We start from the raw sequence: 115,343 nt of genomic DNA on the forward strand, positions 1-115,343 counted from the left end.
TCGATTGTCGGGTGATCAAACAGAGCAGCTGAATAATCGAGATGACCGATAATCCCGCCCTCCTCCTCAGACAAACTCAGTTCCAGATCAAACTTAACGACATCAAAGGCTTGATCGACCGGTGATACGGATAGCCCTGACAATCGCCACTCGGTACTTTCATTGTTCTCCCAGTCAAACATCACCTGGAACAACGGGGAATGCGCCAATCGGCGCGGCGGTTGCACGATTTCCACCACCTGTTCAAACGGTAAATCCTGGTGCTCCTGTGCCATCAGGGCGACTTGTCGCGCCCGTGCCAGCAATTCAGCCACATTCGGCTCACCCGATAAGTCAATGCGCAACGCCAGCGTATTGACAAAGAATCCAATCAGCGGCTCGACTTCCTGGCGACTGCGGCCTGCACTCGGTGTGCCAATCACGACATCTTCCTGACCTGACAAGCGCGACAAAACCGCCGCCCAGGCTGACAAAATCGTCATGAATAATGTGACACCCTGCTGTTCACTCAAGCGTTTAAGGGCTTTCGTTAACTCCGCATCCAAATTAACCGGCAAAGTATTCCCCACAAACTCCTGCTCAAGCGGACGTGGCCGATCAGTGGGTAAATCCAACAGAACCGGCGCGTCAGCCAACGTGGTACGCCAATAGTCGGATTGAATTTGGGTACGTTCAGCCGACAGCCACTGACGCTGCCAGGCGGCATAATCAGGGTATTGAATCGTCAATGGTGGCAATGGATCCGCTTGTTCTGTCAGGAAAGCCGTATAGAGGGTACTGAGTTCATGTATCAACACATTGACAGACCAGCCATCGGAAACAATGTGATGCTGGGTGAGCAAAAACTGATATTCGTCATCCGTGAGCCGGATGAGAGAAGCACGGATGAGTGGGCCACTCATGAGATCAAATGGCGTATAAGCTTCCTCTGCTCTTAAACGTTCAAGTACCATTTCGACATCCGGGATCCCGCGCAGATCATGTTGAGATAAAGGCAATCCGCTGTCCGGCGCCAATAATCGGACCTGAGGCTGACCGTCAACGGAAACGAAGACAGAACGTAACGCTTCATGACGGGCAAATAAGGTATTCAGCGCCCGCTGCCAGGCAGCGATATTAACTTGACCCCGCAAGCGTAAGGCCACCGGAATATGATAGGTATCACTGACACCATCAAGCTGCGCCAGGAACCACAAACGCTGTTGAGCAAATGACAGCGGCAACTCCCCCTCACGGGATATCGGCAGGATGGCAGGTAATGTAGCACGCTGTTCATCAAACCGAGAACTCATCGCCTCAGCAAAGGCAATTAAGGAAGGCGCTTTAAACAACGTGCTCAACGGCAATTCAACACCGAAAGCTGCAACACGGTTCATCACTCGCACCGCCAACAATGAATGACCACCGAGCGCAAAGAAATTGTCATGCCGACCAATCTGTTCAACCCCCAGCAACTCGCTCCAAATTGTTGCCAATGCAGTTTCCATTTCGCCCTGTGGTGCTTGGTAAATCTGACGGGCAAAAGCCGCTTCTCCCGGTGCCGGCAGTGCCCGGCGATCTAATTTGCCATTCGGCGTCAACGGGAAAGCATCCAACTGAACAAACGCCGCCGGGACCATATAATCAGGCAAAATCGCGCTCAAGTAGTTGCGCAGGCTATTAGCCAGTTCATCATCCGTTTCCGCCACCACATAAGCCACCAGGCGCTTATCCTGTCCCTCACCCAAAGCCAGCACAGCAGCTTCACTCACCGCAGGGTGCTCCACCAGCCGGGTTTCAATTTCCCCCGGTTCAATGCGGAAACCGCGGATTTTCACTTGATGGTCATTGCGGCCCAGGAATTCCAGATTACCGTCCGGCAGGTAACGGGCCAAATCCCCGCTTCGATACATGCGCGCATCTGGGTTGTCACTAAACGGGTCGATAAGGAAACGCTCCGCACTCAATTCTGGCCGGTTAAGATAACCACGGGCAACGCCCACACCGCCAATATAGATTTCACCGGTACTGCCTAGTGGCACCGGTTTGCCGTCGCTGTCCAACAGGTAGATGCAGGTATTTTTAACCGGCTGGCCGATAGAACCGGCGTCTTCAGGCGATAAGATCGCCTTACAAGTGGCAATCACGGTATTTTCAGTCGGACCATAGGTATTTAACAACCGGGGACGATAGGCTTTCTGCCCAAACCACGCCTGAATAGCGCTCTTCTGTACCGCCTCGCCACCAATAATGATTAATCTGAGGCACTCCGGTAGCGGTAATGCCGCCAGTTCAGACCAAAACAGCGTCGGCAGAGACATCACCGTAATGCGATGTTGCCGGGTTAAAGCAATAAATGCCTGTACCGAAGCCAGCCAGCTATCATCACGCATCACCAGCGTCGCGCCATGAGATAATGACGAGAAAAATTCCTCGACTGACGCATCAAAGGCAAAAGAGGAAAATTGCAGCACCCGGTCTTGCGCCGTCACCGCATAGGTTTCATCAAAACCTAAACTACGCTGATAAACCGCCTGATGTTCTATCGTCACCCCTTTTGGCTGTCCGGTTGAACCGGAGGTGTAAATGACATAGGCCAGATGCCGTGGGGTCAACGCCGGCACCGGTGGATTGCTGACCGGTTGGTCAAGCCGGGTATTCGGGTCAAGGACAAGCAATCCGGCCAGCAGGTCTTCACCCAGCGCCCCCCGTCCGGCTTCATCCGCCAGTACCACCGCCGGTTTGGCATCATTCAGGATATGCGTCAGACGCTCAACCGGATAGGCGGTATCCAACGGTACATAGGCGCCACCCGCTTTCAGCACCGCCAACATCCCAATGACCATTGCCGGGGAACGTGACACACAAATCGCCACCCGTTGATCCGGCTCTACACCCAACGCAATCAGTTGATGCGCCAATTGGTTGGCACAAGCATTCAATTCGGCATAACTGAGAAGTTGTTCTTTATATTCTAACGCCGTGACATCCGGCGTTTTCTCCACTTGTTGTTCAAACAGCTGATGGATACACAATGCATCAGGATACACGGTTTCCGTGACATTCCAGGTTTTCAGCAACAGTGTACGTTCCGCTTCCGGCAGAATTTCCAACTGCCGTACCGGTGTTTCCGGGGCCTGTTCCAGTGCTTCCGCCAAACTCTCCAGCGCTTGTTGCATGTACCCGTATATCCTTTCCGGCTCAAACGGTTGTACCACTTGAGCCGTCAGCCCCAGTGCGTCACCAAAATCCTCCACCGATAACGCTAATGGATAGTTAGTCCGCTCCTGTCCACCCAGGAATTCAATGCCGCTGATGATGTCATCCGATGTTGTCGGCAAGGCATTATGTCGATAGTTCAGCAAGCTACTAAACAGTGGTATCTCACCCTGCACACCGCTGCAACGTTGAGCCAGCGCCAATGAAGCGTGTTCATGTTCCAGTAGTCCAGCGAATCGGGTATGGGCTGCCTGTACGCTGTCCCGCACCGACGTATTATCCATATCCAACCGCAGCGGCAACGTATTGATAAACAACCCCATGGCGCTGTCAGCACCGTCTCCCGCCTGCATACGCCCAAACAGCACAGTGCCGAATACCACTTTCTTCTGACCACTGGTACGTGACAATACCTGCGCCCAGGCTACATGGCACAAAGCAGCCAGACTCACGCCCAAACGCCGGGCCTGATCGCGCAAACGGTCATTCAGCCCGGTTGTCAGCATCCGGTAAAACTCCGTCACCTGTGAACCATCGCGATGCACCTCCGTCAACCCAAACGGTAGTGTCGGTTCATCGACCTCAGCTAACATCCCGGTAAAGAAACGGGTGTGTTCTTCCTGACTGACACCGAGCCGAGCCTGAGCCACCAGATTGCGGAAAGGAACCGGCACAGCCAGATTGCCTTCCTGACCGGTAAGATGCGCCTGCACTTCACGGTTCATCACTTCCAGCGTGGTGTGGTCACCTATCAGGTGATGCTGCTGTTCCAGCAAGATCCAGCGACCCTCTTCTGCCTGCGCAATCGCAAAACGCAACAAGGGCGCCTGACCTAAATCGAGACGATACCGATGCGGGTCAAAGCGTTGGAACAACTGATCACTAACCAGCCCATCAGCCGGGTCGAGTGTCAATTCCGTCACCGACAAGGTTGCCTGACGCAAAACCACCTGCGCCGGTACGGATAATCCCCGCCAGATAAACGCCGTACGCAAGATATCGTGCCGATCAACTGACCGTTGAACCGCTGCCAGATAACGATCTAACAGAGATCGGTCAGCAAAGGCCATTTGACCAATCAACAGATACGGATCACCTTCGTTTGCCAACAGATGATGGAACAAAATCCCATCCTGCAATGGCGACAACGCATAGATATCCTGAATATTGGCTATCCCACCCGGCACTTGCCCGACGATCAGATCAATGTCAGGCTGGGTCAGATTAATCAGCGGCAGTAGATCTGGCGTCAGCGCCGTAGTATCCGGCGTAATGCGGTTTTCAGGTACCTGGATTTCACGATGCTGATCCAGAGACTGAGCCAGAACCCGGAGTGTCTGATGCCGGAACAGCGTTTGTACCGAGACACCCAGACCAATACGCCGCAAATATTCAATCATCCGGACAACCAGTAATGAATGACCACCCAACGCAAAGAAATTGTCATGCCGGCTAATGTGTTCAACATCGAGCAACTCGCGCCAAATCGCTGCCAGTGCAGTTTCCATCTCGCCTTGCGGTGCTTGGTAAATCTGACGGGCAAAAGCGTCATCTCCCGGTGCCGGCAATGCCCGGCGATCCAGTTTGCCATTCGGCGTCAGCGGGAAAGCATCCAACTGAACAAACGCCGCCGGTACCATGTAGTCAGGCAACAACGCGCTCAAATGTTCACGCAGGCGGTTAACCAATCCGTCATCCGTTTCCGCCACCACATAAGCCACCAGGCGCTTATCCTGTCCTTCGTCCAACGCCAGCACCACCGCCTCTTGCACCGCCGGATATTCCGTCAACCGGGCCTCAATTTCCCCCGGTTCAATCCGGAAGCCCCGAATTTTCACCTGATGGTCATTACGACCCAAGAATTCCAGATTGCCATCCGGCAGATAACGGGCCAAATCCCCGCTTCGGTACATGCGCGCATCCGGGTTGTCACTGAATGGATCGACAAGGAAACGCTCCGCACTCAATTCTGGCCGGTTAAGATAACCACGAGCAACGCCGACACCGCCAATATAGATTTCGCCGGTACCGCCTAATGGCACCGGTTGGCCGTTGCTATCCAGCAGGTAAATGCAGGTATTTTTCACTGGCCGGCCGATAGAACCAGCGTCCTCCGACGATAAGATCGCCTTACAGGTAGCAATCACGGTATTTTCAGTCGGGCCATAGGTATTTAATAACAGGGGACGATAAGCTTTCTGCGTAAACCATGTCTGAACAGCGCTCTTTTTAACCGCCTCGCCACCAATAATGATTAACCTGAGACATTCCGGTAGCGGTAATGCCGCCAGTTCAGACCAAAATAGTGTCGGCAGAGACATCACCGTAATACGATGTTGCCGGGTTAAGGCAATAAATGCGTGTACCGAAGCCAGCCAGCTATCATCACGCATCACCAGCGTCGCGCCATGAGATAATGACGAGAAAAATTCCTCGACCGACGCATCAAAGGCAAAAGAGGAAAATTGCAGCACCCGGTCTTGCGCCGTCACCGCATAGGTTTCATCAAAACCTAAACTACGCTGATAAATCGCCTGATGTTCTATCGTCACCCCTTTTGGCTGTCCGGTTGAACCGGAGGTGTAAATTACATAAGCCAGATGCCGTGGCGTCAACGCCGGCACCGGTGGATTGCTGGTCGGTTGGTCAAGCCGGGTATTCGGGTCAAGGACAAGCAATCCGGCCAGCAGGTCTTCACCCAGCGCCCCCCGTCCGGCTTCATCCGCCAGTACCACCGCCGGTTTGGCATCATTCAGGATATGCGTCAGACGCTCAACCGGATAGGCGGTATCCAACGGTACATAGGCACCACCCGCTTTCAGCACCGCCAACATCCCAATGACCATTGCCGGGGAACGTGATACACAAATCGCTACCCGCAGGTCCGGCTCTACACCCAGCACAATCAGTTGATGGGCCAGTTGGTTGGCACGGGCATTTAATTCGGCATAACTGAGAAGTTGTTCTTTATATTCTAATGCCGTGACAGCAGGCGTTTTCTCCACTTGTTGTTCAAACAGCTGATGGATACACAACGCATCAGAAGACGCGGTTTCCGTGGCACTCCAAGTTTTCAGCAATAATGTGCGTTCCGTTTCCGGCAAAATTTCCAGTGCCTGTATTGGTGTCTCTGGAGCCTGTTCAAGCGCATTAACCAGACTTACCAGCGCCTGTTGCATATAACCGCATAGCCTTTCCGGATCAAACGGCTGCACCACCTGAGCCGTCAGCCCCAGTGCGTCGCCAAAATCTTCCACTGACAGAGCAAACGGGTAGTTGGTCCGCTCCTGCGCGTCAAGGAATTCAATACCATTGATGATTTCATCCGCAGTGACCGGCGGCGTATTATGCCGGTAATTCAACAACGCATTGAACAGCGGTGTGCCACTGGCAACCCCACTGCAACGTTGAGCCAGTGCCAGTGAAGCATGTTCGTGCACCAACAATCCCGCCAGCCGACTATGGGCGACCTGTACGCTGTCCCGTACCGGGGTTTCATCCATATCCAACCGCAACGGCAAGGTATTAATAAACAACCCCATACCACTGTCGGCGCCTTCGCCTGCCTGCATACGCCCAAACAGCACGGTACCAAACACTACCTGCGCCTGCCCGCTGGTGCGCGATAACACCTGCGCCCAGGCTACATGACACAATGCCGCCATACTGACACCCAAACGCCGGGCCTGACCACGTAAACGGTCGTTCAACCCGGCCGTCAGCATCCAGTGTGACTCCGTGACCTGTGAACCGTCATGATGTGCTTCCGTTAGTCCGAACGGTAACGTCGGTTCATCCACCCCTGCTAACATGTCAGTAAAGAAGCGGGTATGTTCTGCCTGACTCACCCCCAACCGGGCCTGTGCCACCAGATGGCGGAACGGTGTCGGCGCAGGCAATCTCTCTGCCCGCCCGGTAAGATAGGCCTGCACTTCGCGGTTCATCACTTCCAACGTGGTATGGTCACCTATCAGGTGATGCAACAGTTGCAACAGGATCCAACGGCCATCAGTTTCCTGCGCCACCACAAAGCGCAGCAACGGTGCCTGTCCCAGGTCAATACGATACCGGCATGGGTCAAAACGTTGGAATAGCTGGCCACTGATCGGACCGTCAGCCAGATTTAAAGTCAATTCCGTCACTGACAATAGCGCCTGACGGCAGACCACTTGCGCTGGCACGGACAAACCGGACCAAACAAAAGCAGTGCGCAGGATATCGTGGCGATCAACCACCTGTTGCACCGCCGCCAGATAATGGCCCAGCAAAGACCGATCGGCAAAAGCCTGTTGGGTTATCAGCAAATAAGGGTCACCCTCATTTGCCAGCAAATGGTGGAACAAAATGCCATCCTGTAGCGGTGACAGGGCATAGATATCCTGAATATTGGCAATTCCACCCGGTACCTGCTCAACAATGTGGTCAATCTCAGGCTGAGTCAGATCAATCAACGGCAACATTTCCGGCGTCAACACAACCGTATCCGGTGTAATACCGTTGTCAGGCACCGGGATTTCACGATGTTGAGCCAGAGACTGAGCCAGGACACTGAGTGTCGAATGCTGGAATAACGTTTGTACCGAGATGCCTAACCCCATACGCCGCAAACGTTCAATCATCCGTACCGCAAGCAGCGAGTGACCACCGAGGGCAAAAAAGTTGTCGTGCCGGCTGATCCACTCAACCTCCAGCAATTCACGCCAAATAGTCGCTAATGCTGTCTCAATTTCGCCTTGCGGCGCTTGGTAAACCTGATGGGCAAAAGCATGCTGATCCGGGGCGGGTAGCGCCCGGCGATCCAGTTTGCCGTTCGGCGTCAGCGGAAAGGCATCCAGACGGATAAACGCCGCCGGCACCATATAATCGGGAAAAATATCACTCAGATGGTCACGCAAGCTGGCAGCCAGCCCATCATCGGCTTCCGCTACCACATAGGCAACTAAACGTTTATCCTGCCCGTCACCCAACACCAGTACCCGTGCGCCACTCACCACAGGGTGTTCAGTCAGACGCGCTTCAATTTCCCCCGGCTCAATACGGAAACCGCGGATTTTCACCTGATGGTCATTGCGGCCAGCAAACACCAGATTGCCATCCGGCAAGTAGCGGGCCAAATCCCCGGTGCGGTACATCCGCGCCTCTGGCGCATCACTAAATGGATCAGCCAAGAAGCGTTCCGCAGTCAGATCAGGGCGATTGAGATAACCCCGGGCGACACCAATACCGCCAATGTACAACTCACCCACCGTTCCTAACGGTACTGGCTGACCATAGACATCCAACAGATAAACCCGCGTGTTAACCATCGGCTGCCCAATCGGGATCCATTCATCCGTATAGTCTGACGGACAACGCCAGGTCGTCGCGCAAACCGTGGTTTCTGTCGGGCCATACGCATTAAATAGCGTTACCCGGCCCCGCAATGCCTGGAGCAACGCGGCACTGGGGGTTTCACCCGCCAGGACTAACGTGGGTTTTATCGTTATCTCCGGCAAATCAGCCCCTTCCTGGAGCAAAGCGGGCGTCAAACAGACGTGCGTCACCATTTTATCTTCCAGATAATGCCAGAGGCGGCGCGGATCCTGACGAACTGTGTCGGCAGGGATAGCCAGGCTAGCTCCCCCACCCAGCGTTATCATGATTTCCCAAACACTGGCATCAAAGCTGAATGAAGCAAACTGCAACATCCGGCTGGTTCCACGCATGTTAAGCCGGGCAATTTGGGTCAATACCAGATTAACCACACCACGATGTTCGACCATCACCCCTTTCGGCATACCGGTCGAACCGGAGGTGTAAATCACATAAGCCAGATGCCGTGAAGTCAATGCAGGTACCTGCGGATTACTGTCCGGCTGATCCGGCAGGATATTTGAACCAAGTACCGTCAGCGTCGCCAGAACCGCTTCACCCAACACAGCCCGCCCGACTTCATCCGCCAGCAAAATAGCCGGTGCAGCATCATTCAGGATATGCGCCAGACGTTCACCCGGATAAGTTGGGTCCAGCGGCACATAAGCACCACCTGCTTTCAGTACCGCCAGTAATCCCGCTACCATTGCCGGTGAACGCGCCACGCAAATTGCCACCCGTTGATCCGGTACGACACCCAGTGCAATCAGCTGATGCGCCAACCGGTTAGCCCAAGTGTTCAATTCGGTATAACTGAGGTTCTGCCCTTCATATACCAGCGCTGTTGCCCCCGGATTCTTCTCCACCTGTTGTTCAAATAACTGATGCATGCACAGTTGGTCAGGGTACGCGGCTTCCGTCGCGTTCCAAGTTTCCAGCAACAATTTACGTTCCGCTGGCACCAGAATGTCAATTTCGCCAATCCGCTGCTGAACGTCAGCGACCATTGCTTGCAGCACCGTGTGCAAATATTCGATGTGTCGTTCGATTGTCGATTGATCAAACAGGGCAGTTGAATAACCAAGATGACCGACAACGCTGTCTTCTTCCTCAAACAGGTTTAATTCAAGATCAAACTTAACGACATCAAAGGCTTGATCGACCGGTGACACGGCCAGCCCCGGCAATCTCCACTCAGTATTTTCATTGTTCTGCCAGGCAAACATCACCTGAAACAACGGGGTATGCGCCAATCGGCGCGGTGGTTGCACAATTTCCACCACCTGTTCAAACGGTAAATCCTGATGCTCCTGCGCCATCAGTGCGACTTGTCGCACCCGTGCCAGCAACTCAGCCACATTCAGCTCACCCGATAAATCAATGCGCAACGCCAACGTATTCACAAAGAATCCAATCAGCGGCTCCACTTCCTGGCGACTGCGGCCTGCACTTGGTGCGCCAATCACCACATCATCCTGACCTGACAGGCGCGACAAGATCGCCGCCCAGGCTGACAACAGCGTCATAAATAACGTGACGCCATGCTGTTCACTCAGGCGTTTAAGGGATGCTGTCAACTCCACACCCAAATTGACAGGCACAACATTCCCGCTAAACGACTGCTCTGGCGGACGTGGCCGGTCAGTGGGTAAATCCAGCAGAACCGGCGCGTCCGCCAGCATCGTACACCAATAGTCGGATTGAATTTGGGTACGGGCCGACAACCATTGACGCTGCCAAGCGGCATAATCAGGATATTGAATCGCCAGCGGGGGCAATGGATCCGCTTGTTCCGCCAGAAACGCGGTATAGAGGGTACTTAATTCACGTACCAGCACATTGATAGACCAACCATCGGAAACAATATGATGCTGGGTGAGTAAGAATTGATATTCATCATCCGTGAGCCGGATAAGGCAGGCGCGAATAAGCGGACCACGCTGGAGATCAAATGGTTTATACACTTCTTCGGCGCTCAGACGTTCAAGTATCGTTTCAACCTTCGCTATCCCGCGCAGATCATGTTGTGATAACGGTAATCCACTGTCCGGCGCCAATAGTTGTATCTGAGGCTGACCATCGACAGCAATAAATACCGAACGTAACGCTTCATGACGGGCAAACAAAACATTCAGCGCCTGCTGCCAGGCGGCAATATCAAGCTGACCACGCAAACGCAGCGCCATTGGAATATGATAAGTATCACTGACGCCATCAAACTGCGCGAGAAACCACAAGCGCTGTTGAGCGAATGACAACGGCAGCTCTCCCTCACGGGATATCGGCATGATGACGGGCAATGTATCGCTCGGTTCATCAAGCCGGGCGATGACCACTTCAGCAAAGGCCATTAAAGAAGGCGCTTTAAACAACTCAGTTAACGGTAACTCCACCCCCAGAGCGGTCACACGGTTCATCATCCGTACCGCCAACAATGAATGACCGCCCAAAGCAAAGAAGTTGTCGTGCCGGCTAATCGGCTCAATCCCCAGTAATTCGCTCCAGATAGCGGCCAGTGCCGTTTCCATCTCGCCTTGCGGAGCTTCATAGACCTGGCGGGCAAAAGCCTCCTGCCCGGGAGCAGGCAACGCCCGGCGATCCAACTTGCCGTTCGGCGTCAACGGGAAGGCATCCAGACGCACAAATGCCGCCGGTACCATATAATCAGGCAAAATGGCGCTCAGGTGGCTACGCAGGCGGTTAACCAATCCATCATCCGCTGACGCTACCACATAGGCCACCAGACGTTTATCCTGCCCGTCATTCAGCGCCAACACCACCGCTTCACGCACCGCCGGGTATTCCACCAGCCGGGTCTCAATTTCCCCCGGCTCAATCCGGAAGCCACGAATTTTCACCTGTTGATCATTACGGCCAAGAAATTCCAGATTGCCGTCCGGCAGATAGCGGCCCAAATCCCCAGTCCGGTACATACGAGCATCCGCTTGATCACTAAACGGATCCACCAGGAAACGTTCAGCGGTTAACTCAGGGCGATTGAGATAACCACAGGCAACCCCATCTCCACCCACATAAATCTCACCGATCACCCCTATCGGCACCGGCTGACCATCAGCATCCAGCAGATAAACACGGGTATTCGCTATCGGCTGACCAATCGGGATCCGAGTCACGCCCTGCGGTAACGCCTTAATAGGATACATCGTGGTAAAGGTGGTTCCCTCGCTCGGACCGTAAGCCTGTAATAATTGCTGTGGCGGATGATGATCCAGAACCTGGGCAATTACATGCAGATCGGGGATATCTCCCCCGAAAATCAGCACCTTAATCTGCGGAAGAACCGGGGATAATTCTGCCGCCAGCCGGTTAAATAATCCGATAGTCAGCCACAGAACCGTGACGTGATGCACCTGTAACACCTGTACTAACTTGTGGGGTGTCAGCAACGTGGCATGGTCGATAACCACCAGCGTACCGCCGTTGAGCAATGGTGCCCAGACTTCAAACGTGCTGGCATCAAACGCCGGGTTAGCCGTAAAAGCCACCCGCTCATCCGGTTCGATTTCGGCATAGCCATTATTGATAACCAGCCGGACCACAGCGCGATGAGGTACCACCACCCCTTTGGGCGTGCCGGTCGAGCCGGAGGTATACATGATATACGCTGACCCGGCGCTGGAGCGCGGTAAATCAGGAGTAAAACTGTCTTCTTCTCTGTGGGTATCAGCCTCACCGGAGAAGCGAAGCAGCGGCACCGAGAGGCCTGGCGGAACATCAGATTGCGCATTGGTGATTAACAACTTAGCGGAGCAATCGTTCATCAGCCAGATTTTCCGCTCATCCGGCACACTGGGATCAACAGGGACATAAACCGCCCCGGCCTTGAGGATCGCCAACTGCGCCACCACCAGCTCAATGGATCGTTCTAATAATATCGCCACATGTTCATCTGGGCTAATTCCCTGCTCGATCAGTTGGCGCGCTAACCAGTTAGCACAGATATTCAATTCAGCATAGTTGAAAGTCTTATCCCCTTCGATCAGCGCAATGGCCTCCGGGGTTTTTTCTGCCTGTTGCTCAAACAACTGATGAATACATAACTGGTCAGGATACGGTGCTTGAGTGGCGTTCCAGGTTTCCAGTAATAATGTACGTTCAGCCTCAGGCAATAAATTAAGCTGCCGGATAGGAACTTCATCATTCATCCTTTTCGACAGGGCCAGCACCTGTAAGTGTTCACTCATCCGCAGAATCTCTTCCGCACTCAGGCCATTTGCATCGTATATCCAGCGAAAACCACCCTGCGCATTGATCTGAAGGGTTAGTAACTCGCCGGGCATCTCCTGATCACACGGCCTGTCATCCTGTATCACAGAGACGGCAATCCGCCACGGCCGGCTTGTTGTCAACGCCGGGATAGCACGCAGTGAGGGAGTACGGAAGAGGAAATCAAGACTAAATGTACGATGCTGCGCCAGCCGGGCCAGTTCGTCATCAATCCAGTCAGCTACCCTGCTCCATGGCTTATCAAACGCTATCTCCACGACCATGGGCACCACAGGCGCCAAATCAGTTAACATACTTGGTGTATCTTTTTCTTCATCCACACACCAGCCAATTTGGAATTCGGTTTGATGAGTCAAGCGCGCAAGATAAATAACGAACGTCTGCAATAGTAGCCGTAATGGATCTTCTTCACTATTTCCTGGCAGTGGGAATTGCCAGGCACTTATTGCCCAACTCGGTTCTATTTGCTCCCCGGTGGTTTCGAAAGGTAACTGGAGTGGTTGTAAAGCAGCAAGACGCTCATACCAAAATAATTCACTAGGCATAAGTGCCTGGAGGATCTTCTTTACACTCTGATTCTGTGGTGAACTGTTACTTACATTAGTTATATTTTCTGACGTCTGAGAGACAAGTTCAGTTTTAAGAACATTTCCCAATTTAACAATATTATCTTTCATCTATTCCCCCAACGAATCTGTTATAAATTCGAAAACTGTCATTCCCGACAGTCACTACTCATATTTTTTTCTTATTTCTTGCCCCAAGAAATGAAAACGGACCTGTCTGACATCAATCCAAAACAATCAGATATGGATGCCATAATCCGGTTAATAACCGCTAATTAATAATTTTCCGACGCTAATTTCCCCGATAATGGAATAAATGATTTATCTTATGATTTTAAATAAGATATTCCTTTTTCATTCGATTCTTTATGTGCGTTATACTAATTTGCTACAATTCTTATTGGCTGACACTGAATGACACCATAATAAATAGGATAATTAATCTCATTTATTATGTATAGACACCAAATCACTACTATATTTTATCTGTTTTCGATTAATTTCCAATTAAATTATTTCAAGAATAAATCAGGTGTTTCGAAAAATAAACCAAACTGATTCACCTTAAACTATCAAAAAGTTTACCTTGACAGTAGCGGGTAGAATAGGGCCTCTATCCCAATAATGACCAAACACCTAAAAATAATTTTAACTCATTGAAAATTAAAAAAAACACCACTAAACATTCAATTATCTAAAAATATCAAACTAGGTTAAAATAATTCATAAAACATTACTTTTCAACAGCAAAAAACATCTGAATATCAATACCACAAAAGAAATCAACACAAATGAAAACTAACTCATTTGTATATTATTTCATCATAACAAGATCACAAAAACAATATAATCAGCATTGTGTTTAATATCATAATGAAATGATTTAGAATAATAAATAACTTCATTGCTAATTATCCTATGATAATAAAATAATGTCATTCCCCAACATTCAACGATATTTATTATTGCGTTATGAAATTAGAGATTCCATTTAACATCATTCAAATTTAAGGTATTGGAATAACTATATAACAAGGGTTACGCTCGCCATTTTCCGATACTTATTAACACCAAGAAACACATTAATAATACTTTATATTATCTCTGTTAAATCACTTGATAAAATAAACCCTAATAAGAATGACATTAATTAAATATATTTATAATCTCTTTATAAAGTTATCTATTTACGCCGTCTATAACTCACATCTTTAAATATCAATGCTAAAGCAGCTAACATAGTGGGAATGGATAAAATTGCAAAAATACTGCTATGATTTAATTCAAATCTGATCAATTCTGCTCCAAATAAAGCACCGCAAATCCCGCCGAATCTTCCAAATCCTAACATCCAGGCAACCCCCGTTGCCCGACAATGAGTCGGATAAAATTGTGCGGAGATGGCCCCCATCGATGCCTGAGCGCCATTCATTGTTATTCCTGCAAGAAATATAAAAATACTCAGTAATAATACATTCTCTCCCTGGCCAATAAAAAAAACCAAAATACCCGTTAATATATAATTAGTTGCTACCACCTTATGAGGATTAATTCGATCCATTAACCAACCGGAAAAAACAGCGCTTATTACGCCCCCCAAAGGAAATAATGCTGTCAGTGTTGCCGCCATGCTAATACTGAAACCAACATCGTTCATTAAAAATGGCAGCCAACTTGTCAGCACATAAAAGACCAATGCGCCCATGAAATAGGTTGTCCATAACATGCTAGTCCCAAGTAAGAATCGATTGGATAAAACCGCTTTGACTGACGACTTATGTATAATTTCTTCTTCATCAAAAATAAACTTGTTTATATCATTTAAAGAATTACCGGTCATTTTAGACAAAATCCGTCTTATATTACCTTCTGCTCCCCCTTTCAAAGCCAGATATCTAAGTGATTCAGGTAATAAAGAGAGGAGAAATAGAGACAGAAATAATGGCAAAATTCCCCCTAAAATCAGAACGCCCTGCCAACCAAAATGTGGAATAATCCATGCAGAAACTATTCCTCCTACCGCTGCGCCAAGAGGAAAACCACAAAAAACGATATTTATTAATAACGATCTCCGATGCTCAGGTGCATATTCAGACATTAGAGTTACTGCATTTGACATTGCGGCACCAAGACCTAACCCAGTCAAAAAACGCAAAATAGTTAATGTCTGTATTGAACCTGCTAAAGCTGTGGCAAGACTCAATAGGCCAAAAACAGTGACTGATGTCATCAGCACTGACTTTCGACCAAACCGATCCGCAAGTGGCCCAGAAAAGATCGAGCCCAGCGATAACCCCAAAAGTGCAGCGCTCATAGTCGGCCCAAGAATAGCGCCTTCTACTTTAAAATCATTTATTACTGCTGGTGCAATATATCCCATTAATACAGTGTCAAAACCATCAATAACAACAATTAAGAAACAGAGAATTAATACTTGCCATTGAACTTTCGAAAGTTTTTGATTATTAATAATATGTTGGACATTGACTGTTCTAGTGCTATTCATATTGAATCACCAATCGTAAAGAAAACTGTTTTAATGTTTTCCGTGTTAATTTTATTTATGCTCATATTATTACTATGAAAAATATAATTGACGTTATTATTTTCAATTTATTACTGTATCAACTAATCCGAAACCTGAAACTAAAGATATTAAGACACATCAATAGAAGTCTTTCAGGATAAATGTTACCACAAGATTACCGGATATATCTCGAACAGAAAGATAAGAATTGAAAAATTGCAGATAAAAAAATCGTATTAATAATAACGAAAAAATGTGACTCAAAGAGCCTATCCCACCATAGGTTCACTCTTTATGACAAAGAAGAACAAATAAAATAGCCTTAATGGGATAGGTAGTAAAAAAAGCAGAACAAGAAAATAAAAATCAGGGGTAATATTACACCTGAAATTTTTATAACCCCGGCGCCTTCCATAATGAAGTTGTCAAACCATGATCGACCAACGTTAACTGATCGGCATATATCGCCTGCCAGTTCTTTTTAGCTTTTTGATACACTTCATAATGTTCAGGATTTGGCTGATATTCATGTTGCCAACGCACCAGTTTTTCCCCTGTCGCGCTCATTCCATCATAAAGCCCAACCCCGACTCCGGCGGCGATGGCGCATCCCAAAGCGGTAGATTCTTTGACCATCGGTACCCGAACCGGCAGCCCTGTCACATCAGATAAAATCTGGCTCCACAATTTTCCTTTTGAACCACCGCCAGCAAATACCAGTGAATCCGGTTTAACGGCCGAAAATGCAGAAATCAGATCCAGATTACAGGCCGAGACAATCGCCGCATTTTCTTCCAATGCGCGGAATAATGTCGCTTTATTGCATTTCTCAGGATCTATCGAAAGGTTAATAAAAGAGGGTGCCGCGTGATACCAGGCTTTAAATCGCATCACGTCAGAAAAAATCGGCATGACGCCATAAGCGCCGGCGGGTACTCTAGCGGCCATATCTTCCAGTAAGTTATATGTATCAACGCCAAGTCGCTCCGCCAATAATTTCTCTTCCGCGCAAAATGCATCCCTGAACCAACGCATTGTCAAACCGGTAAAGAAACTGATGGATTCCGCCTGAACCATACCCGGAATAACATGCGGGTTTATCCGTGTATTCATATTCGGGTCAGTGACCGGTTCTGGTAAATTAACAACCTGCTGCCAAAAAGTACCTCCGAGAACCGCGGTTTGTGCCGGCTTGACAACCCCTAAGCCAAGACAACCGAGCTGTACATCACCTCCACCCATAATGACCGGTGTTCCAATATTAAGTCCACATTGAGAAGCGGCTTTTTCAGTGATGTAACCTAACAGGGTTCCTGTCTCTTTTACCGGAGAAAGAATATCAGAACGCAAACCAGCCATCTCAAGCAGGTTGGGACGCCAGTCACGGCTCACCAAATCCAGCATTCCTGTTGTACCGGCATTAGAGGGATCGACTGCCAATTCACCACTGAGCATATTTGCCAGCCAATCACTAATCATCGTTAAAGCGGCTGCCTGACGGTAAATATCCGGACGGTGATGCGCAAGCCATAACAGACGAGGCATCGCCCCCAGTGCTAACGTTTGTCCTGAACACCGATAAACATCATATTCAAAGGTGTTGTTATACAGCGCTTTCAACTCACCCACTTCACAGCTGGAACGCGCATCCACATTGGCACAGGCCCAGATCGGCTCACCATTGCTGTCATAAAGCACAATCCCTTCCCGCATAGAGCAGGACGCCACCCCCTGAATAGCACTAGCGGGCAATTCCGCCGTTTTCAGTGCCTGGCGGATACACTGGCAAGCCAGTTGCCAGTTCTTCACTAAATCAAACTCCATTGAGCCCGGTACGTCAGGGACAGGCTGATGTATCCATTCAGCCTGCCCTGCGGCTATCTGATTCCCTTCAAGATCAAATATTACTGCACGAACACTCCCTGTTCCTGCATCAAGCGCCATCAGATATTTTCCCGATGGATTAACACTACGGCGTTGATTCATGATGCTATCCTCAGTTTAATGACTTTTTGAACTTATAGCCTTACCTCAAATTTTTTCTGTTTATTCACGGATAGATTGAATGCGAGTTCAGCGCAGCAAATTCAGCATCGCTCTGGCGGTCTGCTCTTCCGTCACCAACGCATTGATATATTGACCATTAAGTGCAGCAACAATGGCTTCCGCTTTGTCCTCTCCTCCCGCAACCCCGATAACCGTTGGGATCGTTTTCAGTTCCGGCATAGAGATACCAATAAGCTCTTGATGAATCTGCATATCATCCACCAATTGACCATCTGCTTGCATAAAATAGCCAAGGATATCGCCCACCGCGCCTTTCCGGCCAAACATCAGTTGTTCACCACCGCTGATATAGCCAGAACGCATAATGGTCGCCTGCTGTTTCTGATTAACTGCGCCGATACCAACGATAGCCACATCAGCCGCGCAAGCCGCCAACAGCACATCACGGACGCTGCTCTCCTGACGGAATGTTTCGGCTACCTGAGCCGTCGAAGCACGCAGTGGTGTGGGGATAATACTGATTGGACAAGCAGCATCCAGTTGGCCGATGCCGGTCATATAAGGACCGACACCCCCGGACAATGTGACCAGCCTGATCTGTTGTGATGAGATAAAACCACTTAAATGCTGCAATGTGCACATGGTGGTTTCACCAAATCCGACTGCCAGTAATTGCTGTGGTTCAATCAATGCCATCAGTAAATGGGCCGCCCCAACCCCCAATCTGGCATTAAGATTCATATCAGCCAGTGCAGGTAAAACACGCACTTGTTTCAAAGAGAAATGTTTTTGCAGGGTATCTTCCAGTTCCAGACACCCCTCATAACGGGAGTTAATTTGTACCCGAATCACACCTGACTGCCGCCCTTTTTCCAGTAGTCGGGAAACTTTTAACCGGCTCAAACCCAACAGATCGCCGATGTCCCCTTGTGTCAGGCCATCGTGATAGTAAAACCATGCAATACGCGCAAGCAGCTCTTCTTCACTCATGCTATTACCCGGATAAGTGTCTTCGGACGACACATGTTTCTCTTTAACTGATTTTTCTTTCGCTGATTTTATCGACATAACCACTTTCTTTTATCCGCACTCAACAGATAACCATTAAAACGTATAACACGCCAGAGTCTTACCGTAAAAATTTGAACATAATATTATGCAGATCTAATTTTTTCACAAAATGTGATCTAAATAGTGCCAATATCACAATTTAACAGCTACCATGTTGAACAATTGTTTTTTAGTTACATAAATATTCATTTTGTTTGCCTCAGCACCTGCATTAAGAGGATGCCGCGATGTTACATAACAACACCGCAGTACCACCGCTATTAGAAGTCAGTGGCATCAGTAAGCAATTTTCCGGCGTAATGGTACTGAAACATATTGATTTTACTCTGCTTCCAGGGCAGATACATGCTCTGTTAGGGGGTAATGGCGCAGGCAAATCAACACTGATGAAGATCATTGCCGGTATAGAACAACCGGATAAAGGATCCATCAAGATTGACGGCAATAATGTTAGCCATCTCAATCCCACCAAAGCACATCAATTTGGTATTTATCTGATACCACAGGAACCATTGCTGTTTCCTAATTTGTCTGTACAGGAAAATATACTGTTCCGTTTGCCCAAGCATCAGGCAGATAAGACCAGAATGAAACATTTGCTGGAATTACTTGGCTGTCAATTAGATCTCAATGCCAGTGCGGGCAGTCTCAATGTTGTCGATCAAGGAAAAATATCCATTCATGTCGCCAACAAATTACTCCAAAAAGGTGATTTGAATGTCGGCGATAAGTTAGATATCCCCGATATTCGCACTGTCGAAGTGGCACCAAACAGCATTCAGGGCTACAGCTATGAAGCCAAAGGAAACGGCATTGTTGTTTTGCCTGAACGGGTGATTTTCACCAAAGACAATATCAATCAGTACGATTTCTAATTCTACTGTCCGGCAATCTCCGCCATTAAGGGTTGCTGGCCCAGTGTAAGCTAGTTAGGAGAGGAAAAATGGCAGATTTAGACGATATTAAAGATGGTAAAGATTTTGGTCTTGATGTCCCGCAGAAGAACGGTTTATTTGAACTGAAGGGCTGTGGCGCACTTGATTGGGGAATGCAATCACGACTATCACGTATTTTCAATCCCAAAACCAATCGAACTGTTATGCTGGCTTTCGACCACGGTTACTTTCAGGGGCCAACAACCGGCCTTGAACGCATTGATATCAATATTGCGCCGTTGTTTCCGCATACTGATGTATTGATGTGTACCCGCGGTATTCTTCGCAGTCAGGTTCCGCCCGCAACCAATAAACCGGTGGTGTTACGTGCTTCCGGCGCCAACTCGATTCTGACGGAATTGTCTAATGAGACGGTTGCTGTCGCTATGGAAGACGCTTTACGCCTGAATGTCTGTGCGGTAGCCGCTCAGGTGTATATCGGCTCTGAACATGAGCATCAATCGATCAAGAATATTATCAAGTTAGTCGATCAGGGAATGCGTTACGGGATGCCAACTATGGCAGTCACTGGCGTTGGTAAAGATATGGTTCGGGATCAGCGTTATTTCTCTCTGTCGACCCGCATTGCTGCCGAAATGGGCGCGCAAATTATCAAAACTTACTACGTCGATACTGGCTTTGAGCGTATTGCCAGTGGATGCCCGGTTCCTATTGTGATTGCTGGCGGTAAAAAGCTGCCAGAAAAAGAGGCGCTGGAGATGTGTTATCAGGCAATTGATCAAGGTGCTGCTGGTGTCGATATGGGACGCAATATTTTCCAATCCGAAGCACCGGTTGCTATGTTGAAAGCCGTTCACGCGGTCGTACACCAGAATGAAAATGCCAACAAAGCTTATGAATTATTTTTAAGTGAAAAAGGGTAAGGAGAATTAAGATGCACGTAACTCTGGTTGAAATTAATGTTAAACAGGACAAATTAGATAAGTTTCTTGACGTATTCCGCTTCAATCATCTGGGTTCAATTCAGGAAGAAGGTAACCTGCGCTTTGATGTATTACGGGATGAAAATATTCCTACCCGTTTTTATATTTATGAAGCGTATGTCGATGAGAAAGCTGCCGATGCACATAAAAAAACACCTCATTATCTGAAATGTGTTGAAGAACTTGAATCCCTGATATCTGAGCCAAGGAAGAAAACCTCTTTTATTGGTGTGATGCCAGAAATAAAATAAATAACATCAATATAACGATAAGAGATAATGCTGTTTATAATTTGCTGAAAAACCCGGGATGGGATGTCCCACCCGGGGATTCTGTTCCTGCGTTTTTCTTGCCGATCAGTAATATCAATGAGCAATAACTCCTAACAGGATATTCAAGTACCAAAGCCAACATTGCTGAATGTCATATTAGCAATACCGATATCGCTAATAAATCATTGCCTATAAATCAATTCAAATGGTTGACTTTTACTCAAACTACGCTATTTTTGAGAAATGAAAAGAGTCTTGATCAACATTCTCCGCTTTAGAAGATTCTAAAGCGGAATACTTCAAAATGCTTTCCAAACAGGCAGACATACCCATGTCTAACCTTTTGATAGCATGATAGAAGTTAGAAAAAGAAATGAAACTGAAAACCAAACTACTTTCTTACATATGCAACTTATACAGATGACACAGGAGTAAATATATTGTGGCTGACTTAATTTATTTAACAATAAAAGGGAAGGATCAGGGATTAATTTCCGCTGGTTGCTCGTCACTTGACTCAATTGGTAATAAATACCAGGTGAGTCATCAGGGCTAAAATATTGGAATACAGTGTCCTCCATCCTAACTCTTTAGAACATAATGACCAGCAACCTCAAGAAACATTGTCATTAATATATAAAAGCATAACATGGAGCCATGTTATCGCAGGGACGAGTGGTTATAGTATATGGGAAGATACGGTATATTAATACCTAATAAAATCCCCACTTATTTAGGAGTTGGGGTTTTACAACTTTAAAACAGGCTGCGCTTTGTAAACCATTAAGTAAGTCTCAATTCTTTTTATTTTCTTTATTTTCTTTATTTTCTTTATTTTCTTTATTTTCTTTATTTTCTTTATTTTCTTTATTTTCTTTATCACGATAAGATTTACTCACAGGCATCAAGCAGGAATATATAATTAGAAAGAACAAACCACCAAACCGAATTGAACTATAATCGTAAATACTAAAATAATGAGTAAATATATATATTAGAACCCCACCATTTGCTAAAATATTATATTGAATAATAGAAAAAAACACTGCTTGAATATAAACCTTTACTGAACCCTTGGGTACTGATTATAGATTCCAATGGATAACCGTTATATAAAAAGGTCTTCATCTACTGTTGAATCAAACACCTATGATTTTCTCCCCCACGATCAAATAGCAATACCTATGAAAATACGCCGGTATCGAGGAAAAACACCCCCATCATAACTTATACATACCCCCCTCAATACTCTATAGTAACTCTGTTGCTTTTATCAGATTAAACCATAACCAAGATTATTAAACCACAATAAATAGGCTTTCCTGCTTCCAAGTTTTATTTATAGGGCTCTTCTATTAAATCACCTTGGCTCAATTCAAGGAAAAGGTAATCTGCATTTTAATGTATTATGGGATGAAAATATTCTTATCCGATTTTATATTTATGAAGTGTATGTTGATGAGACAGCTGCCAATGCACATAAAAAACACCTTATTATCTGAAATGTTTTTAATAATTTGAATCCCTGACATTTGAACCAAGAAAAAAATCTCTTTTATTGGTATGATATCAGAAGTTAAATAAGTAACAGCAATATGCATCTTTGAAATAATTCAGAGAATTTCCTCTATCTCCAGATTATTTTATACTCCAACAAGATATTGAACTTGTCATTGAGACACTGGGTTCTGATCTCTCCGTCTTCCGACGCGAACTCGATCCTTTATGGATTGATAAGGATTTTAGTTCCAATTCATATTGTTCTAACTTATTTCAACCGAAATTATCACTGTCTTTAACCATGATATTCCTACCTCAAAAATACAAGTGGCAATCCTACTGAATAAAAAATAACATAACTTGATTACGGGATATTTATCTCATCACAAAGATGATCTAGTGGGAGAAATAACAATGAATAACCATTATGATGTTTTGATTATTGGCGCGGGTATTGCTGGCATTGGCGTAGCATGTCATTTAACAAAGAAATGTCCTGATAAGAAATTTATTATCTTAGAGCGTCGCCATACGATAGGCGGTACCTGGGATTTATTTCGCTATCCGGGCATTCGCTCAGATTCAGATATGATGAGCTATGGCTATAAATTCCGCCCTTGGACAGACACCAGTATTTTTGCAGATGGGCCTTCAATTAAAAGTTATATCCATGCCACAGCAAAAGAGTATGAAGTTGATAAGAAAATACAATTTGGGCTAAAAATCACTCAGACTGACTGGTCAAATGCAACTCGCCAGTGGACCGTCACCGCAATTGATGAAATCAGTGGAGAAACCCGGCAATTTACCTGTCATTTTCTCGTCGCTGCAACAGGTTATTACAACTATGATGAACCTTATGTACCTAAATTCCCCGGCATTGAAGATTTCAAAGGCCCAGTAGTTCACCCTCAACACTGGCCTGAAGGATTGGATTACAAAGGAAAGCGGGTTGTTGTGATTGGCAGCGGCGCAACAGCTGTCACTTTACTTCCCGCTATGGCAAATGATACTGAACATATCACGATGTTACAGCGCTCCCCGAGTTATGTTTTTTCAATACCAGGAAGAGATAAGATAGCAGAGTACTGCAAAGGCATTATTCCACAGCGCTGGATTTACACATTGAGTAGAAATCGTAATCTCTTTCTGTACCGTTTACTTTATAAAACGAGTCGACATTTACCTAACTTATTGAAATCGTTTTTGCTGGCGTCTGCTCGCAAACGTGTCGGCCCAGATTTTGACATGAAACACTTTACTCCAAAGTATATGCCATGGGATGAACGGCTGTGTTTTATTCCCAGCAGTAACCTATTTAAGGTACTGAAAGAAGGTAAAGCGTCTATCGTTACTGACCATATTGAACGTATAACTGAAAACGGTATCTTGTTACAATCCGGCAAAGAATTACCCGCGGATATTATTGTTACAGCGACTGGGCTGAAATTACATTTTATTGGCGGGGTTGAACTCTCTATCAATGGGCAAAAGCAGCAAGGCCATGATCGAATGCTCTATAAGGGGACATTGATACAGAATATCCCTAATTTTGCCTGTCTGTTTGGTTATATCAATAACGCTTGGACGTTGAAAGTTGATCTATCTGCGGAATATATCTGCCGTTTGTTGAACGAGATGGAGCGTCGCGGTGCGACGGTTGTGACACCATATGCTCAACCGGGTGAAATGCGGGAAGACGAAAATATTTTTGGTGCTTTGAAATCGGGTTATGTAAAACGTGCAGCGGATTCTCTTCCTCGTCAGGGATGCAGCTCAACCTGGCAGGTTCCACATGATTACAAAAAAGATAAACAGGTTTTGGAACAGCCTATTGATGATGCCGCGTTGAAATGGACATAACTGCATTAAATGTTGGATGAAGAAGATATCCAAAGGTACCGGAATAGATTTCCTTCGCCAGGGCCGGAGCATCGAAGCAGTCGAGCCAATTGATACTCCAGGGATACGGCTGTATTTTTCCGTGATAGAACAACACCGGAATGACCAGTGGCAATTTTTCATGTCCCTGCTCCAGATGCCGTTGCATGGCTGAAATACTGTAACGCATAAGTCGAAATGCTATCATTTTGTCCGGGGAACTCTGGTGCTCGATCACGCAATACACATAACCGTCACCCCGCGCCGTTTTCAATGAATACAAAATGTCGGAATAATGCGCACGCAGATTGTCTTCAATAAACGACCCTGATTCCAACCGCAGTGTATCCAGATCACAAACTGCCCGTAATGTCGCAGGCAAATGAATCTCCAAAAAGTCTCTGGCCGTATCAATATGACTTAAAAACTGGTCGGGTAGCAGGGCCATATCACTATGGCCCCGCCCCCAAAGAACGCAGCGTGCGACTTTCACCGCACTGCGCTCAGACTTTTCAAAGCCCCCTAGAGGGAGCCGGCTTCACAATTTTCAATCGGTCCGAACAGGCGTTTTCATGACAACTGGTATGCAACATCATCAGGTTGTCGAGCGTATTACTTCCACCTTTAGTTAAATCAACAAGATGATGGAGATGCCATCGTGATTCTTGCGTGATTAATTGCTGACATACGGGACACAAACCTTGTTGGCTGCGCCAGATGCTCTGCAATTTTTTACGGCCAGACAGAGTATTCAGCATCTTATTGCCTGCCCTTTGTTGGAAGCTTGTAGAGATTGTCTGTCACATTCTCATCAAACCCGGTCAGTGTTTGTCCGTCAATGCCTGCTGCTCCGCGGTTGGCTTTCACTCGCTTATACGCTTCCCATACCTGCCGCTTACTGACAGGAAATGGCTTTGCCGATTTTGCAGCAGTCCTCCCACCCGCTTCGTCGCCGATGGTTGCTGCCCCGCTATCAGCGCAATGGGGCAAACCCTTTGCGCTGGACCCATTACGGTCCTTCATCGCTACTACGGCTTGCTCCACCCCTGTACTCCGCATTGGTACTCTGGCGCTCATGGGGCCTCCACTTGCGCTTCTCCCTTTGCATCGGAGTGACAGGTTCCCACGTTCCCCACAAGAGCCTGGATCGACTTCACGCCGCTTTTATGCCGGATGCCGCGCAGGCAGTAAACAGGTTGCCTCCTGCACTTATCCCACAGAAACGACTCCACTGTGGTTTTGACATCATCTATACGCTTTCGACACATCATCAACGGTTCACTTTCGTTCGTCTCTTCGATCCCTACCTGATCGGGTCACGCCCGACCTTTTCCCATCTCGCATACAAGGGATACTTAAAGGTCTTTTCTTGCCATGACTTTTAGGGATGTATATCCGCCGTAGTGGCTTTGGACGGTAGCCACGAGACTTGAGTGTCGTGATCGCCTGGTATTTTGACTTTGGCGTTGTCCAAGTCACTCGATCAACACCCGCCGTTCTCTTTCCCCGATTTTCGGTCACTCGTTTGACGGCAAGCGCTTTGCCGCTAAACAGCCTGGCATCCCTGCCGGATGATGCTTCCAGCAGTTGGGTTACCTCACGGTGAACCTTTCTCGTTAAGGGATTACATTGTTCCGAAGGCTTCATACCTTGCCGTTACCCGCAACGCATGCTTCGGTAGGCTACTGCTGAGGAAACAGCAGGTCTCTCTGCCCTAACTTGGGTGAGACAATCATGGGGACAGCTTTCGCGTCGCACTTTAAAAACAGCGTCATGTGGCGTTGGTGTGTGTTTTCTCTTCATCGGTGAATGGTAGCATATTTTCTTTTCTATTGAAGGAATATTAAGCAAGAAACCGGGCTGACTGAGATGTCTTGAATTTTATTTGACAAAAACGTTGATCGTATCTCAGGTACTTTCATTTCCTTCTTAAGCGAAGTTCAGATTAATTACTCAATTAAAACAGATAGCTAAATCAGTCAGTTTTTTTATTAAAAATAACTTCATCGAAATCATTATTACGAGTCAACCACAGAGAAAGTGCTTTCAACGAATCGGGGGTGAATTCGTCGCAACGAGCGGTGATTTCTTCCGGTGTCAGCCAGCACACATCGTCAATTTCCGCTTCCTGTAAAGCAAATGGGCCATGACTGATACAACTGAATAATGCACCATAGATACGGCAATTCTCTTCCTCATAATAAAAACTACCATGCTCGGCAAAAGGAACGCCTGCAATACCCAATTCTTCTTCCGCTTCGCGCCGGGCTGCATCCAACATATTTTCACCCGACAGCGCAACGCCACCTGCGGTCGCATCCAATTTTCCCGAATAAAAATCTTTAGTTTCTGTACGACGCTGAACCAGAATTTTTCCCATACCATTATGAACTACGATATAAGTGGCACGGTGCCGTAAACACTGGGCGCGCATCTGCCGACGTGTAGCCTGAGCAATGACTTCATTGTCTTCATTGACAATATCAATCCACTCAACACCCTCTGTATTCTCTTGTTCCATCTTCAAAAAACCTTTTTATTAGCAAGAAATTGCAAGTCTATAGAATGGTTAACCTATTCAAAATAACCAAGTTGATAGAGGCTCTACGAAGTTATTCGTTTCAGACGCTTCATGCAACCCTTTAACTGAACCCGAAATAGGGCACCTGATGAACCGTAATGCGATTAGATTTTTACCCGCAGTGATAACGGGGTTGATTACCTGCACCTTATCAACCTCAAAAACCAGAAAAGAGGGGGCTAATCCATTTATGCCCCTCATTATGCCAGCATTATTTTACAGTGATCTATCATTTGGCTATTAATATCAATTCACCCATCGGGGTACTCAACCCACTCATCTTTTCCGTTAATTATAGTCACCTTCGGTATATTCATACGGATCCGTTTTAATCTCAGTACCTTATATGGCTTAATACTTGCGTAAAACCTGATACTAATGTTACTGACAAGCATTTTCTCATATTTATCACATCCAATCCTCTCCAATCAGTACAAAATTATCCGTATAGCGTTTTAAAGCCAAATTACCCCATTTATTTTGTTTAGTATAAATAAGCGATTGTGCTAACTGGTCATCCATATGTAAAAACAGGGTATTACGTTGCCGAATATCAGCAACAACATCCGATCTTTCCGCCATTGTTCTTTCAAATAATCGCTCCTTATCCCGATAAAAATGATATTTCCTCGGTTCAACCAACTCTGCAATTCGATCACCGATGTAATGAATATATTTAAACATGCGGTGATCAGGCAAACTCAAGGCATCTTTTAACTTCGGGTTGTCATTACGTGGAAACCATTTAGCTCTATCTGCTTCACTTATATGTTTAAAAAATTCTTTCTGAATCTCTAATGCCTCCTTCATCTTATCTTCCGTTTCATGATTCAGTGACGGGATTAAATACAATTTTACATTAACAGGTAATATATCACTAAGCTGTATAAAGTTATTTGAATCACTCTTTTTTAAAGATTCAATAATCAGATTAGCTTTATAAAAGTGAACTATTTTTCCATGATGCAAGAAAACTTCATCACCTTTTGTCAAACCTAACAATTCAATAGTGCTGAATAAATAGCCCAGCGGCCCCCAATAATCATAAAGCCAGTTATCCAGGTCTTTTTCCGGCGGAGCTGAGGGAACCAAGTCATTTTCATTTAGATGACGGTAATGTGTAATATCTTCCAATTCTTTTACCGCACTACGGGTTAATGTCCGTGGCATCCCATAACTATACAAACAAGGATGATATTTTTTCAGTTGTGCACTATGCAATAATCCCAGAGCGCCTCCTAAACTATGCCCACAGACAAATAAGTTTCGGTTTTTAGCCAAATCAATAATTTTATCAAACATACTCTTATCAGAACCGGGAACTTTTAATTTGCCAATAAGATTAAATGCTTCCCAAAACCCCCTATGGACTTTACCATTCTCGACAAAACCACTACATACGCCGCCTTGACCACAGCCCAGTTTCAATGGCTGGTACATAATATCAGTGATGGCATTATCTATACTGGCCGTTCCCCGCCAACTGACAATAATATCTTGTTGATTAGATGCATAAAATAATTCGGTGTCTCCTAATGGGTTTTCACTCGCTTTTGAATCAATAAATACAACATCAGTATAACGCTCACGAAATGGCACATCATAAACAATTGGAGAACGCGCTATTTTTTCTATTTTATTGGGTAATTGGGATATATCCAGCATCTGTCGGTTAAAAAAATGGGTAATAGAACCTGCCGTATCAATATTATTATTAGAATATGACAGCACTCCCATTAACGCCAAGTTATAAGCATTCACCAAGGAGTAATCAAGCTGATGATGTAACAATAATACCCAAGCCCGAAATGGGCACACTTCCAGAACATACCGGCAGTTTATTGAGGGAATTCCAAAACCTTTCGGTACCGGGTCTGGGAAATGATAGCGTGGCGGTTTATCCTCTTTCCATTTATCAATCACAGGTAAGCCATCACTTATCTGACCGATGGTCACATAACGATATTGATGACCTTCTGCTTTGGTTTTCGATTTGACTACCGATGTATTGACATCACGTTTTTCTCGTAATGGGCGCTGTTCCATTTCATCGGCCAATGGTTGAGCGCTGATATACAAGGTTACTGGATCCGGCGACAAACTTTCTTCCCTAAGCAATCCTTGATCATTAGTCACTCCTTTACGTTCATCACGCGGCTCCCTCTGGCTTATCAGACGATAAGGCATATTAACTAATGGATTACCTTGTTCATCAACAAGTTGGAACTCCACCCAATGTTCCATAATTTTTTGACTATCAATAGTATCTCGTGGGCATAATTCGCTCATAATTATTATTTTCCTTTTTTATTCTGAGAAAGTAATACAACACTTATTATAAGATCGATACACTAATAATAGTGGGAGAGAAAATTAATTCTCTCAAGCGTAATATCATAATAAAATTCAATAAATGCCGAATGAATATGATTATGAAAAACCACAGGGCAAAAAATGAGAAAACAGGAAAAATCCAATTTATTTAATTACTTTTCCTAATAAACATTACATCTACAAAAATAAAACTCCAGCATTAACTAACTTAACAAAAATTCATTTCCATCATAAGAAAAAAACAACATATTGAATAACATGTGAAAATATTTATCACTCTAACCACCATGATGAACTGTTAAATTTTATTTAAATGAACCAAATAATAAAAACATTCCATTTATTTAAAATCAAAATAACAATAAAAACTTAATGGTAATATACTAACAATTTATTATTGATATAAATATCATACCAATTATTTAGAATATATTTCCATTTAAACATTATTCAAAAAAATATGCAGTTCTTTGGTTCTCTCAGTACCTGGCCTATTCACTCAATCTACGAGGATGTGGGGAAACCATAACCCAATGCGGCGATAAGGTTGACCACCCCACCTTATCCCGCTCCGGCTCTTCATAAAAGATGGTATTGTTTTGTTAACGCAGCAGAACCAATTTGTCTGATTAATTTTTACAATATCATCGTCTGTTTTTGATAGACGATCCTGTGCTTCGACCACATAATTTGGACAATATTTTAGTCGTACTCAATTATTTTTATGAGATTTATTGATGTCCAAATTAGAGAAATTATGTGCAGATTTTACCGCTCAGACTAACATTATGTTGAATCTTTCTACGGGCGCAGCGCAATTGAATATTGGTGATTATGGCCCTTGGTGGATAGAGGTGGACTCAACGGGATCTATGCTGACTTTCCATCATACAGTCACTTCATTTGTTGAGAATGATGCGGAATTTTGGCTCTCATTAAACAGTAATATCAATATACTTGGAGGAGCATGGCTCGCATTACATCAGCCAACGCGAACTATTCGTCTCTGCTTGCTTCAGGATATAACACGAATCGATTCTATTGATTTGGTCAATATTTTGGGAAATCTGCAAAAAATAAGAGCTGAACTGCCTTTTCCCGAAATTAAACACACCACTTCAGCATCAACCTACGATATTTTAGTTTGATATGTTTTTTTAGAGAGTAAATTCAAAGAGCTCACAGAAGAAAAAACAATAAAATAATGGAGAGAAAGTATGTCGAATCTTTCAATACAGAGCGCTAACACCAAGATTGATATTAATCACAATGAGTTGTCTCAAGCGGCTTCAACAGATAAAACTTGTCACTGTTGCGAACCGTTGCTAAATAATACCATTGATAATCCACTTACCGCACCAACCTCTGTGATCACACAATGGAATGAAAAATCCGTCGTAACCAACAAACAAATTGAAGCTAACATTTCCCGTTTAGCCAGCGAAAGTACTGCCGCCCATAAAACGGTTGATTCTCTCTTATCTAACCTGGTAAAACTTTTCGTTCGGGTGGAGGGTAATGAGTTAACCGCAATCACTAAGATGCTTAATGCCTATACCGGAGATAAACCCGGATTCAGTATTTTAGGTCAGCTTGGTGCGGGTGGATTTACCCGGATTATTAGCGAAGCACAACAAAGCGGTGTCAGGCCTGATAGGGCAAATACAGAACCTCTGACATTGAGGGAGAAAGCCACTGCTTACTATGATCTGACTAATTCAGCTTATTTCCGGGATACTCTGGAGAAGATCTATTCATCACCTGAATTAAAATCAGAGTTCAAAGATATAATTGATATTGGTTACCTGGAAAGTAAAAACTTTGCACCAGCCCGCGGTTCCACTAAGGAAAATCCTTTACCTGATCAGTTGGCGCTCTACACTTTTAAAAATGAAAATAAATTTAATGCCTCTAAAAATCCCGAATTATATCAGGTGACAAAACAGGAAAAAGGGCAAGAAGTGACAAGTAATCCTGCTCTGGCTGGCAATAGCCTGACAAAAGTCCAGAATGATTTCAGAACACCCGCTCCTGATAAAGATAATGTCTGGTCATCTGCCGCTTCACTTGAAGCCGATAATCGTCTGACCAACCGGGAGTTGGCATTTGCCCGTTTAAACCCCCGCAACCGGCTGGACAGAACTGACTATCAGTTTAGTCAGTCAGGCCCCATCAAAGCACATCAAGAATTAGCGAAGGAAAACGTTATAGTACAACGTGGTAATGGTTTTGCTGTCTGGAATGTGAAAGAAAATACAGGATTTTCTAAAGATGCAGCCTTACACAATTTGCCAACGGTCGCTGCTCCTTCAGGCACCACGGATCGTTTTATTACTGCGGCCAGGTTGTTAGGTACAGGACTGAAAAATGATCTTTCTTTAGGTACTCCTGCTAACGGGGAATCACCGGAGCAGTCAATTCAGCGAGGGGAGCGGGAAATGAAAGAGCTAACCCGATGGCTGGCAACAGGTTACTTGGTTGATGATAATCATCATTCTATGATCGAAGTTAATTTAGGGGCGGCTAACCACGGTTTAGCGTCTCAGTGGGGATTGAATCTCTATACCGAACCCTTCTCTTCTCCTATACATGCCAAGGGATTTAGCATATCCAGCCAGGAAATATTGGCAGAATTAGAAAATCGTGAGGATGTCCGCACAGATTACTCTACTTTCAAGAAGGATCTGTACGGCGGAAGTCGGGCAGTTGTTAACGCAGATGGCAGTATAAGAACGAATTCCAGATAACCCTTCCTTTTGCCACTTCATCTGATAATTCATGACCGGGGAGTTGTTGTCGGTTAAACTCACCCCCGGCAATACGGATGATCGCCAGCCAGTGCGGGAATGAGCAAAAGGTCTGAATTGGCTATTCTTGGATAGATCTAAGGTAATGTAATATGTAATACAATTTCATGTCCCACTGGAGGTTCTATGATCGACCTGTATTATGCCCCAACACCAAATGGTCACAAAATCACGCTCTTTCTTGAAGAAGCTGGCCTTCCTTACAACATTTACCGGATTGATATTGGTGCGGGAGATCAATTTAAACCTGAATTTCTTGCAATTTCTCCTAACAATAAAATTCCGGCTATTGTTGATCAGCAACCCGCCGATGGCGGCAAACCTGTCGCCATTTTTGAATCTGGCGCCATTCTGACTTATCTGGCAGAGAAAACGGGTAAGTTACTCAGCCAAGATGTGCGCGAACGTATTCAAAGCCTGCAATGGCTGTTTTGGCAAATTGGTGGCTTTGGCCCAATGCTGGGACAAAATCACCATTTTAGTCACTTTGCGCCCGAGAAAGTCCCTTACGCGATTAATCGTTATCAAGAAGAGACCAAACGCTTATATAAGGTTCTGAATACTCAATTGGAAAAAACAGCCTATCTGGGTGGTCAGGAATACAGTATCGCTGATATCTCAACTTATCCGTGGGTTCGTGCCTATGAGCGTCAAAATATTGATCTGAGCGATTATCCCGCAGTGAAAAAATGGTTTGATGTTATTAGCCAACGCCGCGCTACCCAAATAGCCTACAGCAAGGCCTAATACCTGTCTGCGGGGTAACTATTTCCCCGCAAAACTTGATCCGGCTAACAGATAGCTGTATTTTAAATCATCAGCCTTGATATCCCTGCTATAGTTTCTATATAAACTTAGGTTATAGGAGTGGCTATGTATATTTTAATCACCGGAGGAACAGGCTTGATTGGTAGCCGTCTGGTTTTCCAACTTCTTTCCCTATCCCACTCCATTACCATTCTGAGCCGCTCACCACAAAAAGTGTACTCTCTGTTCAGTAAACAAGCTGAATGCTGGACCACTCTGAAAGATAAAACGGACCTCAATGATTTTGATGCCGTTATTAATCTTGCTGGCGAACCCATAGCAAATAAACCCTGGACTTCAGCGCAAAAAGAAAAGCTGTGCCAGAGCCGCTGGACACTAACAGAACAACTCAGCAAGTTAATTAATGCCAGTCAGACACCACCAGAAGTATTTATTTCCGGCTCTGCGGTGGGCTATTACGGCGATCAGAATCAGGCAGTTGTGACAGAACATGAACCACCCAATAATGAATTTACTCATCAACTCTGTAAACGATGGGAACAACTTGCGTTACAAGCTGCCAGTGACAAAACCCGTGTTTGTCTTTTGCGTACCGGCGTTGTACTGGCAAAAAACGGTGGAGTACTGAGAAAAATGTTACCACTTTTCCGTCTTGGACTTGGTGGCCCTATGGGTAGCGGAAAGCAGTACCTACCTTGGATCCATATCGATGATATGGTGAATGCCATCTATTACCTGTTGATGACGCCCGGTTTGAGCGGTCCTTTTAATATCACCGCCCCTTATCCGGTACATAATGATCAGTTTGCCGCAACACTCGGAGAAGTATTGAACCGCCCTTCAATTATCCGCATACCAGCTTTTGTGCTGAAATTACTCATGGGAGAAGCTGCGGCACTGGTACTGGGAGGACAGCAGGCAATACCGCATAAACTGGAACAAGCTGGTTTTGGCTTCCGCTATTTTCAGCTAAAGGAAGCTTTTGAAGACCTGCTAAACACTAAATCTCAACACCTTTAGCGCCTTGCCAACGGGTAAACAGGTCATGAGGTAGCTCGATATCAAACTGATCGAGCACCCGATTAACCGTCTGGTCAATAATATCCTGAATCTGTTCAGGCCGATGATAAAATGCAGGCACTGGCGGCATAATCACCGCACCTATTTCTGCCGCCTGAGTCATCAACCTGAGATGCCCCAAATGCAATGGCGTTTCTCTCACACCAAGCACCAACTTACGACCTTCTTTCAATACAACATCTGCCGCTCTGGTCACTAATCCATCGGTATAGCTGTGAACAATACCTGAAAGGGTTTTTATTGAACATGGCAAAACGATCATACCCGAAGTTTTGAACGAACCGGAAGAGATAGCAGCGGCTATATCTCTGTTGTCATACACGACATCAGCCAGCGCTTGCACATCTCGTAAACTATAATTTGTTTCAAGGGCCAGTGTCTGGCGAGCGGACTGACTGATGACCAGATGTGTTTCTATGCCCCCAACTGGCTGTAAAACTTGCAGCAGCCTGACGCCATAAATAGCCCCGCTTGCTCCTGTAAGCCCCACGATCAATCTTTTCATTTTTTCCTCGTGCTGACACTGGACAACAATTTTAAATCCGAAGGTCATCAACCTTCATTATAGATATCCAGATTTTCGATTTCGTTCTGATTATTCAATGTCATTTCATCGTCTTTACGCAGATTTTCCAGATAATAGAGATAAGTCTGGTCAATGTCTTTGGTAACATAAATGCCATTGAATACTGAACATTCAAACTCTTCAATATCTGGGTTTTCTTCACGAACAGCATCAATCAGATCCGTCAAATCCTGGAATATCAACGCATCTGCACCAATGAGCTGGCGAATTTCATCAACTTCACGCCCATGAGCGATCAATTCATTTGCATTTGGCATATCAATGCCATAAACATTCGGGAAACGCACTTCTGGAGCCGCAGACGCAAGATAAACCCTCTTCGCTCCCGCTTCACGGGCCATTTCAACAATCTGTTCCGACGTTGTACCGCGAACGATAGAGTCATCCACCAGCAGCACATTCTTATCGCGGAATTCCGCACGATTGGCATTCAGTTTACGGCGGACTGACTTCCGGCGCTCCTGTTGACCCGGCATAATAAATGTCCGACCAACATAACGGTTTTTCACAAATCCCTGACGGTAAGGTTTACCCAGTATACGGGCAATTTCCAGAGCAATATCACAGGAAGTTTCAGGGACAGGAATAACCACATCAATATGTAAATCTTCCCACTCACGGGCAATTTTCGTTCCCAGCTTATGCCCCATCCGCACACGGGCGTTATAAACCGAAATCTTATCAATAAAAGAGTCTGGACGGGCAAAATAGACAAATTCAAACAAACAGGGAGTCAGAGAAGGATTTTCAGCGCACTGGCGGGTAAATAACTGACCTTTCTCAGTGATATAAACCGCTTCACCCGATGCAACATCCCGCAGGAATTCAAACCCCAGCGTATCCAATGCAACACTTTCAGAAGCGACCATATACTCATTACGGCCATCATTCAGAGTACGCTTGCCTAACACCAACGGACGAATACCGTGTGGATCTCGGAAAGCGACTAACCCATGACCGATAATCATCGCAATACAGGCATAAGCACCACGAACCTGTTTATGCATTGCCGCTACCGCGGCGAAAATATTGTCAGGCTCCAACGGATAATGCTGGAAACGATCCAATTCATTAGCAAAAACATTGAGCAAAATCTCGGAATCTGACGTGGTATTCACATGACGACGGGCATTTTCAAACAACATTTTTTTTAATTCATGCTCATTCGTCAAATTACCATTGTGTGTCAATGTAATACCAAATGGAGAGTTCACATAAAACGGCTGGGCTTCCGATGCACTGGAGCTGCCCGCCGTCGGATAGCGAACATGACCAATCCCAATCGTTCCCTGTAAACGCCGCATATGCCGGGTTTCAAACACATCTCTCACTAAGCCGTTGGCTTTGCGTAAACGAAACCCATTGTTACCATCAATAGTGGCAATGCCAGCAGCATCTTGCCCACGGTGCTGAAGCACCGTCAACGCATCATAAATCGACTGGTTAACCGGTGTAAAACCGACGATACCAACAATACCGCACATGTAGTTTTTCCTCATCAGCCAAGCGGAGAGGTATATTTCTCCGGCAGGAAACTTGACGCATTTTGCAGGTAGTCAAAGAACCACCTGATGATATGACTGAACTGCGGGATCAATTGTGACTGCTTCCAGTCATCATTTTGAGACAATGGTGTGAATGTATCCAGAAAAAACAGAATAGCAGCAACAATCAGCACACCACGCAATGCCCCAAAGCAGACTCCGAGTACCCTATCAGTACCAGACAATCCAGTCCGTTGCACAAGAGAACCTATCACATAGTTCACCACAGAACCGACAATCAAAGTCGCAATAAACAGAAGCGCAATGGCGATTCCGTTACGCACCAGTTCATCTTCAAAACGGGTAAAATAGACCGCTAAGTAAGAGTAGAAGTGGCTTGCCACAAAAAAAGCACATCCCCAGGTGACCAGTGACAACGCCTCACGAATAAACCCACGAATCAGGCTAACCAATGCCGAGAAGCCAATAATGGCAATAATAACGTAATCAATCCAAACCATGTTTTAATTCCAAAATAGACGCCCCGGCATCCGTTTCAGGCGCATTTTAACAGAAAACGAAAACGTTTGCGTAGCAGATTTCCTATTCCACTGAAAATAATTAGCGGCGATATAGGAAATTCATTATCGCCGCGGTCGCTTAATATTTACTACTTAATTTCATCACAATTATCCTATTCATCACATAGGCATCGTCAGCTTTATTACGGTCTATAGCTTCTTACCTGCCCTTGTAATCCTGTCAGATTTTTCAGTTCTGATAACGCCGAGTCGAGTTGTTGTTTAGAAGCATTCGGACCGACATATATTCTGGTTAACTGCCCATTCACCGGAGATGAAGGTACCGTATAGACCTGATAACCCGACAAACGCAGTCTGGCAACGATTTCATCCACCTTTCCAGCGTTTTTCAAGGCACCCAGTTGTACGATATATGCTTGCCCTTGCGGTGCTTTTTCAACGGGTTTAACTTCAGGCTTCGGTTCCGGTTTAATCTCTGGTTTCGCCAACACCGGCTGCTTAATATCCGGTTTTTGTTCAGGCTTAATCTGTGGTTGAGGTTTGACTTCCGGCTGAACAGCAGGAGGCGCTATCGGTGCAGCCGACGACGGAACTGTCACCAATGGTATTTCCGGCTGCTCTAGCGTCTCCGGCAGCAATGCCTCTGTCTCATCTTCCAGAGGCATTGATAATATTGGCGGATTAAGGGGAGGAATAGATTCAATTTCTTGCTCATCCCCAGGCTTCGGAACCAGGGGAATTGATGCAAACTTATCTTCGTTATATTTCTTGTTGCCGTCCAACAATGCAGGCAGCACAATAACACCCAGTGCTACCAACACAATTGTACCGACCAAACGATTTTGAAATTTACTTGCCACTTCGCTTCTCCCTGTCCAGAGCCTCCATGACATGCGCTACTGTGTGGAATGAACCACAAACGACAACAATATCCTGTTCATCAGCGTCTGCCATTGCCTGATACCAGGCACTTTCCACATCAGTAAATACCCGTGGCTGCTCAAGATGCTCAGCCAATGCCTGTGCATCTGCACCACGCAGTTCAGTCAACGGAGCGCAATACCACTCATTAATTTGCTGTGACAGGCAAGCCAGTGTGCCGGCAATATCTTTATCGCCAAGCATACCCACTACCCCAAGAATTTTGCTGCCCGGTTGACGGGGCAACAGGGTTAATTTCTGTACCAGATAAGCCGCGGCATGTGGGTTATGCGCCACATCCAGAATCAACAACGGCTTTTCATGAATTATTTGGAAACGCCCAAGCAATTGCGCATTTTGCAGCCCCTGATGGATGGCATTTTCATTAATAGCCTGACTGACTTTATCTCCTTGTCGTAACAGGCAACAAATAACACCCATTGCGGTTGCGGCATTCATCAAAGGAACATTTGGCAAAGGCAGATGACTAAATAGCATATCATCAGATTGCCAGTGCCAATCTTTCTCCTGTTGAGAAAAGCGCCAGTCAATACCACAGCGGAACAACTTGGCCCCCAATTCATCGGCAACTTCCGCAATAGAAGATGGCATATCCGGTTCACCAACCACGGCGAAACAATCTTTGCGGAAAATTCCCGCCTTCTCACAACCAATATGTTCGCGATCAGCCCCTAACCAGTCAATGTGATCGAGTGCAATACTGGTAACGGCTGCAATATCGGCATCCACAATATTTGTCGCATCCAGCCGCCCACCTAAGCCGACTTCTAAAATAACGACATCCAGGCAAGCTTCTTTAAACAATTGCAGAGCCGCTAATGTGCCATATTCAAAATAAGTCAGTGAAATATCACTACGGCGAGATTCAATATCCGCAAATACACGACAGAACGCCTGTTCAGGTAACTCTTTACCCTGAATACGGACTCTTTCGGTATAACGTACAAGATGCGGTGAGCTGTAAACGCCCACTCTCAGCCCAGCCGCCAACAGCACAGATTCGATAGTGCAACAAGTGGTGCCTTTACCATTAGTACCGGATACGGTTATCACCTTAGGTGCGGGATTAACCAATTCCAAGGTTCGGGCGAGTTTGCCCACACGTTCAAGCCCCATATCAATGGCTTTAGTATGCAGGCTTCCAAGATAGGAAAGCCACGTCGTCAGCGGCGACGTGGCTTGAGGAATTTGCAAAGTGTCAGACATCTTCTTTATTGGTACTTATTTGAATATTCGCATCAACATCAGCGGGTTCTGCCACCAATTCAGCAACAACGGCTTTAGTACCAGGTTGCGGCTGATGAGTCAGTTTAGAAAGCAAACGGGCAAGTGTGTCTCGTATTTCAGGACGACGAACAATCATGTCAATCGCCCCCTTTTCCAGCAAAAACTCACTGCGTTGGAAACCTGGCGGCAATTTCTCGCGTACTGTCTGCTCAATAACACGTGGACCAGCAAAGCCAATCAATGCCTTCGGTTCAGCAATATTAATATCACCCAACATTGCCAAACTCGCTGAAACACCGCCCATTGTCGGGTCAGTCATCACAGAGATATAAGGCAAACCACGTTCCTGCATTTTTGCCAAAGCAGCACTGGTTTTCGCCATCTGCATCAGTGACATCAGCGCTTCTTGCATACGGGCACCGCCACTGGCAGAAAAACAGACCAGAGGACAATTGTCTTCCAACGCCTGTTCTACCGCGCGAACAAAACGGGCGCCGACAACAGAAGCCATTGAACCACCCATAAACGCAAATTCAAAAGCAGCAGCAACAACCGGCATACCACTCAACGTGCCTTTCATCACGATCAGTGCGTCTTTCTCTTCAGTTTGCTTTTGTGCTGCCGATATGCGGTCTTTATACTTTTTAGAATCGCGGAATTTCAGAATATCTTTCGGCTCTAATTCCTCCCCTAATTCAGTTTTTGTCCCTTCATCAAGAAGAGTCTCCAACCGGGTACGCGCCGAAATACGCATGTGATGATCACATTTAGGGCAAACCTCAAGATTGCGCTCTAACTCAGCACGGTAGAGCACCTGACTGCAACTATCACATTTGGTCCAAACCCCTTCAGGGATATTTGCCTTACGAGTTTGGGTAATGTTGCTTTTATTAAGAATTTTTTCAATCCAGCTCATTGAATGATCTTTCCGTCTGAATCTGGCTTATGCCAGTTTTGTTATGTATGCCATTAAACCACAATGCTATTACAGTGTGGATAAAAAACTGCTCAAACCTGTTACGGGTTATTGGTTTTCTGTTTCATCGCCGCACGGCGGTGACGCCAGATTTCAATCACTCCGGGCAGGATTGAGATAAAGATGATAGCAACAATCAACAGTTTCAAATTCTGTTGTACCATTGACATATCACCGAATATATAACCAGCATAGGTGAATAACAGTACCCAAACCAGTGCGCCAATCACGTTATAAGCAGCAAAATGACGATAAGACATTTTCCCCATGCCTGCAACGAATGGTGCAAATGTTCTGATAATTGGTACAAATCGCGCTAAAATAATGGCTTTCCCACCATGTTTTTCATAAAACTCATGTGTTTTATCCAGATAACTCCGGCGGAAAATTTTCGAATTCGGATTGGTAAATAATCTTTCGCCAAAGACGCGGCCAATAGCATAGTTCACCGCATCGCCAATAATGGCCGCAATAATCATCAACACCACCATGATATGCACATTCAGATCATTTGAATCCAAAGCCGCTAAAGCACCCGCAACAAATAGCAGCGAATCTCCTGGCAAAAATGGAGTCACCACTAATCCTGTTTCACAAAACAGAATCAAGAACAGAATGCCATACACCCAATGACCATATTCTGCGACAAGCTCTGCTAAATGAATGTCAACATGGAGAATGAAATCAATAATAAATTTAGCAAAATCAATGAAATGTGTCAGATATTCCATAATACTCCCCGTTATACCAAAACATCCTTGTCGGCAACCAAATAAAAATGTTAAATCAGATCATCTGCCAGAAACAGAGGCCCCATATCAGATCCCGGCAAATCAAACTGTGCAGGGTAATCAACGGCAACTAGATATAATCCTGCCGCTTTCGCCGTCGCAGCGGCTTTCGTCCGGTCTTTTACAGCAAGCAATTGTGCCATCCAGTTAATATCTTGATTGCCACAACCAATTTCCATCAGGCTACCGACAATATTACGCACCATATGATGTACAAAAGCGTTGGCTTTAATATCTATTACGACGTAATGCCCGTAGCGGTTGACATTAATATGCATCACATTACGCCAGGGTGTTTTGGACTGGCATTGAACCGCACGGAAAGAGGTAAAATCATTTTCCCCCAACAAACACTGCGCGGCCTGATGCATCCGCTTTTCATCCAATGGATAATGAAAATGAGTCACGCCACTGGCCAGTACTGCCGGACGATAACGATGATTAAAAATAATATAACGATACCGCCGGGCAGTCGCGCTAAAACGGGCATGGAAATCCTCATCCACGGTTTTCACCCAACGAACAGCAACATCCGGTGGTAAATGTGCATTTACCCCCATTGTCCACGCCGCATCCTTGCGCAATGCAGACGTTTCAAAATGAACGACTTGCCCTGTTGCATGTACTCCAGCATCGGTTCGGCCGGCACAAAATACCGATATGGGTTCATTGGCGACTTTTGATAACGCTTCCTCAAGGCACCCCTGAACACTTTTCACTTCCTGCTGACGCTGCCAACCATAATACCGGCTGCCATCGTACTCAATACCCAATGCAATTTTCATTTTTGAACCTGGCACAAATGCTGTTTGTTCTGTACCAAGCATCAGTAAAATTGCTCCTGAATCAGTTTTTCTGCTGTCTCAACCGCCATCAGTGCACCACCAAACCGGATATTATCGGCCACAGACCAGAATTGTAATACCTCCGGCATACCATAATCATTGCGCAGACAGCCAATACTCAGCAAATCATTACCAGACGCATCCGTCACCTGAGTTGGATAATCGCCTTCCTCTGAAACGTTAATATCAACCATCCGCTCTAATTCTTCACGGGCTTCTTCCACCCCAACCGGACGCAATGTTTCCAAATGGACTACCTGAGCATTACCATAAAAAACAGAAGACTGAACGCAACTAACTGAAATGGGCAGCCCTTCATCCTGTAAAATTTTGCGTATCTGATCTACAACGCAGCGCTCTTCACGTACCGAGCCTTCAGCGTCTGCCAGCAGCGGCAAAAGATTAAACGCCAGTTGCTTGCTGAAACGACCTGGTTCTGGTGGGATACCGTTAAGTAAACGGGCGCTCTGCCCAGCTAATTCATCAACAGCCGCTTTGCCGTGAACGGAGACAGAGAGCAAATTGGTCAAATGTAAGCGTGCAATTCCTGCGGCGTCAACTAACGGTTTAATCGCTGTCAGCACCTGACTGGTCATGCAATCTGCCAAGGCGACAATATTACGGTTACGATAATCCGCCAATGCATGAGGATTCACACCCGGGACAACCAAGGGAACATCCGGCTCCATAGCAAACAATCCGCTGCTATCGAGCACCAGACAACCTGCTTCTGCCGCTTGTTCAGCATACTGTGCCGTGGCTTCTGTTCCGGCCACAAAAAAAGCGAGTTGCACCTGTGACCAGTCAAAATCAGCAACATCACGGACAATTAAATTTTTACCATTAAAACGCAGGTTTTCACCGGCACTATGTTCACTGGCAAGAGGATACAGTTCACCAACGGGAAACTGACGCTCCTGTAATAACGCCAGTATCGCTTCACCTACCGCGCCTGTCGCACCCAACAGGGCAATATTCCATCCTTCCGACATGTTGGTTTTCTCCACCTTATCTTTCTGACATGCAGATATATGCCTGCACCAATTAAATCAGTTCTGTACTGAAACCAAGAGCGGCTAATAACTCAGCACTCTCTCGGTTATCACAGCACACGGTCAAAGATGACCATTCCCGGCGTTCCAAATAGTTTTTACGCAGAAGATCGAATTGCCCTTTCTGACCGGCAACCTGCCGTAACGGGGTATCATCGCGGCGCACATCATACACTAAATGTATCAGTCGCTTCAGTGTGCTTTGAGTCACATTTCCATGCAAGGCGACCCGGCTGAAATCAGGCTCAGGCAACAGATCAGATAAGGCAACTTTACGGGGTTGACCAAGGAATCCACAGTAAGCCTCAAATACCTGTGTGGTGCCGCGTGCCTTGCCTTCGAGGGTATAACCCGCGATGTGCGGTGTACCTATATCAACTAATTCCAGTAATGGTAGGGATAAATCAGGTTCTAGTTCCCAAACATCCAGCACAACACTGAGTTTTTTACCACGTTTCAACTCGGCAAGCAGGGCCTGATTATCAACAACTTCACCCCGGCTGGCGTTAATCAATATGCGGTTATCCGGCAAAGCCGACAATAATTCAGCCCCCGCCAGATGAAGTGTTTTATATGGGCCTGATTTATTCAGTGGCGTATGGAATGTCAGAATATCCGCCTCTTTGAGCAGTTTTTCCAATGGCCAAAATTCACCAGCATCACCTCTTTCAGCTCTTGGCGGATCACATAAGAGTGTCCGTATGCCAAGGATAGATAACCGTTCTGCCAGCCGGCTACCGACATTACCGACGCCAATGATCCCGACAACTTTATCTTTGAGTTCAAAATTGTCACGTTCAGCCAGTAACACTAATGCTGAGAAAACATATTCAACCACAGCAATGGCATTGCATCCCGGCGCAGCAGAAAACCCGATTCCCGCTTGAGATAACCATTGTTGATCCACATGGTCCGTACCCGCTGTTGCCGTACCGATAAATTTTACCGTGCTGCCTTTCAGCAATTCTTCATTAACTTTAGTCACCGAGCGAACCATAAACGCATCCGCGTTATCCAGTGCGCCTTCCGGCACCGGACGCCCCGAAATAGCGTGTACATCCCCTAATTGCTGAAACAGTTGTTCAGCATAAGGCATATTTTCATCAACCAGAATCTTCACTTAATTCCATCCTGTGGCATCAAACGGACGTAGCCGGCTATTTTGCCATTTAATCGTAACAAAACCCATCACGACGGTTTCTTTTATTATTCGCTTTTTCTGAAACGCTCTGGTGTCGTACCCGCCAGTTGCTGAAACATCGCAATAAAAGCAGAAGATGAGCTGTAACCTACATCAAAGGCAACTTCATTAACGGTTTTCCCTTGTTCCAACAAAGAAATAGCATGGATAAACCGCAACCGTTGCCGCCATTCACTAAATGACATGCCTAATTCTTGCCGGCAACGCCGTGACAAAGTGCGTTCCGAGGTATAACGCTGTTTTGCCCATTGCAACAATGACGTATTATCAGCCGGATTACGTTCAAGTTCCTGTAGTATCGGTGCTAAAAGTTTATCTTTAGAGAAAGGCAGATAGGTATGCTGAACAGGAGACTGAATTAGCTGATCAATCAGCACTTGAGCCAGCCGTAAATCCTGTTCTGTTTCCGGTATTTTCAATTCACGTTCAAAACAATCAGCCATAATCGTATTGAATATTGGGCTAAGCCGGATAATACAAGGAGCATCCGGCAATAATTTCCCCCACTCAGGAGAAATATCTATTGCCCTGAATCTCATTGCTTTTCTACTATATCCCGAATGCGCTATTCCTTCCGGTATCCAGACACAAAATTGCGGTGGCGCTAAAAAATGTTGTTCTCCAGCATTCATTGCCATTACACCACAGACGACATAAATAAGTTGCCCGAATGGATGGGTATGACGTAAACACTCGGTGTCCGCACTGAATAACTCGCTGCGGAAAGAAATACTGACCGGAATATCCATGTCTTCCACAGGGATATGAAGTTTTTCTGCCATATTGTCTCAATTGCCTTATCCATTGTCTGATTATCGTTATATATAATAAATCAGACACCATTAGACTAAACACTCATTTTTATCTCAATGCGACTCATCTATATGAATATGATTTTCCCGCTTCTGGCAGTCCTGATTTGGTCAATTAATGCCGTGGTGAGTAAAGCCTCCGCTACAGCAATTGATCCAGCGGCAATCTCTTTTTATCGCTGGTTCCTGGCCTTTCTCACATTAACTCCCTTTGTTGCGCTGCCTGTTATTCGCCAATGGAAAACAATCTGTCAATATTGGTGGAAGTTATTAATCCTTGGTGCACTTGGTATGGTACTTTACCAAAGCTTGGCCTATTACGCTGCACACAGTATCAGTGCAACATTTATGGGAATTCTTAGCTCATTGATTCCTCTTTTGACCGTTGTCATCAGTATATTTGTTTTACGTGTTGTCCCCACTGTTGGTATTGCTCTTGGTGCTATTCTGTCGCTGTTTGGTTTAGTCTGGTTGGTCAGTACCGGTGATCCCATGTCATTGTTGCAACACGGTTTAGGCCGCGGTGAATTGATGATGTTGATTGCCTCCACCTCCTACGCACTCTATGGTGTATTAACCAAACACTGGTCTATTCCATTGCCAAACTGGCAATCCCTGTATGTGCAGATTACTTTTGGTGTCCTGTTATTACTGCCAAACTTCCTGTTGACCAACGATGTTCAATTAAATGCCAACAATATTTCGTTAGTCTTATTTGCCGGTATTCCCGCCTCTATCCTTGCCCCTTATTTATGGATACAAGGTGTCATAAAACTTGGCGCTAATACTACTGCCATATTTATGAATTTGACGCCGATATTTACAACAATTATCGCTATTCTGGTTCTGCACGAAAAAATTCACAGTTACCATCTGATCGGTGGCGGCATAACACTATTAGGTGTCATACTAGCACAACAATTACGTGTTCCTCTTTTTGGCCGTAAAACAGAAAAATCGCAGAAAATTAATCATCAGAAAACCTGAAAGGAATTCTTACTAATAAGCCGCCCAGTGTTTCACTGGGCAATAATTGGGGATGAGTACCATGATAAAGACTAATATCTTTCACCAGAGCTAACCCCAGCCCTGCTCCTTCATGCCCCGCAGCATTATCAAGACGATTAAAAGCCATCAGTGACAAATTGACTTCTTCTTCAGCAATCCCCGGCCCGCTGTCATCCACTTCCAAATAACAATATGTCTTACAAGGGCTGAGAATAATTCTGGAAGTGACAATTCCGCCTTCCGGCGTATATTTAATTGCATTGTCTAATAAGTTGGCGCACATTTCTGTCAGTAATACAGGTTCACCTTTTATCCGCTGAATATTTTCTCCTTCATAACCCAAATCAATATGTTTACTTTCAGCCTGTTGCAAGCGAGAAAAACACGCCTGTTGCAACAATTCGACTAAATTGACCGGTTTATAATCTTGAACAGCTTCCTTTTCATGCGCTTTTAAGCGAGAGAGCTGTAATAAACGGTCTGTCAGAGAAATCGTATTATCCAACGTGCGATCAATAGCCCGTAAGCTCTCTTTCCATTGTTCAGGATCTTGGCTGGCAAGCGCGACCGCCACCTGGGTTTTCAATACCGTTAACGGTGTTCTGAGTTGATGAGAAGCATCCGCACTGAATCTTTTCTGCCGGCTAACCATCAGTTTCAGCCGTTCTATATAGCGATTAAATGCATGTAATAACGGAGAAAGTTCTGACCACGGCAACATATCCGGTAACGGAGTAAGATCATTAGCGGGGCGACGAACCATGACACCAGAGAGTTTATGTAGTGGTTTGAGTAATTGTTTCAACAGAAAATAAGCCAGAATCAGAGTCAAGCCGACAACAGCTCCCTGACTCAGCAAAGAAGATATTAATAATTGTTGCGCAAAATAATGACGAGAAGCCACCGTTTCAGCAACCAGTATTAACGCCATTCCTATCATTCCACCTTCATTGATCGGCTGATAAAGCGCGGCAACCCGGATAGGCTGACCGTGATATTCCGCATCATAAAAATAGACCAACGCAGTGTATAAATTGGAACGCGGCGTATATTCAGGTATTAACGGCAAATCGTCATAACCAGAAATTGTTTTCCCTTCAGGAGATAACACCTGATAGAACAGCCGATCATTCATATTTCGCTCAAAACTATCCAGAACCACATAAGGTACATCAACAATCAATTGGTTATTCTCAACGGTCAGCCGTTCTGCCACGGTTCGGGCTGATGCCAGTAAAGTACGGTCATAAGCCAATGTAGCCGCATTTTTCGCACTGAAATAATGGGTATAAACAGACAGACTGCCCAACAAAAACAGCGGAACACCGAAAAATAAAAGTAACTGATGAAACAGTGAATTCGGTACTTTGAGCAATTTCATCCGTTTTGGCACTCAAGACGATAGCCTAATCCCCGTAATGTGCTAATCCCCACATTACTGCCTGACAATTTTTTCCGAACCCGGTGTACATAAAGTTCGATACTTTGTGGATTCGCTTCATCCGACAATGCAAATACCTGTTCAAAAAGCTGTTGTTTAGAGACCGGCCTTCCCCGGCGATGGAACAGGGTTGTCAAAACAGAGAGTTCCCGCGGTGTCAAAGCCAGTGGCTCATCGTTCAAAATAAAGTAACCTTCATCTTGATAAACCAGGGAGCCAAATATCAGGGTTTCCTGTGAAACATTTGCACTACGCCGAAGTAATGCCCGGATACGCGCCTCCAATTCCTGTAAATCAAAAGGCTTAGTCAGATAATCATCAGCGCCAGAATTAAGCCCTTTCACCCGATCAGAAACATCAGCCTTAGCCGTTAGCAATAATACCGGCAGATTTTGTCCCCGCTTACGCAAACGAACTAACAGAGAAAGACCATCCAGCCTTGGCAAAGAAACATCCAGAATCAGCAATGCATAATTTTCTGTCTGCAATAATTGATCGGCAACAATGCCATCACCAGCAACATCTACAGCAAACCCAGCACTACTCAGTGCTTTTTGCAGCCAATGCAATAATTCAGGGTGGTCTTCCACTAATAGTAAGCGCATATTTTAAATATCTAATCAATTAATATAATTACAAACATAACTATTTTCCCGATTTATATTACTGCTTGTAATATTTTGAAAAATAGCCGGACATTTAGAATCTATCTTACTTAACCCATTTTATTTACCGTTCAGCGCCATTCATTCCAGAATATAGGTGCTATAATTAACATAACTCAGTCCAACGAGTAATTTGTGATTTTTTGCGATTAATCAGATCGTAAAAACCAGATTAAGTTCCCTTCGAGAGATCTATTGTTTTGAAACGCTATTTAAGCCAAAAAAGCGAAATAATCCCTCATATAGGAGAAGTCACATGCCACACATTGAGTCAGATACAACCAAAGAATGTACCATTTGTCTTGAAAATAATGACAAGCCTTTTTACCAACTCAGTTGCAATCACGGCGGCCCCGAAAGCTATCCAATGCACACGGAATGCTTAAAACAAGCTTTCCAAGCTGAAGTTGACTCAAACAGAGTACCTGGAATAGCTTACGTGACATGCCCTTGCTGCCGACAAAATCCAGCACCGCTTGACATCGATGAAATCATGCACTTCGAGTAACCAATCAATAAACATAAAGATGCAAAACGGTTAAACAGTCGCCTACAGGCGGCTGTTCCAGATAGCAGGCAAACCCTTCAAGCTTTTCACTTTATCTCTCCCCTGTATTGAGCGAAAGTTTACGGCTATTTTTGCCAAAAACCACGTCACCTTCGAATAATTTCTCTTTAAGTTGCTTAACACCAAACAAAGCAACATCAGCACTACGAGAAACTTACAACAAACCCAAACAAAAAAGAAAGTCTGCCGCCATTTGTTAACTCATTAATGCGAAACGCTACGCAAATTAAGCGATTGAAATCACATATCAACAACTTTTCTTGTTAATGAAAGGTAAATGAAAGGTTTTGTTATTATCAATTGAGTCAACCAGATCCGTTTATGGTGGCTATATCTTACACGGGTATTGATGAGAGAAAACAAATGAAAACTATAACAATCAAAATGTTAGCGGCAACCGTTTTACTATTTAGCGCAAGCAGTGTTTTTGCTGCCGACGCCCCCGGCAGAACTGAATGTATTGCCCCGGCAAAACCGGGTGGCGGGTTTGATCTGACCTGCAAACTGGTACAGGTTTCATTACTGGATACGAAAGAGATCAGTAAACCTATGCGCGTCACCTTTATGCCCGGTGGTGTCGGTGCTGTCGCTTACAACGCTATCGTCGCACAGCGACCTGCTGAAGCGGGAACCATCGTCGCCTTTTCCGGTGGTTCTCTGCTCAATTTGTCTCAGGGAAAATTTGGCCGCTACAACGTTAATGATGTTCGCTGGCTGGCAAGTGTTGGTACTGATTATGGCATGATTGCCGTTCGTGCTGATTCTCCTTATAGCACCCTAAATGATCTGATGAATGCTTTCAAAGACAATCCCACCAGCATTGTGTTTGGCGCCGGCGCGTCTATCGGCAGTCAGGACTGGATGAAAACAGCACTGCTGGCAAAAGAGGTGGGTGTTGATCCTCACAAAATGCGTTATGTCGCTTTTGAGGGGGGTGGTGAACCTGTCACAGCTCTGCTGGGTAACCATATTCAGGCTGTCTCCGGTGATCTGAGCGAGATGATGCCTTACCTGAATGGAGACAAAATCCGTGTTCTGGCTGTTTATGCCGATAAACGGCTGGAGGGTGATTTAGCTAATATTCCTACCGCCAAAGAGCAAGGCTATGACCTAGTATGGCCGATTATCCGCGGATTTTATATGGGACCAAAAGTCTCCGATGAAGCGTATCAGTGGTGGGTTGATACTTTTAATAAATTACAACAAACAGATACGTTTAAAAAGCAGCGTGATATCCGTGGATTGTTCGAATTTAACATGACCGGCAAGGAACTGGACAGCTATGTGAAAAAACAGGTTGAACAGTATCGTAAACAAGCCAAAGCTTTCGGCTTAGCCAAATAACAGGGCAATTATCATGAGCGATCGCCTCTTTGCGGCTGTCTGGTTAGCACTCTGTACCATCGGTATGGTTATTGGTTGGGAAATCCAAAGCGAATACACTTATGAACCTCTGGGGCCCAGACCTTTTCCAATGATTATTCTGTCTCTGATGGCTCTCTGTGCTTTATTGCTGCTTTTCAAAAAACCAGAACAGAATAACTGGCCTAACGCATCGGTTATCCGTCGCCTGATGATGCTGATTGTCTCTTTAGTTATTTATGGCTGGGCATTTGAATGGCTGGGTTTTCCTCTGGCTACCGCTCTGCTGACATTCAGTGTCGCCCTGTTATTTAACGCGACACTGCCTGCCGCAATCATTTCCGGGGTGTTCCTTGGCGTCACGCTCTATTTCGCCTTTGACCGCTTACTTGATGTAACCCTGCCTCTCGGCAACTGGCTCAACTGACGGAGAATTTTATGGAAACCTGGATGTATCTCAGTCAGGGGTTTGAAGTTGCCATGGTGCCGCAAAACCTGATTATTGCTTTAATTGGCTGTTTTGTCGGTACGATTGTTGGCCTGTTACCGGGGCTTGGGCCGATTAATGGTGTCGCGATTCTGCTGCCACTGGCTTTCGCGTTAAAACTGCCTGCTGAATCGGCTCTGATCTTATTAGCAACTGTTTATATCGGCTGTGAGTATGGTGGGCGTATATCATCGATTCTGCTGAATGTTCCCGGCGATGCCGCCGCCATTATGACCGCACTGGATGGTTATCCGATGGCAAAACAAGGCCGTGCGGGTGTGGCGCTGTCTATTTCCGCAGTCAGTTCTTTCTGTGGTTCTTTGCTGGCAATTTTCGGCATTATTTTGTTTGCACCATTACTGGCGCAGTGGTCATTAGCTTTCGGCCCTGCTGAATATTTTGCTCTCATGGTTTTTGCTATTGCCTGTCTGGGTAGCATGATGAGTCAGAATCCGCTGAAATCACTATTAGCGGCACTGATAGGATTGGGTCTGGCAACTGTCGGAGTAGACGCCAACACCGGGGTTTACCGTTTTACTTTCGACAACGTTCATCTGTCAGATGGTATTCAGTTTATCGTTGTAGTAATAGGACTGTTCTCTGTCAGCGAAATTCTGCTGATGTTAGAAAATACATCAACCGGCAAAACCATTATTCGCAAAACAGGCCGTTTGTTGTTTAACCGCAAGGAAGCGGCTGAATGCGCCATGCCAACGATCAGGTCATCTTTTATCGGTTTCTTTGTCGGTATTTTGCCTGGTGCAGGGGCGACAATTGCCAGTGCAATTACCTATATGACCGAGAAAAGGATCAGTGGAAACAGCGATTCATTTGGTAAAGGTGATATTCGTGGCGTTGCAGCACCGGAAGCTGCTAACAACGCTTCGGCCTGTGGCTCCTTTATTCCAATGCTAACATTAGGAGTTCCAGGTTCAGGCACCACTGCCGTTATGATGGGTGCATTAACGCTCTATAACATTACGCCGGGTCCGGGAATGTTTACTGAGCAACCGGATATCGTTTGGGGATTAATTGCAGCATTACTGATTGCCAACATTATCCTGCTAATCATGAATATCCCAATGATAGGTCTATTTACCCGGATGTTAACTATTCCGTTATGGTTCCTTGTCCCTGCCATTGCTACCGTTTCGGCCGTTGGTGTATATGCGGTACACAGTACTACATTCGATCTTCTGCTGATGATAGGGCTGGGCGTTTTCGGTTACATTCTAAGGAAAATGAATTTCCCCATGTCACCATTAATTCTCGGTTTCGTATTGGGAGAAATGCTGGAACAAAATTTACGTCGCGCACTTTCCATCAGTAATGGAGAATTTGGAATTCTGTGGAACAGCACGATTGCTCAGAGTTTATTGATATTGGCAGTATTGGTTCTGATTATTCCTCCAGTATTACGCATCATCCGTAAGCGCCGTATTCAGCAAATGGCTGCTGAAACTAAAGCCTGATAAACAAAAGCCCATAATTATCATCAAAAAATTATGGACTTTTGTCACTGAAAAGATAAAAACACACTTTACATTACATTAATGTTATCTTTCACGAAAATTAACGCTCAGAAAAATAGGACTTAATTCATATTAAACCTCAATTTTTGTGAGCCTTCAATTTTCACCAAATCCATGATTTAAAATTCTCGATTCACCGTTAAATAATCACTAAATGATACCGAGCATTCAATATCATTAACAATTGCCGATGCAATAAAAATATTCCTGTCGTCTCGTTTATTGAAGTAGGTTAATTTTAAAATTAAATTATGAGGATTATATTCTGTATAAGTTTCATAATAGTCTTTATATCTGGGTCGAACTGAACTGTCTCTCGATTTATCTTTTTCCATCTCTTTTTTAGCAAATTCCGCAGCAAGAATTTTATTGATTTCAACATCAGAGAGTAATTCGATTCTTGTTTTTTTAAAATCAACATCCTGAGAATGAATATTCAAATCATTTATCATTTTTCCCCGCATATTCATTTCAATATAGCCGCCTGTTTGAATGCAAGATTCGCTGTCAGCGTATATATTAAATGGCAAAAACAACAAAGCATAGGGTAATAAACGCATTATCATACAACTCCCAGTTCCTTATTTCAGAGCTTCACACTCTGTTCCTTGTGTTGAACCCAACGATGATACAACCTTTTGACGTCATCCGGCAGACGGTCTTCTCCAACCCCAGGTATTCTGAAGGACTCTCTTCCGAGTATGTGGTTAGTCGGATCAAAAAGCAGAATAATGGTGATACGGACAGTGCACAGAAACAGAAGTGTACATTTTGGTACACGAGGTTGACTCGTTTCGCTCATCCTGGTCGCCTAAAATGCGCCAAAAGTTGTTACTTTTGCCTGAGCACTGTCCAAACCTGATAAGGAGAATTAACCCAAATATTTGCTCATTACCAGGGAAGCATTCGTACCACCAAAACCAAAGCTGTTGGACATTACTGTATTCAACTTTTGTTCGGTAGGTTTCGTAATGATATTCATGCCCGCCGCTTTATCATCAAGATCTTCAATGTTAATACTCGGTGCGATAAAACTATGTTCTAACATCAGCAGGCTATAAATTGCTTCATGTACACCAGCAGCACCCAGTGAATGGCCTGTCATCGCTTTTGTTGCAGAAATTGCAGGTGTCGTATCACCAAATACTTCCCTGATAGCCTCCAACTCTTTCAAATCACCCGCTGGCGTGGAAGTACCATGCGTATTCACATAGTCAATAGAACCTTTTACACCTTGCAACGCCATATGCATACAACGAACTGCACCTTCACCGGATGGAACCACCATATCCGCACCATCAGATGTTGCACCATACCCAACAATTTCAGCGTATATGTGTGCGCCGCGTGCTAATGCATGCTCCAATTCTTCAACAACAACGATACCGCCACCGCCGGCAATAACAAAACCATCACGGTTTTTATCATAAGTACGGGAAGCCTGTTCAGGCGTTTCGTTATATTTCGTTGAAAGTGCCCCCATCGCATCAAATTCACAACTCATTTCCCAGCACAGCTCTTCACCACCGCCAGCAAAAACAACATCCTGTTTTCCTAACTGAATAAGTTCAGCCGCATGACCAATACAATGAGCCGAGGTAGAACAAGCAGAACTGATAGAGTAGTTTACCCCTTTGATTTTAAAAGGAGTCGCAAGGCAAGCTGACACACCGGAAGCCATTGCACGGGTCACCATATAAGGCCCTACACCACGCAAACCACGAGAACGCATACCATCAGCGGCAGCCACTTGATTATGTGGAGAACCGCCACCAGAACCCACAACTAATCCACTACGAATATTAGAAACCTGATCATCAGTCAGGCCAGAATCTTTAATTGCTTCATCCATCGCCAGATAAGCATAAACAGAAGCATCACTCATGAAACGCTGAATTTTTCGGTCTATTAACCCTGTAATATCCAGTTTTACATTACCCCAAACGTGACTTCTCATTTTCATCTCTTTAAATTCTTCGGAAAAAGTTATCCCGGAGCGACCTTCTTTCAGAGATGCCAGTACTTCTTTCTGGTTATTACCAATGCTGGAGACAATACCCAATCCAGTGATCACTGCACGCTTCATTAAATACCTCATTAAATATGTTTATCTGCGGGATCTCTATCAATCTAACAGCACTTTAGCGTACACTTGTACGCCGAACAAGTCCGATCAGGATAAAATTACGAAGAAAAATTCATCCATCGAAAGATCCTGATATTTTTATTACGTTTTCTTCTAATTAGAAACGAGTTTAATAACAGCTGCTATAACCATGAATAGAATTCTTATGAAAAGAACCGGCTTTTATGTTATCTTACTAACAGAATTACTTAAATTCTCCAAACTTACAGTAACAAACATTTTGAAATAAAAAATTTTCTGACTTTATTAGTAATAAAGCCATTATTCACACACAAAATGATTGTAATGATATTATGTCATATAAAATGGTCGGTTCATTGTAAGACCTAAGTGAGTTAGAGCACTTCCACCCACTAACTTTATGGGGGTTAATAATGAGAGGACTGGGTTATCTTCTATTAAGCGTTGGTATTGTATGGATCTTAGTAGCTTTTAATATGGATACAAATATCTCATCACAATACGGCAACAAAATTAACAATATTAGATTGGTTGTATCACAACAGAACCATATCCTAATTGGAGCATTCATCACACTTTATGGGCTAATTATGATTATATCCAGTAAAAATCAGCGGTTATTAGAGTCTATATACAAGAGCCATGATAAGGATATTTCTGGATTAAACTCAGAGAAAACATTCATACGAGCACCTATACCAAATTCAGATTACCTAAAGCAGGCTAATAATCACCGCTATTACGATTTTATCGATAAAGACTCAAATATCCTTGAAAAAAGAGTAGCTGAATTTTGTAAGTTATGCTCATCTTATATTGAAGAAGTCAATCACAAAAACGGTGATAAAGTAGCAGCCAGGCGCAAAGTGATATCAATGATTGATATAATTTCCTCACACTTAAAGGAAACACAGTCAAAGGAATTTAAAAAACTGTGTGAATTTCATATTCCTTTATAGACTTAAACCCCGCGTTGTTGAACTGCACCCCAAAAGTTGGATACTAACTGATTAAGGTGCAGTTTTTCAAATAATATTCTTTTTATAACTAAAGTGGGATCCCGACCTGAGTTTTATGAAGTTTTCACTGTTGTTTTTACCACTTTTAACGTCTAATTTTTATTAAGTTTAATCATCATGGTATATTGTGTTTTAGGTTTAACCAACGTTAATCATATTCGCTTTTTATCTTTTACTAACACTGTTTTACTGGCAATTCTGAGCAGTTTTTATAAGTCACCCTCTTTTATTTTATCTTGATAAATCAACCCGTAAATGGCCTGATGGTATAAAAATACCCCTTGGTGTTTTTTCAGATAATCTCGCATGATCTGATTGTTTAGCGGTGTATTTAAACAGGTTGACTGATTAAAAATCCACAAGATTTTACGGACTTTTAATAGTTAAACCCCATTATTGTTATAAAGATACTATTCATTTGGTTATTCAAAGCACAGTTTTAAATAAAAACTTTTTAAATTTTTATAAAGAGATTTATTTTACACTTGGGATATTTTGTTTTACCGTTTTATGATTTTTGTCTTATCTTCAATAAAATGGCTATTTTAGCGTAATAAATAGCCTGTGTGTTTGGTAAATTCATTTAATAATACTTTATTACAGGAGAATTAATCAACCAGAAAGATTATAACGATTAAATAGGTATTTAAGCATTAACAGATCGCGAAAATAGCTTAAAAAAATAACGACATAAGTTTATTTTAGCGTTTAATCACATTAACGATATAAAGAGAGAGACATGATTTAAATAAAACCGTAAAAAGCAATGTTATTGACCGGGCTAAAATAGTATAAAATAAGTTTAAATGGCCATGTTTAACGTATCACGGTGCTGCATGATAAATGCAACATAATAACTCTGTAAGTAACCCAGTTCGTATTCGGTTAAATCATTTATTTACAGATTTTGTTTTTCATGAGAGATTATTTAACTATATGATAAATAAGTTTATTCCCAAATTGAAAACGTTATTAAATCCGGTGTGTTTTTTAAAACACACTGTTTAATTAACATATTTTATTTTCTTATTTGTTTTTTACCAGATATGTAAATATTAATAGAGCTAATTATTTTTCTCATTTTTCACTGTTGGCTTTATGATCGTCAGGTTTTTAACTATTATTAAAATCCATTTTTTAACCTCTGGTTTCAATCGATATAATAATGTTTTAACCATTGTTTTCATTGCTTTTAACACCTGATTTTTATTAAGTTTAATCATCATGGCATATTGTATTTTACATTTAATCAACGTTAATCATATTCGCTTTTTATCTTTACTGATACTGTTTTACTGGCAATTCGGAGCAGTTTTTATAAGTCACCCTCCTTTATTTTATCTTCATAAATCAACCCGTAAATGGCCTGATGGTATAAAGATACCTTTTTATGTTTTTTCAGATAATATTCTTTTTCTCGGCGATGTTCATCAGCACCAGGGTTCTGATTTATGGGTTTCCAATCTCTTCTCCTGTCAGGTGGCACATCAAGCTTAACCCCGCTAAAATCACGTTATTATCAGTAACATTGCAGGCATTACCGTGAAAAACTCTGCCATCTGTACCGCAACCCTGAGCTGGAATGATCAGGGCACTCCGGTTTCAGCACAATTCGACGACGTTTACTTTTCAAATCAGGATGGGCTGGAAGAAACCCGTTATGTATTTCTTAACGGCAACCACTTTCCCCAACGATTCAGCACTCATCCCCGAACTAACTGTGTCATAACAGAAACTGGCTTCGGAACAGGCTTGAATTTTCTGACACTATGGCAATCATTTGATGCATTTCGGCAGCAAAATCCTGATGCCCCGTTGAAACGTCTGCATTTCATTAGTTTCGAGAAATACCCGCTGAAAACCAGTGATTTACGGGCAGCTCATCAACGCTGGCCTGAACTTGGCATTTTTTCGCAACAGCTCTGCCAGCAATGGCCTCAGCCGCTGGCAGGCTGCCACCGACTCATTATGGCAAATGGAACGGTCACACTGGATTTATGGTTTGGTGATGTCAATGATCTGTTGCCAACAATGGATTCCAGCCTTTACGGTAAAATAGATGCCTGGTTTTTAGATGGCTTCGCACCTGCAAAAAACCCACAAATGTGGAGCGAACAACTGTTTGCCGCAATGGCACAATTTGCCCGCCCAGACGGCACCTTTGCCACCTTCACTTCTGCCGGTATCGTCCGTCGTGGTTTACAACAAACCGGTTTTAATGTCAGTAAAGTAAAAGGATTTGGTCGCAAAAGAGAAATGCTGACCGGGGTTCTGGCAACACAGAAATCTCAGTCATTGCCCACACCGTGGTTTGCCCGTCCAGCGGCAAGCCACACAGATGATATCGCGATTATCGGCGGTGGTATTGCCGGTATTCTCACCGCTCTTGCGCTACTGCGTCGTGGCGCGCAAGTTACACTTTATTGTCAGGATGAATTTCCAGCACAAGGTGCGTCCGGCAATCGTCAAGGAGCACTCTACCCGCTACTTAACGGTAATAGTAATGGGCTCGAAAAATTCTTTACCTCTGCATTTACTTTTGCCCGCCGTCAGTATGATCAGCTATCAGCTCAGGGAATTCATTTCGACCATCAATGGTGTGGTGTCAGCCAGCTTGCTTATGATGAAAAAAGCAGCAGGAAAATTGAAAAAATTCTGGTAACAGAATGGCCGGATGAAATCGCTGTTGGTATGAACCGCCACCAATTGAGTGAAGCATGTGGACTGGATATTAATCACCCCGGCATTCACTATCCACAAGGGGGATGGCTATGCCCGGCCGAATTGACCAAAGCGGCAACAGAATTAGCACAACAGCAAGGGATGAGCTGTTTCTTCAATCATGAAATTACCGCTATTGATCATAGCGAAAATGGTTGGCAACTGCATTTGATGCATCAAGGACAACGCTTAAGCACACACCATAAAACGGTAGTGATTGCCAATGGCTATCACCTGCCCCAATTTAGACAAACCGAAAAATTGCCGGTTACCGCCGTTCGTGGTCAAGTCAGCCATATTCCAACCACAACAGAGCTGAGTAAATTGAAAAATGTGCTTTGCTATGATGGCTATATGACACCGGCTAATCCAACCAATCAGTACCACTGCATCGGGGCAAGTTATCAACGCCATCGGCTTGATAGCGAATATTCTGAAACAGAACAACAAGAGAATCGTGATCGATTACTGAAATGTTTACCTGATGCCGGATGGGTAAGTCAGGTTGATGTTTCTGCCGGAAAATCTCGCCAAAGTATTCGTTGTGTTATTCGTGACCATATGCCAATGGTGGGAAATGTGCCGAATCTCAATGAAATAATGGAAAATTATCAGGATCTATCAAAACAAATCCGCACAGGAAATCCTGTCGCAGATGCCCCCTGTTATTCCAATCTGTTTGTTATCGGAGCATTAAGTTCCCGTGGATTATGCTCTGCACCACTAAGTGCAGAAATCCTTGCAGGGCAGATCTTTGATGAACCCTTGCCACTGGATAATGAAACACTGGCAGCCCTTCATCCAAACCGTTTTTGGATCAGAAAGCTACTGAAAGGCCGCGAAGTTAAAACCGAAAAACCATAAGAAAGTCTCAAGTCAAGTGATTTCTCAGCTTCGTGAGCATCAAAAAAGCGCAGACTTTTTGGCTTTTACGGCTGTAGTGTTAAAATGAGTTCGCTTTTCCACTACCCTTAATCAATTTATTGAGTTTTAGCATTATCCAGCAGGCGCTGCCAGGTATGGAGAACCAGAATCTGATCCGGTGGCGCCAATTCTCCTGCTTTAATCGCATTTTGGATACTTTTTTCAACACGATCATGAAGCTGTTCAGCCGTATGAGCGCCTTCCTGTTCCAATTCCGCCACCGCCAAAGTGAGATGCCCGCGGAGATAGCCACCAGCAAATAATTCATCATCACTGGCATGATCTACCATGTCATCAATTTGCGCCAAAATACGCGTTTCAAACTCAGCGAGCATTATCTTTCCTTAAATTCAATTTCAATCTGCAAATATATCTTCCGGGTAAGGAAAATGTTCTGCTTTCAATGGGGGCGTATTGTAGAACGATTGTAGCCCCTGAATAAAGCACTCCGCTCTTGCCGGTATTCCCCGCGCTAAATAGTCCATGATTTGATCATGAACTTTACGCTGAAAAGCCAGCCTGTCAGGTTCAAAATCCCCGTCAAGGTTGTCACAACTGATATTGAACGGAAAACCCGCAGCAGTACAAAACATCCAATCAAGCGCCTGAGGTTTAATTTCTACTTTCTCAAATTCACTTTGCGTCTGTGCGTCACGCCCATCTGGGCAATACCAATAGCCAAAATCCACCCGTTTCCGGCGCTCTTTACCCGCAATGCACCAATGGGCAATTTCATGTAACGCACTGGCATAGAAGCCATGAGCAAATACAATCTGGTTATAAGGAACGTCTTCATCTGCCGGCAGGTAAACAGGTTCGTTATCACCTCTTACCAGATGTGTATTGTATTCGTCGCCAAAACAGTGATTAAAAATATCTATAATTTGTTGATAGTTATGCGTTGTCATGAATTAAAAACAAAATCCTGAATCAGAAATAAAACGCCAGCCAGGTACGGATCGTATCTCCTTGATTATCATTCAATAATTTAATACTCATCAAAAAAGAGATAGTCACGATCATAGGGCGAATAAGTTTTTGACCATGTGTTAAAACCAAACGTGCGCCCAGCTGTGCACCGATTACCTGCCCTGCCAGCATAACAAGACCCAATACCCACAAAACCTGACCGCCAAGGATAAACAACACCAGTGAACCCATGTTAGAGGCAAAATTCAGTACTTTGGCATGAGCGGTGGATTTCGCCAGGTTATAGCCGCACAGGGTAACATAAGCTAACGCATAAAATGAGCCAACACCGGGGCCAAATACGCCATCGTATACACCCAATCCACCCCCGATAAGACAAGCGAATGCCACTGGAGCCAGACGACGATGGCGATCTTCCCTGCCTATCGTTGGGGTCAAAAGGAAGTAAAGGCCAATAATAATAACCAGAACCGGTAATAGCTGGCTGAGAAAATCGGGTTTGATAAACTGGACAATCATCGCTCCAGCCATTGAACCAAGCAATGTCATCAGTATGGCAAGGCGCTGAGACTTGAGATCAACCGCACCATAACGGACAAAATAGAGACTGGCAGAGAAAGACCCCCCCACTGCCTGCAACTTGTTTGTCGCCAACGCCTCCACAGGCGAGACGCCGACTGACAGCAACGCGGGGATGGTCAGTAAACCGCCACCGCCAGAAATCGAGTCGATGAATCCCGCGATCATCGCAACCAGAAAGAGCAGGACATAAATTTCCGCCCCTGATAATAACCAGTCCATATTTTATCCCATCAAAAGAAACTGCTTATCCGTATTCAGCTACCCATTTCAATATCCGGGATTTCAAGGCTAGCTTCATCTTCCTAATCACCAACGAGGAAGACTGGATTCAACATCCGCGCACTGTGCTCTCTGGCGTAACAGGTGATCCATCAGAACAATAGCCATCATAGCTTCTGCAATCGGTACCGCCCTAATACCAACACAAGGATCATGGCGACCACGGGTGACCATTTCCACCTCTTCACCCTGACGGTTAACCGTTTTGCCCGGCACCATGATGCTGGAAGTGGGTTTCAACGCAATATGAGCAATAATTGGCTGGCTGCTGCTGATCCCCCCCAGAATTCCACCCGCATGATTACTGGTGAAACCCTGAGCCGTAATTTCATCCCGGTTTTCACTGCCACGCAGATTAATAACGCCAAAACCTTCACCAATTTCAACGCCTTTTACTGCGTTAATACTCATCAGCGCATGAGCGATATCAGCATCAAGGCGGTCGAAAACGGGTTCTCCCAATCCGGCTGGCACATTTTCTGCCACAACCGTCACTTTCGCGCCAATAGAATCACCCGCTTTTTTCAGCTCACGCATCAGGGCATCAAGTTGTTCAAGTTTGGTTTCATCAGGACTGAAAAATGGGTTTTGTTCCACCTGATCCCAATCTTTTAATTCGCAATGGATGTTACCCATCTGACTCAAACAGGCACGGACACGAATACCATACTTATCCAGCAAATATTTTTTTGCTATCACACCCGCCGCAACTCGCATTGCCGTTTCACGGGCAGAAGAACGGCCACCACCACGATAGTCGCGGATACCATATTTTTGTTCATAAGTGTAATCAGCATGTCCCGGACGGAACACGTCTTTAATCGCGCTGTAATCCTGAGAACGTTGATCAGTATTTTCAATCAGTAAGCCGATACTGGTACCGGTCGTTACCCCTTCAAATACACCGGAAAGAATGCGAACCTGATCCGGCTCACGGCGCTGCGTTGTATAACGGGAAGTCCCCGGACGGCGCCTGTCTAAATCAATTTGCAAATCCGCTTCTGTGATTGTGATACCCGGCGGCACACCATCGACGATGCATCCCAACGCCAAACCGTGAGATTCACCAAAAGTGGTGACCCGGAAAAACTGCCCGATACTATTTCCAGCCATCCCAGTTCCTTCCTGTTAATTGTTCTTTTATTTAACTCTTAATTTAGCTCGATATTTAACTCTGCAAGCTCTGCATTAACAACCGCAGCGACAACCCAGCCAACTATCAGTCTTTGAATAAACGAAAATGCTCGTGATGCTCGATAAGCTGTTGACGTGTCATCATAAAGACACCGTCTCCACCATATTCAAATTCCAGCCAAGTAAATGGCACATCAGGATATTGTTCAATCAAATGCACCATGCTGTTGCCAACTTCACAAATCAACACACCCTGTTCTGTAAGAAAATCAGGAGCGGTTGCAAGAATGCGACGTGCCAGTTTTAAACCATCTGAACCCGCAGCCAGCCCCAATTCAGGCTCACGGCGGAACTCTTCCGGCAAATCACTCATATCCTCAGCATCGACATAAGGCGGATTAGTGACGATAAGATCGTACTTAACAGGCGGCATATCGCGGAACAGATCGGAACGAATAGGAATTACCCGATGCTCAAGGTTGTGATTCTGAATATTCTGTTCAGTCACTGCCAATACATCAGCAGAAATATCCACCGCATCTATCTCCGCTTCCGGGAAAGCATATGCACAGGCGATGGCAATACAACCGCTACCTGTACAGAGATCAAGGATATTGGCGGGTTCATCAGAGATCAGTCCTGAAAATTCATTATTAATCAGTTCACCAATCGGTGAGCGTGGAACCAGAACCCGTTCATCAACATAAAATTCATGACCACAGAACCAAGCTCTGTTAGTCAAATAAGCAACAGGAATACGATCATTAATACGGCGAAGAACCCGTTCGACAATACGATGACGTTCAGTTGATGTCAGCCGTGCCGTCATCATTTCCTGTGGAATATCCAACGGCAGAAACAGCGATGGAAGAACCAGTTGCAGAGCTTCATCCCAAGGATTGTCTGTACCGTGTCCGTAATAAATATTCGCCGCATTAAACCGGCTGGCAGACCAGCGCAACATATCCTGAATGGTATATAATTCAGCCACTGCCTCATCAATAAAAATCTTGTCCAAAAGCCCCTCCAACCCCGTAAATTCATTGACCCGTTAGTTTGCCACGATCACTGAGACAAATCAGCTTTCATGTCAGGCTAATGACAATAAAAGGATGGCACCGGGGTTTTATTGCAGATTTTTGACCAATTTTCCGCGGAAACCGTCTTATTCAGTCAGCAACAAGACGGCTTCTATAATATTTATATTATGTTTTCTCGTTAACAGACTGCGCGTTAACAATGATGACATTATTTCGAATCCATAAATAATAGGCCGCAGTTAATAGCAGGATCCATACGCCTCCTACATAAAACGCAATTCGTGTCGCTGGGAAGTAACTCAGAACAGCAATAATAAATATCATAAACACGATAGTCAGAATCGGTGCAACAGGCCACATCGGTACTGGAAATTTTAATTTTTGTGCTTCTTCCGGTGACATCTTTCTGCGCATAGCAAACTGAGAAAGCAAAATCATTAACCAGACCCATACCGTGGCAAAAGTGGCAATCGAAGCAATGATGACAAACACCTGTTTAGGGAGTAAGTAATTAAGAACAACAGCACACAGCAATGCCAATGTCATCATCATGATGGTCACCCAAGGCACGCCGTTACGGCTTAGTTTCATAAATTTTTTATGCGCTAACCCTTTCTCCGCCATACCGTACATCATCCGACCTGCACCAAAAATATCGCTGTTAATAGCCGAAATTGCCGCCGTAATCACGATAATATTCAGAATATTTGCCGCCGAACTAATTCCCAGTCCCTGAAATATTGCGACAAATGGACTACCTTCCTGTCCGATGCTGCTCCAAGGGTAAATTGCCATTAATACAAAAATAGTCAGTACATAAAATAGCAGGATACGAAACGGGATAGAATTAATCGCTTGCGGGATCATTTTCGCCGGATTTTTAGCTTCACTGGATGTAATTCCGATGATTTCAATACCACCGAAAGCAAACATAACGACGGCCAGGGATTCAATGATGCCGCCAAATCCATTAGGCATAAATCCACCGTGTTGCCACAGATTTTGGACGCCTGTCGCCTGAAAATGGCCGCTGAAACCAAACAGAATAATGCCAGCCCCAGCAATAATCATGGCACTGATCGCCGCAACTTTCAGAATCGATAACCAGAACTCCATTTCGCCAAATACTTTGACTTTACAAAGATTCAGCGCGCCAATGATGAAAATAATGCTGAGTACCCATACCCAACGCGGCACTTCCGGATACCATAACCCCATATAAATACCGAAAGCCGTTACATCAGCCAAACAGACTATTATCATTTCGAAAGTATAAGTCCAACCCGTAATAAACCCCGGTAACGGGCCTAAATATTGATGGGCGTAACTGGCAAAAGAACCGGCGTCCGGTTTGTGGACCGCCATTTCCCCCAGAGCGCGCATGACCATAAAGACAGCGGCGCCGCCCACTAAATAAGCTAATAATACCGCCGGACCGGCCATTTTTATTGCTTCAGCAGAACCATAAAAAAGACCGGTGCCAATTGCAGAACCCAACGCCATAAACCGAATATGGCGAGCATTGAGTCCCCGTTCTAGGTGTAATGTGGCTTGCATGATTTACCCTCTTATCTTTTATTATTGGGTTTTATGAAAGATAACTGCAACAATCAGGCCGGACAGAAGCCGGCCCTCGGTTTATTTAACGGTTATTTTTAGTCTGTAATATCTGTCCAGCAGGAAGTAGTGAGGAAAGGTGTTGCTCAACCAACAGTTGTACCGCAGCAGCAATATCTGGCGCAAAAAAACGATCCTGATCGTAATAATCTACCTTTTCCCGCAAAATATGACGCGCTTTTTCCAGAATCGGACTGCTTTTCAGACCATTTCGGAAGTCTATTCCCTGACAGGCGGATAACCACTCAATTGCCAGAATACCCCGGGTATTTTCTGCCATCTCCCACAAACGACGCCCGGCAGCCGGAGCCATTGATACATGATCTTCCTGATTGGCCGAAGTTGGTAAACTGTCAACACTCGCAGGGTGGGCTAACGCTTTATTTTCACTAGCAAGAGCCGCTGCCGTCACTTGTGCAATCATAAAACCGGAATTCACACCACCGTTCTCAACCAGGAAAGGCGGAAGCTGTGACATATGTGAATCCATCAACAATGCAATACGTCGTTCTGACAATGCGCCGATTTCCGCTAATGCCAGCGCCAGGTTATCAGACGCCATTGCAACGGGTTCAGCATGAAAATTACCGCCGGAAATCACCTCACCCTGTTCAGCAAATACCAATGGATTATCAGATACAGCATTAGCTTCTGTCAGAATAACATCGGCAGCATGACGGAGCTGGGTCAGGCAAGCTCCCATGACCTGTGGCTGACAACGCAATGAATAAGGATCCTGCACCTTGGGACAGCCTATATGAGAATCCGATAGTTCACTGCTCTCTTCCAATACATAACGATACAATGCAGCTACGTCAATCTGCCCCTGTTGCCCACGAACCTCATGCACGCGGGCATCAAATGGTTTGCGGGAACCCAATGCCGCTTCTACGGATAAAGAGCCGCAAACTATTGCTGCCGCCAACAGATCTTCTGCCTCAAATAATCCACGCAACGCAAAAGCGGTGGAGACTTGAGTGCCATTAAGCAACGCTAAACCCTCTTTGGCCGCCAATGTGATAGGTTGTAAATTGGCTTTTGCCAGAGCTTCTTTGGCCGGCAACCATTCGCCCTGATAACGCGCCTGTCCTTCTCCAAGTAATAACAGACTCATATGTGCCAACGGTGCTAAATCACCTGATGCGCCGACAGATCCTTTACAAGGAATACAGGGATAAACCTCCGCATTAACTAAAGCGACCAACGTCTGAATGACTTCCAGACGAATGCCTGAGTAACCACGGGAGAGGCTGTTGATTTTCAATACCATGATCAACCGGGTCATGTCGTCGTCCAGCGCTTCACCTATTCCGGCTGCATGAGACACGACCAGCGAATGTTGCAGTTTTTCTAAATTATTTTCCTCAATCCGGGTACTGGCTAATAGTCCGAATCCGGTATTAATTCCATACGCAATGCGTTTTTCAGCAAGAATAGCATTAACACATGCCACGCTGTGTTCAATAGCCGGAAAGGTCTGGCTATCCAGAGTTATTTTTATGGGTTGCAGATAAACCTGACGCAGTTCATCAAGGGTCAATTTGCCTGGGTAGATAGTTAACTGTTTCATAATGTTCCTTATTTTGTATTGATCATAGGCAAATCTAATCCGTGCTCTTTAGCACAATGAATAGCAATTTCATAACCTGCATCGGCATGACGCATAACTCCGGTAGCCGGATCGTTGTGCAACACCCTGGCTATACGTTCTGCGGCTTCATCGGTTCCATCACAAACGATCACCATACCTGCATGTTGTGAGAAACCCATTCCGACGCCACCGCCATGATGCAGAGAAACCCAGGTAGCGCCGCTGGCGGTGTTGAGTAAGGCATTCAACAATGGCCAGTCCGAAACTGCGTCAGAACCATCACGCATGGATTCGGTTTCTCGGTTCGGGCTGGCGACAGAACCGGAATCCAGATGGTCACGTCCAATAACAATCGGCGCAGAAAGCTCACCACTGCGTACCATTTCATTAAAAGCTAATCCCAGTTTGGCGCGTTCGCCTAAACCAACCCAGCAGATACGGGCAGGTAATCCCTGAAAACTGATGCGTTCTCTGGCCATATCCAGCCAGCGATGCAAATGTTTATCGTCAGGGAGTAATTCTTTAACTTTGGCGTCAGTTTTGTAGATATCCTGTGGATCGCCAGAAAGTGCTACCCAACGGAAAGGCCCGATACCACGGCAAAATAACGGGCGAATATAGGCAGGAACAAAACCTGGGAAATCAAAGGCATTTTCTACGCCAACTTCATACGCTATTTGACGAATATTGTTGCCGTAATCAAAAACAGGAATTCCCTGTTTCTGGAAAGACAACATCGCTTTAACATGCTCCGCCATTGAAGATTTTGCTGCTTTGATAACCTCAACCGGATCTGAAATGGCGCGCAGGCGGTATTCTTCCCAGCCCCAGTTTTTCGGCAGATAACCGTTGAGAGGATCATGTGCGCTTGTCTGATCAGTGACTAAATCCGGGCGCACACCACGACGAACTAATTCCGGCAAAATTTCAGCGGCATTACCACACAGTGCGATAGAGATGGTTTTACCTTCCTGTGTGTATTTTTCGATCCGGGCCAGTGCATCGTCCAGATCCTTAGCTTGTTCATCGATATAACGAGTACGCAGGCGGAAATCGATCCTGCTTTGCTGACATTCAATATTCAGAGAACATGCTCCGGCCAGTGTTGCAGCCAACGGTTGTGCTCCGCCCATACCGCCTAAACCAGCGGTTAACACCCAACGCCCCTGTAAATTACCGTTATAATGCTGACGACCCGCTTCCACGAACGTTTCATAGGTGCCTTGAACAATTCCCTGGCTGCCAATGTAGATCCAGCTACCCGCAGTCATCTGACCATACATAGCCAATCCTTTCGCATCCAACTCGTTGAAATGTTCCCAGGTAGCCCAATGCGGTATCAGATTCGAATTCGCAATGAGTACCCGTGGTGCATTTTTATGCGTTTTAAACACCCCAACTGGTTTACCCGATTGGATTAACAACGTTTCGTCGTCTTCCAACTTTTTCAGTGTTTCGACAATCTTGTCATAACATTCCCAGTTTCTGGCAGCCCGGCCAATGCCCCCATATACCACCAGTTCATGCGAGTTTTCAGCAACTTCTGGATCAAGATTATTCATTAGCATGCGCAGAGGCGCTTCGGTTAACCAGCTTTTGGCTGTGAGTTGCGTCCCTCTGGGTGCCCGGATATCGACATTACGAAATTTATTATTCTGGGCGGTCACGGTCTGACTCCTTTTGCTCTTTGGATATTTGTTAAATGTATAGTTGTATATACATGTATATTCAATAGACCAAACCGTTAGCCAAAATAATATATTTATGAACTTATTATCTTTATTTTCTTATAAATCAATTTGTTAATGTTATTTCTTTCTGATTACCAAGGAGTAATGTTTTTGTTATTTTTGTGTTTATAATCACAAATTATTTACATTAAATTTACAAAAATATAATTTACATATGGAAAGATTTTGTCTGAATACAGACCAGGTTTGCTCCTTGGCTATGGGAACCTTATCAGCACATTCGGGAAAAAATCAGTTGTCAGTCAGGAAATAACCCGAAGCTTCGATAAACCATATAAATACGTCGATAGGTTTTAACTCCCTATCAAGGATAAATTGCCACAATAGTTTTCTTGTAAAAACAGTGACTATGAGCTGAAACGCCCTTTCAATTTATACCTATTACCGGGAAATAGCAGCCTGGCACTGGAAACGGTGTAATGAGTCGACCAAGTTCGGCGGCTGATTAATAAACAAGGGGCACCCGATTCAATTTGCAGTAACTTGCAGGATCGGGGATCGCCGGCGATGGCTTCCACGATGTGTTCACCTTCCGTTAACGGTGCAATGATTGACAAATAATCGTGTGGCGTAAGTTTTGTGAAGTCTTGTTGCAAATAATCAGGAACCGCTTGAGCATTGACGTAACGATCTTCTATCTGAACAGGAATATCGTTTTCATAGTGGACAATAATCGACTGGTAAATCGGCGTACCCGCGATAATATCCAATTCAACAGCCTGTTTTACGTCAGCATTCAGCTCCGATAACTTGACTATTTTACAGCGATGCTGATGAGAACGGGCTGAGATCTCATCAGCAATGCTGTGAATTTCAAACAGTGCGGATTGTCCTTTCGGTTCAGCAACAAACGATCCCACCCCTTGTAGCCGCACTAATAGCCCTTCAGCGGTCAATTCACGTAACGCACGGTTGGCAGTCATACGGCTACAGTTAAACTGTTTAACTAATTCAGCTTCTGATGGAACACGATCATTTGATTTCCATTCACCGGTATAGATTTTTTCGATGATGGACTGTTTCACTCTGGCATACAAAGGGGCAGGTTTAGCAAATGGCCCTGATAAATGTGTCGTCACAATAAATTCCTTGCTGCTATAAAAATGTTAAGTGATTAATTACGTTCACTTTATCAGGCTATTTCTGCCAAATAAAACCGCACAATAGTATTGTTATTTTGGATAATCAATACCACCAATGTGCTAATTGCCAGGCAAGGCGTGCTGCTGCCTTTCCCCCGATTCCTTGAATATCAAATGTTGGATTGAGTTCTACCAAATCAGCCGCCTGTAATTTACCACTCTGGCAGATTGGCTGAATCAATTGCAGAAGACGCTCCAATGGTAGCCCCAATGCCGCCGGCGCAGAGACTGCCGGCATCTGATAAGCAGGCAATACATCGAGATCGATTGTCATATAAATCAAATCAACTTGTTGGAGTGTATCTTGTATCTGCCACTGCACTTTGTCCAGCATGGCTTCGCTACATTGATTATCCCAGATAACCGTAACGTTTAAGCGGTTGGCTTCATCTACCAATGCCTGGGTATTAGACGCCAAACTTGCGCCAATACAAGTATAATGAAACTGGCGTTGGTGTTGCTGACAATATTCAGCAAGCTGACGAAAGGGTGTGCCGGAAGTCGGCTGCGGCGATCGCCGTAAGTCGAGATGAGCATCGAAGTTAATAATACCTATGCGCTGATGTGGGAAAGCATCATAAATTCCAACACCATGAGCAAAAGCGGTTTCATGTCCACCCCCCAACACCAGGGTACGCACATTTTGATGCTGGCATTGGGTAATTGCATCAGCCAGGGCTTGTTGAGCCTCACTCAATTGATTGGGATTAGCGCGAATACTTCCCAAATCCACCAATCTGTCATGCCCTGTATGGCTGGCCATATTGGCCAATGCCTTACGCAGATAATCAGGGCCTTGATTAGCGCCTGGCCTACCCTGATTAAGTTTTACCCCTTCATCACATTCAAACCCCAACAGAGCAATAGAGTGAGGAAATTCTTCCGGTGTAAAATACGGGGACAATTTAACTGTTTGAAAAAGCCGTAATGCATTATTCGCTTCTGACAAATCATTTCGTCCTTGCCAAATAGTCGGTGAAGTGGCATGCCATAAATTCATTTGCTGCTCCTTATCTGCTGTATGCTGGAATGTGTAATAGTTCCACGAAATACCCGGGTATTCAGTGGGTTATGGCCCAATTCATAGAAAATATCAACGGGATTTTCTGCATCCCAGACAATAAAATCGGCGTAAGCGCCTGCGCGCAGCTGTCCGTGACTCTTTTCCCGGCCTAATGCACGAGCTGCATGTCGGGTTACACCTAACCACGCCTCTTCCGGAGTCAATCCAAATTGGACGCATGCCATATTCATCGCCATACGCAGGGAAGCAAACGGGCTGGTTCCAGGATTAAAATCTGTAGATATTGCTATCGGTACATTAAATCGCCGTAATAAATCAACAGGTGGACGTTGTGTTTCCTGCAAAAAGTAGAAAGCACCAGGAAGCAGAACAGCGACTGTACCACTGCGGCTGAGAACCTCCACGCCTGCCTGATCCAGATATTCAATGTGATCAACGGAAAGGCCATGATAACGAGCGACTAATTTACTCCCGCCTAAATTGGACAGCTGTTCCACATGTCCTTTTATTGGAATATTCCAGCGTTCGGCCTCCTGAAAGAGCCGTTCGGTTTGTGCCAAATTAAACCCCACGCTTTCACAAAAAACATCTACGGCTTCGAACAGCTTTTTCTGCCAAAGCTGCGGCAGGATAACTTCACAAATCAGATTCATATAGGCATCAGGATTGTGCTTATATTCAGGCGGGCAAGTATGAGCGGCAAGCAAGGTCGGGCTAATTTCTATCGAATTATGCTGCGCCAAGTTTTGTGCGACCTGCAACAGCTTTTCTTCGTTTTCCAGATTTAATCCATAACCCGATTTAATCTCAATAGTCGTTACGCCTTCGGCCATAAATGCAGCAAGACGCTGCTGCGCAGAGTGTTCAAGTTGCTCAAGAGAGCTGGCTCGAGTCGCAGAAACTGTCGCATTGATCCCCCCACCCTGAGCACTGAGCTCAGCATAAGACATACCGTTTAAACGCTGTTCCCATTCATAAGCCCGGTTACCACCAAAAACCAAGTGGGTGTGGCAATCGATTAAACCTGGAGTAATCAGACGTTGTTGGGCATCAATTACCTGACAGCGGTTTGTCTGTAATGTTGCTGCGGGCAAAATCGCTAAAATCTTGTCATTACGCACCAGAAGATCATGTTCTTTTAATAATCCGTAAGCTGCATTGATAGAAGAGTCCATTGTTGCCAATCTTGCATTACGCCAGATGACATCAGTATCACGCAGTTCTATTGCCATGATTAGCATCCTGTATTCGTCAGTACCTGATCAGTCAGGCTATTAGTTGTATATACATTTATTTTCCAACCAACAATAATTGTCAAATTATTTTGCTGACTATCCGGATACACTTTCTTGTCAGCATTTTTAGACCACAAACCAAGTAAAATCAGGTTTCATTCAATATAATCAGGTTCAATAGTTAAAAAGATGCAGTACACTTGTCACAAAATAGTTTGATTTAACTGAGCAATGATGAAGAATAAATATTCCCTAAACGAGGAAGAGATTAGCTTGTTTAAAGAATCGGTAGCAGGAACCAAATGCATAAACCAGGATACCGTCTTACATCCTCCTAGAAGAAAAAAGACCAGCCATATCGCCCCTGAGCGAATACAGCAAGAACAAATTGATGCAAGCTACTATTTTTCTGATGAATTTCAGCCCAACCTTGATACAGAAGGCCCTACCCGTTACGTGCGGGAAGGTGCAAGCCATTATGAACTGAAAAAACTACGCCGGGGTGACTATTCACCAGAACTATTCCTTGATTTACACGGACTAACTCAAATGCAGGCCAAGCAGGAAATTGGGGCATTGATCGCGGCTTGCCGTCGTGAACATGTCTATTGCGCCTGCGTCATGCACGGCCACGGGAAACACATTCTCAAACAGCAAACCCCGCTATGGCTGGCCCAGCACCCAGATATCATCGCCTTCCACCAAGCACCGAAAGAATGGGGTGGCAACGCCTCATTATTGATACTTGTCGAACTTGATGATCCCATATATCGCTGAACTATCAGGCCTTTGCTGCCAATAGTGACGGACTGATTTGCCAGATAAGAGTTCCTTTGCCAGTTTGGTTGTCTAAATCCACACATGTGATTGCAGAAGTTGCAAACATCGGTGGGGTTTCTGCCGGACATAATTCAGCAACCAAATAGCCGACTAACGGTAAGTGGGAGACAACCAAAACAGCGTTATATCCTTGTTCAGCAAGAACCTGTAGATAACTGCTAACCGTAGCAGCATCACCTGATGGTGTTAATCCTGGCAACACTTCTTCACCATCCGGTAATGATAAGGATTTGCGAACAACCTGTAACGTCTGCTCAGCGCGAATATAAGGACTCACCAATACGAGACCAATCTGAGGCTCCTGCTGTGCCAACCAACGAGCCATTTCTTGTGATTCATTACAACCACGAGGAGTGAGTTGCCGGGCTGCGTCGCTGATTGCATCTAAAGCTGCGTCGCCATGACGCATAATAAAAACTTGCATAATCCACCGTATGAATGAGTTAGCGTAGCTATCTTACTGATAATAAATATCAGTAATCTAACCTGAGTTATACAATAAAAATTATTATCACAAAAACATTTCAGGTATGGTCAGCAGGCATTCTACTCAAAACAAAAACAAATAAAATGATTGAACAACAACCCAATGGGTATTGCTTGAAATTCAAAGAGATCTTTTTTATACAAAAATACTAAAGATGATTCCGGTACCTCAGCGACACCGGAATCGATTTTTTCATAAATATAATAATAGGTTACTACGGATAGAAATTTTTATTCTGTTCAGCCATTTTCACTAAGTGATCACAAGGGACAAATCTATCTCCATGCTGACTTTCCAGCCTACGTAAAATCTCCACCACTCTGGCACAACCCAGACTATCGATATAGCGGAATGGACCACCAAAAAATGGTGGAAAACCAATGCCAAATACCGCACCAATATCACCATCACGCGGGCTTCTGATAATCCCTTCATCCAGGCAACGAACTGCTTCATTAAGCATCAGCATCACACAACGTTGAGCAATTTCTGAAGAGATCATACGCGACTCAGGTGTAATATTCAGCAAAGTATAAACTGAGCTATCAACCTTTTTACTTCGCTTACCAAACTGCCAGAATTTTCTGGCCTCTGATGTATACAAATAGAAGCCACGGCCATTTTTCCTGCCCTTACGACCATCTTTCAGTACCGCATCAAGAGATTCAGGCGCAGCAAAACGCGGCCCTAGCTGCTCTACCAGAATCGGCATAATATTGGTGCCAACATCAATGCCGACTTCATCTAATAAATTGATCGGCCCGACCGGAAAACCAAAATTAACCAGTGCCTTATCTATATGATCAATTGGTTCTCCTTCTACCAGGCAATTCGCTGCTTCACTGATATAAGGCGCAAGGATCCGGTTCACATAAAACCCGGCTTTATCTCCGACCACAATAGCGGTTTTACCCTGTTTCTTTGCCAGAGCAACCGCGGTAGCAATCGTTTTTTCACTGGTTCCTTTATGTGGAATCACTTCCACCAAAGGCATTTTATCCACTGGACTAAAATAATGCAGACCAATAATCTGCTCTGGTCGTTGAGCTTTTTCTGCAATCTGATGGATAGGCAGTGAAGAGGTATTGGATGCAAATACGGTTTCTAGTTTAACATTTGCTTCAATTTCCGCCACCATTTGCTGTTTCAGTGACAAATCCTCAAATACCGCCTCAACAACAATATCTGTCTGTTCGAAACCGCGATAATCCGTCGTTCCCGAAATCAGCATCATTTGTTGAGCGCGCTCTGCGGGGCGTAATCGTTTTTGCTTCACCCGTTTAGACAATAAATCCCATGTGTACTTTAGTACCTGACTAATACCCTTTTCATTAATATCTTTGATACGCACCGGTAGTTTGCCACGGATGGTTGTTACATTAGCAATTCCCCCACCCATTAAGCCACCACCTAATATACCAACACGTTCGATTTTCGCGGGTTTCTCTGATGAACCCGTTTCATTTTTCAGTGAAGTTGCAGCAAAAAACAGATTACGTAAAGCGGCAGATTCCCGTGTCATTGCCAGTTCACCGAATGCCGTTGCCTCGGCCCGTAAACCTTGGGTCATACCTTTCTCAAGACCTTCTTTGACAACAGCAAGAATTCGCTCAGGAGCCGGATAGTGCCCACGAGTTTTCGCCAACGTCTTTTTGCGAACGATATTAAACAAAAAATATCTTCCCACCGGCCCAACTAACAATCGCTGTTGCCATGGCAAAGGCTTACACACCGGAATGCCTTTTTTAACTTTTTCAACAGCAACTTCCAGCAAAATATCCGACGGCACCGCGTCATCCACCACACCGAGCCGCAATGCCTGTTTCGCCCGTAATTGCTTGCCTGTCAGAATCATATCCAAAGCTGAACTGACACCAATTAATCTTGGCAACCGCTGAGTACCACCTGAACCCGGTAATAACCCAAGTTGAACTTCAGGTAATCCAAGACGGGTTTTATCATCCAGTGAACAAATACGCCAATGACATGCAAGCGCCAGTTCCAGACCGCCCCCCAAACAAGCACCATGAATCGCCGCCACAACAGGCAAAGGATAATTGGCTATTTGAGAAAACAATTTCTGGCCCTTTTCAGCCAGATCTTGTGCCTCTTCTTTGGTTTTACACTCGGCGATCATGGAGATATCAGCTCCGGCAATAAAGGTATCCGGCTTACCGGAAATCAAAATTAATCCTTTAAGGCCGGAAGATTGTTGAGCTTGTTTGAAAACATGCAGAAATTGATCAACAAATTCTGCTTTCAGCGTATTTACCTTTTCTCCCGGAACATCAATAGTAATAACACCGATCTTGTCCGGCCTTATATCAAAACTGAAAACGGAAGCTGTCTGTTTTGCATCCGCAGTGATGGTTGCAGCGTCATGCTGAGACTGAGCCATTATTGCACCTCCAATACCATAGCTGTGCCCAACCCGCCAGCAGCACAAGCAGTCGTTAACCCCAATCCGCCGCCACGACGACGCAACTCATTCAATACCTGCGTCACCATACGAGCCCCTGTTGCTGCAAATGGGTGCCCATAAGCAATTGACCCACCCAAGACGTTAAATTTATCCATGTCGACTTCACCAATTGCCTGAGCACGCCCTAATTTATTACGGGCAAATTCATCACTGGAGAACATCTTTAGGTTTGCCAGTGTCTGAGCAGCAAAGGCTTCATGAATATCAATTAAAGTCAGATCTTTCAGCGTAATACCTGCACGATCGAGCGCTATTGGTGTCGCGTATGACGGCCCCAGTAGCATATCCTGCCAAACATCAATTGCTGAGAATGCATAACTACGCAGATAACCAAGCGGTTTCATTCCCAACCCTTTTGCCACAGATTCACGCATCAATATGACTGCCGCAGCGCCATCTGTCAGCGGTGTACTGTTTGCGGCAGTGACCGTGCCGTGCTTGCGGTCAAATGCCGGACGCAGCTTCGCATAGGAAGTTAATACGGAATTTGTACGAATATTGTTATCTTCAAGCAATGCTTCACGGTATGGTGGGAAATGAGCCGTCATGACTTCATCAACCAACAATCCCTGTTCCCAGGCTTTTGCTGCCAGAATATGGGATCGATGTGCCAATGCATCCTGATCTTCCCGGCTGATACGGTAAGTCTTCGCCATTTGTTCTGCGGTATCTCCCATACGCAGACCTGTAGAATATTCCGCTACCGCTGGAGATACAGGCAATAAATCACGAAATTTAAGGCGGCTAAGTAACTTAAGACGCTGTGATAAGGTTTTCGCCTTATTCATATCCACAAGAGTACGGGCCAAGGATTTAGTCACACCAATGGGCAGTACAGAAGAGGAATCCGCTCCACCAGCAATCCCGATATTCACCGTACCGGCCATAATGCTTTCAGCCACATTGGCAATCGCCTGAAAGCTGGTCGCACATGCACGGGATACACTGTAAGCATCAGTATTGACACTCAACCCAGCACCAAGAACGATTTCACGGGCAATATTTGGCGCTTCAGGCATTTGCACCACTTGTCCAAACACCAGTTGATCAATCTTTTCAGGGGGTAAACCACTCCTGGCCACCAATTCGCTGACGACTGATTTACCCAAATCCACAGCCGGTATGCCGTGATACGATGTTGCCTGTTTAGCAAATGGAATACGTAGCCCGCTGACAATAGCGATACGATCACCTTGCTGTGTCACTTTTGTTAAAGGACGACTCATAACGGCTCCTGAAAGATTATCGTTAACTCAATCAAATTACTGAAAAAATCTTTTAATCGACCTAGACAGGTCTGACCTGATAAATCATTGTTAGCGTAATGTTTATAAATAGCAAACCTGAATAAACTAAAAATGAGAGGAAGCGCAACTTTAATTTATTTAATAGCTAAATAATTTCAATGCTTCTTAGAGCATGTTCGCAAGCGGTAAAAAAGAAATAACAATAAGGAGGGACTCAGTAAAACACTCCGCTATTTATCCAAAACACGCAGCAGCAAGCTGCGGTTTCTCCTGCGCCATACCGGTTCATTACATCAGCCATATTTTCATTCCCCAAGTATTAATAACCCGTCTTAATATTTTATCCCTCTTACCACCGGGGAACCAGTGCCTACTCTACTATGAGTATATTTATCTCGTCGAAATCTGATCTCAAAAAGTCGTTTTTAAACGTTTTTATTAACACTCAAAATCATTTTTTTGTTAACTGAGTCGCGTTTTTGATATCAATTTGGTCATATTTTAAAAACATTCTTGCAACACCAGCTGTTATCAGACCTATACTTCACGACTGGTCTGATTTGTCATCAAGACAAACCGACTCTACAATCCTGCGCTCCTTGCTAAGATAAGTGGCATAGTTAAATAATAAACAAGAGGGTTTTGGTCATGAGCCAGAAAAACCTGTTCACCCGTTCAGCATTAGCGGTTGCAGTGGCTATAATTTCATCCAATGCTGGCGCTGCCGGTTTCCAGTTAAATGAATTTTCTACTTCGGCTTTGGGCCGGGCTTTTTCCGGGGAAGGAGTTGTTGCTGATAACGCAACTGTAGGCAGCCGTAACCCAGCAGCAATGACTCTGTTTGATCGCCCATCGTTTTCTATTGGTGCCGTCTATATCAACCCAGATGTTGATATTACCGGTAAATCACCAATGACGGGTAAAAGTACCAACGCTAAAAACATTGCGCCTACCGCATGGATACCTAATCTGCATTTTATTATGCCGATTGATGATCAATGGTTTGTTGGTACTTCGGTCACCACTAACTTTGGTCTGTCTACTGATTTTAGCAATAACTATGAAGCAGGCCCTATCGGCGGTAAAACTGATCTGACAACGTTGAACTTCAACCTGAGCGGTGCGTATCGACTGAACGATAACTTCAGCTTTGGTTTGGGACTGAACGCCGTTTATGCTGATGCGAAAATCGTCCGCCATGCGGGTATTCTGTCAAATAAACTGAACGGCCTAATAAAACCAACTGATGAGGTTGCTAATCTGTCAGGCAAAGATTGGGGCTATGGTTGGAACGCAGGCATCATGTACGAAGTGGATGAAAATAACCGCTACAGCCTGACTTACCGTTCTAAAGTTAAAGTTAAATTTAAAGACGGTGACTATAAAAACGACATTCCTCCTATGATAGGAAAAATCGCGCAATTACCTGCCACCGGCGGCCAAACCATTGGTGGTAAGTTGGATCTTAATTTACCAGATATCTGGGAAGTTTCCGGTTACAACCGCGTAGCACCTAAATGGGCTATCCACTATAGCCTGGCATATACAGGCTGGAGTGAGTTTAGTGAACTGAAAGGCACCAGAAATAAAGACGGTGCAGTCCTGTTCAGTAAACATGAAGGTTTTAAAGATGCCTACCGGATTGCTTTAGGTACAACTTATTATCACGATGACAATTGGACATTCCGTACCGGCATCGCCTTTGATGACAGCCCGATTCCTGCTGAAAACCGTTCTATCTCTATTCCTGATCAGGACCGTTTCTGGTTAAGTGCTGGCGCAACCTACGCATTTAACAAAGATATGTCTGTTGACGTAGGTGTTTCTTATATGCATGGTCAAAAAGTCACGGTTAAAGAGAAGCTGTCTGAACAATCAACTGATCCGGCCAATAAACCATACGAATTTGATGCGAAAGGTTCTGCCTGGCTATATGGTGTGAACTTCAACTACGCATTCTGATAATATGTAGCGCCTAAAAAAGGATAGCCTTGCTGCTATCCTTTTTTATTTATAGAGTTAAACCAGAAGATAACTATCAATCAATACTGTCCAACTCATCCTTTAATGCTTCAGCATTCGGATTTTTCGTAGCTTCCAGTTTACCGTCACTTGCCATAAAATCATGGCCCTGGAAATAAGCCTCGCGCATCATCAGGTATGGATCTGATGAATTCTTTAACAAACCATCAGAATCCAGTAAACGAGCACGAGTTTCAATACCTTCAAATACCCATTTACCGGCTGACATCCAGATATTCAGATAACTTAGCATTGGATAAGTCATATCAGCCCAATTTCCCCCTTCATCACGTAGAGTGAAACTGCCATAGCCCGGCAATACGACATAAGGGCCATATCCCACATCATAATAGCCCAGAGTACTACCAAAGCGTTTCGACTCTTCTTTTGCCAGCTTAGGGTTTGCCATAGTTGCAACATCAATCAACCCCGCCATCCCAAAAATGGTATTCAGGAAAAAACGATTAAAATGTTTCATTCCCTGATACGGGTTACCACGTAAGAAACTGTTTACCATGCTAGCCGGCTCTTCGAGATTACTTAGAAAATTACCCAAGCCATTTCGGGCAGGCATTGGTACATAATCGTGCCATACAACCGCGACTGGACGTAGAATATAAGGATCAAGAACATCATAATTAAAGTTGAACATTGTACGGTTAAAACCTTCCAGAGGGTCTGAACGCCCCTGCTCAACAGTATTAGATGAACTGGCACACCCCACCAACAATGCGGCGGTAAGAGCGATTCCGCCCAAACGATACGTCATACATTTCTCCAAGTAATAACCTCTAGATCCGGCAAATCAATTTGTGCATTACCCACCGATGATCATCAACAGTATAAATATTACTGACAATTCAACTTGAATGGTACTCAATTTGAGTGGTTGCTAAATAGGCAAACAGTTCATAACGCCTTATCTTAGGAAAGAAAAGCAGTTATAATGTGGATATTGTCCCCTTAGTTAAATGGATATAACAAGCCCCTCCTAAGGGCTAATTGCAGGTTCGATCCCTGCAGGGGACGCCAGAAAATGACTTCACCAACGTTAATACAGTCTGATTTTTTCTTTATAAATAATAAGATAGACTAAAAAATCATGTTCTTGGCATACATTCCAAACACAATATTATATGAAAAGAGCATAACAGCATTTGGATTAAAATGTAACCAGTTCATATTAATAGAAACTTTATTTGAAGAATCTATAACCATATCCAATTTCTAATTATCCTGAAAGCACAAGTCAGTGTTACAGTGATATATAGATCAATAATATTTTCATATATAAATCAATATCTTCGTACCATAAATAAAATTTTTGCCATATAAAATATAATCTCGCATTTAAGATCTTGATATCCTTTTATAATTCTTTAATTAACCATATAATCAATAAAAAAGACACTTTATTATATCATCAGAAAAATATCTATTTACTGATTAATCCATTTATTAAAAAACACTAAAAACATAAACAAAATATTAATTTATTATACTTTTTAATATGATATGTTTATTTTAAGTGGTTACATACAATTATTCATTTGAGACAGATATCTATAACATTGCAATGAATTAATATATTTTCATTAGAATTAATAATATAATTCCATTTCAGATAATTAATAAATGATTGTATTTTCCAATATTAAGCAATATTACCTATGGTTTATTGTTGAAAACAAATCATAGGTAATATAAAAATATTTACGAAAAAACAAATATAATACAAAGTCATAATTTATATTTTCAGGGATTTTAGTCAGATATATACAATCATTATTTTCAATATGTATATATCTGCCTTTATAACTTAATCAATCAGTGAAAGTTGTTGCCGTAAATATGTCCCTGAGCCTAATAATCCAGGTTGCGGATAAGTAATCAGATAAACAGGAATCTGTTGTACTAATGTTTTAAAGCGCCCTTTATCTTCAAATCCATAAAGAAAATCCGATTGCTTAAAGAAATCAAGAAATCGCGGCACTATGCCACCAGCGATATATACACCACCAAAAGTTCCCATATTTAAAGCTAAATTCCCGCCAAATCGCCCCATAATTTCACAAAATAGTGCCAAGGCGCGATGGCAATATTGGCAACTTTCATCTAATGCCCGCTGCGTCACTATTTCGGGTTCTAAATCTTCCGGCTGACTCTGATCCAAAATTGCAATGGCCTGATAGAGATTCACTAATCCACTACCGGACAAGATTCTTTCTACCGAAACATGCCCCAGTTTGCGACGTAAAACAGCTAATATTGCATCTTGTTCTTCACTATTTGCCGCAAAATCCACATGACCACCTTCACCAGGTAAGCTAATCCATTGCTTGCCCGCTTTTATCAAATGAGCCACACCAAGGCCAGTTCCAGCCCCATAAACAGCAATTGGTTTATCTTCAACCGCAGCTCCCCCTCCCAATTGAACTTTATGTTCCTCTGTCAGCATGGGGATAGCCATAGATACGGCAGTGAAATCATTAATAACATCTAATTTTTCTAGCCCAAGCGCCTGTTTCAGCTCACTAATAGAAAATGCCCATTGGTGGTTAGTCATTTCCACCCAATCACCATTTATCGGGCAGGCAATAGCGATACAAGCATAAGTTATTATTACTTTTTGCTCCGCCAAATAATGGCTGATAATAGACTCCAACCCAGCGTATTGTTTTGCACTATATGTTTTAATCTGGTCAATAGCCCCATCTTTCAAATTGCAAAGTGCTAATCTGGCATTCGTACCACCAATATCAGCCACGAGTCCGTAGAGATTCATTTTTATATCCTAATAATTAGCTAGCACAACAATTACGTAAAGCTTATCTCATCTGACATTATTGGTATAGGTGGTTTGGGCACGAATAGTTTGCACAATCGGGATATCACATATTGAAGATGATTTGCCAGGCTAGAACCTGCAACTAATGGATTAAAAGCTAACCGCTCTACCGACTGAGCTAACAACCCATCTATAAGGGCACTACTCTAACTACGTCTTTTGGAATGGTGGGTCGTGCAGGATTCGAACCTGCGACCAATTGATTAAAAGTCAACTGCTCTACCGACTGAGCTAACGACCCATCTATAGGGGAACTACTCTAACTATGTCTTTTGGCATGGTGGGTCGTGCAGGATTCGAACCTGCGACCAATTGATTAAAAGTCAACTGCTCTACCGACTGAGCTAACGACCCATACCAAAAATGTGTGATAGTGCTGGAACAATCTAATGAAGTGGTGGGCGATACCAGATTCGAACTGATGACCCCCTCCTTGTAAGGGAGATGCTCTACCAACTGAGCTAATCGCCCACTTCATAATGACTATTACTGCCTTAAACCACTGAATTTATGATTGGTGGGCGATACCAGATTCGAACTGATGACCCCCTCCTTGTAAGGGAGATGCTCTACCAACTGAGCTAATCGCCCAATCATAAATTCATTTTTATCACAACGAGTGGTGGGCGATACCAGATTCGAACTGATGACCCCCTCCTTGTAAGGGAGATGCTCTACCAACTGAGCTAATCGCCCCGTCGTGATGGAGTCGCATTATAGGGATAGTTCAGGATGAGTCAACGCTTTTTCTAGGGAAAAATATCGTTCGTCTCAAAATTAAACAAAGGTGAGATAATTATCATCACTTAGGGTGCAGTTTAAGCAGATATGCTGACTTTTCTCAACAACATCCCGCTAACAGCATTGAGGAATTAAAGTCCAGTGATAAAATAACCTCCACTTTTATTACTTTAAATCACCAATAACGTTCATTGAAAAGTGAAACGTAATTAAGGCAATCCCCAATGAGTAAAATTAAAACCCGTTTCGCACCAAGCCCAACTGGCTATCTCCATGTTGGCGGTGCACGTACCGCACTTTATTCCTGGTTATATAGCCGCCATAACAAAGGCGAATTTGTATTGCGTATCGAAGATACTGACCTTGAACGCTCAACTCAGGAAGCCATTGATGCCATTATGGACGGTATGAACTGGTTAAATCTGAATTGGGATGAAGGTCCTTATTATCAGACTAAACGTTTTGATCGCTATAGCCAGGCTATTGATCAAATGCTGGAGCAAGGGACTGCTTATCATTGCTATTGTTCTAAAGAACGTCTGGAAGAACTACGTGAAACTCAGATGGCAAATGGCGAGAAGCCCCGTTATGACGGCCGTTGCCGTGATAATCAATGTCAGCATAATCCGGATCACCCCCATGTTGTCCGTTTCCGCAACCCACAAGAAGGTTCTATTATTTTTAATGATAGTATCCGTGGCCCAATTGAATTCAGTAATCAGGAACTTGATGATCTGATTATCCGTCGTACCGATGGCTCTCCAACCTATAACTTCTGTGTTGTCATTGATGACTGGGATATGGAAATCACCCATGTCATTCGCGGTGAAGACCATATCAATAATACACCACGTCAAATTAATATTCTGAAAGCACTGGGTGCCCCAGTTCCAGAATATGCACACGTTTCGATGATCTTGGGTGATGATGGTAAAAAACTGTCTAAACGTCACGGTGCAGTGAGTGTTATGCAATACCGTGATGATGGTTATCTGCCAGAAGCACTGCTGAATTATCTGGTTCGTCTGGGTTGGTCACACGGTGATCAGGAAATTTTCAGTATTGAAGAGATGACCGAATTCTTCAGCCTGGATGCTATCAATAAATCCGCCAGTGCATTCAATACAGAAAAACTACAATGGCTGAACCATCACTATATTAATGCCCTGCCCCCAGAGAAAGTTGCCGTTCATCTAGCATGGCACATTGAGCAACAAGGTATTGATACCCGTAATGGCCCACAATTGGCTGATCTGATTAAACTGCTGGGTGAACGCTGCAAGACGCTGAAAGAAATGGCCGAGTCCTGCCGCTACTTCTATGAGGATTTTGCTGAGTTTGATGCAGATGCAGCGAAGAAACATTTACGTCCAGTTGCCCGTCAACCTCTTGAAGTTGTTTGTGCAAAACTGGCTTCAATTACTGACTGGACACCCGAAAATGTTCATCATGCTATTCAATCTACAGCTGATGAGCTGGAAGTTGGTATGGGTAAAGTTGGTATGCCACTGCGTGTTTCTGCAACTGGAGCAGGTCAATCTCCAGGTGTGGATGTGACTATTCATGCTATCGGGCAAAGCCGTACTCTGGCCCGTATTAATCAGGCTCTGGAATTTATTGCTCAGCGTGAAATTCAGCAGTAATTAATGCTACAAAGGCATCACCGATTTAGTGTGGTGCCCTCTATTTTCAAAAAATCTCATTTAATTAATACCACGTTGTAACTCCCGTGACTGCTCCCCGCCGTAAAGAGGGTGTCGCAAAAGGGTTGAGGTCACTTTTTCAAGCATCAAGTTAAATTCAATCACTGACTTTGGGCAGCCTGTTATTTGTATGGATAACAGGCTAAAAATAATCCCTAATATCAGAGCCACCGCTCTTGATAAGTTATAGGCCATTGCATGCAGGGAAAACTCCAGCTTTACCGCTGACAATCCCTTACGCCGAAAGCGTTCCAGTCTCTGAATTCCCCGTAATGCCGAAAATACCGGTTCTACCAGGCTCTTCCGTTGACTCAATATCTGTTTTGACTCCGGTCGGGCCATATGCAAACGAAGTGTCTCCCGCCCTTCATCTTCCGGATAACGTTTTATTTTTCTTCCTCCTTTAGCCTTTGTGCAGCCCGCTTTCTTCGGGCATCCGGCACAATTGTCAGCGCGATAAACCCGATAGGTCCGCGTTTTTTCAGTGGCTTTCACTGTACTTTGCAGGGACAATTGGTGATGAGCAGGACAAATATAGCAATCTTGCTCAGCATCATAAGTAAATAAGGATTTAGGATAGATTTTTCGGGTACGCTGTCGCTCTGAATTTTCTGTACAAAACAGCAAGATCTGATGTTTCTTCGCCTCAGCAATCACATCGTCATGGAAATAACCGGCATCCAATAACAGCTTTTCCGGGTGACCTCCCGAGATAGTGAGATTCTGCGCCAATAACGCGGCCATCACTTGGGTTTCACTGGAGGGGTCGACCGTTTGAGCGACGATAATTCGTCTGTTGTTGACTAAAACAGACGGTTTATAGGAAGTTGAAAATCCCCTTCCCCGCTTGAGTTTCTGGACGACGGCTTCGGGTTCTGTTGGATTGATACGCAGTTGGCTGGCATCCTTCCCTTTTTTTTCGCGATTTTCTTGTCGGCGCCGTAATACGTTGGCTCCCTGTTCCAATTGCTTTATGCGTTTTTCTGTCTGCGCTGTGGCAGGGGTAGCCGTGAGAGTATTTTTTTCACGTGAAATCGCTTCCTGAGTTAAAAGGTGGTAATGAGAACAGGCCGCCTCTATCACTGTCCCGTCACCGGCCAGGCACGAGCCGTCCGAACGACTGCGGTGCAAAATGGATAAGGTCAGTGCCTTAAAAAACGGTCCCGTCAGGACGGATTGGTGCTGATAAATAAAACGCCCAAGACTGGCATGATCGGGCGTAATTCCCTGGCTGACAAAAATACAGCCTAAATCTAAACGCGCAAGTCGTTCAAGTTCTCTGAGCGAGCAGTGTCCTTTCATGATCCCATAAAGCAGGATCCCCATCATGGAGCGTGGAGAATAAGGGGCTCTCCCTGTCGAAGCATAATGGCGTTCAAAGGGGCCCCAATCTTGCTCATCAAGAATGTCAGCAACAATAAATGCGCAACGCTCCCCCATTTGCCTGAGATAATCAGAAAGGGAAAGGGAGCCATCCAATACAGGTAAGTGCTGAGCTTTGACAAACTGACGTTTGGTGTAAGCAGACGGTTCCCGTTTTCGAATGAATAAGGTCATAAAAGATCTGCGCCTAAAGGAAGAGCGCAGATTTTAATGGATAACATGACCTTTTGCGACACCCTCGCACTGGACGAGGGTTTACGGCGGTTTTTGCTAAACGCTTTCTATCTCATTTCAACCCGTTGTTCAGCCTTTATTTTGTCGATCCACCACAAAACTGATGACTTTTTCAACGCTTGCTCTGAGAATGATAAGTTAGCCGTTGACAGTATTTGCAGGGTTTCATATTATGCGCCCCGTTCCATTAATTTTGATTGGGGCTATAGCTCAGCTGGGAGAGCGCTTGCATGGCATGCAAGAGGTCAGCGGTTCGATCCCGCTTAGCTCCACCAAATACTTACCACCAGAATAAAGTGTTTGGTACTAAAATTAGGAAAGACCACATTCGTGGGGCTATAGCTCAGCTGGGAGAGCGCTTGCATGGCATGCAAGAGGTCAGCGGTTCGATCCCGCTTAGCTCCACCAAAATTATCAGGCCCTGAAAGCCACGCTTTCAGGGCCTTTTGTCCATGCATCGTAACAACCACCATTTTGTATAAAAAAAACCTCCCTGCTAATTCTTCTTCAATGGTTTTACCAATGAATCCAACCCTTCTATCTTTATTGCTAAAGTCATCTCCATCAACATGCCCAATTTACCTTGCGGAAATTCGCCTTTACGAGCGAACCACAATAAATACTCTTCTGGTAAATCAATCAGCATACGCCCTTTGTATTTACCGAATGGCATAACAGTATTAGCAATTTCTATCAGATTTTCTTTTTCCATAACTTGCATTTATATCAATTAAAAAAGATAACTCCAGTTTACAGGGATACAGGAAAGATATGCGAAAGGAAAGAAAAAATTTACATCATCCATGATGCAATATTCCACTATAACACTTTATCTTTTTACAGCACCAAACCTGCAATAGCCGCAGACAAGAAGCTGACAAGAGTTGAACCAAATAGTAGTTTCAAGCCAAAACGGGAAACGACATTACCCTGTTTTTCATTCAAGCCTTTAATCGCTCCGGCAACAATCCCAATTGAAGAGAAATTAGCAAAAGAAACCAGGAATACCGACAAAATACCCTGTGAACGAGGAGTAAGTTCTGTCGCAATTGATTGCAAGCTATGCATCGCAACAAATTCGTTAGAAACCAATTTGGTTGCCATGATGCTACCAACCCGCAACGCTTCATCAGCAGGAATTCCAATTACCCAAGCAAATGGATAGAACACATACCCCAGCATCTCTTGGAAGCTCATATCAAAAATCATGCTAAACAATGCGTTAATAGCGGCAATCAGGGCAATGAAACCAATCAACATGGCAGCAACAATCAGTGCGACTTTAAAACCAGCTAAAATATATTCACCCAACATTTCGAAGAAACTTTGGCCTTCATGAAGATTGCTCATCTGAATATCTTCTTCGCTGTCAACAGAATACGGATTAATCAGTGACAGGATGATAAAGGTACTGAACATATTGAGCACTAATGCCGCCACAACATATTTAGGTGCCAAAATGGTCATGTAAGCACCGACGATTGACATAGAAACTGTTGACATTGCAGTTGCAGCCATCGTGTACATTCGGCGCTCAGACATTTTTCCCAGCACATCTTTATAAGCGATAAAGTTTTCAGACTGACCCAGTATCAGAGAACTTACTGCATTGAATGATTCCAGTTTCCCCATGCCGTTGACCTTAGACAACAGAGTACCAATAACCCGGATGACGATTGGCAATACTTTGATATGCTGCAAAATACCAATCAGTGCGGAAATAAAGATAATCGGACACAATACATTCAGAAAAAAGAATGCCAGTTTTGCTCCCATCATGCCGCCAAAAATGAATTCCGTCCCTTCACCCGCAAATTTCAGTAAATGCTCAAACAAGCCGGCAAATCCCATGACAAATTCCTGACCAACACCTGAATTCAGGAAAAACCACGCAAGGACAAGTTCAATAACAAGCAACTGAATAATATAACGAGGACGAATACCTTTACGGTTACTGCTCGCCAGAATAGCAAGGCCGCCAATGACAATCAGAGCCAAAAGGAAATGCAGGATTTGAGACATATCACACTCCAAACACAACAGAAAGCTAGTTTATAAAATGCATTCTATGTAATAAAAGGCGATTAAATGGGATATACATCACATTAGATTGAAATAATTCTTACTCTAAATTTTTATTTAGTGAGATTAATCACATTTTCAGCCAAATCGCATAAGGTCAGATTCGAAAACACATTATCAAATATCACTGATTATTGAGAATAACCTCTCAATAATCAGTAAAACAGAATACAAATAAAAAGTTATTCACCCAATAAACGGATCATTTCTTCTTCATCAATAACTGGAATATTTAACTCATTAGCTTTAGCCAATTTCGAACCAGCTGCTTCACCAGCAATCACCAAATCTGTTTTCTTAGAAACACTACCAGTCACTTTTGCCCCAAGCGCAACAAATTTATCTTTGGCTTCATCTCTAGATAACTGATGCAATGAGCCAGTAAGCACAATTGTTTTACCTGCGAATGGGCTGTCAATCTTCTCAGCCTTTGTGACGACAACTTGCTCCCAGTTGATACCGGTATTATCAATCAGGTCATCGATAACTTTTTGATTATGAGGTTCATTGAAGAAGTTAACCACGTGTTTTGCCACTACTTCACCAACATCCTGGACCTCTTGCAGAGCTTCTTCATCAGCGGCACGTAATTTATCCAGGCAGCCAAAGTGAGCGGCCAGGTTAGCAGCGGTCGTTTCCCCAACTTCACGGATCCCCAACGCATAAAGGAAACGAGCAAACGTAGTTTTTTTCGCTTTTTCCAACGCATCTACCACATTTTGCGCGGATTTCGGCCCCATACGATCAAGCCCGGTCAATTTACCCGCAGTAAGCCTAAAAAGATCCGCCGGGGTTTCGACATACTCTTTATCCACCAGTTGATCAATAATCTTTTCTCCCATACCGTCAACATCCATCGCTCGCCGGGAAACAAAGTGTCTCAGTGCTTCTTTACGCTGGGCTCCACAGACTAAACCACCAGTACAGCGCGCAACAGCCTCCCCTTCAATCCGCTCAACATCCGCCCCACACACCGGACAATGTTCAGGGAAAACAATTTCATCGCTGTCCTGTGGCCTTCTGTCCTCCACAACACCCACGACCTTTGGAATAACATCACCAGCACGACGAATAACCACAGTATCGCCAATACGCAAACCTAAACGTTCAATCTCATCCGCATTGTGCAATGTCGCATTACTAACAGTTACACCAGAGACCTGCACCGGCTCCAGACGCGCTACCGGTGTGATAGCACCAGTACGACCGACCTGAAATTCAACATCACGGACAATCGTCATCTGCTCCTGAGCAGGAAATTTGAATGCTGTTGCCCAGCGTGGCGCACGGGCGACAAAGCCTAACGTTTTCTGTAATTCCAGCGAATTTACTTTGATAACAACACCGTCAATATCAAACCCCAATGTTGAACGCTGGTTTTCAATATCGTGGTAAAAATCAATAACCTGTTGACTATCAGTACAAACCTTAATTTTATCGCTGACCGGCAATCCCCATTGCTTAAACTGTATCAATCGCTCGTAGTGACTGGCCGGCAATTCCCCTCCTTCCAATACACCAACACCATAACAGAAGAAAGCCAATGGCCGTTTAGCGGTAATACGGGGATCGAGCTGACGCAGAGAGCCAGCCGCTGCATTACGTGGATTGGCAAACACTTTTGCACCAGTGCGGCGTGCTTCCTCATTCAGCTTCTCAAACCCTTTTTGGGGTATAAAAACTTCACCACGAATTTCAACACGAGTTGGAATATTCTCTCCGGTCAAGCGCAGGGGAATTGCGTAGATAGTCCGTACATTTGATGTGATGTTTTCCCCTGTTGTACCATCACCACGGGTCGCCGCCTGTACCAGTTCACCCTTTTCATACAACAGACTGACAGCCAAACCATCCAGTTTCAGCTCACAGCACACCACTAAATCCTGATCATCTTTCAGGCGGTCACGCACTCGCTTATCAAACGCCAAATAACTCTCTTCATCGAATACGTTATCCAGTGATAGCATAGGAATTTCATGGCGGACTTGTTCAAAAGCAGTCAGAGGAGCAGCGCCAACCCGCTGTGTCGGTGAATCAGATGTAATCAGCTCCGGGTATTGTTCCTCAAGAGCTTTTAATTCCTGCATTAACCGATCATATTCTGCATCAGGGATCTCTGGTGCATCCATGACATAATACAGATATTCATGATGACGCAATGTTATTCTGAGATTTTCTATTTGTTGAGCAGTTGATTTCATGACTTATAACCAGCGATAAAAAGCCCCCGACTGGCGGAGGCTTGAACATTCGATAAATTGATTATACCTGAACATCAAGTGTGCTGCGAATGCGTGCTTTATACAATTCGATTTTTTGTGGCGTCAGCATTTTGCGCTCATCATCAAGCACCACTCCCCCAACATCAGAAGCAATGCGTTGAGCCGCTTGCAACATCAGCTTAAAATTCTGATTAGCTTCTCCATAAGAAGGTACCATCATAAACATGGAAACCCCTGGAGTGGTAAAATCAGCCATTGTTTCAGGATTAAATGAACCCGGCTTCACCATATTAGCAAGGCTGAATAACACCGGGCCGCTACCCGATGGATTCAAATGGCGGTGGAAAATCTGCATTTCTCCAAATTGGAAGCCAGATTGCAGGATACTTTGCAGCAAGAGCTCACCATTCAGTGCTTGACCGAGGTGTGCTGCCACATGAAGAACCAAAACGATTTCTTTTGCCGCTTTGGCCTGCTCTTCCTTTTCACCATCCCCCTCTTTTGCCATATTCTGAGACTTTTCTTCCGTCTGAGGCCTATTTTTCTCGGGCTCATCCTGTCCTTCGGATTCAAACAGGCCAAGCTGGGGTTCCTGCTCTTCTATTTCTGTTACTGCTTTTCTGGTTGTAGTCTCAGGCTGATGACTAGCCAGCAATGGATCATTGCTTTCTTCAGACGTAGCAACATCCATTTCAGTTAACTTTGGCTGACGGCGCTCAATAACCGGCTCAGCTTTATATTCCTGATGAGGTTTTACCTGCTTATGGGCGTAAGGTCTTTGTTGATTGTCAAACGCTTCATCATCACTGTCACCGACGGAACTCTCCTGACGATCATGTTTATGACGTTTAACTGGGCGATCACGAAAAAGCGAAGAGCGCTCTTTACGGCTGGTCCACAACCCATGTAACAGCAAAGCTATTATTGCTATCGCACCAACAATGATTAATATCAGACGCAAATCCTGCATCATTGCTATCTCTGTTGTTTAATTAATATGCCACCACGGCGGAACATTTTCTGTATTAACTGTATTTGTCAAATAACACAAGTGCAAGCTTATACACACTTTTCTTATCAGAAAGATGCCTGATAAGCATCTTTTGCTTTTTTTTTATACAAAACAATACTAGTCAGTCGAAAATCCTGCCTATATGATAGCGTTTCAATCATACAGGAGAGAATAGGAAGTATGCTTAATTTGACAAAATCACCAAAAAATTTGAGCGGCTTTCAGTATTTGGTGCAAGGTTGCAGATTAATTACTCGCCCAGGTATTAAAAGATTTGTTCTATTGCCCTTATTGGCAAATATTTTGTTACTTGGTGGTTCATTTTGGTGGCTCTACCAGCAACTGGAAAACTGGATCCCCTCAATACTGAACAAAGTACCGGATTGGATGCAATGGCTTAGTTACATTGTATGGCCACTGGCAGTGATTTCTGTTTTGCTGATTTTTACTTATTTATTCAGCACGATAGCGAACTTCATAGCAGCTCCGTTCAATGGATTACTGGCGGAAAAACTGGAAGCTGATTTAACGGGAACCTCTGCGCCGGATACCGGGGTTAAGGAACTGGTGAAAGATGTTCCACGCATCCTGAAACGGGAATTGGTAAAACTGCTCTACTATATTCCACGCGCTCTGGTTTTACTGCTTCTCTATTTTATTCCTGTTATCGGGCAAACTGTCGCACCTGTGCTCTGGTTTATTTTCAGTGCCTGGATGCTGTCGATCCAATACTGTGATTATCCATTTGATAACCATAAAGTCAGTTTTCCAACAATGCGTAGCGCCCTTCGTCAAAACAAAATGAATAACCTGCAATTTGGTGCGCTGGTGAGTATTTTGACAATGATACCTATTGTCAATTTGGTGATTATGCCTATCGCAGTATGCGCTGCTACTGCAATGTGGGTAGATCGCTATCGGGATCAACACGGGTTTCGTATTATAAAATAAATTCATTCAAATGTTATTCTTTAAGACGATAAGAATATATTCAAACTATATTTCCATAACCTGATTGTTGGCGTATCGTTGACCAAATATCACTAAAGGGAGTTGAAAGACGAGTATGAGTAAAATTTACGAAGACAATTCTTTAACAATTGGCCGTACCCCGTTAATTCGCTTAAAACACTTTGGCAATGGACGTATTCTAGCAAAAGTAGAGTCTCGTAACCCAAGCTTTAGTGTAAAATGCCGCATTGGTTCTAACATGATTTGGGATGCTGAAAAACGCGGTATCCTACAGCCAGGAAAAGAGTTGGTAGAGCCAACCAGTGGTAATACCGGGATTGCTCTTGCTTACGTTGCAGCATCCCGTGGCTATAAATTAACGCTGACTATGCCAGAAACAATGAGTATTGAGCGTCGCAAGCTACTGAAAGCACTGGGGGCAAATCTCGTGCTAACTGAAGGCGCTAAAGGTATGAAAGGAGCCATTGAGAAAGCCAATGAAATTCAGACCAGTGACCCCAATCGCTATATTATCCTGCAACAGTTCAGCAATCCGGCAAACCCGGAAATCCACGAAAAAACCACTGGTCCGGAAATCTGGGAAGATACCGATGGTGAAGTAGACGCATTTGTTACCGGCGTAGGTACTGGCGGCACACTAACAGGCGTTGCCCGTTACCTGAAAAATACCAAAGGTAAAAACATCACTGTGGTTGCAGTAGAACCCGAAGACTCACCGGTAATCAGCCAGACTCTGGCCGGTGAAGAAGTGAAGCCCGGCCCACATAAGATTCAAGGCATTGGTGCTGGTTTTATTCCAGATAACCTTGATCTAAAACTGGTTGATCGCGTATTCAAAATCAGTAATGACGAAGCAATTAAAACCGCTCGTGAAATCATGATGAAAGAAGGTATTTTGGCGGGTATCTCCTCCGGCGCTACCGTTGCAGCCGCAGTGAAGCTTTCTCAGGAACCGGAATATCAAGATAAAAATATCGTCGTCATTCTGGCTTCATCAGGTGAACGTTATCTGAGTAGTCCATTGTTTACTGACTTGTCTGATGAATAAAAGTATTTAAGCAAGTTACTTAGTTTTATTGATAAAAAAGCACCTAAATGGTGCTTTTTCTGTGTAGTAGATCAAACTTTTACACTTTACCAGATGATTTCTTACAATGGGTTTAGTATTTAACCAATAATAATTATTTCGATGCTCGAAATTAATTAACAGAAGTAGTAGTTTCAGTTAAGTAGCCCTGCAATCTATCTTTACTTCAAACTATCAATCAGAAGCATCGAAAAGAATAATTTTTTTGATAATTGATAAAATCTTTTATTATATTATCAATCTTATAGCCTATACCAGTAGGTGCAATTGATGCGGGCCGTTCTTGTGCATGGTGTTCTTATGAAAGAAACGTTCTTATGAAAGAATAGTGAACACGGACAGCACGCATAGTCTGGAGCGTACGCATAGTAACGTATAGTACGTAAGGAGTGATTCGTTTCTCTCCTCTTCGGGCAAAACTGAAGGGTGCTCAAAAGCTATTTATCGCTTTTGTCGAAACATTGCCGGGCTCGCACTTTAGGCATAAAATCGCCCTACTGGGATAGGCAGTTAATGAATACTCAAGTTAAGATTTGTTTATTACAATTTTTTAACTTACATAGCAAAAATCTAAGTTATTGAGGAAACGTCATGTTCCAGCAAGAAGTCACTATTACTGCGCCAAATGGCCTACATACCCGTCCCGCCGCACAGTTTGTTAAAGAAGCAAAAAGTTTCTCTTCCGACATTACACTGACTTCCGGTGGCAAAACGGCCAGTGCGAAGAGCTTGTTTAAGCTACAAACTTTAGGGCTAACTCAAGGCACTGTTGTGACCATCTCTGCTGAAGGCGAAGATGAGCAAAAAGCGATTGAGCATCTGGTTAAATTGATGGCAGAACTGGAATAACCTTCCGTTGACCACAACGCCAGTCAAGATTCAGTAGATTGTGAATAATAAACTGATATTCACTTAGCCGTTCCTCATCCCTGGATAAAGTCTTATCCGGGGATGTCAGTTTAAATGCATTTCCTAAAACAGCAAACCATCTGTAGGCTGGCTCTTTAAAGAATACTTATTAGTAGTTAGGTAACATCATGATTTCAGGCATATTAGTATCACCAGGCATCGCTTTCGGTAAGGCATTATTACTGAAAGAAGACCCAATTATTATCAATCAAAAAAAAATCAGTCAAGAACAAGTCGAACAGGAAATTTCCCATTTCAAGCAAGGCCGTGAAAAAGCCTCATCTCAGTTAGAAATAATCAAAAATATAGCGGCAAAAAACCTCGGAGAAGAAAAAGCTGAAATCTTCGAAGGGCATATCATGCTGTTGGAAGATGAAGAACTTGAACAAGAAATTATTTCGTTAATTAAAAACGATTTCAAAGCTGCGGATGCCGCAGTATATTCTGTGATTGAGACTCAGGCCCAAGCCCTCGAAGATTTGGATGACGAATACCTGAAAGAGCGTGCCACAGACGTGCGTGATATCGGTAAACGCTTGCTGAAAAATATTCTGGGTATGTCCATTGTCGATCTGGGCTCAATTTCAGAAGAAGTTATTCTGATCGCCAACGATTTGACCCCATCTGAAACTGCGCAACTCAATCTGGAAAAAATTCTTGGTTTCATTACTGATTTAGGTGGCCGTACCTCCCATACCTCAATCATGGCCCGTTCTCTTGAACTTCCAGCGATCGTCGGTACCACCAATTCGACAACCACAATCCAAAATGGTGATTACCTGATCCTGGACGCGGTAAATAACCATATTTATATCAATCCATCTGATACAAAAATTGAACAGCTAAAAAAAGCCAAAAACGAATATCTGGCAGAAAAGGCTGAACTTGCGAAATTGAAAGATCTACCTGCAATGACTCTTGATGGTCATCAGGTTGAAGTCTGTGCCAATATCGGTACCGTCCGTGATGTTACTGGTGCTGAACGCAATGGTGCTGAAGGTGTCGGTTTATACCGTACAGAATTTCTATTTATGGATCGTGATGCGCTGCCAACAGAGGAAGAACAATTCCAAGCGTATAAAGCCGTCGCCGAAGCAATGGGTAGCCAAGCGGTTATTATACGTACGATGGATATTGGCGGCGATAAAAATCTGCCCTATATGAATCTGCCGAAAGAAGAGAATCCATTCCTTGGTTGGCGTGCAATTCGTATTTGCCTTGATCGAAAAGAGATCTTACATTCTCAGTTACGTGCTATTTTACGTGCATCTGCTTTCGGTAAATTACGTATTATGTTTCCAATGATTATTTCTGTAGAGGAAGTATTACAACTGAAAGCAGAACTTGAATTGCTGAAAGGCCAACTTCGTGAAGAAGGCAAAAAATTCGATGAAGCAATTGAAGTGGGTGTGATGGTAGAAACACCCGCTTCAGCAGTCATTGCTCATCACCTGGCAAAAGAAGTTGATTTTTTCAGTATTGGGACAAACGATCTAACTCAGTATACTCTTGCTGTAGACCGCGGTAACGAATTGATTTCTCATCTTTATAACCCGATGCTACCAGCAGTATTGAGCCTGATTAAGCAAACCATTGACGCTTCACACGCTGAAGGTAAATGGACGGGGATGTGTGGCGAGCTTGCAGGTGATGAACGTGCTACACTGTTGTTATTAGGTATGGGGCTGGATGAATTTAGTATGAGTGCGATTTCTATTCCCCGCATCAAGAAAATCATTCGTAATACGCGTTACGAAGATGCAAAAGCGCTGGCTGAGCAAGCCCTTTCTCAGTCTACCGCTCAGGGGTTGATGGAGTTGGTTGATACATTTATCAAAGAAAAAACACTTTGCTAACAATATCGGTTAAAACGCGGTCCAGTATAAACAATTAGGAGAAGATTCATGGGTCTGTTTGATAAACTGAAATCTCTAGTTTCAGATGATAAAAAAAACAGCGGCACTATTGAAATTATCGCACCTTTATCTGGTGAGATTGTCAATATTGAAGATGTTCCAGATGTTGTTTTCGCCGAGAAAATTGTCGGCGATGGTATCGCTATAAAACCTGCCGGCAGTAAGATAGTTGCACCAGTTGATGGGACGATCGGTAAAATATTTGAAACCAACCATGCGTTTTCTATCGAATCGGACAGCGGTATTGAGTTATTTGTCCACTTTGGTATTGATACGGTTGAACTTAAAGGAGAAGGCTTTAAGCGCATTGCTGAAGAAGGTCAACGTGTCCAGAAAGGTGATTTAGTTTTGGAGTTTGATCTTAAACTCCTTGAAGAAAGAGCGAAATCAACCCTGACACCTGTTGTTATTTCCAACATGGATGAAATTAAAGAATTGTCCAAACTGAGTGGTTCTGTCACTGTTGGTGAAACACCCATTATGCGTATTAAAAAGTAGCAATACTTTAACTACCGCAATACCCTTTTCATATTAAAAAACAGCCGCCAATAACGGCTGTTTTTTTATTCCGTTATTCGATTTACATCACCTTTACATTCAGAAATCGGGTAGTGTGAGCAGAGCTTACTGCTACTTTTACTTTGCTCTACTCACTCTGAATGACTACTTTTAATATCTGCCAACGCAACAACCCCCAAGGCTCTCTGCTATCCCCTCTTTTCAGCCATGTTTGTAAATTCATAATGATACTGGTTGGCATCTTATAACCAAATTAATTAAATACTCCAGTAGAAAGGTATCTGTCACCCCGGTCGCAAATAATTACAACAATCACAGAACCTGGATTTTGTGCCGCAACGCTTAATGCACCGGCAACAGCGCCGCCGGAACTAACGCCACAAAAAATCCCTTCTTTGTGAGCTAACAAACGCATAGTCTCTTCAGCTTCTTCCTGTGTGATATCCAACACTTGATCCACCAGCTCCTTTCGAAAAATGCCGGGCAGATAAGCTGGCGACCAACGGCGAATACCTGGAATATGGCTATTCTCAGCTGGCTGTAAACCAATAACCTGAACACGGTTATCCTGACTTTTTAAATAGCGGCTAACACCCGTAATTGTCCCGGTCGTTCCCATACTGGAAACAAAATGCGTAATGCGTCCTTGTGTCTGCTGCCAAATTTCCGGCCCGGTAGTAGTAAAGTGAGCTAAGGGGTTATCCAGATTATTGAATTGATCAAGAACTTTACCTTCACCATTACGCTCCATTTGTTGAGCTAAATCACGCGCGCCTTCCATACCCACGTTTCTACTCACCAAAATAAGCTCTGCACCATAAGCACGCATAGAAGCCTGACGCTCAAGGCTCATATTATCAGGCATCAGTAATTTAAGGTGATAACCTTTTACTGCGGCAATCATTGCCAACGCAATACCTGTATTTCCACTGGTGGCTTCAATCAATACGTCACCGGGAAAAATTTCACCCCGCAATTCAGCCTGCTGAATCATTGACAGTGCTGCCCTGTCTTTTATTGAACCTGCTGGATTATTACCTTCAAGTTTTACCCATATTTCCACACCCAGCTTATTGGTCATTCGTTGTAGTTTTACCAGCGGAGTATTGCCTATAAAATGTTCCAAGCTTGTCACAGCTATTACCTATTTTTATTTAATAGAACAGCGAAATAACCATATTCAGGAATATATCGCAAGACCTTAACTAAACAACCACCGACTAAAGTAGCAACTATCTTGAGCGATAGTTTTATGGGGCAATGAGATGGTACGATTCATCCCATCCCTCATTCTTTTTAACCATGATTAAACTGAATAAAAAGCAGAGGTGAAAAGGAGTAAAAACAACAGCTAAAAACTTATACCGATTAAAACCATCAGTTAAAAAACGACTTTTAATAACAGGTTAAAACCAGCCCATCAAGTAAATACAACTTTTCAAAAAGAGAGTAAATTTCATTTAATCGAAAATTATTAACCATTAATAGCGAGTTGAAAAGAAATCCGCACGTAAAAGAATATTATCCGAAAAAACGGGTATTAAAGCGTTTTCTCGCCGGTTATTTTACGAAGAAAACCCTAAAAAACAATGCAATAAAAAATGCCCATCTCCAGGCGGTAAGGGGATGAGCAAATAGTACCAACCAAAATTTAAATAATTGTCAGGCAGTCTGGGCTAAACTAAGGGTTTGCAGCTGTTTATCACCCGCATATAAACGGGCTTCAGTACCACCAATAAAATAACGGCTGCCTCTTGTCGGTACTGACGTTTCATCGAACCAAACAATAGCAACCGGCTCCTGATGCCAGCCCAGAGGCTGGACGGAAAGCTGCCAGAAATGTCCTCGAGGACTCACTTCCGTCACCTGTACAGGCAGTGGACTGGATGGTGTAGGCTGCGAATTTATCATGACTTCCCACGGACGCAGGAAAACATCAACATTCCCCTGATGAATTGGTGTCACTTTGAGAGGCAGGTGTTGCCCGCCAATCAAAAGTTGAGATCCTTTAATCTCACCACGAAGATGGTTAACTTCACCAAGAAATTCCATCACAAAACGGCTGGCCGGATAACGCCATACCTCTTGTGGCGTGCCTACCTGTTCAATATTACCCTGACTCATAACAACAACCCGATCAGCCACTTCCATCGCTTCTTCCTGATCATGAGTCACAAAGACACTGGTGAATTTCAGTTCTTCATGCAGCCTGCGTAACCAGCGGCGTAGTTCCATCCTTACCTGAGCATCCAGTGCACCAAACGGCTCATCCAGTAACAGAATTTGTGGTTTAACAGCCAATGCCCTCGCCAGTGCTACCCGCTGTTTTTGTCCACCCGAAAGCTGTGACGGATAGCGTTCAGCAAGATGTGTCAATTGCACCATTTCCAGCAATTCTATAACCTTCCGGCGGATAGCCGCCGTATCAGGACGCTTACGCCGTGGCAACACTGTTAATCCGAAAGCAACGTTATCGAATACGGTCATATGCCGGAACAATGCATAATGCTGAAATACAAATCCAACCTGACGATCTTTGGCATGCATGCGGCTCACATCCTGCCCGTGGAAGCTCAGCTTTCCCGCAGTCTGTTGTTCCAGGCCCGCAATAATCCTTAGCAAAGTTGTTTTACCGGAGCCTGACGGGCCAAGCAGAGCGACCATTTCTCCGGAAAAAATATTCAGAGTGATATCGCTCAAAACCTGAGTCCGACCAAAACATTTACTGATATTATTAATTTCAATACTCATATTGTGCTCCTACTTTAACCATGCTGGCGGCCTAACCGCCACTGCAAAGCACTTTTAACAACCAAGGTGATAATTGCCATCAACGCCAGTAATGCCGCCGCAGTAAATGCCCCTACAGTGTTGTAATCTTGATGCAATAATTCAACTTGCAACGGCAATGTATAAGTTTCACCACGAATAGCACCGGATACTACTGACACAGCACCAAATTCACCAATCGCCCGGGCATTGGTCAAAACCACACCATATAATAACGCCCAACGGATATTGGGTAATGTCACCCGCCAAAACATTTTCCAACCAGATGCCCCCAACAATATTGCCGCTTCATCTTCCTGACTTCCCTGACTAAGCATCGTCGGTACCAGCTCCCGAACAACAAACGGGCAAGTCACAAACACTGTGACCAATACCATGCCCGGCCAGGAAAACATCAGTTGAATATCATAAGGTTCCAGCAAACTTCCTGCCCAGCCATTCGAACCATAGAACAGCAGATAGAGCAAACCCGCTACGACCGGCGACACAGCAAACGGGATATCGATTAACGTCATCAAACATTGCCGTCCCGGAAACTGAAAACGTGTCACCAACCAGGCAATCATCACACCAAAAATCAGGTTTACCGGAACGGTGATCAATGCAATCAGTACCGTTAACCAGATGGCATACAGCATGTCAGGATCTAAAAGATTCTGAGTGACCACCTCAATTCCTTTAGAAAAGGCGGTCATAAATATCCACACAATTGGGATCACTAACAGTAAGACCGAAAACAGGGCTCCTGTTGTGATAAGCCCCCATTTCCCCCAATTGACAGGCGGTCGTTGCGCAATAGAAAATTGAGACAATTCAGCCATTAATGCCCTCCAATCCGCTTACCAAAGCGGCTTTGCAAGGTATTAATGCTAAACAGTAATATCAGGGATACCGCCAATATGACCGATGCAATGGCACTGGCAGCCGGATAATCAAATTCTTGCAAGCGGATGAAAATCATCAGCGATACCACTTCTGTCTGCCATGCGATGTTACCTGCAATAAAGATCACGGCGCCAAATTCCCCCAGGCTGCGGGTAAAAGAGAGTGCAGCACCAGCAATTAAAGCCGGAGATAATTCAGGCATGATTACACGCCAGAAAGTTTGCCAGCGGCTGGCACCTAATGTCTGAGCCGCTTCTTCATACTCCGGCCCCAACTCTTCAAGTACCGGCTGAATAGTTCGCACCACAAATGGCAGACTGGTAAACGCCATTGCCACCGCAATGCCCAGCCAAGTATTCACCACTTTCACATCAAAGTGCCCAAGAAGTGAACCATACCAACCTGTAGCAGAGAACAGCGTTGCCAATGTCAACCCGGCTACCGCAGTAGGCAACGCAAAAGGGAGATCCATCAAGCCATCCAATAAGCTACGGCCTGGGAAACGATAGCGGGTTAAGACCCATGCCATCAGCATACCAAACACCGCATTGAATAAACTGGCAACCGCTGCTGCCAGTAATGTCACTTTGTAAGCCGCCACTACCTGGGGATTAGCAATAACCTGCCAATACTGTTCCCAGGTCATACTGGAAAGCTGCACAACCAATGCACTCAGGGGCAATAATAAAATCAAGCAGGTATAGAACAAGCTACTACCTAAACTCAGCCCAAAACCAGGCAATACTCGCTTACTGGATACCGCAAACATTACTTATGCCCTTCCGCCAGCAATTGATCCAGTGTGCCATCTGTATTGAAGTGGGTTTTCATCACTTGTGGCCAACCACCAAACTGATCTTCCAGTCGGAACAATTTAGTTTCTAGGAAACGTGCTTTTTGCTGATCCATCACTTTTTTATCGCTGACACGATAATTAAAGCCAGTGATGATCTGCTGTGCCTGTGGGCTATAGAGATAATTCAGATAAGCTTTCGCCGCCTCCTCAGTGCCGTTTCTCACAATATTCTTATCAACCCAGGCAACAGGGAATTCCGCCAGAATATCTATCGGTGGGACAATCACTTCATATTTGTCGTTACCATATTGTTTACAGATATTGCTTACTTCAGATTCGAAACTTATCAGCACATCACCCAAACCACGTTCAATAAATAAAGTCGTTGCACCGCGACCGCCAGTATCAAACACGGTGACATTTTTCAGGAAACGTTTCATCCATTCGCGGGTTTTATCCTGATCCCCACCATTTTCCTGTTGAATAGCTCCCCACGCAGCCAGATAAGTGTAACGGCCATTACCGGAAGTTTTAGGGTTTGGGAAGACTAATTTGACATCTTTACGTACTAAGTCATGCCAATTACGGATATTTTTGGGATTACCTTTACGCACCAGAAATGCTATTGTGGAATAGTAAGGTGAACTACTATTTGGCAGACGGCTCTGCCAATCAGCGGGTATCAGATCACCACGATCATGCAAAATTTGCACATCTGTCACCTGATTGTAAGTCACTACATCAGCCCGCAATCCCTGAAGAATTGCCAGCGCTTGTTTCGAGGAGCCTGCATGGGATTGTTTGATTATCAATTTGTCCTGTGGATGCTGCTCATTCCACTGTTTTTCAAATTCAGGATTAAGGGCAGAAAATAGCTCACGCGCAACGTCATAAGAGCTGTTTAACAACTCTACAGCAAAGGCATTACTGCTGCCCAATAAAGTTACGGCTACCAGTCCATTTAGTATTTTATTGTTTACTGAATACTTTTTCATTTCTCACCTTATCCGTTATTTCACCAAATAACGCTCCGGTGACTAATGTATCCAGTTTATTTATAACAGGGTAGATAACTATCGCTGTTTAATATACCAAATTGCAATTAGAAAGTATGAAACGCAATAAGCTGGCAGAAATAGTCAAGTTTTTAATTGAAAAATGCGGGCCTGCTACAGCTCCGCAAGAAACACATCAAATTCACCAAACTGACTCAGTTTGTACTTTCACTCAGAAACAGCTTTTCACCGTTTCCAAATGATACGTTCCACTTTCCAGCTTTTCAGAACATCATCAGAAGGCATCAAACCTTCCGGACCATTCCAGTTGCCTGTAAACAGATAACTGACATTCTTGCTCTGCGGAGATACGCAGATAACTGCCCTCTTTTCTAATTCACTCACCGTATTTCGGCAAGCATCAAATGCCCGGTTATAAAGCGCCGAGAATGGTGTACCGATCTTTGTCCCCCAGACGGTTTCAATATCTTTATCCAACACATCAATACGGCTGACTTTTCCACCTGCCTGACCAAAAAGTTCTATTTTCAATTGATCACCCTCCATCGCTTGAAATACCGTCACCAACTGACCATTTTTCGTTTCCATGCCGCTGCGTAAGTGGTACTTCCCATCTAACCCTTTATCTATCGCGTCCTTATTCATTGCTGTTAAACTATTTATTTCCCCTACCCCTTGAGCTGAGATTTTTAACGAGCCGCCAAACCAGCTAAAAGGCGACAAACTCGACCATGAAAAACCAGATGAACCCGCACAACCAGCCAGTAACAATGAACAACCTATTGCGGCAAAACGTAATCCTGACAAAATGTTAGTTAAAGAAAATTCCTGCATAACTGGCTCCTTTTGATTAAATACAGAGATGGCTACTGAGACATCACACCACGATTGTTAGTTTCAGAGAACAGTTTAAATTATTAACAATGAGTGAATATCACATTGATTAAATATCGCTTGCCGGTATACTGCTTTTCAAAAAAAAGTCATCGTAATAAGGTCAATATGATGAAAAAAACATTTGCAACCGTCACCCTGATTGCTTTATTCAGTACACCATTAACAGCGCAAACCTCACATATGCAATCGGGTGGTTTTTCTGGCCCAAATGCGGCTCAAACCTCAATCCAGACAGCACCACAAGGTGGTTTTGTCGATAACAATGTAAGAATTTCGACCACTGAACAAGTTAAAAGTATGTGGGATGACAGTTGGGTCGTGCTGGAGGGAAATATCGAATCCCGTATCCGTGGTGATCACTTCATATTCCGTGATAATGCGGGAGTTATTGAAGTCGAAATTGATCATAAATACTGGAATGGCCAAACAATAACACCTCAGGATAAAGTCCGTCTTGAAGGTGAAGTCGACAAAGAGTGGAGTTCTGTGACAGTTGATGTGAAAAAAGTGACTAAATTGCACTAATGATTTTGTGGCTGAGTGATACTCAATTCAGCCACATGACTCAACTTAATATTCCTGATCAATAATCAGACGCTTGCTGAAAATAACGCTCTCTTGATAGCAATCTTCATATTCCAACTTTTCGCACATATAGAGAGTGGCATCGTTATCCTCAGGCACAATAAAAATTATTTTCGGACAGCCACGGGCAATCAGCTTCTTTTCCAACCGGGAAATTAATGCATTCGCAATTCCCCGTCCCCGGAATTCAGGATGAACACCTAAATAATATGCCGAACCACGGTGACCATCATAACCCCCCATAACAGTCCCAACCACTTCTCCTGCCACTTCCGCGACTAAAAACAGGTCAGGATCATGCGTTAACTTACGCTCAATATCCATTTCAGGATCAACACCAGGATTAAGTAAATCGCAGCGTTCCCATAAGATAATCACTGCTTCAAAATCATCTTGTCGAAATACCCGAATTTCCATTCCTAACCAACCTGTTTTTATTGAAATAACCATTTCACATTATCTTCGCTTTAGCATTGGAATCAATACGAAAATGTGTTCTCTATCACTAATAGGTATAATATGGCAATCACTGCATTATAATGAGAAAAGAATCATGAACACACCAAACATCAATCAGATTAAATCTTTTTTCCTTTCATTACAAAATGAAATTTGCCAACAACTGGAGCAGGCAGATAGCAAAGGGAAATTTATTGAGCAATGCTGGCAACGGGAAGAAGGTGGTGGTGGCCGCAGCCGAATTATGAAACAAGGTGCTATATTCGAACAAGCGGGCGCTAATTTTTCCCATGTATCAGGAGTCATGCTTCCCTCATCAGCAACAGCTCATCGCCCTGAATTGGCTGGCCGTAATTATCAGGCCATGGGAGTCTCTCTGGTTATTCATCCTTTAAATCCCTATATCCCAACCAGCCATGCTAATGTCCGGTTTTTTATTGCGGAAAAAGAAGGTGAAGCACCAGTATGGTGGTTCGGTGGCGGTTTTGATTTAACACCTTATTATGGTTTTGAGGAAGACGCTATTCACTGGCACACTACCGCCAGAAATATATGTCAACCCTATGGAGAAGATCTCTATCCAAAATACAAAAAATGGTGTGATGATTATTTCTATATTAAACATCGTAATGAAGCGCGTGGAATTGGCGGCTTATTTTTTGATGACTTAAATACTCCCGATTTTGAACATTGCTTTCACTTTACTCAGGATATAGGTAACGGTTTTCTTTCTGCCTATCTGCCTATCGTGGAAAAAAGGAAGAACATATTATGGAGTGAACGTGAACGACAATTTCAATTATATCGCCGTGGTCGTTATGTTGAATTTAACCTGGTTTGGGACAGGGGAACCCTATTTGGATTACAAAGTGGCGGACGAACAGAGTCTATCTTAATGTCCATGCCCCCCTTAGTACGCTGGGAATATAACTATCATCCTGAGCCAGGATCTGCGGAAGCTGCTTTATATATTGACTTTCTGCCAGTAAAAAACTGGATATGATTTTTTATCATGTTAGGAATATTATAAACAATTATTCCTAACTATTTATATTTTTAATACGACCAATACAGAAATCCCTCACACAAACTGCATAACAATTTATTAACAACCCTTTAACACAAAAGAAGCAGGTTGGCCCTGATGACTATCCGATGGAAACGTGTTTAATATGAAAATGTACTTAAAGAGTACCCCTAATTAATAACTAATAATTTATTCCAGGAGATATTTTATGCAAATACAAAACAATAACTACAAAGGCTTAATACCACCGTACATTCTTCAAAATATTTATAAGAATAACAGTGAAAGTGAAAAAGATAACGTATTAATGACATTAAATCATACCCAGAGTTTAATGTTGGACAGCGTTATTAAAACATCAGATTCTATTGATAATACTGATGATGAAGTTGTTAGCGATACTCTACATCGTAGTATTTACGATGCAAAAAATGAAACCAAGTTACCTGGAACTTTAGTACGAGATGAAGGTGATCCAGATAATGGCGACGTAGCCGTTGATAATGCCTATAAATATCTGGAAGCAACTTACAATTTCTACAAAGAAGTTTTTAATCGCAATTCATTAGATGATAAAGGAATGAAATTGATTGCCACCGTGCATTACGGCAAAGAATACATGAATGCGTATTGGGGTAGAGGACAAATGGTGTTTGGTGATGGTGACGGTAAGGTTTTCAATAATTTCACCACATCTATCGATGTAATTGGCCATGAACTATCTCATGGTGTTATCGAAAAAACAGCAGATTTGATCTATTTCTTCCAGTCCGGCGCATTGAATGAATCAATTGCCGATGTCTTTGGCTCGCTGGTAAGGCAACATTATCTAAAACAGAAAGCTGATGAAGCAAGCTGGGTTGTAGGGGAAGAATTACTGGCTAAAGGTATTAAAGGTGTAGGAATTCGTTCAATGAAAGAACCCGGCAAGGCATATGATGATCCGCTTCTTGGTAAAGATCCTCAGCCTGGTCATATGGATGATTTTAAAGACTACCCAATTTATAGAGACAATGGTGGTGTTCATGTTAACTCAGGTATTCCTAATAAGGCCTTTTATAATCTCGCGATAAAATTAGGCGGATATGCTTGGGAAAAAGCAGGAAAGATATGGTACAACACACTGCTGGATAAAGATCTTGCACGCGATACTACCTTCTTATCCTTTGCCAAGTTAACTGTTAAACATGCTCGTGATTTATTTGATGAGGATGTTGAAAAAGCCACTATAGACAGCTGGAAAGAAGTGGGCATTAAAGTGAAAGAAGAAGATAAAGATAAAGATAAAGATAAAGACGAAGGAAAAGATAAGGCAGAAACTAAAGTTTAATCTGTAAATATATCGCTGGTTTAATACCAGCGATATTCTATTATTTGTAGCACCTAACCTAACAGCTCCTATTAATAAAGAAAGATAGCTAATGAAAGGTGCTAAAATTGTTAACGCCGAATTTCACGCTATACTGTAGAAACGTAAAAAATAACCGTGCAAAACTGGTATATCATGAACAATAAAATCATCGAACTCACAACTGATAGTAAAATCACGATTTCCCTGCAAGGAGGATTTGCTGCTACACCGGGTCTTAGCCAAGATAAGACAGTGAATTTAAAATCATTGTCTCCCCACCAGAAACAACTATTTGTTCAGGCTATAGAACGGAATTTTTCTGATTCTATGCCGCTATCACCATGTCCTGATCAACATTATTATCTGCTCTGTATCATCACGGGAAATGAAGAATATCACTTCATATTTCCAGAATTAGATGCACCAGAAATAATTACTCAAATATGGGATGCCAGCAAAAAGGGTGGTTAATCACCACCCCCTCTCTTTATTAAAAACTAACGCTTTTTCAGATGAGCCATCAGACGCTTACGTTTGCGCATCTGATTCGGTGTCAAAGTATTACGTTTATCAGCAAAGGGGTTTGCCCCTTCTTTAAACTGAATCCGAATGGGTGTCCCCATCACTTTCAAGGACCGACGGAAATAGTTCATCAGATAACGCTTATAAGCATCAGGCAAATTAGCTACCTGATTACCGTGGATCACAACAATGGGTGGATTATAGCCACCAGCATGGGCATATTTCATTTTTACCCTGCGCCCACGGATCATCGGAGGCTGGTGATCTTCTTCAGCCATACGCATGATACGGGTTAACAGTGCAGTATTCACCCGACGAGTCGCGCAGTCATAAGCCTCAAGAATCGAGTCAAACAAGTTACCCACACCACTGCCATGTAAAGCAGAGATAAAATGCACTCTGGCAAAGTCAACAAAGCCAAGACGATAATCAAGCATTTCTTTCACTTGCTCTTTATCTTCCTGCGACATGCCATCCCATTTATTGACCGCAATAACCAATGAGCGCCCGCTATTAAGAATAAAACCCAACAACGACAAATCCTGATCGGAAATGCCTTCACGGGCATCGATCACGAGTAATACAACGTTAGCATCTTCAATCGCCTGAAGGGTTTTGATGACTGAGAATTTTTCAACCGTCTCAGTAACCTTACCCCGCTTACGCACACCCGCGGTATCAATCAGGATATATTCGCGGCCATCACGCTCCATAGGAATATAAATACTGTCACGGGTAGTACCCGGCATGTCATAAACCACAACCCTTTCTTCACCTAAGATACGGTTCGTCAAGGTAGATTTACCGACGTTTGGCCGGCCGACAATGGCTAATTTTAATGGCAGAGTTAATGGATCAAAATCATCTTCTTCCTCTTCCGCCATTTCGACTTCATTCTGTTCCAGCTCGGCCCAATAGGCTGCGTTGGCTTCTTCCTCTGTCAGCTCAACCTCTTCCTCCTCTCCTTTACCGGAAAAAGGCAGCAATGCCCGTTCGATAAGTTGGGTGACACCACGACCATGAGAAGCGGCGATGGAATATATATCACCCAATCCAAGTGAATAAAATTCAGCTACGGATGTATCAATATCAATACCATCGGTTTTATTCGCCACCAAAAAAGTGGCTTTTTCACGGCTGCGCAGGTGTTTTGCTATAGCGTGGTCTGCCGGCATCAGCCCGGCACGGGCATCTACCATAAACAGAACAATATCAGCTTCTTCAATCGCCATCAAAGATTGTGCCGCCATATGGGTTTCAACACCATCTTCGGTACCATCAATACCACCAGTATCAATGATGATAAATTCCTGTCCTTCGACTTCGGCCCGACCATATTTACGATCGCGGGTCAGACCTGGAAAATCCGCTACCAGCGCATCTCTTGTACGGGTTAAACGGTTAAATAACGTGGACTTACCCACATTTGGGCGCCCTACCAGAGCGACGACAGGTGTCATTTGTTGATGCCTCATGACTAAATTTGAAATCAGTATTTTGCTGCTCATCGTTAACCGCAACAAAACACTAAAAAGACGAAACGGCCCCTGTTCTTTTCAGGAGCCGTGGGATTATAACAACTCTTTATTCTCTATTTCCGGTAAACAGACAGTAAGAAATACTCAACGGGTAAACAGATAAACCGTACCGTCTTTTGCCTGTACCATCAGCTTATCACTGGCAACAACCGGACGGCTCATTAAGCCGGAGCTATCAACTTTATGTTGAGCAACAAACTTACCATCATCCATATTCAGCCAGTGCAAATAGCCTTCACTATCACCAACAACCAGATAGCCATTATACATTTCAGGCGCCGTCAAGTTGCGGTGTTGTAATTTTGTCTGAGTCCACAGCGTCACACCATCACTTTGACGCAGACTCATAACCCGATCGTTTTGATCAACAATGTAAATACGATCACCGGAAACAACCATCTCGTTCACTGAACCCAAATCACGTTTCCAGAGGATCTGACCTGAACGCATGTCAAGCGCCACCAGATTACCGTTATAGGCTATCGCATATATCACGCCTTCAGAAATAACCGGTGTTGTATCAACATCATTAAGACGACCGATTTCTGTCGAGCTGGTTACCTGAGAAATACGTTGCTGCCAAATCAGTTGCCCCTGAGAAATCAGCACTGCGTTGACACGACCATTATCGCCCCCCACGATCGCGGCACCGTAAGCCACAGCCGGAGCTGATTCACCACGCAACGATAATGATGGGGTATCCATATTAACGGACCACTGTACTTTTCCATCTGACTCACTCAATGCCTGCAACATGCCGTTGCTGGTATGAATCAGCACCAGGCCATCACTCACCACCGGACGCGACAACGCTTCTCCGGCAACTTCAGATTCCCAGGCAATCTGGCCGTCTTCGGTATTCAGCGCGATGACTTTGGCACGTTCAGTGCCGACATATAAATGATTCCCAGCAACGGTCAGGCCGCCAGAAAGCAACGCAGGGATACGGGAAGAGAGAAAACCCGCTTTTTCAGCCAAATTTACCGACCACACCTCTTTGCCGCTATCAATGTCCAGCGCCTTAACAATGCCATGACGATCAGCGACATAGACAACAGAACCCTGCCAGGTTGGTGTCAAGTGAGAGTAATAACGCCCAACACCATCACCTACAGATTTATCCCAGACAACCCTTGGGCTAAATTGATTCTCAACCTGTGGCAACGGTGACATAGTTACCGTGTCCTGCTCACTTGAACAACCCGCTAACAGAACAGAAGCAACCAGACCAACCAAGAGTGTTTTACGCAGCTGCATTGAAAGGATCCCCTTAGCTGGATAAATTATTCAATTTAAGATTTAACATCGATTTAATCGCCTGCGGTGAATCTGATCCCAGACCTTTGGTATAAGCTGCACGGGCACCCGCAATATCACCTTTTTTCAACAGCGCATCGCCGCGGATATCCTCTGCCACGGCAACCCAGCCGGAACCTTTCACCTGTTCCAGTGTTTTCAATGCGGCATCCGCTTTATCTTCCGCCAATTGAACCCTGGCTAAACGAATATTAGCCAGAGCCTGCAAATCTTCATTTTTTGTCTGACTGACAGCCGCAGATAAAAATTGATCCGCTTTGGCTAGCTCATTCTTTTCAACAGCCAATTGAGCCAAATGCATATGAGCCATCACACCATAACTATTGTTCGTTTCAGCGGCAAACCTCTCAGCGGTGGCATGACTCTCTTTTGCACCGGAAATTAATCCACGATTTACCTGTTCAAAAGCTTCCGCACTGCCCTGCAATTGATTTGTCTGATGAGATTGCCAATAACGCCAACCAATCAGCGCGCCAGCGCCCAGCACCAGCCCGAAAACCAACGCTTTGCCATTATCGGCAAAAAAGCGGCGGATCGCGTCAACTTGTTCGTTTTCATTGGTATAGACTTCCACGGAGTCTCTCCTTAACCTAACAATTCAGCCAAACGAGCTGCAATTTCGCTTTGCGGCAACGTTTGTTGTTCGCCTGTACGTAAATCTTTAATCGCTGCCTGACCAGAACGGACTTCATCTTCACCCAAAATCAGCGCAATTTTAGCGCCTTGTTTATCCGCACGCCCCAATTGCTTCTTAAAGTTCCCTCCCCCGTGGTTAGTCACCAGACGTAATTGCGGCAAGACATCACGTATCTGTTCAGCCAGAATCAACGCTGCCTGCTGACTGCCTTCACCGAAGGAAGCAAGATAAACCTCCGCCACTGATAGTTCCGCCACAAATGCCGGATTCATCTCCTGCACCAACAGAACCAGACGTTCCATTCCCATCGCAAAACCCACAGCAGGAGTAGGACGACCACCCAGTTGCTCAACCAGCCCATCGTACCGACCACCGGCGCAGACAGTGCCCTGAGCCCCCAAAGCCGTTGTTACCCATTCAAATACCGTGCGGTTATAGTAATCCAGACCACGAACTAGACGCTGGTTAATGCGGTATTTGATACCCGCCGCATTAAGAAGTGCACGCAGGCCATCAAAATGTTCCTTTGATTCGGCATCAAGATAGTCAAACAGTTCCGGCGCATCATTAAGAAGTTGCTGAACCTCCGGATTTTTTGAATCCAGAACACGCAATGGATTGCTGTACATACGACGTTTGCAATCTTCATCCAGCTTATCTTTATGCTGCTCAAGGAAGGCAACCAGCGCTTCGCGGTAACTGGCTCGTGCTGCCAATGAACCAATCGAATTCAGTTCAAGCGTCACATGTTCAGAAATACCGAGCTCACGCCACCAGCGGGCAGTCAATAAAATAAGTTCAGCATCAATATCAGGTCCCTGAAGACCAAAGACTTCAGCCCCTAACTGGTAGAATTGGCGGTAACGGCCTTTTTGTGGACGCTCATAACGGAACATGGGCCCGAAATACCATACGCGCTGTTCTTGATTGTACAGCAGACCATGTTCAATACCTGCACGCACACAGCCTGCGGTATTTTCAGGACGCAGGGTCAAACTTTCACCATTGCGATCATCAAAGGTGTACATTTCCTTTTCGACCACATCAGTCACTTCCCCGATAGCCCGTTTGAATAACGGAGTCTGCTCTACAATCGGCGTGCGGATCTCGCTATAACCATAACCCGCCAACACGCGTTTCAAAGCGCTTTCAATACGCTGCCAAATAGCAGTGTCTGCCGGCAAGTAGTCGTTCATGCCACGAATAGCTTGGATATTTTTTGCCACGTCTTATCTCTGTTAATAATTCAAAAACGATGTTGATTATAGAAGCGAATACGGACGAGCTTCAATTAGCAAACTAAAACAACACTGGCTCATCACAACGGTGAGCCAGTGTCAGGTATATTATTTATCCAGTTGACTTATGTCGATACGCTTATTTTCATCCAACATTGATGCCTTAGCGCGGATCTTAGCCTCAAGTTGATCAATCATATCAACATTGTCGAGACGCTCTTTCTGCCGCACTCCGTCTTCATAAAAACCACTTTTTGTTCTGGCACCAGTGACACCCAAGGTGGAAACCTCCGCCTCACCCGGTCCGTTAACCACACAACCAATGATTGAAACATCCATCGGGGTGAGTAAATCTTCCAGGCGTTGTTCCAACGCATTAACGGTGCCGATAACATCAAATTCCTGACGAGAACAAGTTGGACAGGCGATAAAGTTAATACCTCGGGAGCGAATGCGTAATGATTTCAGAATATCAAAACCCACTTTAACTTCTTCGACCGGATCGGCAGCCAAAGAAATACGCAGGGTATCACCGATACCTTCCGACAGAAGAATACCCAAGCCAATCGCTGATTTTACAGAACCTGCACGAGCGCCACCGGCCTCTGTGATACCAAGATGTAATGGCTGATCAATCTTCCGGGCCAATAAACGGTAAGCACCAACCGCCAGAAAGACATCTGACGCTTTTACGCTGATTTTAAACTGGTCGAAATTAAGTTTTTCAAGAATATCCACATGGCGCATAGCCGATTCCAGCAGTGCTTCCGGGGTTGGTTCGCCATATTTTTCCTGAATATCCTTTTCCAGTGACCCGCCATTCACACCAATACGGATTGGAATATTTTTGTCGCGGGCAGCCGCCACAACCTCACGGATACGCGCCTCATTACCAATATTACCGGGGTTAATACGCAGACAATCGACACCATACTCTGCAACCTTAAGCGCGATACGGTAATCAAAATGGATATCCGCAACCAAAGGAACTCTCACCTGCTGCTTAATCAATTTAAACGCTTCTGCCGCGTCCATCGTTGGTATTGATACACGGACAATATCAACACCAACACGCTCAAGCGATTTAATCTGTTTAACAGTGGCTTCCACATCTGTAGTGCGTGTGTTTGTCATTGACTGTACCGCAATGGGTGCACCATCCCCGACTGGCACATTCCCTACATAAATACGCGTAGATTTGCGTCTTTTTATCGGCGATTCATTATGCATACTGATGTTTCTCCCATACTTCCATGTGCTTACTTATAACATGGCAACGATGCCGTAACTGCCAAGGCATTTATTGTGTTCCTGGTATTTTAAGACGCGCAATATGACCCGCTTTAACAAAACCGCTTAAATTAACAGCTTTTCCCCGGAACTGCACATCCACTGCCGCTGGTGCACCGATAGTTAATTTATAAGGTAATGAACCGGAGAGATTCAAACTATCACCCTTCTTTTTAGTTCCGCTAAACAGTGTCTTTCCATCCGCATCAATAACCTGTAACCAGCAAGATGCTTTGAAATTCATCACCAGTTTATTACTGTCAGCCGCCACATCCGGTATTTGATTTGCACCCCGGTTAACGGGTAATGGAACAGTCTGCGGCTGAATTTCAGGTGTTTCCACCGCCTGATGTTGAGCTGATGCTACCGGCGGAGACGTATTCCCACTATTGTTATTAGCATTATCCGTATTGGCATTATTCGCTTTCACCGAATTTTCGGTTGAAGCGGCAGATGGTGGCTGCTCACTGGCCTGCAACTGTATCGCCTGCTCGTCGCTTTCCGTGGATAAACCCGCTGCCTTGGCTTTTTTCTGAGCAATCTGCACCGCAGACTGATCAGCCATCGAAATCAATTCTTTCTGTTGAGCTGTGTGGTTTTGCCACCACCATGCTCCCGTCAGACTAATCACTACCAGAATAATTAGCCACGTAATCCACATCAACCAACTTTCACGTTTTTTACGTTTCTTACCCAATGAAAAACTCTGCATCGGTGAAACTTTCGCGGTTTTTGCTGGGGTATGCTTATCCAGAATCGCCAGAATTTCCGCTTCTGGAATTTGTACCAATTTAGCATAAGAGCGAACATAACCACGTAGGAAAGTCGGTACCATATTGGCCGGTATATTGTCCTCTTCAATATCACGGATAGTGGAAAGTTTCAGACACAGACGATCAGCCACCGTCTGCTGAGTTAGCCCGTGCTGTTCACGAGCCTGACGCAGGAGCTGACCTGCTGTCAAATGAGCTTGTTCTGGAGTCGTTTCAGTATTCATTAGCAAAAAGACGCGGTACTGTCCAAGTTGTGAAAAACTTCGCGCTGGCTCCTTGCTATAATCCTTACATTATACAATGGCCTGCGCGGCGAAATAGATTTGCTATTTTACTAGCGGCAAATCATTGATAACAAATACGCCTGTTAGCATTATTCCCAGTCAACAGAATTTTGGCTTCTTCATACTGCCCCTGCTCACAGAGAAAAACACTGTAATGATACAATACCGTATCATTTCCTGGCGCATACTGCATCGCCATTTTGTAACGCTGACGGGCAGCTTCCGGCTGGCCGGAATACTGTTCATACAACGCCATACCTAATTGAGCCTGATAATGGTCTGGCTGTGCCAGTAATACCTTATCAAAGTGGTATCTAGCGGCAGACAAATGACCTTCAGCCAGATAGGCCATCCCCAGTTGAATCCGGGTTTCTGCCGCAACTGTTCGCTGTTTATTTCCGTTTGCCGGTTGACTGGAACATCCCGCCAATAATACAGCGGCAACAAGCATTCCCGATAACGATTTCCTTATCATTCCATCCCCACTTCATCAAGGATACGCAATTGTCGCAATAATTTCAGTGACTGCATGATAGAACATACCAACATTCAGACTGCTCTTACCTGAATAGGTTCACCTGCCTGACGTTTTTTCAATGTCCGTTTCGTACGATCAATCACATCGCCCGCAAGCTGACCACATGCGGCATCAATATCATCACCACGGGTCTTGCGGACAATAGTTGTAAAACCATATCCCATCAGCACCTTGGCAAAACGGTCGATCCGACTGTTGGAACTGCGGCCATATGGCGCGCCCGGAAACGGATTCCACGGGATCAGGTTGATTTTACTGGGTGTGTCTTTCAGGCATTCAGCCAATTGATGCGCCTGTTCCACACTATCGTTAATATGATCAAGCATGACATATTCCACTGTCACACGCCCCTGGTTCGCATTAGATTTAGTCAAATAGCGGCGCACTCCCGCAAGGAACTGTTCAATATTATATTTGCGGTTGATAGGAACGATATCATCACGCACATCATCTGTCGGTGCATGCAGGGAAATCGCCAAAGCGACATCAATCATATCACCAAGTTTATCCAGCGCTGGCACCACACCGGATGTGGATAGCGTCACACGGCGCTTAGACAAACCGAAACCAAAATCATCCATCATGATTTCCATTGCAGGAACCACGTTATTCAGGTTGAGCAGAGGTTCACCCATTCCCATCATAACCACGTTGGTAATCGGACGGCGACCACTGGATTTCAGTGAACCAATAATTTTCGCCGCACGCCAAACCTGACCAATAATTTCAGAAACCCGTAAATTTCGGTTAAACCCTTGCTGAGCGGTAGAACAGAATTTACATTCCAGTGCACAACCTACCTGAGAAGAGACACACAACGTAGCCCGATCATCTTCCGGAATATAAACCGTTTCAACTTGCTGATCGCCAACAGTGATAGCCCACTTAATCGTGCCATCGGCTGAACGTTGTTCCTCTGCTACCTCGGGCGCACAGATCTCAGCAACTTGCTGCAATTTCGCCCGCAGAGTTTTGTTAATATCCGTCATCTGCTCAAAGTCGTCATAGCAGTAATGATACATCCATTTCATCACCTGATCGGCACGGAAGGGTTTTTCCCCCATATCGGTGAAGAACTGACGCATTTGTTTGCGATTCAGATCAAGCAGGTTAATTTTCCCGCCTTTTTTTTCTGGAGTTTCAGACACGACAGAAGCAGCAAATTGTGCCGCAGTATTTGGTTGGGACATTTTTTATATCGCCTCGTTATTACACTTTCGGCTCTGCGTTGATGAATTCAACGCACGAAGTTTCAATTCGGGTATCACTATCAGTTTTAGCCTAGTGACAAATAATAAGCGCCCCGTTGAGTTAACAACGGGGCGCGGCATTGTACAAACTTTAATGCGATGATGCTACGGGTAACGACAAATCAATTACGTGGGCAAATTTCATCTTCTGTGAAGAAATACGCAATTTCACGGTTTGCAGATTCAACAGCATCAGAGCCATGAACCGCGTTTTCAGTAAAACTGTCTGCGTAATCAGCACGCAGAGTACCTGCTAATGCGTTATCAGGATTGGTTGCACCCATCAGGTCACGGTGACGTTGTACTGCATTCTCGCCTTCCAATACCTGAACCACGATCGGGCCAGAAGTCATAAATTCCACCAGACCATCAAAGAAAGGACGGCCTTTGTGCTCGGCATAAAAGCCTTCAGCCTGTTCACGGGTCAAGTGAAGCATTTTGGCGGCAATAATTTTAAACCCAGCGCTTTCAAAACGGGCATAAATAGACCCGATGGCATTTTTCTTCACTGCATTAGGTTTAATAATCGAAAAAGTACGTTCAACCGTCATGGATAACCTCTTGGTTCTTTTTTCAGCAACTGATAATTTTAATTTTTTATCCCGATAAGTTAACCGGTTAATACTTATCCCGCAACCCTAGCGGGGATAAAAGAGGCGTTGATTATAGGGGCACGAATGGCAGTTGCCTACAGAAAACATAACATTCCATTAAATTTTTCTTAGCGAAAATTACCATTTTTTCGTACAAATCACA

Annotated in this window: 86 protein-coding genes, 8 tRNA genes and 6 pseudogenes (1 of these 100 cut by a window edge); 32 read left to right on the forward strand and 68 right to left on the reverse strand. The window is 44.2% G+C overall.

The features are described 5' to 3' along the window. The 4 genes from VY86_RS23885 to lsrR all read right to left on the reverse strand — a co-directional run. A protein-coding gene (locus VY86_RS23885; protein ID WP_162200368.1) for a non-ribosomal peptide synthase/polyketide synthase crosses the window boundary here: on the reverse strand, positions 1-13,343 show its 5' end (the start). Its footprint begins 18,805 nt before the window's first position; only the first 13,343 of its 32,148 coding nucleotides appear in the window; it begins with the start codon at positions 13,341-13,343; its stop codon lies beyond the left edge, outside the window. 1,204 nt (positions 13,344-14,547) lie between these two features. Beyond that, positions 14,548-15,870 carry an MFS transporter gene (locus VY86_RS00275; protein ID WP_046973497.1) on the reverse strand — a complete coding sequence of 441 codons (1,323 nt, stop codon included), beginning with the start codon at positions 15,868-15,870 and terminating at the stop codon, positions 14,548-14,550. Positions 15,871-16,284: 414 nt separating this feature from the next. Beyond that, the gene (lsrK, locus tag VY86_RS00280) at positions 16,285-17,877 is read right to left on the reverse strand and encodes an autoinducer-2 kinase (protein WP_046973498.1); all 1,593 of its coding nucleotides are present in this window, start codon (positions 17,875-17,877) and stop codon (positions 16,285-16,287) included. 87 nt (positions 17,878-17,964) lie between these two features. Beyond that, a complete protein-coding gene (gene lsrR / locus VY86_RS00285; RefSeq protein ID WP_193386960.1) occupies positions 17,965-18,966 on the reverse strand; it encodes a transcriptional regulator LsrR in 1,002 nt (333 codons plus the stop codon). A gap of 230 nt (positions 18,967-19,196) precedes the next feature. Here lsrR and VY86_RS00290 point away from each other — a divergent pair. The 4 genes and pseudogenes from VY86_RS00290 to VY86_RS25520 all read left to right on the forward strand — a co-directional run. Then, positions 19,197-19,649, forward strand: a pseudogene (locus tag VY86_RS00290) (ATP-binding cassette domain-containing protein); the annotation flags it as partial. A gap of 263 nt (positions 19,650-19,912) precedes the next feature. Next, a complete protein-coding gene (lsrF, locus tag VY86_RS00295) occupies positions 19,913-20,788 on the forward strand; it encodes a 3-hydroxy-5-phosphonooxypentane-2,4-dione thiolase (RefSeq protein ID WP_046973500.1) in 876 nt (291 codons plus the stop codon). Positions 20,789-20,799: 11 nt separating this feature from the next. Beyond that, positions 20,800-21,099, forward strand: a complete 300-nt coding sequence (lsrG, locus tag VY86_RS00300) for a (4S)-4-hydroxy-5-phosphonooxypentane-2,3-dione isomerase (RefSeq protein ID WP_046973501.1) — start codon at positions 20,800-20,802, stop codon at positions 21,097-21,099. A 463-nt stretch (positions 21,100-21,562) separates the two neighbouring features. Further along, positions 21,563-21,830, forward strand: a pseudogene (locus VY86_RS25520) (Hcp family type VI secretion system effector). 84 nt (positions 21,831-21,914) lie between these two features. Here VY86_RS25520 and VY86_RS24360 read toward each other — a convergent pair. Next, complete coding sequence (locus VY86_RS24360; protein WP_158019880.1) at positions 21,915-22,166, reverse strand: hypothetical protein; 252 nt, start codon at positions 22,164-22,166, stop codon at positions 21,915-21,917. Positions 22,167-22,478: 312 nt separating this feature from the next. Between VY86_RS24360 and VY86_RS25525 the strand changes: the two are divergent. Both VY86_RS25525 and VY86_RS00310 read left to right on the forward strand, forming a co-directional pair. Further along, positions 22,479-22,704: pseudogene (locus tag VY86_RS25525) on the forward strand (antibiotic biosynthesis monooxygenase); the annotation flags it as partial. A 330-nt stretch (positions 22,705-23,034) separates the two neighbouring features. Further along, positions 23,035-24,483, forward strand: a complete 1,449-nt coding sequence (locus VY86_RS00310) for a flavin-containing monooxygenase (protein WP_046973503.1) — start codon at positions 23,035-23,037, stop codon at positions 24,481-24,483. A 31-nt stretch (positions 24,484-24,514) separates the two neighbouring features. Here the strand turns inward: VY86_RS00310 and VY86_RS00315 are convergent. The 6 genes and pseudogenes from VY86_RS00315 to VY86_RS00340 form a co-directional block, all read right to left on the reverse strand. Then, positions 24,515-24,949 (reverse strand): annotated as a pseudogene (locus VY86_RS00315) (Rpn family recombination-promoting nuclease/putative transposase); the annotation flags it as partial. Between the two features lie 64 nt (positions 24,950-25,013). Continuing rightward, complete coding sequence (locus VY86_RS00320) at positions 25,014-25,259, reverse strand: HNH endonuclease (RefSeq protein ID WP_052760745.1); 246 nt, start codon at positions 25,257-25,259, stop codon at positions 25,014-25,016. A gap of 1 nt (position 25,260) precedes the next feature. Continuing rightward, entirely contained in the window at positions 25,261-25,578 is a 318-nt protein-coding gene (locus tag VY86_RS00325) for a hypothetical protein (protein ID WP_046973504.1), read from the reverse strand. Positions 25,579-25,836: 258 nt separating this feature from the next. Continuing rightward, positions 25,837-26,052 (reverse strand): annotated as a pseudogene (locus VY86_RS25530) (reverse transcriptase N-terminal domain-containing protein); the annotation flags it as partial. Between the two features lie 424 nt (positions 26,053-26,476). Beyond that, positions 26,477-27,022: an NUDIX hydrolase YfcD gene (yfcD, locus tag VY86_RS00335; RefSeq protein ID WP_046973505.1), complete on the reverse strand. Its 546-nt coding sequence runs from the start codon at positions 27,020-27,022 to the stop codon at positions 26,477-26,479. Positions 27,023-27,490: 468 nt separating this feature from the next. Beyond that, complete coding sequence (locus VY86_RS00340; protein WP_046973506.1) at positions 27,491-29,371, reverse strand: lipase family protein; 1,881 nt, start codon at positions 29,369-29,371, stop codon at positions 27,491-27,493. Between the two features lie 782 nt (positions 29,372-30,153). On the opposite strand from VY86_RS00340, the gene VY86_RS00345 reads away from it, so the two are divergent. From VY86_RS00345 to VY86_RS00360, 5 genes and pseudogenes are all read left to right on the forward strand, one after another. Then, complete coding sequence (locus VY86_RS00345) at positions 30,154-30,564, forward strand: type III secretion system chaperone (protein WP_046973507.1); 411 nt, start codon at positions 30,154-30,156, stop codon at positions 30,562-30,564. Between the two features lie 69 nt (positions 30,565-30,633). Beyond that, positions 30,634-32,163: a hypothetical protein gene (locus VY86_RS00350; protein ID WP_052760746.1), complete on the forward strand. Its 1,530-nt coding sequence runs from the start codon at positions 30,634-30,636 to the stop codon at positions 32,161-32,163. A 15-nt stretch (positions 32,164-32,178) separates the two neighbouring features. Continuing rightward, positions 32,179-32,263 (forward strand): annotated as a pseudogene (locus VY86_RS26355) (transposase); the annotation flags it as partial. A gap of 86 nt (positions 32,264-32,349) precedes the next feature. Then, a complete protein-coding gene (gene yfcG / locus VY86_RS00355) occupies positions 32,350-32,970 on the forward strand; it encodes a GSH-dependent disulfide bond oxidoreductase (RefSeq protein ID WP_046973508.1) in 621 nt (206 codons plus the stop codon). 126 nt (positions 32,971-33,096) lie between these two features. Continuing rightward, positions 33,097-34,011, forward strand: coding sequence for a TIGR01777 family oxidoreductase (locus tag VY86_RS00360; protein WP_046973509.1), 915 nt, complete (start codon positions 33,097-33,099; stop codon positions 34,009-34,011). Here VY86_RS00360 and VY86_RS00365 read toward each other — a convergent pair. The 11 genes from VY86_RS00365 to VY86_RS00415 all read right to left on the reverse strand — a co-directional run bounded on the left by VY86_RS00365 (position 33,992) and on the right by VY86_RS00415 (position 44,499). Continuing rightward, on the reverse strand, positions 33,992-34,576 hold the full coding sequence (locus tag VY86_RS00365; protein WP_046976630.1) for a UbiX family flavin prenyltransferase: 585 nt from the start codon (positions 34,574-34,576) through the stop codon (positions 33,992-33,994). The two genes, VY86_RS00360 and VY86_RS00365, sit on opposite strands and share 20 nt — an antisense overlap. Positions 34,577-34,623: 47 nt before the next feature. Beyond that, positions 34,624-36,141, reverse strand: a complete 1,518-nt coding sequence (purF, locus tag VY86_RS00370) for an amidophosphoribosyltransferase (RefSeq protein WP_046973510.1) — start codon at positions 36,139-36,141, stop codon at positions 34,624-34,626. 14 nt (positions 36,142-36,155) lie between these two features. Continuing rightward, a complete protein-coding gene (gene cvpA / locus VY86_RS00375; protein ID WP_046973511.1) occupies positions 36,156-36,662 on the reverse strand; it encodes a colicin V production protein in 507 nt (168 codons plus the stop codon). A 203-nt stretch (positions 36,663-36,865) separates the two neighbouring features. After that, positions 36,866-37,543: a cell division protein DedD gene (gene dedD, locus VY86_RS00380; RefSeq protein WP_046973512.1), complete on the reverse strand. Its 678-nt coding sequence runs from the start codon at positions 37,541-37,543 to the stop codon at positions 36,866-36,868. Continuing rightward, a complete protein-coding gene (gene folC / locus VY86_RS00385; protein ID WP_046973513.1) occupies positions 37,533-38,831 on the reverse strand; it encodes a bifunctional tetrahydrofolate synthase/dihydrofolate synthase in 1,299 nt (432 codons plus the stop codon). The genes dedD and folC overlap by 11 nt, the downstream gene beginning before the upstream one ends. Beyond that, a complete protein-coding gene (gene accD / locus VY86_RS00390) occupies positions 38,824-39,768 on the reverse strand; it encodes an acetyl-CoA carboxylase, carboxyltransferase subunit beta (protein WP_046973514.1) in 945 nt (314 codons plus the stop codon). The genes folC and accD overlap by 8 nt, the downstream gene beginning before the upstream one ends. Positions 39,769-39,869: 101 nt before the next feature. Further along, positions 39,870-40,559 carry a DedA family protein gene (locus VY86_RS00395; protein ID WP_267481294.1) on the reverse strand — a complete coding sequence of 230 codons (690 nt, stop codon included), beginning with the start codon at positions 40,557-40,559 and terminating at the stop codon, positions 39,870-39,872. Between the two features lie 50 nt (positions 40,560-40,609). Further along, positions 40,610-41,404, reverse strand: coding sequence for a tRNA pseudouridine(38-40) synthase TruA (truA, locus tag VY86_RS00400; protein ID WP_193386973.1), 795 nt, complete (start codon positions 41,402-41,404; stop codon positions 40,610-40,612). 41 nt (positions 41,405-41,445) lie between these two features. After that, positions 41,446-42,456, reverse strand: a complete 1,011-nt coding sequence (locus tag VY86_RS00405) for an aspartate-semialdehyde dehydrogenase (RefSeq protein ID WP_046973516.1) — start codon at positions 42,454-42,456, stop codon at positions 41,446-41,448. A gap of 52 nt (positions 42,457-42,508) precedes the next feature. Further along, complete coding sequence (gene pdxB, locus VY86_RS00410) at positions 42,509-43,636, reverse strand: 4-phosphoerythronate dehydrogenase PdxB (protein ID WP_046973517.1); 1,128 nt, start codon at positions 43,634-43,636, stop codon at positions 42,509-42,511. Positions 43,637-43,722: 86 nt separating this feature from the next. Then, entirely contained in the window at positions 43,723-44,499 is a 777-nt protein-coding gene (locus tag VY86_RS00415; RefSeq protein ID WP_046973518.1) for an AraC family transcriptional regulator, read from the reverse strand. A gap of 102 nt (positions 44,500-44,601) precedes the next feature. On the opposite strand from VY86_RS00415, the gene VY86_RS00420 reads away from it, so the two are divergent. Beyond that, positions 44,602-45,516 (forward strand): DMT family transporter, encoded by a 915-nt coding sequence (locus VY86_RS00420; protein WP_046973519.1) that lies wholly within the window; start codon positions 44,602-44,604, stop codon positions 45,514-45,516. On the opposite strand, the gene VY86_RS00425 is transcribed toward VY86_RS00420, so the two are convergent. Both VY86_RS00425 and tctD read right to left on the reverse strand, forming a co-directional pair. Further along, positions 45,497-46,918 carry a sensor histidine kinase gene (locus VY86_RS00425; protein ID WP_046973520.1) on the reverse strand — a complete coding sequence of 474 codons (1,422 nt, stop codon included), beginning with the start codon at positions 46,916-46,918 and terminating at the stop codon, positions 45,497-45,499. The two genes, VY86_RS00420 and VY86_RS00425, sit on opposite strands and share 20 nt — an antisense overlap. Next, the gene (gene tctD / locus VY86_RS00430; RefSeq protein ID WP_046973521.1) at positions 46,915-47,583 is read right to left on the reverse strand and encodes a transcriptional regulator TctD; all 669 of its coding nucleotides are present in this window, start codon (positions 47,581-47,583) and stop codon (positions 46,915-46,917) included. The genes VY86_RS00425 and tctD overlap by 4 nt, the downstream gene beginning before the upstream one ends. Positions 47,584-48,574: 991 nt before the next feature. Between tctD and VY86_RS00440 the strand changes: the two genes are divergently transcribed. Genes VY86_RS00440 through VY86_RS00450 form a run of 3 tightly spaced genes read left to right on the forward strand, consistent with a single transcriptional unit; the run spans position 48,575 to position 51,532 of the window. Then, the gene (locus VY86_RS00440) at positions 48,575-49,555 is read left to right on the forward strand and encodes a Bug family tripartite tricarboxylate transporter substrate binding protein (protein WP_046976632.1); all 981 of its coding nucleotides are present in this window, start codon (positions 48,575-48,577) and stop codon (positions 49,553-49,555) included. Between the two features lie 13 nt (positions 49,556-49,568). Beyond that, on the forward strand, positions 49,569-50,000 hold the full coding sequence (locus tag VY86_RS00445; protein ID WP_046973523.1) for a tripartite tricarboxylate transporter TctB family protein: 432 nt from the start codon (positions 49,569-49,571) through the stop codon (positions 49,998-50,000). A gap of 11 nt (positions 50,001-50,011) precedes the next feature. Then, positions 50,012-51,532, forward strand: coding sequence for a tripartite tricarboxylate transporter permease (locus VY86_RS00450; protein WP_046973524.1), 1,521 nt, complete (start codon positions 50,012-50,014; stop codon positions 51,530-51,532). Positions 51,533-51,711: 179 nt separating this feature from the next. Here VY86_RS00450 and VY86_RS00455 read toward each other — a convergent pair whose 3' ends face one another. Together VY86_RS00455 and fabB are read right to left on the reverse strand one after the other, a co-directional pair. Further along, positions 51,712-52,158 carry a hypothetical protein gene (locus tag VY86_RS00455; RefSeq protein ID WP_046973525.1) on the reverse strand — a complete coding sequence of 149 codons (447 nt, stop codon included), beginning with the start codon at positions 52,156-52,158 and terminating at the stop codon, positions 51,712-51,714. Between the two features lie 305 nt (positions 52,159-52,463). Beyond that, the gene (gene fabB / locus VY86_RS00460) at positions 52,464-53,678 is read right to left on the reverse strand and encodes a beta-ketoacyl-ACP synthase I (RefSeq protein WP_046973526.1); all 1,215 of its coding nucleotides are present in this window, start codon (positions 53,676-53,678) and stop codon (positions 52,464-52,466) included. Positions 53,679-54,112: 434 nt separating this feature from the next. Between fabB and VY86_RS22420 the strand changes: the two genes are divergently transcribed. Then, positions 54,113-54,658 carry a hypothetical protein gene (locus VY86_RS22420; protein ID WP_052760747.1) on the forward strand — a complete coding sequence of 182 codons (546 nt, stop codon included), beginning with the start codon at positions 54,113-54,115 and terminating at the stop codon, positions 54,656-54,658. Positions 54,659-56,260: 1,602 nt separating this feature from the next. After that, the gene (gene mnmC / locus VY86_RS00475) at positions 56,261-58,303 is read left to right on the forward strand and encodes a bifunctional tRNA (5-methylaminomethyl-2-thiouridine)(34)-methyltransferase MnmC2/FAD-dependent 5-carboxymethylaminomethyl-2-thiouridine(34) oxidoreductase MnmC1 (RefSeq protein WP_046973528.1); all 2,043 of its coding nucleotides are present in this window, start codon (positions 56,261-56,263) and stop codon (positions 58,301-58,303) included. A 116-nt stretch (positions 58,304-58,419) separates the two neighbouring features. Here mnmC and VY86_RS00480 read toward each other — a convergent pair whose 3' ends face one another. From VY86_RS00480 to hutI, 11 genes are all read right to left on the reverse strand, one after another. After that, positions 58,420-58,698, reverse strand: coding sequence for a YfcL family protein (locus VY86_RS00480; protein ID WP_046973529.1), 279 nt, complete (start codon positions 58,696-58,698; stop codon positions 58,420-58,422). A gap of 21 nt (positions 58,699-58,719) precedes the next feature. Next, the gene (locus VY86_RS00485; protein ID WP_046973530.1) at positions 58,720-59,271 is read right to left on the reverse strand and encodes an elongation factor P hydroxylase; all 552 of its coding nucleotides are present in this window, start codon (positions 59,269-59,271) and stop codon (positions 58,720-58,722) included. Positions 59,272-59,293: 22 nt separating this feature from the next. Then, positions 59,294-60,094: a sulfite exporter TauE/SafE family protein gene (locus tag VY86_RS00490; protein WP_046973531.1), complete on the reverse strand. Its 801-nt coding sequence runs from the start codon at positions 60,092-60,094 to the stop codon at positions 59,294-59,296. An 87-nt stretch (positions 60,095-60,181) separates the two neighbouring features. After that, positions 60,182-61,267 carry a chorismate synthase gene (aroC, locus tag VY86_RS00495; RefSeq protein ID WP_046973532.1) on the reverse strand — a complete coding sequence of 362 codons (1,086 nt, stop codon included), beginning with the start codon at positions 61,265-61,267 and terminating at the stop codon, positions 60,182-60,184. Between the two features lie 106 nt (positions 61,268-61,373). Then, a complete protein-coding gene (prmB, locus tag VY86_RS00500) occupies positions 61,374-62,306 on the reverse strand; it encodes a 50S ribosomal protein L3 N(5)-glutamine methyltransferase (protein WP_046973533.1) in 933 nt (310 codons plus the stop codon). A gap of 187 nt (positions 62,307-62,493) precedes the next feature. Beyond that, positions 62,494-63,885: an amino acid permease gene (locus VY86_RS00505; protein WP_046973534.1), complete on the reverse strand. Its 1,392-nt coding sequence runs from the start codon at positions 63,883-63,885 to the stop codon at positions 62,494-62,496. Between the two features lie 85 nt (positions 63,886-63,970). Beyond that, positions 63,971-65,515 carry a histidine ammonia-lyase gene (gene hutH / locus VY86_RS00510; protein ID WP_046973535.1) on the reverse strand — a complete coding sequence of 515 codons (1,545 nt, stop codon included), beginning with the start codon at positions 65,513-65,515 and terminating at the stop codon, positions 63,971-63,973. Positions 65,516-65,523: 8 nt separating this feature from the next. Further along, the gene (hutU, locus tag VY86_RS00515) at positions 65,524-67,203 is read right to left on the reverse strand and encodes a urocanate hydratase (RefSeq protein WP_046973536.1); all 1,680 of its coding nucleotides are present in this window, start codon (positions 67,201-67,203) and stop codon (positions 65,524-65,526) included. A gap of 431 nt (positions 67,204-67,634) precedes the next feature. Then, the gene (gene hutC / locus VY86_RS00520) at positions 67,635-68,366 is read right to left on the reverse strand and encodes a histidine utilization transcriptional repressor HutC (RefSeq protein ID WP_021323257.1); all 732 of its coding nucleotides are present in this window, start codon (positions 68,364-68,366) and stop codon (positions 67,635-67,637) included. A 106-nt stretch (positions 68,367-68,472) separates the two neighbouring features. Beyond that, on the reverse strand, positions 68,473-69,429 hold the full coding sequence (hutG, locus tag VY86_RS00525) for a formimidoylglutamase (protein ID WP_046973538.1): 957 nt from the start codon (positions 69,427-69,429) through the stop codon (positions 68,473-68,475). Beyond that, positions 69,426-70,685 (reverse strand): imidazolonepropionase, encoded by a 1,260-nt coding sequence (hutI, locus tag VY86_RS00530; protein WP_046973539.1) that lies wholly within the window; start codon positions 70,683-70,685, stop codon positions 69,426-69,428. The genes hutG and hutI overlap by 4 nt, the downstream gene beginning before the upstream one ends. Positions 70,686-70,922: 237 nt before the next feature. Between hutI and smrB the strand changes: the two genes are divergently transcribed. After that, positions 70,923-71,465 carry an endonuclease SmrB gene (gene smrB / locus VY86_RS00535; RefSeq protein ID WP_046973540.1) on the forward strand — a complete coding sequence of 181 codons (543 nt, stop codon included), beginning with the start codon at positions 70,923-70,925 and terminating at the stop codon, positions 71,463-71,465. A 4-nt stretch (positions 71,466-71,469) separates the two neighbouring features. Here smrB and sixA read toward each other — a convergent pair whose 3' ends face one another. The 3 genes from sixA to fadI form a co-directional block, all read right to left on the reverse strand. Further along, complete coding sequence (gene sixA / locus VY86_RS00540; protein WP_046973541.1) at positions 71,470-71,952, reverse strand: phosphohistidine phosphatase SixA; 483 nt, start codon at positions 71,950-71,952, stop codon at positions 71,470-71,472. Positions 71,953-72,229: 277 nt separating this feature from the next. Then, positions 72,230-74,413: a fatty acid oxidation complex subunit alpha FadJ gene (gene fadJ / locus VY86_RS00545; RefSeq protein ID WP_046973542.1), complete on the reverse strand. Its 2,184-nt coding sequence runs from the start codon at positions 74,411-74,413 to the stop codon at positions 72,230-72,232. Beyond that, the gene (gene fadI / locus VY86_RS00550; RefSeq protein ID WP_046973543.1) at positions 74,413-75,723 is read right to left on the reverse strand and encodes an acetyl-CoA C-acyltransferase FadI; all 1,311 of its coding nucleotides are present in this window, start codon (positions 75,721-75,723) and stop codon (positions 74,413-74,415) included. Before fadI ends, fadJ begins: the two co-directional genes overlap by 1 nt. A gap of 669 nt (positions 75,724-76,392) precedes the next feature. On the opposite strand from fadI, the gene fadL reads away from it, so the two are divergent. Further along, positions 76,393-77,706, forward strand: a complete 1,314-nt coding sequence (gene fadL / locus VY86_RS00555; RefSeq protein WP_046973544.1) for a long-chain fatty acid transporter FadL — start codon at positions 76,393-76,395, stop codon at positions 77,704-77,706. A 76-nt stretch (positions 77,707-77,782) separates the two neighbouring features. Here fadL and mlaA read toward each other — a convergent pair whose 3' ends face one another. Then, complete coding sequence (gene mlaA / locus VY86_RS00560; protein ID WP_046973545.1) at positions 77,783-78,535, reverse strand: phospholipid-binding lipoprotein MlaA; 753 nt, start codon at positions 78,533-78,535, stop codon at positions 77,783-77,785. A gap of 188 nt (positions 78,536-78,723) precedes the next feature. On the opposite strand from mlaA, the gene VY86_RS00565 reads away from it, so the two are divergent. Continuing rightward, positions 78,724-78,798: transfer RNA gene (locus tag VY86_RS00565), tRNA-Arg, on the forward strand. A gap of 787 nt (positions 78,799-79,585) precedes the next feature. Here VY86_RS00565 and glk read toward each other — a convergent pair. From glk to VY86_RS00595, 6 genes are all read right to left on the reverse strand, one after another. Next, positions 79,586-80,551: a glucokinase gene (gene glk, locus VY86_RS00570; RefSeq protein ID WP_046973546.1), complete on the reverse strand. Its 966-nt coding sequence runs from the start codon at positions 80,549-80,551 to the stop codon at positions 79,586-79,588. A gap of 228 nt (positions 80,552-80,779) precedes the next feature. Beyond that, positions 80,780-80,855, reverse strand: a tRNA-Lys gene (locus VY86_RS00575). Between the two features lie 37 nt (positions 80,856-80,892). Then, positions 80,893-80,968 (reverse strand) — tRNA-Lys (locus tag VY86_RS00580). Positions 80,969-81,009: 41 nt separating this feature from the next. After that, positions 81,010-81,085 (reverse strand) — tRNA-Val (locus VY86_RS00585). Between the two features lie 44 nt (positions 81,086-81,129). Next, positions 81,130-81,205: transfer RNA gene (locus VY86_RS00590), tRNA-Val, on the reverse strand. A gap of 29 nt (positions 81,206-81,234) precedes the next feature. Then, positions 81,235-81,310 (reverse strand) — tRNA-Val (locus VY86_RS00595). 269 nt (positions 81,311-81,579) lie between these two features. Between VY86_RS00595 and gltX the strand changes: the two genes are divergently transcribed. Further along, positions 81,580-82,998: a glutamate--tRNA ligase gene (gene gltX, locus VY86_RS00600; RefSeq protein ID WP_046973547.1), complete on the forward strand. Its 1,419-nt coding sequence runs from the start codon at positions 81,580-81,582 to the stop codon at positions 82,996-82,998. A gap of 60 nt (positions 82,999-83,058) precedes the next feature. Here the strand turns inward: gltX and VY86_RS23900 are convergent, their stop codons facing one another. Then, positions 83,059-84,615 carry a transposase gene (locus tag VY86_RS23900; protein WP_046973548.1) on the reverse strand — a complete coding sequence of 519 codons (1,557 nt, stop codon included), beginning with the start codon at positions 84,613-84,615 and terminating at the stop codon, positions 83,059-83,061. A 259-nt stretch (positions 84,616-84,874) separates the two neighbouring features. On the opposite strand from VY86_RS23900, the gene VY86_RS00610 reads away from it, so the two are divergent. Together VY86_RS00610 and VY86_RS00615 are read left to right on the forward strand one after the other, a co-directional pair. Further along, positions 84,875-84,950, forward strand: a tRNA-Ala gene (locus VY86_RS00610). A 57-nt stretch (positions 84,951-85,007) separates the two neighbouring features. Then, positions 85,008-85,083, forward strand: a tRNA-Ala gene (locus tag VY86_RS00615). A gap of 88 nt (positions 85,084-85,171) precedes the next feature. On the opposite strand, the gene VY86_RS00620 is transcribed toward VY86_RS00615, so the two are convergent. The 4 genes from VY86_RS00620 to zipA all read right to left on the reverse strand — a co-directional run bounded on the left by VY86_RS00620 (position 85,172) and on the right by zipA (position 89,952). Next, complete coding sequence (locus VY86_RS00620; RefSeq protein ID WP_021323870.1) at positions 85,172-85,387, reverse strand: DUF3820 family protein; 216 nt, start codon at positions 85,385-85,387, stop codon at positions 85,172-85,174. Between the two features lie 125 nt (positions 85,388-85,512). Further along, positions 85,513-86,697 carry a NupC/NupG family nucleoside CNT transporter gene (locus VY86_RS00625; RefSeq protein ID WP_046973549.1) on the reverse strand — a complete coding sequence of 395 codons (1,185 nt, stop codon included), beginning with the start codon at positions 86,695-86,697 and terminating at the stop codon, positions 85,513-85,515. 242 nt (positions 86,698-86,939) lie between these two features. After that, the gene (ligA, locus tag VY86_RS00630) at positions 86,940-88,958 is read right to left on the reverse strand and encodes an NAD-dependent DNA ligase LigA (RefSeq protein WP_046973550.1); all 2,019 of its coding nucleotides are present in this window, start codon (positions 88,956-88,958) and stop codon (positions 86,940-86,942) included. A gap of 61 nt (positions 88,959-89,019) precedes the next feature. Next, positions 89,020-89,952, reverse strand: a complete 933-nt coding sequence (zipA, locus tag VY86_RS00635; RefSeq protein ID WP_046973551.1) for a cell division protein ZipA — start codon at positions 89,950-89,952, stop codon at positions 89,020-89,022. Between the two features lie 249 nt (positions 89,953-90,201). Here zipA and cysZ point away from each other — a divergent pair, with 249 nt between their 5' ends. The 5 genes from cysZ to crr all read left to right on the forward strand — a co-directional run bounded on the left by cysZ (position 90,202) and on the right by crr (position 95,373). After that, entirely contained in the window at positions 90,202-90,942 is a 741-nt protein-coding gene (gene cysZ, locus VY86_RS00640; protein ID WP_193386974.1) for a sulfate transporter CysZ, read from the forward strand. Positions 90,943-91,057: 115 nt separating this feature from the next. Next, positions 91,058-92,011 carry a cysteine synthase A gene (gene cysK / locus VY86_RS00645; protein ID WP_046973553.1) on the forward strand — a complete coding sequence of 318 codons (954 nt, stop codon included), beginning with the start codon at positions 91,058-91,060 and terminating at the stop codon, positions 92,009-92,011. Positions 92,012-92,641: 630 nt separating this feature from the next. Beyond that, positions 92,642-92,899, forward strand: a complete 258-nt coding sequence (gene ptsH, locus VY86_RS00650) for a phosphocarrier protein Hpr (RefSeq protein WP_021323875.1) — start codon at positions 92,642-92,644, stop codon at positions 92,897-92,899. A gap of 188 nt (positions 92,900-93,087) precedes the next feature. Next, positions 93,088-94,815: a phosphoenolpyruvate-protein phosphotransferase PtsI gene (gene ptsI, locus VY86_RS00655; RefSeq protein ID WP_046973554.1), complete on the forward strand. Its 1,728-nt coding sequence runs from the start codon at positions 93,088-93,090 to the stop codon at positions 94,813-94,815. Between the two features lie 48 nt (positions 94,816-94,863). Continuing rightward, positions 94,864-95,373, forward strand: coding sequence for a PTS glucose transporter subunit IIA (crr, locus tag VY86_RS00660; RefSeq protein ID WP_046973555.1), 510 nt, complete (start codon positions 94,864-94,866; stop codon positions 95,371-95,373). A 274-nt stretch (positions 95,374-95,647) separates the two neighbouring features. On the opposite strand, the gene cysM is transcribed toward crr, so the two are convergent. The 6 genes from cysM to VY86_RS00690 all read right to left on the reverse strand — a co-directional run bounded on the left by cysM (position 95,648) and on the right by VY86_RS00690 (position 101,715). After that, entirely contained in the window at positions 95,648-96,529 is an 882-nt protein-coding gene (cysM, locus tag VY86_RS00665) for a cysteine synthase CysM (protein ID WP_046973556.1), read from the reverse strand. Between the two features lie 527 nt (positions 96,530-97,056). Continuing rightward, positions 97,057-98,145, reverse strand: coding sequence for a sulfate/thiosulfate ABC transporter ATP-binding protein CysA (gene cysA / locus VY86_RS00670; RefSeq protein WP_046973557.1), 1,089 nt, complete (start codon positions 98,143-98,145; stop codon positions 97,057-97,059). Between the two features lie 14 nt (positions 98,146-98,159). Then, positions 98,160-99,005, reverse strand: coding sequence for a sulfate/thiosulfate ABC transporter permease CysW (gene cysW, locus VY86_RS00675; RefSeq protein ID WP_046973558.1), 846 nt, complete (start codon positions 99,003-99,005; stop codon positions 98,160-98,162). Further along, on the reverse strand, positions 99,005-99,838 hold the full coding sequence (cysT, locus tag VY86_RS00680) for a sulfate/thiosulfate ABC transporter permease CysT (protein WP_046973559.1): 834 nt from the start codon (positions 99,836-99,838) through the stop codon (positions 99,005-99,007). Before cysT ends, cysW begins: the two co-directional genes overlap by 1 nt. Continuing rightward, positions 99,838-100,860 (reverse strand): sulfate ABC transporter substrate-binding protein, encoded by a 1,023-nt coding sequence (locus VY86_RS00685; RefSeq protein WP_046973560.1) that lies wholly within the window; start codon positions 100,858-100,860, stop codon positions 99,838-99,840. Before VY86_RS00685 ends, cysT begins: the two co-directional genes overlap by 1 nt. A gap of 246 nt (positions 100,861-101,106) precedes the next feature. After that, positions 101,107-101,715, reverse strand: coding sequence for an RpoE-regulated lipoprotein (locus tag VY86_RS00690; protein ID WP_046973561.1), 609 nt, complete (start codon positions 101,713-101,715; stop codon positions 101,107-101,109). 168 nt (positions 101,716-101,883) lie between these two features. On the opposite strand from VY86_RS00690, the gene VY86_RS00695 reads away from it, so the two are divergent. Further along, a complete protein-coding gene (locus VY86_RS00695; RefSeq protein ID WP_387695171.1) occupies positions 101,884-102,303 on the forward strand; it encodes a YgiW/YdeI family stress tolerance OB fold protein in 420 nt (139 codons plus the stop codon). A gap of 45 nt (positions 102,304-102,348) precedes the next feature. Here the strand turns inward: VY86_RS00695 and VY86_RS00700 are convergent, their stop codons facing one another. Next, positions 102,349-102,780, reverse strand: a complete 432-nt coding sequence (locus VY86_RS00700; RefSeq protein ID WP_046976633.1) for a GNAT family acetyltransferase — start codon at positions 102,778-102,780, stop codon at positions 102,349-102,351. Between the two features lie 136 nt (positions 102,781-102,916). Between VY86_RS00700 and hemF the strand changes: the two genes are divergently transcribed. The 3 genes from hemF (at position 102,917) to VY86_RS00715 (ending at position 105,671) form a co-directional block, all read left to right on the forward strand. Further along, complete coding sequence (hemF, locus tag VY86_RS00705) at positions 102,917-103,825, forward strand: oxygen-dependent coproporphyrinogen oxidase (RefSeq protein WP_046973563.1); 909 nt, start codon at positions 102,917-102,919, stop codon at positions 103,823-103,825. 232 nt (positions 103,826-104,057) lie between these two features. After that, positions 104,058-105,179 (forward strand): metalloprotease PrtS, encoded by a 1,122-nt coding sequence (gene prtS / locus VY86_RS00710; RefSeq protein WP_046973564.1) that lies wholly within the window; start codon positions 104,058-104,060, stop codon positions 105,177-105,179. Between the two features lie 174 nt (positions 105,180-105,353). Continuing rightward, a complete protein-coding gene (locus VY86_RS00715; RefSeq protein WP_036838225.1) occupies positions 105,354-105,671 on the forward strand; it encodes a protealysin inhibitor emfourin in 318 nt (105 codons plus the stop codon). A gap of 26 nt (positions 105,672-105,697) precedes the next feature. Here VY86_RS00715 and der read toward each other — a convergent pair whose 3' ends face one another. The 9 genes from der to ndk form a co-directional block, all read right to left on the reverse strand. Next, positions 105,698-107,182, reverse strand: coding sequence for a ribosome biogenesis GTPase Der (der, locus tag VY86_RS00720; protein WP_046973565.1), 1,485 nt, complete (start codon positions 107,180-107,182; stop codon positions 105,698-105,700). Between the two features lie 162 nt (positions 107,183-107,344). Continuing rightward, positions 107,345-108,517 carry an outer membrane protein assembly factor BamB gene (gene bamB / locus VY86_RS00725; RefSeq protein WP_046973566.1) on the reverse strand — a complete coding sequence of 391 codons (1,173 nt, stop codon included), beginning with the start codon at positions 108,515-108,517 and terminating at the stop codon, positions 107,345-107,347. Positions 108,518-108,530: 13 nt separating this feature from the next. After that, positions 108,531-109,151: a YfgM family protein gene (locus VY86_RS00730; protein WP_046973567.1), complete on the reverse strand. Its 621-nt coding sequence runs from the start codon at positions 109,149-109,151 to the stop codon at positions 108,531-108,533. An 11-nt stretch (positions 109,152-109,162) separates the two neighbouring features. After that, on the reverse strand, positions 109,163-110,440 hold the full coding sequence (hisS, locus tag VY86_RS00735; RefSeq protein WP_046973568.1) for a histidine--tRNA ligase: 1,278 nt from the start codon (positions 110,438-110,440) through the stop codon (positions 109,163-109,165). A 120-nt stretch (positions 110,441-110,560) separates the two neighbouring features. Next, positions 110,561-111,682: a flavodoxin-dependent (E)-4-hydroxy-3-methylbut-2-enyl-diphosphate synthase gene (gene ispG / locus VY86_RS00740; protein WP_046973569.1), complete on the reverse strand. Its 1,122-nt coding sequence runs from the start codon at positions 111,680-111,682 to the stop codon at positions 110,561-110,563. 70 nt (positions 111,683-111,752) lie between these two features. Next, on the reverse strand, positions 111,753-112,739 hold the full coding sequence (gene rodZ / locus VY86_RS00745) for a cytoskeleton protein RodZ (protein WP_046973570.1): 987 nt from the start codon (positions 112,737-112,739) through the stop codon (positions 111,753-111,755). Positions 112,740-112,860: 121 nt separating this feature from the next. Beyond that, the gene (locus VY86_RS00750; protein ID WP_046973571.1) at positions 112,861-113,274 is read right to left on the reverse strand and encodes a tetratricopeptide repeat protein; all 414 of its coding nucleotides are present in this window, start codon (positions 113,272-113,274) and stop codon (positions 112,861-112,863) included. A gap of 74 nt (positions 113,275-113,348) precedes the next feature. Beyond that, positions 113,349-114,527, reverse strand: coding sequence for a dual-specificity RNA methyltransferase RlmN (gene rlmN, locus VY86_RS00755; protein ID WP_046973572.1), 1,179 nt, complete (start codon positions 114,525-114,527; stop codon positions 113,349-113,351). A 182-nt stretch (positions 114,528-114,709) separates the two neighbouring features. Beyond that, complete coding sequence (gene ndk / locus VY86_RS00760; RefSeq protein ID WP_046973573.1) at positions 114,710-115,138, reverse strand: nucleoside-diphosphate kinase; 429 nt, start codon at positions 115,136-115,138, stop codon at positions 114,710-114,712. Between the last annotated feature and the right edge of the window lie 205 nt (positions 115,139-115,343).

It is taken from the genome of Photorhabdus thracensis (assembly GCF_001010285.1).
GTDB classification, from domain to species: Bacteria; Pseudomonadota; Gammaproteobacteria; order Enterobacterales; family Enterobacteriaceae; genus Photorhabdus; species Photorhabdus temperata.

Coding starts and splice junctions, on each gene's coding strand:
- gltX (WP_046973547.1), top strand. CDS start 81,580: ATGAGTAAAATTAAAACCCGTTTCGCACCAAGCCCAACTGGCTATCTC.
- VY86_RS00420 (WP_046973519.1), top strand. CDS start 44,602: ATGAATATGATTTTCCCGCTTCTGGCAGTCCTGATTTGGTCAATTAAT.
- VY86_RS00715 (WP_036838225.1), top strand. CDS start 105,354: ATGAACAATAAAATCATCGAACTCACAACTGATAGTAAAATCACGATT.
- fadI (WP_046973543.1), bottom strand. CDS start 75,723: ATGAGTCGTCCTTTAACAAAAGTGACACAGCAAGGTGATCGTATCGCT.
- VY86_RS00440 (WP_046976632.1), top strand. CDS start 48,575: ATGAAAACTATAACAATCAAAATGTTAGCGGCAACCGTTTTACTATTT.
- VY86_RS23900 (WP_046973548.1), bottom strand. CDS start 84,615: ATGACCTTATTCATTCGAAAACGGGAACCGTCTGCTTACACCAAACGT.
- VY86_RS00425 (WP_046973520.1), bottom strand. CDS start 46,918: ATGAAATTGCTCAAAGTACCGAATTCACTGTTTCATCAGTTACTTTTA.
- lsrR (WP_193386960.1), bottom strand. CDS start 18,966: ATGTCGATAAAATCAGCGAAAGAAAAATCAGTTAAAGAGAAACATGTG.
- lsrF (WP_046973500.1), top strand. CDS start 19,913: ATGGCAGATTTAGACGATATTAAAGATGGTAAAGATTTTGGTCTTGAT.
- lsrK (WP_046973498.1), bottom strand. CDS start 17,877: ATGAATCAACGCCGTAGTGTTAATCCATCGGGAAAATATCTGATGGCG.
- cysA (WP_046973557.1), bottom strand. CDS start 98,145: ATGAGTATTGAAATTAATAATATCAGTAAATGTTTTGGTCGGACTCAG.
- cysK (WP_046973553.1), top strand. CDS start 91,058: ATGAGTAAAATTTACGAAGACAATTCTTTAACAATTGGCCGTACCCCG.
- fabB (WP_046973526.1), bottom strand. CDS start 53,678: ATGAAGCGTGCAGTGATCACTGGATTGGGTATTGTCTCCAGCATTGGT.
- bamB (WP_046973566.1), bottom strand. CDS start 108,517: ATGCAGCTGCGTAAAACACTCTTGGTTGGTCTGGTTGCTTCTGTTCTG.
- VY86_RS00310 (WP_046973503.1), top strand. CDS start 23,035: ATGAATAACCATTATGATGTTTTGATTATTGGCGCGGGTATTGCTGGC.
- VY86_RS00485 (WP_046973530.1), bottom strand. CDS start 59,271: ATGACAACGCATAACTATCAACAAATTATAGATATTTTTAATCACTGT.
- VY86_RS00445 (WP_046973523.1), top strand. CDS start 49,569: ATGAGCGATCGCCTCTTTGCGGCTGTCTGGTTAGCACTCTGTACCATC.
- rodZ (WP_046973570.1), bottom strand. CDS start 112,739: ATGAATACTGAAACGACTCCAGAACAAGCTCATTTGACAGCAGGTCAG.
- ligA (WP_046973550.1), bottom strand. CDS start 88,958: ATGAAATCAACTGCTCAACAAATAGAAAATCTCAGAATAACATTGCGT.
- VY86_RS00320 (WP_052760745.1), bottom strand. CDS start 25,259: ATGCTGAATACTCTGTCTGGCCGTAAAAAATTGCAGAGCATCTGGCGC.
- VY86_RS00325 (WP_046973504.1), bottom strand. CDS start 25,578: ATGAGCGCCAGAGTACCAATGCGGAGTACAGGGGTGGAGCAAGCCGTA.
- VY86_RS00620 (WP_021323870.1), bottom strand. CDS start 85,387: ATGGAAAAAGAAAATCTGATAGAAATTGCTAATACTGTTATGCCATTC.
- mlaA (WP_046973545.1), bottom strand. CDS start 78,535: ATGACGTATCGTTTGGGCGGAATCGCTCTTACCGCCGCATTGTTGGTG.
- der (WP_046973565.1), bottom strand. CDS start 107,182: ATGACACCTGTCGTCGCTCTGGTAGGGCGCCCAAATGTGGGTAAGTCC.
- ptsI (WP_046973554.1), top strand. CDS start 93,088: ATGATTTCAGGCATATTAGTATCACCAGGCATCGCTTTCGGTAAGGCA.
- accD (WP_046973514.1), bottom strand. CDS start 39,768: ATGAGCTGGATTGAAAAAATTCTTAATAAAAGCAACATTACCCAAACT.
- hutG (WP_046973538.1), bottom strand. CDS start 69,429: ATGAATTTATGGCATGCCACTTCACCGACTATTTGGCAAGGACGAAAT.
- VY86_RS00450 (WP_046973524.1), top strand. CDS start 50,012: ATGGAAACCTGGATGTATCTCAGTCAGGGGTTTGAAGTTGCCATGGTG.
- smrB (WP_046973540.1), top strand. CDS start 70,923: ATGAAGAATAAATATTCCCTAAACGAGGAAGAGATTAGCTTGTTTAAA.
- cvpA (WP_046973511.1), bottom strand. CDS start 36,662: ATGGTTTGGATTGATTACGTTATTATTGCCATTATTGGCTTCTCGGCA.
- prtS (WP_046973564.1), top strand. CDS start 104,058: ATGCAAATACAAAACAATAACTACAAAGGCTTAATACCACCGTACATT.
- VY86_RS00490 (WP_046973531.1), bottom strand. CDS start 60,094: ATGGACTGGTTATTATCAGGGGCGGAAATTTATGTCCTGCTCTTTCTG.
- yfcD (WP_046973505.1), bottom strand. CDS start 27,022: ATGGAACAAGAGAATACAGAGGGTGTTGAGTGGATTGATATTGTCAAT.
- VY86_RS00700 (WP_046976633.1), bottom strand. CDS start 102,780: ATGGAAATTCGGGTATTTCGACAAGATGATTTTGAAGCAGTGATTATC.
- ispG (WP_046973569.1), bottom strand. CDS start 111,682: ATGCATAATGAATCGCCGATAAAAAGACGCAAATCTACGCGTATTTAT.
- VY86_RS00455 (WP_046973525.1), bottom strand. CDS start 52,158: ATGATAATGCGTTTATTACCCTATGCTTTGTTGTTTTTGCCATTTAAT.
- VY86_RS00365 (WP_046976630.1), bottom strand. CDS start 34,576: ATGAAAAGATTGATCGTGGGGCTTACAGGAGCAAGCGGGGCTATTTAT.
- VY86_RS00690 (WP_046973561.1), bottom strand. CDS start 101,715: ATGCAGGAATTTTCTTTAACTAACATTTTGTCAGGATTACGTTTTGCC.
- glk (WP_046973546.1), bottom strand. CDS start 80,551: ATGAATCTCTACGGACTCGTGGCTGATATTGGTGGTACGAATGCCAGA.
- crr (WP_046973555.1), top strand. CDS start 94,864: ATGGGTCTGTTTGATAAACTGAAATCTCTAGTTTCAGATGATAAAAAA.
- hutH (WP_046973535.1), bottom strand. CDS start 65,515: ATGAAACAGTTAACTATCTACCCAGGCAAATTGACCCTTGATGAACTG.
- VY86_RS00395 (WP_267481294.1), bottom strand. CDS start 40,559: ATGGAATATCTGACACATTTCATTGATTTTGCTAAATTTATTATTGAT.
- VY86_RS22420 (WP_052760747.1), top strand. CDS start 54,113: ATGAGAGGACTGGGTTATCTTCTATTAAGCGTTGGTATTGTATGGATC.
- yfcG (WP_046973508.1), top strand. CDS start 32,350: ATGATCGACCTGTATTATGCCCCAACACCAAATGGTCACAAAATCACG.
- rlmN (WP_046973572.1), bottom strand. CDS start 114,527: ATGTCCCAACCAAATACTGCGGCACAATTTGCTGCTTCTGTCGTGTCT.
- cysW (WP_046973558.1), bottom strand. CDS start 99,005: ATGGCTGAATTGTCTCAATTTTCTATTGCGCAACGACCGCCTGTCAAT.
- VY86_RS00695 (WP_387695171.1), top strand. CDS start 101,884: ATGATGAAAAAAACATTTGCAACCGTCACCCTGATTGCTTTATTCAGT.
- ptsH (WP_021323875.1), top strand. CDS start 92,642: ATGTTCCAGCAAGAAGTCACTATTACTGCGCCAAATGGCCTACATACC.
- cysT (WP_046973559.1), bottom strand. CDS start 99,838: ATGTTTGCGGTATCCAGTAAGCGAGTATTGCCTGGTTTTGGGCTGAGT.
- ndk (WP_046973573.1), bottom strand. CDS start 115,138: ATGACGGTTGAACGTACTTTTTCGATTATTAAACCTAATGCAGTGAAG.
- zipA (WP_046973551.1), bottom strand. CDS start 89,952: ATGATGCAGGATTTGCGTCTGATATTAATCATTGTTGGTGCGATAGCA.
- VY86_RS00340 (WP_046973506.1), bottom strand. CDS start 29,371: ATGAGCGAATTATGCCCACGAGATACTATTGATAGTCAAAAAATTATG.
- hemF (WP_046973563.1), top strand. CDS start 102,917: ATGAACACACCAAACATCAATCAGATTAAATCTTTTTTCCTTTCATTA.
- VY86_RS00685 (WP_046973560.1), bottom strand. CDS start 100,860: ATGAAAAAGTATTCAGTAAACAATAAAATACTAAATGGACTGGTAGCC.
- VY86_RS00505 (WP_046973534.1), bottom strand. CDS start 63,885: ATGCAAGCCACATTACACCTAGAACGGGGACTCAATGCTCGCCATATT.
- VY86_RS00480 (WP_046973529.1), bottom strand. CDS start 58,698: ATGCTCGCTGAGTTTGAAACGCGTATTTTGGCGCAAATTGATGACATG.
- lsrG (WP_046973501.1), top strand. CDS start 20,800: ATGCACGTAACTCTGGTTGAAATTAATGTTAAACAGGACAAATTAGAT.
- VY86_RS00345 (WP_046973507.1), top strand. CDS start 30,154: ATGTCCAAATTAGAGAAATTATGTGCAGATTTTACCGCTCAGACTAAC.
- folC (WP_046973513.1), bottom strand. CDS start 38,831: ATGTCTGACACTTTGCAAATTCCTCAAGCCACGTCGCCGCTGACGACG.
- tctD (WP_046973521.1), bottom strand. CDS start 47,583: ATGCGCTTACTATTAGTGGAAGACCACCCTGAATTATTGCATTGGCTG.
- VY86_RS00360 (WP_046973509.1), top strand. CDS start 33,097: ATGTATATTTTAATCACCGGAGGAACAGGCTTGATTGGTAGCCGTCTG.
- VY86_RS00350 (WP_052760746.1), top strand. CDS start 30,634: ATGTCGAATCTTTCAATACAGAGCGCTAACACCAAGATTGATATTAAT.
- aroC (WP_046973532.1), bottom strand. CDS start 61,267: ATGGCTGGAAATAGTATCGGGCAGTTTTTCCGGGTCACCACTTTTGGT.
- fadJ (WP_046973542.1), bottom strand. CDS start 74,413: ATGGCTCAGTCTCAGCATGACGCTGCAACCATCACTGCGGATGCAAAA.
- VY86_RS00405 (WP_046973516.1), bottom strand. CDS start 42,456: ATGTCGGAAGGATGGAATATTGCCCTGTTGGGTGCGACAGGCGCGGTA.
- fadL (WP_046973544.1), top strand. CDS start 76,393: ATGAGCCAGAAAAACCTGTTCACCCGTTCAGCATTAGCGGTTGCAGTG.
- sixA (WP_046973541.1), bottom strand. CDS start 71,952: ATGCAAGTTTTTATTATGCGTCATGGCGACGCAGCTTTAGATGCAATC.
- VY86_RS00750 (WP_046973571.1), bottom strand. CDS start 113,274: ATGATAAGGAAATCGTTATCGGGAATGCTTGTTGCCGCTGTATTATTG.
- truA (WP_193386973.1), bottom strand. CDS start 41,404: ATGAAAATTGCATTGGGTATTGAGTACGATGGCAGCCGGTATTATGGT.
- hutI (WP_046973539.1), bottom strand. CDS start 70,685: ATGGCAATAGAACTGCGTGATACTGATGTCATCTGGCGTAATGCAAGA.
- purF (WP_046973510.1), bottom strand. CDS start 36,141: ATGTGCGGTATTGTTGGTATCGTCGGTTTTACACCGGTTAACCAGTCG.
- VY86_RS00625 (WP_046973549.1), bottom strand. CDS start 86,697: ATGTCTCAAATCCTGCATTTCCTTTTGGCTCTGATTGTCATTGGCGGC.
- VY86_RS00415 (WP_046973518.1), bottom strand. CDS start 44,499: ATGGCAGAAAAACTTCATATCCCTGTGGAAGACATGGATATTCCGGTC.
- VY86_RS00275 (WP_046973497.1), bottom strand. CDS start 15,870: ATGAATAGCACTAGAACAGTCAATGTCCAACATATTATTAATAATCAA.